General features: G+C 61.4%; 121 protein-coding genes and 1 pseudogene (2 of these 122 cut by a window edge). 46 read left to right on the top strand and 76 right to left on the bottom strand.

Annotated elements, in window-relative coordinates; translation table 11 throughout:
• The 6 genes from NKH06_RS14895 to NKH06_RS14870 form a co-directional block, all read left to right on the top strand.
• A protein-coding gene (locus NKH06_RS14895; RefSeq protein ID WP_164892962.1) for a D-alanyl-D-alanine carboxypeptidase family protein crosses the window boundary here: on the top strand, positions 1-249 show its end. 915 nt of this gene lie to the left of the window's left edge; 249 of the gene's 1,164 nt are visible here — the last part of the coding sequence; its start codon lies off the left edge, out of view; it ends in the stop codon at positions 247-249.
• Positions 250-386: 137 nt separating this feature from the next.
• Positions 387-1,061: a dTMP kinase gene (gene tmk / locus NKH06_RS14890; protein WP_023811951.1), complete on the top strand. Its 675-nt coding sequence runs from the start codon at positions 387-389 to the stop codon at positions 1,059-1,061.
• A complete protein-coding gene (locus tag NKH06_RS14885; protein ID WP_352441502.1) occupies positions 1,058-2,113 on the top strand; it encodes a DNA polymerase III subunit delta' in 1,056 nt (351 codons plus the stop codon). The genes tmk and NKH06_RS14885 overlap by 4 nt, the downstream gene beginning before the upstream one ends.
• 90 nt (positions 2,114-2,203) lie before the next feature.
• Positions 2,204-3,754: a methionine--tRNA ligase gene (gene metG, locus NKH06_RS14880; protein WP_023811953.1), complete on the top strand. Its 1,551-nt coding sequence runs from the start codon at positions 2,204-2,206 to the stop codon at positions 3,752-3,754.
• On the top strand, positions 3,754-4,548 hold the full coding sequence (locus NKH06_RS14875) for a TatD family hydrolase (RefSeq protein ID WP_023811954.1): 795 nt from the start codon (positions 3,754-3,756) through the stop codon (positions 4,546-4,548). Before metG ends, NKH06_RS14875 begins: the two co-directional genes overlap by 1 nt.
• Positions 4,549-4,551: 3 nt before the next feature.
• Positions 4,552-5,370 carry an MBL fold metallo-hydrolase gene (locus tag NKH06_RS14870; protein WP_023811955.1) on the top strand — a complete coding sequence of 273 codons (819 nt, stop codon included), beginning with the start codon at positions 4,552-4,554 and terminating at the stop codon, positions 5,368-5,370.
• Positions 5,371-5,383: 13 nt separating this feature from the next.
• Here the strand turns inward: NKH06_RS14870 and NKH06_RS14865 are convergent, their stop codons facing one another.
• Together NKH06_RS14865 and NKH06_RS14860 are read right to left on the bottom strand one after the other, a co-directional pair.
• The gene (locus NKH06_RS14865) at positions 5,384-6,229 is read right to left on the bottom strand and encodes a GNAT family N-acetyltransferase (protein ID WP_352893340.1); all 846 of its coding nucleotides are present in this window, start codon (positions 6,227-6,229) and stop codon (positions 5,384-5,386) included.
• Positions 6,230-6,418: 189 nt separating this feature from the next.
• Positions 6,419-6,901 carry a RidA family protein gene (locus tag NKH06_RS14860; protein WP_023811957.1) on the bottom strand — a complete coding sequence of 161 codons (483 nt, stop codon included), beginning with the start codon at positions 6,899-6,901 and terminating at the stop codon, positions 6,419-6,421.
• A 189-nt stretch (positions 6,902-7,090) separates the two neighbouring features.
• On the opposite strand from NKH06_RS14860, the gene NKH06_RS14855 reads away from it, so the two are divergent.
• From NKH06_RS14855 to NKH06_RS14845, 3 genes are all read left to right on the top strand, one after another.
• On the top strand, positions 7,091-7,777 hold the full coding sequence (locus NKH06_RS14855) for a TetR/AcrR family transcriptional regulator C-terminal domain-containing protein (protein ID WP_023811958.1): 687 nt from the start codon (positions 7,091-7,093) through the stop codon (positions 7,775-7,777).
• A 307-nt stretch (positions 7,778-8,084) separates the two neighbouring features.
• Complete coding sequence (locus NKH06_RS14850) at positions 8,085-9,056, top strand: SDR family oxidoreductase (protein WP_023811959.1); 972 nt, start codon at positions 8,085-8,087, stop codon at positions 9,054-9,056.
• A 40-nt stretch (positions 9,057-9,096) separates the two neighbouring features.
• On the top strand, positions 9,097-9,246 hold the full coding sequence (locus NKH06_RS14845) for a hypothetical protein (RefSeq protein WP_023811960.1): 150 nt from the start codon (positions 9,097-9,099) through the stop codon (positions 9,244-9,246).
• A 60-nt stretch (positions 9,247-9,306) separates the two neighbouring features.
• Here NKH06_RS14845 and NKH06_RS14840 read toward each other — a convergent pair whose 3' ends face one another.
• Entirely contained in the window at positions 9,307-9,813 is a 507-nt protein-coding gene (locus NKH06_RS14840) for a YciE/YciF ferroxidase family protein (protein WP_023811961.1), read from the bottom strand.
• A 230-nt stretch (positions 9,814-10,043) separates the two neighbouring features.
• Here NKH06_RS14840 and NKH06_RS14835 point away from each other — a divergent pair, with 230 nt between their 5' ends.
• The gene (locus NKH06_RS14835) at positions 10,044-11,753 is read left to right on the top strand and encodes an HAD family hydrolase (RefSeq protein ID WP_023811962.1); all 1,710 of its coding nucleotides are present in this window, start codon (positions 10,044-10,046) and stop codon (positions 11,751-11,753) included.
• A 52-nt stretch (positions 11,754-11,805) separates the two neighbouring features.
• Here the strand turns inward: NKH06_RS14835 and NKH06_RS14830 are convergent, their stop codons facing one another.
• The 4 genes from NKH06_RS14830 to NKH06_RS14815 all read right to left on the bottom strand — a co-directional run bounded on the left by NKH06_RS14830 (position 11,806) and on the right by NKH06_RS14815 (position 16,157).
• Positions 11,806-12,066 carry a hypothetical protein gene (locus tag NKH06_RS14830; RefSeq protein WP_352721431.1) on the bottom strand — a complete coding sequence of 87 codons (261 nt, stop codon included), beginning with the start codon at positions 12,064-12,066 and terminating at the stop codon, positions 11,806-11,808.
• 211 nt (positions 12,067-12,277) lie between these two features.
• Positions 12,278-14,557, bottom strand: a complete 2,280-nt coding sequence (locus tag NKH06_RS14825; RefSeq protein WP_023811963.1) for a xanthine dehydrogenase family protein molybdopterin-binding subunit — start codon at positions 14,555-14,557, stop codon at positions 12,278-12,280.
• A gap of 3 nt (positions 14,558-14,560) precedes the next feature.
• Entirely contained in the window at positions 14,561-15,583 is a 1,023-nt protein-coding gene (locus tag NKH06_RS14820; RefSeq protein WP_023811964.1) for an FAD binding domain-containing protein, read from the bottom strand.
• 1 nt (position 15,584) lies between these two features.
• The gene (locus NKH06_RS14815; RefSeq protein WP_245273254.1) at positions 15,585-16,157 is read right to left on the bottom strand and encodes a (2Fe-2S)-binding protein; all 573 of its coding nucleotides are present in this window, start codon (positions 16,155-16,157) and stop codon (positions 15,585-15,587) included.
• Between the two features lie 209 nt (positions 16,158-16,366).
• On the opposite strand from NKH06_RS14815, the gene NKH06_RS14810 reads away from it, so the two are divergent.
• The 3 genes from NKH06_RS14810 (at position 16,367) to NKH06_RS14800 (ending at position 17,501) form a co-directional block, all read left to right on the top strand.
• Complete coding sequence (locus NKH06_RS14810; RefSeq protein ID WP_023811966.1) at positions 16,367-16,537, top strand: hypothetical protein; 171 nt, start codon at positions 16,367-16,369, stop codon at positions 16,535-16,537.
• Between the two features lie 162 nt (positions 16,538-16,699).
• The gene (locus NKH06_RS14805) at positions 16,700-17,017 is read left to right on the top strand and encodes a hypothetical protein (RefSeq protein ID WP_023811967.1); all 318 of its coding nucleotides are present in this window, start codon (positions 16,700-16,702) and stop codon (positions 17,015-17,017) included.
• A 40-nt stretch (positions 17,018-17,057) separates the two neighbouring features.
• Positions 17,058-17,501, top strand: a complete 444-nt coding sequence (locus tag NKH06_RS14800; RefSeq protein WP_023811968.1) for a PPC domain-containing DNA-binding protein — start codon at positions 17,058-17,060, stop codon at positions 17,499-17,501.
• A gap of 1 nt (position 17,502) precedes the next feature.
• Here NKH06_RS14800 and NKH06_RS14795 read toward each other — a convergent pair whose 3' ends face one another.
• Together NKH06_RS14795 and NKH06_RS14790 are read right to left on the bottom strand one after the other, a co-directional pair.
• A complete protein-coding gene (locus NKH06_RS14795) occupies positions 17,503-18,798 on the bottom strand; it encodes a DUF763 domain-containing protein (protein ID WP_352893339.1) in 1,296 nt (431 codons plus the stop codon).
• 102 nt (positions 18,799-18,900) lie between these two features.
• Positions 18,901-19,509, bottom strand: coding sequence for a cysteine hydrolase family protein (locus NKH06_RS14790; protein ID WP_023811970.1), 609 nt, complete (start codon positions 19,507-19,509; stop codon positions 18,901-18,903).
• A 202-nt stretch (positions 19,510-19,711) separates the two neighbouring features.
• Here NKH06_RS14790 and NKH06_RS14785 point away from each other — a divergent pair, with 202 nt between their 5' ends.
• Positions 19,712-20,107 carry a GFA family protein gene (locus NKH06_RS14785; RefSeq protein ID WP_023811971.1) on the top strand — a complete coding sequence of 132 codons (396 nt, stop codon included), beginning with the start codon at positions 19,712-19,714 and terminating at the stop codon, positions 20,105-20,107.
• Between the two features lie 24 nt (positions 20,108-20,131).
• A complete protein-coding gene (locus tag NKH06_RS14780; protein ID WP_352893338.1) occupies positions 20,132-20,563 on the top strand; it encodes an HD domain-containing protein in 432 nt (143 codons plus the stop codon).
• A 30-nt stretch (positions 20,564-20,593) separates the two neighbouring features.
• Here NKH06_RS14780 and NKH06_RS14775 read toward each other — a convergent pair whose 3' ends face one another.
• The 4 genes from NKH06_RS14775 to NKH06_RS14760 all read right to left on the bottom strand — a co-directional run bounded on the left by NKH06_RS14775 (position 20,594) and on the right by NKH06_RS14760 (position 22,489).
• Entirely contained in the window at positions 20,594-21,004 is a 411-nt protein-coding gene (locus NKH06_RS14775) for a DUF427 domain-containing protein (RefSeq protein ID WP_352728689.1), read from the bottom strand.
• Between the two features lie 123 nt (positions 21,005-21,127).
• The gene (locus tag NKH06_RS14770; protein WP_352893337.1) at positions 21,128-22,024 is read right to left on the bottom strand and encodes an alpha/beta fold hydrolase; all 897 of its coding nucleotides are present in this window, start codon (positions 22,022-22,024) and stop codon (positions 21,128-21,130) included.
• Positions 22,021-22,206, bottom strand: a complete 186-nt coding sequence (locus tag NKH06_RS14765; protein WP_352893336.1) for a hypothetical protein — start codon at positions 22,204-22,206, stop codon at positions 22,021-22,023. The genes NKH06_RS14770 and NKH06_RS14765 overlap by 4 nt, the downstream gene beginning before the upstream one ends.
• Before the next feature lie 88 nt (positions 22,207-22,294).
• Positions 22,295-22,489, bottom strand: a complete 195-nt coding sequence (locus NKH06_RS14760; protein WP_352893335.1) for a DUF2934 domain-containing protein — start codon at positions 22,487-22,489, stop codon at positions 22,295-22,297.
• A 316-nt stretch (positions 22,490-22,805) separates the two neighbouring features.
• Here NKH06_RS14760 and NKH06_RS14755 point away from each other — a divergent pair, with 316 nt between their 5' ends.
• Positions 22,806-23,063 (top strand): hypothetical protein, encoded by a 258-nt coding sequence (locus NKH06_RS14755; RefSeq protein ID WP_023811978.1) that lies wholly within the window; start codon positions 22,806-22,808, stop codon positions 23,061-23,063.
• Positions 23,064-23,150: 87 nt separating this feature from the next.
• Here the strand turns inward: NKH06_RS14755 and NKH06_RS32030 are convergent, their stop codons facing one another.
• Together NKH06_RS32030 and NKH06_RS14750 are read right to left on the bottom strand one after the other, a co-directional pair.
• Positions 23,151-23,309 carry a DUF6894 family protein gene (locus tag NKH06_RS32030; RefSeq protein ID WP_502914481.1) on the bottom strand — a complete coding sequence of 53 codons (159 nt, stop codon included), beginning with the start codon at positions 23,307-23,309 and terminating at the stop codon, positions 23,151-23,153.
• 95 nt (positions 23,310-23,404) lie between these two features.
• The gene (locus NKH06_RS14750) at positions 23,405-23,857 is read right to left on the bottom strand and encodes a hypothetical protein (protein ID WP_128304475.1); all 453 of its coding nucleotides are present in this window, start codon (positions 23,855-23,857) and stop codon (positions 23,405-23,407) included.
• A 196-nt stretch (positions 23,858-24,053) separates the two neighbouring features.
• Between NKH06_RS14750 and NKH06_RS14745 the strand changes: the two genes are divergently transcribed.
• On the top strand, positions 24,054-24,839 hold the full coding sequence (locus NKH06_RS14745) for a DUF1236 domain-containing protein (RefSeq protein ID WP_352893334.1): 786 nt from the start codon (positions 24,054-24,056) through the stop codon (positions 24,837-24,839).
• Positions 24,840-24,966: 127 nt separating this feature from the next.
• Here NKH06_RS14745 and NKH06_RS14740 read toward each other — a convergent pair whose 3' ends face one another.
• Both NKH06_RS14740 and NKH06_RS14735 read right to left on the bottom strand, forming a co-directional pair.
• Positions 24,967-25,131, bottom strand: a complete 165-nt coding sequence (locus NKH06_RS14740) for a DUF3309 family protein (protein WP_023811982.1) — start codon at positions 25,129-25,131, stop codon at positions 24,967-24,969.
• Between the two features lie 144 nt (positions 25,132-25,275).
• Positions 25,276-25,893, bottom strand: a complete 618-nt coding sequence (locus NKH06_RS14735) for a flavodoxin family protein (RefSeq protein WP_352552089.1) — start codon at positions 25,891-25,893, stop codon at positions 25,276-25,278.
• 321 nt (positions 25,894-26,214) lie between these two features.
• On the opposite strand from NKH06_RS14735, the gene NKH06_RS14730 reads away from it, so the two are divergent.
• Positions 26,215-27,054: an alpha/beta fold hydrolase gene (locus tag NKH06_RS14730; RefSeq protein WP_352893333.1), complete on the top strand. Its 840-nt coding sequence runs from the start codon at positions 26,215-26,217 to the stop codon at positions 27,052-27,054.
• Positions 27,055-27,082: 28 nt separating this feature from the next.
• Here NKH06_RS14730 and NKH06_RS14725 read toward each other — a convergent pair.
• From NKH06_RS14725 to NKH06_RS14710, 4 genes and pseudogenes are all read right to left on the bottom strand, one after another.
• Positions 27,083-28,423: pseudogene (locus NKH06_RS14725) on the bottom strand (PQQ-dependent sugar dehydrogenase).
• Positions 28,420-28,860 (bottom strand): DUF2231 domain-containing protein, encoded by a 441-nt coding sequence (locus tag NKH06_RS14720; RefSeq protein ID WP_023811986.1) that lies wholly within the window; start codon positions 28,858-28,860, stop codon positions 28,420-28,422. The pseudogene NKH06_RS14725 and the gene NKH06_RS14720 overlap by 4 nt, the downstream one beginning before the upstream one ends.
• A gap of 131 nt (positions 28,861-28,991) precedes the next feature.
• Positions 28,992-29,603: an alpha-ketoglutarate-dependent dioxygenase AlkB gene (locus tag NKH06_RS14715; RefSeq protein ID WP_352865968.1), complete on the bottom strand. Its 612-nt coding sequence runs from the start codon at positions 29,601-29,603 to the stop codon at positions 28,992-28,994.
• Between the two features lie 388 nt (positions 29,604-29,991).
• A complete protein-coding gene (locus NKH06_RS14710) occupies positions 29,992-30,741 on the bottom strand; it encodes a Crp/Fnr family transcriptional regulator (protein WP_352630661.1) in 750 nt (249 codons plus the stop codon).
• A 570-nt stretch (positions 30,742-31,311) separates the two neighbouring features.
• Between NKH06_RS14710 and NKH06_RS14705 the strand changes: the two genes are divergently transcribed.
• The 4 genes from NKH06_RS14705 (at position 31,312) to NKH06_RS14690 (ending at position 32,733) form a co-directional block, all read left to right on the top strand.
• Complete coding sequence (locus NKH06_RS14705) at positions 31,312-31,611, top strand: PRC-barrel domain-containing protein (protein ID WP_013531539.1); 300 nt, start codon at positions 31,312-31,314, stop codon at positions 31,609-31,611.
• Between the two features lie 81 nt (positions 31,612-31,692).
• Positions 31,693-32,127, top strand: coding sequence for a GFA family protein (locus tag NKH06_RS14700; RefSeq protein WP_352751030.1), 435 nt, complete (start codon positions 31,693-31,695; stop codon positions 32,125-32,127).
• An 80-nt stretch (positions 32,128-32,207) separates the two neighbouring features.
• Positions 32,208-32,408 carry a KTSC domain-containing protein gene (locus NKH06_RS14695; protein ID WP_023811991.1) on the top strand — a complete coding sequence of 67 codons (201 nt, stop codon included), beginning with the start codon at positions 32,208-32,210 and terminating at the stop codon, positions 32,406-32,408.
• 160 nt (positions 32,409-32,568) lie between these two features.
• Positions 32,569-32,733, top strand: coding sequence for a hypothetical protein (locus NKH06_RS14690; protein ID WP_023811992.1), 165 nt, complete (start codon positions 32,569-32,571; stop codon positions 32,731-32,733).
• A gap of 62 nt (positions 32,734-32,795) precedes the next feature.
• Here NKH06_RS14690 and NKH06_RS14685 read toward each other — a convergent pair whose 3' ends face one another.
• The 4 genes from NKH06_RS14685 to NKH06_RS14670 all read right to left on the bottom strand — a co-directional run bounded on the left by NKH06_RS14685 (position 32,796) and on the right by NKH06_RS14670 (position 37,134).
• On the bottom strand, positions 32,796-33,050 hold the full coding sequence (locus NKH06_RS14685) for a DUF6894 family protein (RefSeq protein WP_023811993.1): 255 nt from the start codon (positions 33,048-33,050) through the stop codon (positions 32,796-32,798).
• 49 nt (positions 33,051-33,099) lie between these two features.
• On the bottom strand, positions 33,100-33,339 hold the full coding sequence (locus NKH06_RS14680; protein ID WP_031213489.1) for a hypothetical protein: 240 nt from the start codon (positions 33,337-33,339) through the stop codon (positions 33,100-33,102).
• A gap of 208 nt (positions 33,340-33,547) precedes the next feature.
• Positions 33,548-34,726 (bottom strand): acetate/propionate family kinase, encoded by a 1,179-nt coding sequence (locus NKH06_RS14675; RefSeq protein ID WP_352893331.1) that lies wholly within the window; start codon positions 34,724-34,726, stop codon positions 33,548-33,550.
• A complete protein-coding gene (locus tag NKH06_RS14670) occupies positions 34,723-37,134 on the bottom strand; it encodes a phosphoketolase family protein (protein ID WP_352893329.1) in 2,412 nt (803 codons plus the stop codon). The genes NKH06_RS14675 and NKH06_RS14670 overlap by 4 nt, the downstream gene beginning before the upstream one ends.
• 262 nt (positions 37,135-37,396) lie before the next feature.
• Between NKH06_RS14670 and NKH06_RS14665 the strand changes: the two genes are divergently transcribed.
• From NKH06_RS14665 to NKH06_RS14650, 4 genes are all read left to right on the top strand, one after another.
• Entirely contained in the window at positions 37,397-39,388 is a 1,992-nt protein-coding gene (locus NKH06_RS14665; RefSeq protein WP_352893328.1) for a protein-L-isoaspartate(D-aspartate) O-methyltransferase, read from the top strand.
• Between the two features lie 101 nt (positions 39,389-39,489).
• Positions 39,490-39,696, top strand: a complete 207-nt coding sequence (locus tag NKH06_RS14660) for a hypothetical protein (protein WP_013531530.1) — start codon at positions 39,490-39,492, stop codon at positions 39,694-39,696.
• A 45-nt stretch (positions 39,697-39,741) separates the two neighbouring features.
• On the top strand, positions 39,742-40,212 hold the full coding sequence (locus NKH06_RS14655) for a YbhB/YbcL family Raf kinase inhibitor-like protein (RefSeq protein ID WP_128304464.1): 471 nt from the start codon (positions 39,742-39,744) through the stop codon (positions 40,210-40,212).
• A gap of 84 nt (positions 40,213-40,296) precedes the next feature.
• Positions 40,297-40,455 (top strand): hypothetical protein, encoded by a 159-nt coding sequence (locus NKH06_RS14650; protein WP_352721411.1) that lies wholly within the window; start codon positions 40,297-40,299, stop codon positions 40,453-40,455.
• A gap of 110 nt (positions 40,456-40,565) precedes the next feature.
• Here NKH06_RS14650 and NKH06_RS14645 read toward each other — a convergent pair whose 3' ends face one another.
• Positions 40,566-40,994: a hypothetical protein gene (locus NKH06_RS14645; protein ID WP_023812000.1), complete on the bottom strand. Its 429-nt coding sequence runs from the start codon at positions 40,992-40,994 to the stop codon at positions 40,566-40,568.
• Between the two features lie 191 nt (positions 40,995-41,185).
• Between NKH06_RS14645 and NKH06_RS14640 the strand changes: the two genes are divergently transcribed.
• Positions 41,186-43,087, top strand: a complete 1,902-nt coding sequence (locus tag NKH06_RS14640) for a multicopper oxidase domain-containing protein (RefSeq protein ID WP_352893326.1) — start codon at positions 41,186-41,188, stop codon at positions 43,085-43,087.
• A 55-nt stretch (positions 43,088-43,142) separates the two neighbouring features.
• Here the strand turns inward: NKH06_RS14640 and NKH06_RS14635 are convergent, their stop codons facing one another.
• Both NKH06_RS14635 and NKH06_RS14630 read right to left on the bottom strand, forming a co-directional pair.
• Complete coding sequence (locus NKH06_RS14635; RefSeq protein WP_023812002.1) at positions 43,143-43,301, bottom strand: hypothetical protein; 159 nt, start codon at positions 43,299-43,301, stop codon at positions 43,143-43,145.
• Between the two features lie 150 nt (positions 43,302-43,451).
• Positions 43,452-43,679: a hypothetical protein gene (locus tag NKH06_RS14630; protein ID WP_023812003.1), complete on the bottom strand. Its 228-nt coding sequence runs from the start codon at positions 43,677-43,679 to the stop codon at positions 43,452-43,454.
• 251 nt (positions 43,680-43,930) lie between these two features.
• On the opposite strand from NKH06_RS14630, the gene NKH06_RS14625 reads away from it, so the two are divergent.
• Positions 43,931-44,326: a hypothetical protein gene (locus tag NKH06_RS14625; RefSeq protein ID WP_023812004.1), complete on the top strand. Its 396-nt coding sequence runs from the start codon at positions 43,931-43,933 to the stop codon at positions 44,324-44,326.
• Between the two features lie 453 nt (positions 44,327-44,779).
• Positions 44,780-44,965: a hypothetical protein gene (locus NKH06_RS14620; RefSeq protein ID WP_023812005.1), complete on the top strand. Its 186-nt coding sequence runs from the start codon at positions 44,780-44,782 to the stop codon at positions 44,963-44,965.
• Between the two features lie 38 nt (positions 44,966-45,003).
• Here NKH06_RS14620 and NKH06_RS14615 read toward each other — a convergent pair whose 3' ends face one another.
• Together NKH06_RS14615 and NKH06_RS14610 are read right to left on the bottom strand one after the other, a co-directional pair.
• Positions 45,004-45,753 (bottom strand): metallophosphoesterase family protein, encoded by a 750-nt coding sequence (locus tag NKH06_RS14615; protein ID WP_023812006.1) that lies wholly within the window; start codon positions 45,751-45,753, stop codon positions 45,004-45,006.
• Positions 45,746-46,555: a nucleotidyltransferase family protein gene (locus tag NKH06_RS14610; protein ID WP_023812007.1), complete on the bottom strand. Its 810-nt coding sequence runs from the start codon at positions 46,553-46,555 to the stop codon at positions 45,746-45,748. Before NKH06_RS14610 ends, NKH06_RS14615 begins: the two co-directional genes overlap by 8 nt.
• 366 nt (positions 46,556-46,921) lie before the next feature.
• Between NKH06_RS14610 and NKH06_RS14605 the strand changes: the two genes are divergently transcribed.
• Complete coding sequence (locus NKH06_RS14605; protein ID WP_352721409.1) at positions 46,922-47,833, top strand: agmatinase; 912 nt, start codon at positions 46,922-46,924, stop codon at positions 47,831-47,833.
• Between the two features lie 2 nt (positions 47,834-47,835).
• On the opposite strand, the gene NKH06_RS14600 is transcribed toward NKH06_RS14605, so the two are convergent.
• The 9 genes from NKH06_RS14600 to NKH06_RS14560 form a co-directional block, all read right to left on the bottom strand.
• Positions 47,836-48,492, bottom strand: coding sequence for an imm11 family protein (locus NKH06_RS14600; RefSeq protein WP_352630643.1), 657 nt, complete (start codon positions 48,490-48,492; stop codon positions 47,836-47,838).
• 64 nt (positions 48,493-48,556) lie between these two features.
• A complete protein-coding gene (locus tag NKH06_RS14595) occupies positions 48,557-49,219 on the bottom strand; it encodes a glutathione S-transferase family protein (RefSeq protein ID WP_352893324.1) in 663 nt (220 codons plus the stop codon).
• A 40-nt stretch (positions 49,220-49,259) separates the two neighbouring features.
• Positions 49,260-50,132 (bottom strand): aldose 1-epimerase family protein, encoded by an 873-nt coding sequence (locus tag NKH06_RS14590; RefSeq protein ID WP_352865951.1) that lies wholly within the window; start codon positions 50,130-50,132, stop codon positions 49,260-49,262.
• A 175-nt stretch (positions 50,133-50,307) separates the two neighbouring features.
• On the bottom strand, positions 50,308-51,024 hold the full coding sequence (locus NKH06_RS14585) for a Bax inhibitor-1/YccA family protein (RefSeq protein ID WP_352865945.1): 717 nt from the start codon (positions 51,022-51,024) through the stop codon (positions 50,308-50,310).
• 23 nt (positions 51,025-51,047) lie between these two features.
• The gene (locus NKH06_RS14580; RefSeq protein ID WP_127294473.1) at positions 51,048-51,839 is read right to left on the bottom strand and encodes an anti-sigma factor family protein; all 792 of its coding nucleotides are present in this window, start codon (positions 51,837-51,839) and stop codon (positions 51,048-51,050) included.
• Positions 51,836-52,351: a sigma-70 family RNA polymerase sigma factor gene (locus NKH06_RS14575; protein ID WP_352893323.1), complete on the bottom strand. Its 516-nt coding sequence runs from the start codon at positions 52,349-52,351 to the stop codon at positions 51,836-51,838. Before NKH06_RS14575 ends, NKH06_RS14580 begins: the two co-directional genes overlap by 4 nt.
• 241 nt (positions 52,352-52,592) lie before the next feature.
• Positions 52,593-53,126, bottom strand: a complete 534-nt coding sequence (locus NKH06_RS14570; RefSeq protein WP_023812014.1) for a response regulator transcription factor — start codon at positions 53,124-53,126, stop codon at positions 52,593-52,595.
• Complete coding sequence (locus NKH06_RS14565; protein WP_352893322.1) at positions 53,116-54,396, bottom strand: ATP-binding protein; 1,281 nt, start codon at positions 54,394-54,396, stop codon at positions 53,116-53,118. Before NKH06_RS14565 ends, NKH06_RS14570 begins: the two co-directional genes overlap by 11 nt.
• Positions 54,397-54,434: 38 nt before the next feature.
• The gene (locus NKH06_RS14560; RefSeq protein WP_164780145.1) at positions 54,435-55,730 is read right to left on the bottom strand and encodes an MFS transporter; all 1,296 of its coding nucleotides are present in this window, start codon (positions 55,728-55,730) and stop codon (positions 54,435-54,437) included.
• Positions 55,731-55,914: 184 nt separating this feature from the next.
• Between NKH06_RS14560 and cyoA the strand changes: the two genes are divergently transcribed.
• From cyoA to mazG, 7 genes are all read left to right on the top strand, one after another.
• Positions 55,915-57,084 (top strand): ubiquinol oxidase subunit II, encoded by a 1,170-nt coding sequence (gene cyoA, locus NKH06_RS14555; RefSeq protein WP_352893320.1) that lies wholly within the window; start codon positions 55,915-55,917, stop codon positions 57,082-57,084.
• A gap of 15 nt (positions 57,085-57,099) precedes the next feature.
• On the top strand, positions 57,100-59,112 hold the full coding sequence (cyoB, locus tag NKH06_RS14550; RefSeq protein ID WP_352441529.1) for a cytochrome o ubiquinol oxidase subunit I: 2,013 nt from the start codon (positions 57,100-57,102) through the stop codon (positions 59,110-59,112).
• A gap of 5 nt (positions 59,113-59,117) precedes the next feature.
• On the top strand, positions 59,118-59,744 hold the full coding sequence (gene cyoC / locus NKH06_RS14545; RefSeq protein ID WP_023812019.1) for a cytochrome o ubiquinol oxidase subunit III: 627 nt from the start codon (positions 59,118-59,120) through the stop codon (positions 59,742-59,744).
• Complete coding sequence (gene cyoD / locus NKH06_RS14540) at positions 59,741-60,121, top strand: cytochrome o ubiquinol oxidase subunit IV (protein WP_128304458.1); 381 nt, start codon at positions 59,741-59,743, stop codon at positions 60,119-60,121. Before cyoC ends, cyoD begins: the two co-directional genes overlap by 4 nt.
• A gap of 96 nt (positions 60,122-60,217) precedes the next feature.
• Positions 60,218-60,925, top strand: a complete 708-nt coding sequence (locus NKH06_RS14535) for an SURF1 family protein (RefSeq protein ID WP_352893319.1) — start codon at positions 60,218-60,220, stop codon at positions 60,923-60,925.
• Positions 60,926-61,183: 258 nt separating this feature from the next.
• Positions 61,184-62,368 carry an amino acid aminotransferase gene (locus NKH06_RS14530; protein ID WP_352441530.1) on the top strand — a complete coding sequence of 395 codons (1,185 nt, stop codon included), beginning with the start codon at positions 61,184-61,186 and terminating at the stop codon, positions 62,366-62,368.
• A 140-nt stretch (positions 62,369-62,508) separates the two neighbouring features.
• Positions 62,509-63,333 carry a nucleoside triphosphate pyrophosphohydrolase gene (mazG, locus tag NKH06_RS14525; RefSeq protein ID WP_023812023.1) on the top strand — a complete coding sequence of 275 codons (825 nt, stop codon included), beginning with the start codon at positions 62,509-62,511 and terminating at the stop codon, positions 63,331-63,333.
• A 6-nt stretch (positions 63,334-63,339) separates the two neighbouring features.
• On the opposite strand, the gene hflX is transcribed toward mazG, so the two are convergent.
• The 8 genes from hflX to dusB form a co-directional block, all read right to left on the bottom strand.
• Positions 63,340-64,731 (bottom strand): GTPase HflX, encoded by a 1,392-nt coding sequence (gene hflX / locus NKH06_RS14520; protein ID WP_023812024.1) that lies wholly within the window; start codon positions 64,729-64,731, stop codon positions 63,340-63,342.
• Positions 64,732-64,977, bottom strand: coding sequence for an RNA chaperone Hfq (gene hfq, locus NKH06_RS14515; RefSeq protein WP_006202172.1), 246 nt, complete (start codon positions 64,975-64,977; stop codon positions 64,732-64,734).
• A 145-nt stretch (positions 64,978-65,122) separates the two neighbouring features.
• The gene (locus NKH06_RS14510; protein WP_023812025.1) at positions 65,123-65,986 is read right to left on the bottom strand and encodes a D-amino-acid transaminase; all 864 of its coding nucleotides are present in this window, start codon (positions 65,984-65,986) and stop codon (positions 65,123-65,125) included.
• Between the two features lie 99 nt (positions 65,987-66,085).
• A complete protein-coding gene (gene ntrX / locus NKH06_RS14505; RefSeq protein WP_023812026.1) occupies positions 66,086-67,447 on the bottom strand; it encodes a nitrogen assimilation response regulator NtrX in 1,362 nt (453 codons plus the stop codon).
• A complete protein-coding gene (locus tag NKH06_RS14500) occupies positions 67,437-69,722 on the bottom strand; it encodes a sensor histidine kinase NtrY-like (RefSeq protein WP_023812027.1) in 2,286 nt (761 codons plus the stop codon). Before NKH06_RS14500 ends, ntrX begins: the two co-directional genes overlap by 11 nt.
• 129 nt (positions 69,723-69,851) lie before the next feature.
• A complete protein-coding gene (ntrC, locus tag NKH06_RS14495) occupies positions 69,852-71,312 on the bottom strand; it encodes a nitrogen regulation protein NR(I) (protein ID WP_023812028.1) in 1,461 nt (486 codons plus the stop codon).
• Positions 71,309-72,451: a two-component system sensor histidine kinase NtrB gene (locus NKH06_RS14490; protein WP_023812029.1), complete on the bottom strand. Its 1,143-nt coding sequence runs from the start codon at positions 72,449-72,451 to the stop codon at positions 71,309-71,311. The genes ntrC and NKH06_RS14490 overlap by 4 nt, the downstream gene beginning before the upstream one ends.
• Positions 72,448-73,476, bottom strand: a complete 1,029-nt coding sequence (dusB, locus tag NKH06_RS14485) for a tRNA dihydrouridine synthase DusB (protein ID WP_352611759.1) — start codon at positions 73,474-73,476, stop codon at positions 72,448-72,450. The genes NKH06_RS14490 and dusB overlap by 4 nt, the downstream gene beginning before the upstream one ends.
• 262 nt (positions 73,477-73,738) lie before the next feature.
• Between dusB and NKH06_RS14480 the strand changes: the two genes are divergently transcribed.
• The gene (locus tag NKH06_RS14480) at positions 73,739-74,968 is read left to right on the top strand and encodes a bifunctional 2-C-methyl-D-erythritol 4-phosphate cytidylyltransferase/2-C-methyl-D-erythritol 2,4-cyclodiphosphate synthase (RefSeq protein WP_352611735.1); all 1,230 of its coding nucleotides are present in this window, start codon (positions 73,739-73,741) and stop codon (positions 74,966-74,968) included.
• Complete coding sequence (locus NKH06_RS14475; protein ID WP_352611734.1) at positions 74,965-75,447, top strand: CinA family protein; 483 nt, start codon at positions 74,965-74,967, stop codon at positions 75,445-75,447. Before NKH06_RS14480 ends, NKH06_RS14475 begins: the two co-directional genes overlap by 4 nt.
• 45 nt (positions 75,448-75,492) lie before the next feature.
• Here NKH06_RS14475 and plsY read toward each other — a convergent pair whose 3' ends face one another.
• The 18 genes from plsY to NKH06_RS14385 all read right to left on the bottom strand — a co-directional run bounded on the left by plsY (position 75,493) and on the right by NKH06_RS14385 (position 90,025).
• Positions 75,493-76,167: a glycerol-3-phosphate 1-O-acyltransferase PlsY gene (gene plsY, locus NKH06_RS14470; RefSeq protein ID WP_352552030.1), complete on the bottom strand. Its 675-nt coding sequence runs from the start codon at positions 76,165-76,167 to the stop codon at positions 75,493-75,495.
• A gap of 10 nt (positions 76,168-76,177) precedes the next feature.
• Positions 76,178-76,633, bottom strand: coding sequence for a type II toxin-antitoxin system RatA family toxin (locus NKH06_RS14465; protein ID WP_127294439.1), 456 nt, complete (start codon positions 76,631-76,633; stop codon positions 76,178-76,180).
• A gap of 12 nt (positions 76,634-76,645) precedes the next feature.
• Complete coding sequence (lipA, locus tag NKH06_RS14460) at positions 76,646-77,611, bottom strand: lipoyl synthase (protein WP_023812035.1); 966 nt, start codon at positions 77,609-77,611, stop codon at positions 76,646-76,648.
• A 137-nt stretch (positions 77,612-77,748) separates the two neighbouring features.
• Positions 77,749-78,006, bottom strand: a complete 258-nt coding sequence (locus NKH06_RS14455; protein ID WP_023812036.1) for a GlsB/YeaQ/YmgE family stress response membrane protein — start codon at positions 78,004-78,006, stop codon at positions 77,749-77,751.
• An 89-nt stretch (positions 78,007-78,095) separates the two neighbouring features.
• Positions 78,096-79,541, bottom strand: a complete 1,446-nt coding sequence (gene lpdA / locus NKH06_RS14450; protein WP_352441534.1) for a dihydrolipoyl dehydrogenase — start codon at positions 79,539-79,541, stop codon at positions 78,096-78,098.
• A 12-nt stretch (positions 79,542-79,553) separates the two neighbouring features.
• Positions 79,554-80,189 (bottom strand): SGNH/GDSL hydrolase family protein, encoded by a 636-nt coding sequence (locus NKH06_RS14445; RefSeq protein WP_128304447.1) that lies wholly within the window; start codon positions 80,187-80,189, stop codon positions 79,554-79,556.
• Positions 80,186-80,602: a hypothetical protein gene (locus NKH06_RS14440; RefSeq protein ID WP_023812040.1), complete on the bottom strand. Its 417-nt coding sequence runs from the start codon at positions 80,600-80,602 to the stop codon at positions 80,186-80,188. The genes NKH06_RS14445 and NKH06_RS14440 overlap by 4 nt, the downstream gene beginning before the upstream one ends.
• Before the next feature lie 13 nt (positions 80,603-80,615).
• Positions 80,616-81,983, bottom strand: coding sequence for a pyruvate dehydrogenase complex dihydrolipoamide acetyltransferase (locus NKH06_RS14435; RefSeq protein ID WP_352677855.1), 1,368 nt, complete (start codon positions 81,981-81,983; stop codon positions 80,616-80,618).
• 18 nt (positions 81,984-82,001) lie between these two features.
• Entirely contained in the window at positions 82,002-83,405 is a 1,404-nt protein-coding gene (locus NKH06_RS14430) for a pyruvate dehydrogenase complex E1 component subunit beta (protein WP_352893318.1), read from the bottom strand.
• A gap of 15 nt (positions 83,406-83,420) precedes the next feature.
• Positions 83,421-84,458 carry a pyruvate dehydrogenase (acetyl-transferring) E1 component subunit alpha gene (pdhA, locus tag NKH06_RS14425; RefSeq protein WP_023812042.1) on the bottom strand — a complete coding sequence of 346 codons (1,038 nt, stop codon included), beginning with the start codon at positions 84,456-84,458 and terminating at the stop codon, positions 83,421-83,423.
• A 194-nt stretch (positions 84,459-84,652) separates the two neighbouring features.
• Positions 84,653-84,976, bottom strand: coding sequence for an FtsB family cell division protein (locus tag NKH06_RS14420; RefSeq protein WP_023812043.1), 324 nt, complete (start codon positions 84,974-84,976; stop codon positions 84,653-84,655).
• A gap of 270 nt (positions 84,977-85,246) precedes the next feature.
• Entirely contained in the window at positions 85,247-86,521 is a 1,275-nt protein-coding gene (eno, locus tag NKH06_RS14415) for a phosphopyruvate hydratase (RefSeq protein ID WP_023812044.1), read from the bottom strand.
• A gap of 374 nt (positions 86,522-86,895) precedes the next feature.
• Positions 86,896-87,261 carry a PRC-barrel domain-containing protein gene (locus NKH06_RS14410; protein WP_127294419.1) on the bottom strand — a complete coding sequence of 122 codons (366 nt, stop codon included), beginning with the start codon at positions 87,259-87,261 and terminating at the stop codon, positions 86,896-86,898.
• A gap of 86 nt (positions 87,262-87,347) precedes the next feature.
• Positions 87,348-87,551 carry a dodecin family protein gene (locus tag NKH06_RS14405; protein ID WP_127294417.1) on the bottom strand — a complete coding sequence of 68 codons (204 nt, stop codon included), beginning with the start codon at positions 87,549-87,551 and terminating at the stop codon, positions 87,348-87,350.
• 96 nt (positions 87,552-87,647) lie between these two features.
• Positions 87,648-88,508, bottom strand: a complete 861-nt coding sequence (gene kdsA, locus NKH06_RS14400) for a 3-deoxy-8-phosphooctulonate synthase (RefSeq protein ID WP_031213495.1) — start codon at positions 88,506-88,508, stop codon at positions 87,648-87,650.
• Positions 88,505-89,395, bottom strand: a complete 891-nt coding sequence (locus tag NKH06_RS14395) for a VOC family protein (RefSeq protein WP_352751068.1) — start codon at positions 89,393-89,395, stop codon at positions 88,505-88,507. Before NKH06_RS14395 ends, kdsA begins: the two co-directional genes overlap by 4 nt.
• 113 nt (positions 89,396-89,508) lie before the next feature.
• The gene (locus NKH06_RS14390) at positions 89,509-89,799 is read right to left on the bottom strand and encodes a Dabb family protein (RefSeq protein WP_023812050.1); all 291 of its coding nucleotides are present in this window, start codon (positions 89,797-89,799) and stop codon (positions 89,509-89,511) included.
• Positions 89,800-89,890: 91 nt separating this feature from the next.
• Positions 89,891-90,025 carry a hypothetical protein gene (locus tag NKH06_RS14385; protein ID WP_023812051.1) on the bottom strand — a complete coding sequence of 45 codons (135 nt, stop codon included), beginning with the start codon at positions 90,023-90,025 and terminating at the stop codon, positions 89,891-89,893.
• 331 nt (positions 90,026-90,356) lie between these two features.
• Here NKH06_RS14385 and NKH06_RS14380 point away from each other — a divergent pair, with 331 nt between their 5' ends.
• A complete protein-coding gene (locus NKH06_RS14380; RefSeq protein ID WP_128304513.1) occupies positions 90,357-91,613 on the top strand; it encodes an SAM-dependent methyltransferase in 1,257 nt (418 codons plus the stop codon).
• 85 nt (positions 91,614-91,698) lie between these two features.
• Here the strand turns inward: NKH06_RS14380 and NKH06_RS14375 are convergent, their stop codons facing one another.
• Together NKH06_RS14375 and NKH06_RS14370 are read right to left on the bottom strand one after the other, a co-directional pair.
• Entirely contained in the window at positions 91,699-93,678 is a 1,980-nt protein-coding gene (locus NKH06_RS14375; RefSeq protein WP_352775232.1) for a bifunctional 2',3'-cyclic-nucleotide 2'-phosphodiesterase/3'-nucleotidase, read from the bottom strand.
• Positions 93,679-93,826: 148 nt separating this feature from the next.
• Positions 93,827-95,089: an NAD(P)/FAD-dependent oxidoreductase gene (locus tag NKH06_RS14370; RefSeq protein ID WP_352775229.1), complete on the bottom strand. Its 1,263-nt coding sequence runs from the start codon at positions 95,087-95,089 to the stop codon at positions 93,827-93,829.
• 163 nt (positions 95,090-95,252) lie between these two features.
• Between NKH06_RS14370 and NKH06_RS14365 the strand changes: the two genes are divergently transcribed.
• On the top strand, positions 95,253-95,906 hold the full coding sequence (locus NKH06_RS14365) for a 5-formyltetrahydrofolate cyclo-ligase (RefSeq protein ID WP_128304443.1): 654 nt from the start codon (positions 95,253-95,255) through the stop codon (positions 95,904-95,906).
• A 364-nt stretch (positions 95,907-96,270) separates the two neighbouring features.
• Here the strand turns inward: NKH06_RS14365 and NKH06_RS14360 are convergent, their stop codons facing one another.
• Entirely contained in the window at positions 96,271-96,744 is a 474-nt protein-coding gene (locus tag NKH06_RS14360; RefSeq protein WP_023812056.1) for an Lrp/AsnC family transcriptional regulator, read from the bottom strand.
• A gap of 155 nt (positions 96,745-96,899) precedes the next feature.
• On the opposite strand from NKH06_RS14360, the gene ald reads away from it, so the two are divergent.
• Both ald and NKH06_RS14350 read left to right on the top strand, forming a co-directional pair.
• Complete coding sequence (gene ald / locus NKH06_RS14355; RefSeq protein WP_023812057.1) at positions 96,900-98,015, top strand: alanine dehydrogenase; 1,116 nt, start codon at positions 96,900-96,902, stop codon at positions 98,013-98,015.
• Between the two features lie 207 nt (positions 98,016-98,222).
• Positions 98,223-99,530 carry an outer membrane protein gene (locus NKH06_RS14350; protein WP_352775246.1) on the top strand — a complete coding sequence of 436 codons (1,308 nt, stop codon included), beginning with the start codon at positions 98,223-98,225 and terminating at the stop codon, positions 99,528-99,530.
• Positions 99,531-99,753: 223 nt separating this feature from the next.
• On the opposite strand, the gene NKH06_RS14345 is transcribed toward NKH06_RS14350, so the two are convergent.
• From NKH06_RS14345 to NKH06_RS14320, 6 genes are all read right to left on the bottom strand, one after another.
• Positions 99,754-100,221: a DUF1203 domain-containing protein gene (locus tag NKH06_RS14345; protein ID WP_023812059.1), complete on the bottom strand. Its 468-nt coding sequence runs from the start codon at positions 100,219-100,221 to the stop codon at positions 99,754-99,756.
• 132 nt (positions 100,222-100,353) lie between these two features.
• Entirely contained in the window at positions 100,354-100,911 is a 558-nt protein-coding gene (locus tag NKH06_RS14340; protein WP_023812060.1) for an OmpA family protein, read from the bottom strand.
• A 111-nt stretch (positions 100,912-101,022) separates the two neighbouring features.
• Positions 101,023-101,586, bottom strand: a complete 564-nt coding sequence (locus NKH06_RS14335) for a GNAT family N-acetyltransferase (RefSeq protein WP_023812061.1) — start codon at positions 101,584-101,586, stop codon at positions 101,023-101,025.
• Positions 101,587-101,591: 5 nt separating this feature from the next.
• Entirely contained in the window at positions 101,592-102,443 is an 852-nt protein-coding gene (gene sseA / locus NKH06_RS14330) for a 3-mercaptopyruvate sulfurtransferase (RefSeq protein ID WP_023812062.1), read from the bottom strand.
• Positions 102,444-102,483: 40 nt separating this feature from the next.
• The gene (locus NKH06_RS14325) at positions 102,484-103,227 is read right to left on the bottom strand and encodes an alanyl-tRNA editing protein (protein WP_023812063.1); all 744 of its coding nucleotides are present in this window, start codon (positions 103,225-103,227) and stop codon (positions 102,484-102,486) included.
• Complete coding sequence (locus NKH06_RS14320) at positions 103,227-104,261, bottom strand: cysteine synthase A (RefSeq protein ID WP_023812064.1); 1,035 nt, start codon at positions 104,259-104,261, stop codon at positions 103,227-103,229. Before NKH06_RS14320 ends, NKH06_RS14325 begins: the two co-directional genes overlap by 1 nt.
• A gap of 226 nt (positions 104,262-104,487) precedes the next feature.
• Here NKH06_RS14320 and NKH06_RS14315 point away from each other — a divergent pair, with 226 nt between their 5' ends.
• Together NKH06_RS14315 and NKH06_RS14310 are read left to right on the top strand one after the other, a co-directional pair.
• Entirely contained in the window at positions 104,488-105,309 is an 822-nt protein-coding gene (locus tag NKH06_RS14315; RefSeq protein ID WP_023812065.1) for an SDR family oxidoreductase, read from the top strand.
• 78 nt (positions 105,310-105,387) lie between these two features.
• A complete protein-coding gene (locus tag NKH06_RS14310; protein ID WP_352865919.1) occupies positions 105,388-106,362 on the top strand; it encodes an alpha/beta hydrolase in 975 nt (324 codons plus the stop codon).
• Between the two features lie 101 nt (positions 106,363-106,463).
• Here the strand turns inward: NKH06_RS14310 and NKH06_RS14305 are convergent, their stop codons facing one another.
• On the bottom strand, positions 106,464-107,885 hold the full coding sequence (locus NKH06_RS14305; RefSeq protein WP_352441547.1) for a DEAD/DEAH box helicase: 1,422 nt from the start codon (positions 107,883-107,885) through the stop codon (positions 106,464-106,466).
• Between the two features lie 408 nt (positions 107,886-108,293).
• Between NKH06_RS14305 and NKH06_RS14300 the strand changes: the two genes are divergently transcribed.
• Positions 108,294-109,826, top strand: coding sequence for an acyl-CoA carboxylase subunit beta (locus NKH06_RS14300; RefSeq protein WP_352775222.1), 1,533 nt, complete (start codon positions 108,294-108,296; stop codon positions 109,824-109,826).
• A gap of 43 nt (positions 109,827-109,869) precedes the next feature.
• Here NKH06_RS14300 and NKH06_RS14295 read toward each other — a convergent pair whose 3' ends face one another.
• On the bottom strand, positions 109,870-110,597 hold the 3' portion of the coding sequence (locus tag NKH06_RS14295; protein ID WP_352441548.1) for a hypothetical protein. It continues 1,276 nt past the right edge of the window; 728 of the gene's 2,004 nt are visible here — the last part of the coding sequence; the start codon falls outside the window, past its right edge — the gene reads right to left on this strand; it ends in the stop codon at positions 109,870-109,872.

Genomic DNA, 110,597 nt, shown 5'->3' with positions numbered 1-110,597 from the left:
GCCAAGGGTCCGATCGACATTTTCCTGCCGATCACCAACCGCGACAAGCTGACGGCCAGGATCGTCTACAACGGCCCGGTTGCTGCACCGGTGGAGGAGGGGCAGCCGGTGGGTGCGCTGCGCGTCTGGATCGGCGATACGCTCAGCCAGGAGACACCGCTTTTCGCCGCCGAATCGATCGGCGTCGGCACGCTGCCGCAGCGCGCACTCGATGCCGTCAAGGAACTGGCGGTCGGCTGGCTGCGATAACGCATATCACTCAAAACCAGCCATGGTTTTGGGGGCGACTGCACAAGGGCAAAAATTGACGGCATGGACGTTTGGCCGAACGCGGACTATCTAGAGCGCTACAATCCCATTCAGCCATGGACAAGAAGGCCTCTCGGTTGGCACGCGGTTTTTTCATCACCTTCGAAGGCGGCGAGGGGGCAGGCAAGTCGACGCAGATCGAGCGGCTGGCCAGGAAGATGCGCGCCAAGAAATACGATGTGCTGCTTACCCGCGAACCCGGCGGCTCGCCGGGCGCCGAAGCCGTCAGGCATGTGCTGCTTTCGGGCGCGGCCGAACCGTTCGGACCGAAGATGGAAGCGCTGCTTTTCGCCGCCGCGCGATCCGATCATGTCGAGCAGCTCATCCGGCCGGCGGTCGAGCGTGGTTCCATCGTGCTTTGCGACCGCTTCCTCGATTCCTCGCGCGTCTACCAGGGCGTCACCGGCGGCATCGATTCGGCGTTCATGGATGCGCTGGAGCAGGTCGCCATCAACGGCATGATGCCGGACATGACGCTGATCTTCGACATCGATCCGGCGGAAGGCCTGAGGCGCGCAACGCTGCGGCGCGGCACCGAGGCAGTCGCCGACCGCTTCGAAAAGGAGACGCTGGCGATCCATCAGGCCCGCCGCGAGGCGTTTCTGGCGATCGCCAAGGCCGAGCCGGAGCGCTGCATCGTCGTCGACGCAGCCGCCGAGCCCGACGCGGTCGAGAACGTCGTCACCGCGGCGGTGTTCGCGGCACTGGCGGCGAGAACGCCGGCACGCGACAGGCAGGCAACGCCGGCATGATCTTCGAACGCATCGCACCCGAGCAGCACGACACGCTCGACGGCGTGCCGGAGCCCTCCGAAACGCCCGTTCTGGTCGGGCATAGCCAAGCTGCAGGCGTGCTCACCGCCGCTTATCGTGCGGGCAAGCTGCCGCATGCGCTGATCTTCTCCGGGCCAGTCGGCATCGGCAAGGCGACGCTCGCCTTCCACCTTGCGCATCATCTGCTGAAGCACCCGGATTTTGCGCAGGCGCCGGAAAGCCTTGCCACTGCCGATCCGGCTTCGTCGCTGTTTCGCCAGATCGCCACCGGGGCGCATCCTTCCGTGCTGCATCTGACCCGGCCGCTGAACGACAAGACCAAGAGTTTCAAGACAGTCGTCACCGTCGATGAGATACGCAAGGTCAGCCGCTTCCTGTCGCTGACCTCGCACGACGGCAGCTATCGGGTCGTCATCGTCGACCCCGCCGATGACATGAACACCAATGCGGCCAATGCGTTGCTGAAAAATCTTGAAGAGCCGCCGGCACGGACTCTGTTCATCCTGATTGTCCACGCGCCGGGCAGCCTGCTGCCGACGATCCGGTCGCGCTGTCAGGTGGTGCGATTGAACCCGCTCGACGCCGACGACCTGATGACGGTGCTGGAAACGACCGAGCCCGCGCCGCCTGACGATCCGGCGGCTCGCGCGGCACTGGTCGGGCGGGCAGGGGGCAGCGCCCGGAACGCGATCCTGTTGACGCAGTATGGCGGGCTGGAGATCGCCTCCACGCTCGACGCTCTGGTCACCGGCAGAAAGAGCGATGTCGGCGGCGCGTTTCGCCTCGCCGAAGCCGTGGCTGGCCGCGATCAGGCGATCCAGTTCGATATCTTCAACCGCCGGGCGCTGGACCTGTTGTCGGACGCGGCAAGTCAGGCAGCACTGGCGGGCGATCTCGCACGGGCCAAAACGTTGTCCGACACTTGGCATGAGGCGCTGGACGCTATATCTGAGACCGATACCTACAATCTCGACAAGAAGCAGCACGCCCTGATCATGATCGACCGCCTGAATTCTGCAATGCGAATGTGACTGGGTTTCCTGGATCGGGATGGCAAATGCTGCCTCGATACGATATCCACCGCCACGCCTTTCCATTCAGACATTCATGACGGTTCCTTCATGTCACGCGACAAGTTCTACATCACCACCCCGATCTTTTATCCGAACGGCAAGCCGCATATCGGCCACGCCTATACGGTCATTGCAACCGACGCCCTGGCACGCTTCCAGCGCCTGGACGGCAAGGACGTCTTCTTCCTGACCGGTACCGACGAACACGGCCTGAAGATGCAGCAAACGGCCGAGAAGGAAGGCATAACGCCGCTGGCGCTGGCCGACCGCAATTCGGCGATTTTCCGCGCGATGACCGAGGCGATGGGTGGCTCGAACGACGACTACATCCGCACGACGGAACCGCGCCACTACGAATCCTGTCAGGCGATCTGGAAGGCGATGGCCGCCAATGGCGACATCTATCTCGACCGTTATAGCGGTTGGTATTCGGTGCGCCAGGAAGCCTATTTCGACGAGAGCGAGACGACGCTCGGCGAGGATGGCGTGCGTCGCGAACCGCTCGGCTCGCCCGTCGAATGGAACGAGGAAGAAAGCTATTTCTTTCGGCTTTCCGCCTATCAGGAAAAATTGCTGGCCCTTTATGAGAGCCAGCCAGACTTTATCGGTCCCACCGAGCGCCGCAACGAGGTGCTCAGCTTCGTCAAGTCCGGGCTGAAGGATCTGTCGATCTCGCGCACCACCTTCAAATGGGGCGTGCCGGTGCCCGGCGACGACAAACATGTGATGTATGTCTGGGTCGACGCGTTGACCAACTACATCACCGCCGCCGGCTATCCCGACACAAAGGCCGAGCAATGGCGCTATTGGCCGGCCACGCACATCATCGGCAAGGACATTGTCCGCTTCCATGCGGTCTATTGGCCGGCATTTCTGATGTCGGCGGGCATTGAGTTGCCGAGCCGCGTTTTCGCGCATGGCTTCCTGTTCAACCGCGGCGAGAAGATGTCGAAATCGGTTGGCAACGTCGTGGATCCATTCGCGATGGTCGAGCACTACGGCCTCGACCAGGTGCGCTACTTCTTCCTGCGCGAGGTGCCCTTCGGCAACGACGGCAGCTACAGCCATGACGCGATCGTCAACCGCACCAATGCCGATCTTGCCAACGGCCTCGGCAACCTTGCGCAACGCTCGCTGTCGATGATCGCCAAGAACTGCGGCGGCGTGGTGCCGCAGCGCGGCGACCTGACGGATGCAGACAGAGCAATCCTGGATCAGGCCGTCGCCGCTCTCGACATCGCGCGCAAGGCGATGGCCGAGCAGGGCATCCATCTGGCGCTGGCGGCGATCTTCGGCGTGGTGGCGGAAGCCGATCGCTACTTTGCCGGCGAGGCACCATGGGCGTTGAAAAAGACCAACCCTGCGCGCATGGAAACGGTGCTGTGGACGACCGCCGAAGTCGTGCGCCGCGTGGCGGTGCTGTGTCAACCCTTCACTCCGGGATCGGCCGCGAAACTGCTCGACCTGTTGGCGGTGCCGGCGGAGAGCCGCGCTTTCGCGCATGTCCATGCTGACCATGCGCTGGTGCCCGGCACTGCGTTGCCCGTACCGGAAGGGGTGTTTCCACGTTATGTCGAACAGCCGGACGCGAACGTCTGATGCTCGTCGACAGTCACTGCCATCTCGACTTTCCCGACTTCGCCGAGGAGCGGGCGGCCATCGTCGCCCGCGCGTTAGCCGCCGGAATCGACCGTATGGTGACGATCTCGACACGCGTGAGGCGGTTTCCGCAAGTACTTGAGATCGCTGAAACTTTCGACGAAGTCTATTGCTCTGTCGGCACTCATCCGCACAATGCGGCCGAAGAGCTGGATATCACGGTCGAGGAGCTTGTGCGGCTATCCGCGCACCCGAAAGTGGTGGCCATCGGCGAGGCCGGGCTGGACTACTTCTACGACAAAGCGCCCCGCGATGCGCAGGCGCAAGGCTTTCGCACCCACCTATCAGCCGCGCGCGAGACCGGCCTACCGCTGGTCATCCATTCGCGCGACGCCGACGACGACATGGCAGCGATCCTCAAGGCCGAAACGGGGAAGGGCGCCTTCCCCTTCATCCTGCATTGCTTTTCTTCCGGACATCGGCTCGCCGAAATTGGCGTCGCTCTCGGCGGCTACGTGTCGTTCTCGGGTATCCTCACCTTCAAGAATTCAGCTGAGTTGCGCGCCATTGCCGCCGATGTGCCGCATGACCGGCTGCTGGTCGAAACCGACGCGCCCTATCTGGCGCCCGTGCCGTTTCGCGGCAAACGCAACGAGCCCGCCTATGTCGCGCACACGGCCAAGGTGCTGGCCGAAACCATCGGCGTCAGCGAAGCTGAAATCGCTGATCTGACGACGGATAATTTCTTCCGGCTGTTCGGCAAGATGCCGCGGCCTGTAGAGCAAAGTGCCTGAACGATGACCGACCGGCTGCGCCTCACCATTCTCGGCTGCGGCTCGTCCCCAGGTACGCCGCGCATCACCGGCGACTGGGGCAATTGCGACCCCGACAACCCCAAGAACCGGCGCACGCGTGCCGCCGCACTTGTCGAGCGGATCGCGGCGAACGGCAGCCGCACGACTGTCGTCATCGACACGGGGCCGGATTTTCGGCAGCAGATGCTGCTGGCCGGCGTTAAACGTGTCGATGCGGTCGTCTATACCCACCCGCATGCCGACCACATCCATGGCATCGACGATCTGCGCGGTTTCGTTCTCGATCAGCGCCAACTGATCGACGTCCATGCCGACAGGGCGACGATGCTTCGGTTGCGGGAAGCGTTCGGATACTGTTTCGAGACGCCGCAAGGCAGTTCCTATCCGCCGATCGTCAGGCCGCATCTCATCGACCACACCAGGCCGGTGGTCATCGAAGGAGAGGGGGGTACCCTCACCCTTGAGCCGCTGCCGCAGATCCACGGCGACATCGTATCGCTCGGTTTCCGCATTGGCGGTCTCGCCTATTGTCCCGACATCAGCGACTTTCCGGAACCCACCGCCGAACGGCTGCGCGACCTCGACGTGCTGATCATCGACGCGCTGCAGTACCGGACGCATCCCAGTCACCTGTCCCTTGGCGAAGCGCTTGAATGGATCGAGCGGCTGGCGCCGATACATGCGGTGTTGACACATATGCACGTGCCGCTCGACTACGCCACGGTGATGGCCGAGACACCCGCCAACGTCGAGCCGGCCTATGATGGGATGGCGATTGAAATCCCTTACGAATCAGCGTGATGCGAATAGACTTTCATACCGGCTTTCGGTTCATTGGTGCGAATATCAGCAGCGTTCCGATCCGTTCGTAGCCCATCCGGGGATAAAGCAGAGCCCCGGCGTGGGTTGCAGCCAGCACCGAGCACCTCGACCCACGCGCCCGATCGTCGTGCAACATTTTCGACATCAAAGCCTGGCCAATGCCGCGACGCCGGTGCGAAGGCTCGACATACATGCTCGAACACCACGTGGCTTCCACGGCATCCAAGCTGCGCACGCGCCCAACGATATCGGCGCCATCGACTGCCACATACTGGCGCAACGGCGCGCTGTCGCCGAGCAAATGATCCGGGATCGGCTGTCTGCGGATGATCTTTCCCAACTGCGCCGCCGCCCGTTCGGCTGTCTGCACGCGTTCGACCGAAGCAACCGCAACCGCTGGCGGGCTCGGAATCCGGCGCAACCGGTGGACGAAAAAACCTTCGGTCCGAAGCAGCCGGTAGCCGAGAGCTTTGTAGGCGGTTCGTGTCGGCCCGTCCGGATCCTCGTTCGCGATCACAACGGAAATGGCAAAGCCCGGCCGTGCATGCTGCCGCACGACGGCATCGGCTTCTTGAGCGGCGACGTCATGGACGACCCATTCTTCGCCGCGGTAGTCACGAAGATTCTTGCGCTCGGCATCGCGCATCAGCCACAAGCGTCCAACGCGGCTGGCCTCGTAAGGAAGGTGCGGCTTCTGTCGGCGCTGAAGCCATGCACGAACACTTCGATCGCCGCTTCGATCTCGCTGTTTGCCATCTTCATTTCGACAGCCTAGCGTTGGCCATCCGCTCAAGGCAATACGGCACAATCGGCTCAAGCCTATGAGAATCAGCGGCAATTTCCAGTTCTTGACCGATGCGTTAGTTCCATAATCTATCTTATGCGACTTTTGGATGCGGCGGCAATAGCAATAGAGTGTATGCGTCGTGACGGCTTTGCTTCGTGGGAGCCAAAATGAATTGGTGGTTCCAACGCGCGGCTGTCGGCGGCGTGCTCGACCCCATGTCAGTTGGGGCGATCAGGCTCCCTATTCCAGAATAACGGTGGCTTCCACCTCGAAAAGCATGGGGTCGATTGCAAGCTTGGGAACGGGAACCAGTGTCTGCGCCGGCAACGCCTCGCCGAACATGTCCTTGACGTTCCTGGTTAACACATCGAGCTTGGACATGTCGTGGTCGACCACGAAGACCGTGAGCTTCGCCACCTGATCCGGCTTGGCGCCGATGCCCCCGAGCGCCGCATGCAAATTTGCGTAGGCCTGCTTAACCTGGACGGCGAAATCGGGTGACAAGGCTCCTGTGCTGTCTTGGCCGCCCTGCCCGGAAATGTAGGCAATCCGAGCTCCGCGCGGTGCGATCACGGCGGTGCTGTAGCCATTCGGCGACGGGTCGTAGAGCGTCTGTGGATTGATGATGGTCAGCTTGAACTCGTTCGCCGGCGACGCAGTGGGAACTGCAATGGTCATGATGATTAGCCCTCCGATAAGCAGATGCTTGATTGCGCGTGACATGATTTCTCCTGGCTCTGCTGACTGCGAATAACGCACTCGCCGCCGGCATGAACTTTAAACCAGATCGCTCATACGATGAATCGTGCGATGTACGAGTCATCGTATGGTACATCGTACTAGTCAAGCGATCAGCGTCGACATTCCTGACGGTGCCTGCCAAAATCGACGTTCGGCCAGCAAGGAAGACAGATGGCAGCCAAACCCCGCAGTGCCAGCAAACGATCGCAACGGACAAAGCTTCAACCCATCCAGGAGGCGAGCAGCGAGCCGCCGCTGTCTCGAGAGCGTATCGTGGCGATCGCCGTGGAACTGCTGGACGCCCAGGGCATAGACGGATTGACAATGCGTCGGCTGGCCGATCGCCTCGGCTCGGGTGTGATGAGCCTGTATTGGCACGTTGACAACAAGGAGGATGTCTTTGATCTAGCACTCGATTCGGTGCTCGAACATCGCGGATCGCCTGAAACAGGTGAGTCTCCGGACTGGCGTGGAGACGTCGTTCATATGCTCGAAGACTGGCGCGCCAGAATGTTGCGCCATCCTTGGTCGGCATCGCTGTTGCCGCGCCGGGCGCTCGGCCCGAACATTCTCAGCCGCCTGGAAATGTTGAGCAAGACCTTGTCCAGAGCCGGTGTTGCCGACGCGAATCTGAACGCCGCGATATGGTCGCTCTGGAATTATGTGATGGGCGCCACCCTCACCCGGGCAAGCTTCGACCTCTCGGAAGAAGACAGGGCAGCCGCACAGCAGCGTCTTACACACCTCAGCGAACACTACCCGACAATCGAACGCTCTCGTCTGCTGTTGGACAACGATTGGGATGGCGCCTTCCGAAAAGGCCTCGACTTCCTGCTCGATGGGCTGTCGCCAAGATAGAATTCCGGCGGCTACGCCCGGAGTAGACCGGATGGCGCTGCTTTGCCAGTTTGACGCAATAGCTTCCCAATCCACATCATTACGTTTGGCTCGCCGCCAAGGCGGCGCAGGCAGCGGGCAAGCCCCGGTGCTCGATCCCATCGCGGCGGTGGCTGGCGCGGCTGCATTGCAGCTGAATTGGTGCAGCTGGCGATGTCGTCGTTACGCGTTGCCAAACGCTGGCCGGAATCCTCTCGGCAAGTCGATCTTTTGCGCAAACCTTTTTGCCTGACATGCGTTGTTTCCTCTCCAAGCCAAGGAGACGATCATGCAGATGAAGTCGGAAATAGCCGGTGAAGCGGCCAAGCAGCGCCATATCCAACGTGGCGTCGATGCCAAGGACAAATCGAAAGGCGGTGGGAAGCAGCAAGGCGCCATGCAGGCTGGCGCCCGTGAATATCCCGAGCCCCCCTTCCCCGAGCAACATCAGCCCAAACCGGGGCACGAATGGGCGCTAGAGCCGGAGCCGCTGTACGATGCGCCGTACTATCTCGGATCGAAAAAACTCGACCAAAAGGTAGCACTCATCACGGGCGGCGATTCCGGCATCGGCCGCTCGGTGGCGGTGTTGTTCGCCCGCGAGGGCGCCGACGTCGCGATCGTCTATCTGGCCGAGGACAAGGATGCTGAAGAGACCAAATCAGCGGTGGAAAAGGAGGGACGACGCTGCATCCTGGTCAAGGCCGATGTCAGCGAACGCAGCCACTGCCACAAGGCGGTCATGGAGACCGTTGAAAAATTCGGTCGCATCGACGTGCTGGTCAACAACGCTGCGTTCCAGATCCATTCCAGCGATTTCGGCGAGCTGACCGAAGAACATTTCGACACGACGCTGAAGACCAATCTTTACGGCTATTTTCATATGGCGCAGGAAGCGGTGCCGCACATGAAGCCAGGTTCGGCGATCATCAACACCGGTTCGGTAACCGGTATCGACGGTTCAAAACAACTGGTCGACTATTCGATGACCAAGGGCGGCATCCATGCCTTCACGCGGGCCCTGTCGGGCAATCTCATCGGCAAGGGCATAAGGGTGAATGCGGTCGCACCGGGTCCGGTGTGGACGCCGCTCAATCCGTCGGACAAGGAAGCCGACGACGTCTCGAAATTCGGCGCGGACACGCCAATGAAACGACCCGCGCAACCGGAAGAACTCGCGCCGGCCTATGTGTTCCTCGCTTCGCCGCATTGCTCGAGCTACATCACCGGCGAAATCTTGCCGGTCGTCGGAGGGTACTGAGGATGGCCGGAATGAAATCCATGAGCAAGGAGTAGGATGGATGGGCCGTCTGCTTTTCATGGTGGCGCTCACTTGTGTAGCGTACCGCATCTACACGGAAATCGCAGGATCTGCTCGGCATGCGCCGCAGGATGACGATGAGGCGCTGCGCAAGCAATCAACGGCCTTGGGCGTCGACCCGTCTCGCTGACGGAGTGGAAACCTGCCAGCAATCCGGCCGGCCGAGTTACCAGCCGGCCGGATTGCAGCCCTATTCGGCTGCCTGCAGGTTGATCTTGCTTTCCGCCATTTCGGTGAGCTTGCGATCTGTCGCCTGTTCTTCCCTCAGGTTCTTGGCCAGCACATTGGCGCAGTCGGTGCGGCCGAGTTGCTTGGCCCAGGCGATGAGCGTCCCGTAGCGGGTCATCTCATAGTGTTCGACGGCCTGCGCCGAAGCAATCAGCGCCGCGTCGAGAACCTCCTTGTCATCGACGTCACCGCTCACATCGTCGGCCTCCTCGAGAATACCGTCGATTGCCGGACAGTTGACCTCCTTGGCCTTGACGCCATGCAACTCAAACACCTGTTCGACGCGCTCGATATGGCCTCTCGTCTGGTCGAGGTGTTTTTCAAATCCGGCTTTCAATTGCGGGTCGGTTGCCTTGTCGATCATCTTCGGCAGCGCCTTCTCGATCTGCTTTTCGGCGTAATAGATGTCGCGCAGCGTGTGCACGAAGAGATCGTCGAGTGTCTTGATGTCCTTCGAAAAGAAGCCCATGGCCTTACCTTTCATTGCGCTTGGTGTGGATTTCGGCGACGGGGTTTGCACGCCGCCAGCAAAGACCGGGACGGTTCCCGGCTTGTCTGGTCAACGTACCGGCACCGAAGGAGTTCCTGATTTCCGAGGGCGAACCGCCCCTCCTCCACCTACGATTCGGTCGGTGGGGAGCCTTTGTCTCGATCACACGTTCTAGCCACAGGGCAACCGGAACGAGAAGGGTCGGCGGAATGTATTTCATTGCATTGGCGGCAGACTATGACGGCACGCTGGCTCATGATGGGATCGTCGCCAAGAAGACGCTCGCCGCGCTTGAGCGGTTCAAGAAAAGCGGCCGCAAGCTGGTTCTCGTCACCGGGCGTGAACTGCCCGATCTCAAGCGCGTCTTTCCCGAGCTTAGCCTCTTCGACAAGGTCGTCGCTGAGAATGGCGCGATGATCTACACGCCGGCCAGCGAGGAAGAGCGGGTGATCGCCCCATCGCCCGAGCCCAAATTCGTCGCCAGATTGAAGCGGCAGGGCGTCAAGCCGCTTTCGGTCGGGCGATCGATCGTCGCGACCTGGGAACCCCATCAGGCGACCGTGCTCGATATCATCAAGAAGATGGGTCTCGAACTGGAAATCATCTTCAACAAGGGCGCGGTGATGATCCTGCCGAGCGGCATCAACAAAGCCACCGGGCTCGCTGCGGCCCTTCAGGACCTTCGACTTTCGCCGCACAACGTCGTCGGCGTCGGCGACGCCGAGAACGACCACGCGTTCCTGCAAGCCTGTGGCTGCAGCGCCGCCGTCGACAATGCAATTCCGGCGGTCAAGGATACAGCCAACCTGGTCATGCGTGGCGCCCGCGGCAAGGGCGTGGAGCAATTGATCGCAAAGCTGATAAAGCGTGATCACGCGATAGTGCCGAAGCGCCATGACGGCATCGTTCTTGGGTCGTCTGGCGGCGATGATGTCTACCTGTCGCCGAGCGACACGATCCTCATTGCCGGGAGTTCCGGCATTGGTAAATCCACCTTGGCCACCGCGCTGACGGAACGCTTCGTCGAAAGTGGTTTTCAGTTCTGCGTCTTTGATCCCGAAGGCGACTATGACGGCCTCGAAGGCGCCGTTCGCCTGGGAGACGGCTCAAGCGCGCCGACAAAGGCGCAGGTGCTGGATCTGATCGCCAAGGCCGACAGCAACATTGTCGTCAACGGATTGGCCCTGCGCGTCGACGAGAGGCCGGATTTCTTTGCCGACCTGCTGCCTGGCCTGAGCAGTTTCCGCCGGCGCACCGCGAGACCGCACTGGCTCGTCATCGATGAAGCGCACCATCTTCTGCCCAAGCGGCGCGACGATACGCGGGCGGTCCTTTCATTGGAATTGCCGGGCACAATCTTGATCACCGTTCACCCCGAGGCGATCTCGACAGACGCCTTGCGCCTTGTGACAGCCATCATTGCGCTTGGCCCCAAGGCGAAGGACGTGGTGAAGGTCTTCTGCAAGGAGACTGGCATTGAGCCGCCAAAGGACATCCCCAGCCCCAAGGGCGCGCGCGTGCTGTTCTGGCGGCCGCAGGCGGGCAAGAAAGTCAAGACGGTCAAGGTGGTGGAACCACGTCAGTCACTCAAGCGGCACAGCCGGAAATATGCCGAAGGCCAGCTCGACGAAGCCGGCAGCTTCTATTTCCATGGCCCTGACAATGCGATGAACCTCAGGGCTCACAATCTGATGATCTTCGCTCAGATCGCCGAGGGCATAGACGACAAGACTTGGGAGTTTCACTTGCGCACCGGCGACTATTCCAAATGGTTTCGACATCAGATCAGGGACAAGGACCTGGCGCGCGAAACCGCCGAGGCGGAAGAGGACAAGACCCTGTCGGCGCAGGAGAGCCGCAAGCGGGTGCTTGACGCTGTGCGCCGACGTTACACGGCTCCGGCCACAGCCCCGGAGTGACACTCGAGAGCCAAGGCAACTAAGCTATCGCTGCACGCGAAAACTTTTTCAGTCAGGCAACGCCGCCACCGCGACAATCGATGTCGGCTTGCGCAAGCGCTGCAATCCCGATCACCTCGGAGGGCGGCGGGTTGTTATAGCTGCAGTGCTTCGCGCAATGCTCGGCAAAGAACTCGTCCCGTACGTCGAGACGAAAATTGGGTGAACTTAGAACGCCGCCATCGGGAAATGGCCCCTTGATGAAGAAGGTCAGCCGGATGAGATAGTCGAGCGCGCTGCCGAGTTCTTCCAGATCTGATTTGATGTTCGCCAAAATTGCGCGCCACTGTGCCGCCGCATCGCCAGGGAAGCCCCTCCTCTCTTTCCGGCAGGATCGTAATTTTCGGCGGTTGCCGTATTGCCGCAGAGGTAGACAAATCCCTTTGCTCCGGTGACGACCGTGCCTTTTCCCCACGGCATCAACCTGCCGTTTTTGAATTTCCTATGGGTTACGAGTTCCATGCTCCGTCCAGAGCTCTTGATCGTCAGCCTATCAAATCATCTATTCTGATCGGCAGATCGCGAATGCGCTTGCCGGTGGCATGATAGACGGCACTCGCCACGGCAGCAGCCGTTCCGACATTGCCGAGTTCGCCCAAGCCCTTGACGCCGGCAGGATTGACCTGGTGGTCGATTTCGGGGACCAGGATAACGTCGACCTGTTTGATGTCGGCGTTGACCGGCACGAGATAGTCCTGCAGGTCGCGATTCACGTAGCGCGCGTGTCGCTGATCAATTTCCGTGGCCTCGTGCAACGCTTGGCCAATGCCCCAGATCATGCCACCTATCAGCTGGCTGCGCGCGGTGCGCGTGTTCATGATGCGCCCGGCAGCGAAGGCTCCGACCATGCGCGGCACCCGGATTTCGCGTGTATAGCTGTTGATGCGCACTTCGACGAACTCGGCGCCAAACGCATATTTGACCGAATCTTCGTCGTTCTCTCCACCATGAAACTCCGATTGTCCGGCATAGAGTTTCCTCAGGGCTTCAGGCGAAGAACCCTTCGGCGCAAACTCGGCATATTCTTCGATGGCGCCGACTTGCATGGCCTTGAAGACATCGGCCAGCTTGGCGGACTTGCCGGTCTCGGTGACGACCTCTTCGTCCTTCAAATCCAGCTTCGCATTGGCCGAACCTGCCAGCGGAGCCCCCTTGCCCGCAGCGGCGGCAAACAGTTTTTCGCGTATCGCGTCGCAGGCTTTCATGACCGCGGAGCAGACGCTGGCGGTCGAGATCGATCCGCCCGACACGGGAGCCGGCGGCAAGGCACTGTCGCCCATCTCCACGCTGATCTTGTCCATGCCGACCCCCAGCCTTTCGGCCGCCATTTGGCCGGCGATGGTGCGAACGCCGGTGCCAATTTCATGGGAGCCGCACTGGACCCGAACCTCGCCATCCGCGGTGAGACGAACCCGGGCCGCGCAAGGTGCGGCGGCAGTCGGATAGATTGCCGTCGCACAGCCCATTCCGACCAGCCAATCGCCGTCGCGCATCGAGCCGACCCTGGGATCGCGCTTCGACCAGCCAAAGGCCTCGGACGCCTGGTCGTAGCACTTGATGAGTGAGCGGCTGGAAAATGGCTTGCCTCCGATCGGCTCCTTCTCCGGTTCATTGATGCGACGAAACTCGACAGGATCCATACCGAGGGCCACGGCCATTTCGTCCATGGCGTTTTCCAGCGCGTAGACATAAGGCGTCTCCGGCGGCGATCGCATGTAGCCAGGCGTGTTGCGGTCGGCATGAACCAGCGAAACATGCGTCAGAACGGAGCCGTAATCGTACATGCGCGCGGTGGCGGACGTGCCGCCGACGACATAAGGGTCCGGGCGTGACGTCACCTCCCAGGCCTCATGTCCGAACGCCGTGATGCGGCCGTCCTTGCCGGCGCCCATGCGGATCCGATGCCGCGTTTCGGCGCGATAGGTCTGCGTACCGAAGGCTTGCATGCGATTGACGACGCAGCGAACCGGCCGGCCGATGCGCCGCGCCGCGACGGCAACGATAGCAGTGCGTGCCGTCATCGGCCCCTTGGAGCCGAAGGCGCCGCCGATATAGGGACTGACGATCCGCACATTGGCCGGATCGAGCTTCAGTTGGCGTGCCAGTTCCACCTTCCAGCCCGTAACGTTTTGACTGGGTTCGTGTATCGTCAACTGGTCGCCCTGCCATATGGCGGTGGTCGAAAACAGCTCGATCGGATTATGATGCTGGGTCGGCGTCGAATATTTTTCGTCGATCTTCACCGTCGCATCCGCCCAAGCGGCGTCGAAGTCACCGGCCTTCGCATCCTCCTTGAACATCGGGCTTTTGCCGGCAGCCGGTTCCATCTTCACGCCCTTGGAATCAAAGCTGGCGCTGGGCCGTTCGTCCTCATAGTCGGCGCGGACCAACATCGCTGCCTCCTCCGCCGCCTCGAAGGTTTCAGCGACCACCAGAGCGATGATCTGACCATCGTGAAAAACCGTCTTGTCGTGCAAGGGCCCAATCGAACTTGCACCGGTGTTGCCGAATTTCGGCATGTCGGTCTTGTCCAGATCGCCATAGGTGACGATGTCCAGCACACCGGGTACGGCATTGGCGTCTTTCGTGTGAAGTTCGGAAACCTTGCCCCGGGCAATGCTGCTGGTGGCAAGGGCACCGTAGGCGACGTTGGCCGTAACGATGTCGGCGGGATAGCCGGCTTGTCCGGTAACTTTTAGCCGGGCGTCAATGCGAACAACGGGATCGCCCTGGTTTTCCCTTGGAGCGGGTGCAGCTTGGTTCATGGCTCAGCCCTTCATATCCCGGGTTTCGAGCAGCGCCCGCACCAGCGTGCGCTTGCCGAGCGGTATCTTGAATGCGTTATGCTCGCGCGGTCTGGCATCGGCGAAAGCAGCCTCGGCGGCCTCCTGCGCCGTGGCTTCGTCAAGCACTTTGCCCTGTAGCACGTCCTCTGCTTCGCGCGCACGCCACGGCACCGTCGCCACTCCGCCAAGCGCAATGCGCGCACTCCTTACCGTCTCGCCATCCATGTCGAGCGCGACAGCCGCGGACGCCAGCGCAAACGCGTAGGATTCGCGATCGCGTATCTTCAGATAGCGCGACCGGCTGCTCCACTGTGCCAGCGGCACTTCGATGGCGGTAATGAGCTCGTCGGCGGCCAGATCCGTCTCGATGTCGGGCGTTTCGCCCGGCCGTTTATGCAGCTTGGCAAAAGTGAGCGTGCGCCTTCCCCGCGGACCTTCGACATCGACGGTGGCGTCCAGCGCAACCAGCGCCTGCGCGAAATCGCCGTGATACGTGGCAATACAGGCATCGCTCGTACCCAGCACGGCATGCTGGCGATTGGACCCTTCCATCGCAGCGCAGCCGGAGCCCGGTTCGCGCTTGTTGCACGGCCAAGATATCTCTCGAAAATACTCGCAGCGCGTACGTTGCAGCACATTGCCGCCCAGGCTCGCCATGTTGCGAAGCTGACCGCTGGCAGCGAATTTCAAGCTGTCGGCGAGGACCGGGCAACGGCGCCTGACATCATTGTTGTCGGCTGCTTCACCCATACGGACCAGCGCACCAAACCGGATCTTATCATCGTCTATCCTGATCTGCCGCAAGGCCGGCTCGGCAAGAGTGTTGAGGTCGAGCAGTCGCTCCGGCCGCGCGACACCGAGCTTCATGTAGTCGGCCAGATTGGTGCCGCCGACGATGAACTGCGTGTCGGCGCCGGTTGGCGGAACATGCACGGCATCGGGACGGGACGCCATGGCGATTGCCGTGGAGACGCTGGTTGGTCTTTCATATACGAACGGGCGCATCCTAAGCCCTCCTGGTCTCGTCGCGTGCCTGAACGATCGCCGCAACGATGTTGGGATAGGCCGCGCAGCGACATAGATTGCCGCTCATATATTCGCGAATATCATCTTCCGATCCAGCATGGCCTTCGTTGATGCAACCGATGGCGGACATGATCTGACCCGGTGTGCAATAGCCGCATTGAAAGGCATCGTGGTCGACGAAGGCCTGCTGGACCGGATGCAGGTCCCCGTCCGCCGAAGCCAGGCCTTCCACCGTTGTGATCTCCCGGCCCTGGTTCATGACGGCAAAGCTCAAGCACGACAGTACCCGCTTTCCGTCGATCAGCACCGTGCAGGCACCACACTGACCGTGATCGCAACCTTTCTTGGTGCCGGTCAGGCCGACATGGTCGCGCAGCGCGTCAAGCAGGCTGGTTCGATTGTCGAGCGCGAGGTTGTAGGTCTGCTTGTTGATACGCATCGAAACCGCCGACAAATCGCGCGGTTCGGCCGGTTTTGCGGACGCGGGCTGGGCAGCTCTCGTTGGGGAATTCACAAGCGGCATCACCGCCGCCGCCGAAACAGAGGCCGTCATGAACATGCGTCTGCTCAAGCCGCTGGAAATTTTGGCATCGGACATGGCTGGCTCCGGGCTGGCTGGGTCTCAAGCGGCCCAAACCACTCGCGGAGGGCAAAGTTCCCTCCTCACGAGCCTGTGATCCTTTTTCTGCTGGCCGGATCGATGCAATCGGAACCTCCCCGGTCAAGCGATGGTTGTGTGCCAAGAGCCGGAAGGAGGCGATCATGAGCGATGGTCGGCATGGCAAGGACGGCGACAATGGACCTGTATTCTCTGCGGAGCAGGCGAGACAAGGCGAGATCATCCTGCGAACGCGCACCCGTCGGGTCATCTTCATAGCCGGCTTGGTCGGTGTCGTGATCCTGGCCCTCGTCGTGAGGTTGGCAATCGGCTGAACCAATTCCCCTCGCCTGCTGCTGCGCTCTCCCCGGCCCGAAAAGCGTTAGCCTGCGCGCGGCGGTGTTTGGCCATGCCGGGCGATGGCATTGGCTACGCGAACTTCTGTTGGAACCAGCGCGTCAAATCGAGGTTCAGCCCTTATTCAATAGGAGCAGGCCATGCCACGAGGCGACAAATCGAAATACACTGACAAGCAGGAGCGTAAGGCCGACCACATTGCCGAAGGCTACGAGAAGCGCGGGGTTTCGGACAAGGAAGCAGAGCGGCGTGCATGGGCTACCGTCAACAAGGACGATGGCGGTGGCAAGAAGGAAGGCGGTTCGGGCCGCGGCAAACACACGGGCCATCTCGCGGCGCACAAAGGCGGTAAAAGCGGCGGCAAGGCATCGGCATCCCGGTCTGCCGCAAGCCGATCCGAATCGGCAAAGAAAGCTGCAGCGACCCGCAAGCGCAATGCGGAACACCGCGCCCATTGATCTTGGCGACGGCCTTGGGCCGAACGATGGAAGCACAGGGATGAAATCTCAGCTCGTCAATGAGATCGGCGGACAACGGACATTCGTCGTGGTGCTCGACCCAGGCGAAGAAGCGTTCGCGGCACTGACCGCCTTCGCGGTCGACCAGGAGATCGGCAGTGCGTCCTTGACCGCCATAGGGGCTTTCGAAAAAGCCACCGTGGGCTGGTTTGATCCGACCGCGAAGACCTACCGCAAAATCCCCATCGGCGAACAGTGCGAGGTTCTGAGCGCGATCGGCGATGTTGCACTGGGTGATGATGACAAGCCCAGCCTGCACGTCCATGCGGTGCTTGGATTGAGCGACGGCACCACCCGGGGTGGACATCTGCTTGACGGCATCGTTCGACCAACGCTCGAAATCACCCTGGTGGAAGCGCCCGGTCATCTGCGCCGCAGCAAGCGTCCGGACCTCGGTGTCGCGCTGATCGATCTGGCCGACTGATCTACAGCCCTCTGTCTCGTTCTGACGCTTTTTTGCTCCGCTCAGCAGGCGCTGTGTCCGGCGCAGCTTCCCACCCGAACACGCTGCGCCCGCCAAGCAGATGCGATTGGTCGAATTCTCCCGCGACAATTTCCTTCAGGCTGGGGCCGGTCACGTATCGCTCGACTTGCCGCGACTGATCGTCGAGCCGCCTCAAGGCGCCGATTTCTTCATCGCGACCGAGCTTTGCCTTCTGCACGGCCGACTTCAGAACCCCGATCGTCTCGTCATAGACCTTCAGCGGTACCGGAAATGGATGCCTGTCCTTGCCGCCATGCGCCAGCGAGAAGCGGCCGGGATCGGAAAAACGGCAAGGAGCGCCATGCACCACCTCGGCAACGAGGGCCAGCGCGCGCACTGTGCGTGCGCCGACGCCGGGGACCAGAAGGAGCTCGGCGAAATCGGTGGGACCGCGGTCCGCGGCGGCTGCGATATTGCCGTGTAGGCGATGCATGACGACATCGCTTTCGCGAACGTCATGGTGGGCCGGCATGACCAAATGCGGCAGCAGCGGTTGTTCCGGTTCCTGCCGGCGCGTCGGCTCCGCGCCTCGCTCCAATGCCGCCAGCTCGCCCAGGATGCGATCCGGTCCGAGATTCTGCAAAAGGTCAAGTTGCCCTTGGCGGGACGCCTCGGCACGCCGGTCGGTCAGGTTGACGATCTCGCCTTGATTGGCCCCTTCGATAGCGGCATGCGGCTGGTCGACAAAACTCTTCAGGCCCTCGGAGAGCCAATGGTAGCGGCGCGCCACCTTGCTGTCGCCGTTCATGCCTTGCTGCACCACAACCCAGTGACCGTCATCGGCGACGATAAAGCCATGCAGATAGAGATCGAAACCGTCCTGGACGGCGGCGCTGTCGACCTTGGCGACCAGCCGGCTGGCGGTTGCCAGGCCCGCTCCGTCGAAGCCGACGCGTTGGCCGATGGCTTCCAGCTCATGCGGGGTTTTGCGCGAATGCGCGCCGCGGCCACCGCAGACATGAATGCCGAGCTCGCCGGAAAGCGGCGTGAGGCCACGCTTCAAAGCGCCCACGACGCTGGTCGTGATTCCTGACGAGTGCCAATCCATGCCCATGACAGCACCAAAGGACTGGAACCAGAATGGATGCGCCAGCCGCCGCAGCAACTCGTCTCGACCATAGTGATGAATGATCGCCTCGCACATCACAGCGCCAAGACGCGTCATGCGGTCGCCGAGCCATTTTGGCACGCGCCCGCCATGGAGTGGAAGATCAGCACTTCCCGATCGTTGCGTCACGTCCTGCTACCTGTTCTGGTGTCCGTCATTCTCTTAACAGATAGGCAGCCCAACCGCGCAAGGAAGCATGGACACTTCCCACCCGGGCCGGGTTAGCGGACGTCAAGTCCAGTTCGAGAGAACCGTTTCCATCTCAACCGTCTCGACCTGTTGCGCGAAACGTTGGTGGTAAACGGTCAGCAGTGCATCATGGGTTGCGTCGGAAGAACTGCACAGCGCGTCCGTGACGAGAACCACGCGATAGCCGAAATCGATGGCCCCGAGCACCGTAGCCAGAACGCAAACATCCGTTTCGCCGCCGGTGATGACCAGCGTATCGATGCCGCGCTCCACCAGGAGCGCTCTGAGACGCCCTTCGAACCAGGGCGAGTAGATGTGCTTGTCGACGATCGCCGCTGGCGGGCAGTAGCCGGCTAAAGACGGCAACAATTCGGTCATTTCGGGCCCGATCGTCTCGATCGTCAGGGAAGCCCAGCGCTGATAATAGCGCTTCCATGTGCCGACCCCTTGCCCCGGCTTCCCGGCGGGCAGGAAGCGTGTAAAGACCGTCTGTGGCGCGCGTCTTTCGACCAGCCTCTCGATCTGCGGGAGAACCCGGGTGATCCAGGGTGTTGCCCATTCAGACGGCTCTGCAAATAGCCGCTGCATATCCACGCAGATATGCATGCATCGATCGCCGAGAGGACCGTATGCCAGCCCCGGCATCGACATCAGCGCTTCTCCGACCGGCGATGCATTTTCCCTGTTTCCTCCCGTTGTCGGCAAAGACACGCAACGCCGCGCGCAAGCACTGGTTCCTGAGATAGCCACAGGAACCGACGTAAATGGCTGGCGTTTCCGCTGAGATGAATGGAGGTGCTCGCATGAGACCGCGCGAGAGGCGTTGGAGCGGCAAGTCAGCCGGGGCGCCAAAATGGAACTGAGCGGAGGATGTCTCTGCGGCACGATCCGCTTCCGCGTTGGAAGCGAACCGAGAGTGCATTACTGCCATTGTGATATGTGCCGGCGGGCGACCGGCAGTGCGTTCGCGGTTCTGGCCTGGGTGCCTTCCCAAAGCGTGACCTGGACCAATGCGATGCCGACCTATCGCAGGTCTTCGCCGATTGCCCGGAGGGGCTTCTGCTCCGCCTGCGGGTCACCGCTCAGCCTTGCCTATGACGCATCGCCCGGAGAGGTCGCGCTGCATATCGGAACGTTCGACGATCCGGCTCGCCTGGAACCGCGCTACAATTATGGATCGAGGCAGCGACTTGGCTGGGTTTGCTGCGGAATAGACCTGCCGCACCACGATACCGAGGAGCGATGGTGAAACCAGGTCTGAAGGACAAGCCAGATGAGCATGTTTTACCGGGCGGCCAAGATTGCCGAAGAGGTCCACGCAGCACAGCGCGACAAGACCGGGCGACCGTATATCGAGCACTGCCGCCGTATCGTTGACGCGGTCGAAACCAAGGACCAGAAGGTCGTCGCCTATCTCCATGACGTCCTGGAAAAGGGCGAAGGCTGGAACCGGACCAGGTTGGAAGAGGCCGGTTTTGGCCCGACGATCGCTTCGGCCGTCGACGCCATGTCGCGCAAGTCCGGTGAGGATTACTTCGCGTTTGTGCGACGAGCGGCATCGAATCCATTGGCGTTGCCGGTGAAGCGCGCGGATCTGGCGGACAATATCTGGCAGGCACGACAGGTCGGGGCATCGACTGTCAAATATGAGGAGGCACTATGCATCCTTGATGACGAGTTTCCGCGCCGTCAGCACCAGCCTTGAATTCAGATCGCCCCGCTGCGAACGGGCAATCTACTCCGGGACGTGGGGCGTGTGCCGTCTGTCCTCCGCGGGCTCGGCATCGATGCGCGCCTTTTCCGGATCGAATGCGCCATGACGTGCAATGGGCCGCGCCGCGGTTTCAGGCGTCTCGTATGCCCACATGAAATCGTCAGCCGAGCTGCCCACCGCATGGACGCGCCAGTAGCTCGCGGTGCCCTTCAAAGGGGAGCGGCTGGTGGTGTTCGTCTTTTCGAAAAGGTCGAAATAGATGTCTTCGAAAGGGATGTAGAACACGGGCTCATGTCCTTCTTCCTGAAGCACTTTCGCCCGTTCCGTGGCAGCGACTATGGCGTCGGAAAACCGTACCGTCACCGTGCCGGCAAACGGTTCTATGGCCAGTTGGCCAGCATGGTGTGTTGAGATTGCACCTGAAGCTTGCATTCAAATTCTCCCTGGCTGCGATTGATTGCGAGACCGCATTTCGGTTCGTCATGCATGGAGACGAAATGCACGGCGATGCGTCAGGTTCCGGCCTGTACTATGAGGTCGAATGACGACCCCACTTTAGCGCTTGCCATGGCCATCGAGAAACGCAGCCAACAATCGAGAAACCTGATCAGAAGCCTCACGCGTCGGGAAGTGTCCGATGCCATCCAGCACCACCCGCCTGTAGAATGCGGTGAAATGCTCTTCGAGCCCCTCTGAGGACTGGGCAAACACAACGCGGTCGTCGCCACCATGAAGCGTCAGGATTGGCACCGTGATGATCTTGACCGCTGCTTGCCGGCGGGCGAGTTCGGCATAGCGTGGATCGGGCTCGGCCTCTTCCCATCTGACCCGATAGGAATGCAACGTCACATCCGCCCAGTCAGGATTTTCGAACGAACTCGCGACACCATCGAAAATAGCGTCGTCGAACCAGCCTAATGGGCCCCAGCTATCCCACTGGTATCTGGCGAATTTCTTGCCATTGTTTCGTACGAACTCAGCGCCCCGGGCCGTCGCCATGAACCATTGATACCAAAATGCTTTCGCTTGTCCGGGCGCCGGCGTTGCTGGTTTGCCTGGTTGCCAGCCGAGCGACAGCGCAGCACAGCACTTGATGCGGTCCGGGAAAACCGACGCGAGCAGATAGGATATCCGGGCGCCCCAATCGTGTCCGACAACCGCAAAGCGGCTGAGGCCAAGCGCATCGGCAAAATCCAGCACATCCTGCGCCATCGCGGCAATCTCGCCCGAGCGCATGGTTTCTTCTGACAGGAACGATGTCGGCCCAAAGCCTCGCAGCCAAGGCGAAAACGTCCGAAAGCCAGCTTCATGAAGGGCTGGCGAAATGCGAGCGTATGTCGTCGCGTCGTCGGGCCAGCCATGCAGCAGGATAACCGGGGCGCCGTCTCGCGGTCCACCATCGAGATAGGCGACGCGCAGCAGAGGTGTGTCGCAATGTGAGACCGAGTTCATTTGCCCTGAGGCACAGTGGCTGGCTGATCATCACCAGTCGTGGACTCTGGTCTGGCGGCCTGGTCAATCTGTGGGTTCTTGTTGATGGTGCCGGTGTTGGCTTTCATCGGCTCGATATTGTTGTCGCAGGCGCCGAGCGCAAGGACGGCGGCCAGGACTAGGAGTAAAAAGAACCTCATCATCGAAACCTCCTCTGGTTGCTGTCCGGCAAACGAGGTTCCACCAATTTGGTTGCCTGATCGTACTCTCAAGACGCCATGGATTTGACGATCAACGCTTCGAGCTATTGGAATCGGCTGCAACTGTCGGATCAGGCGAAACCGGGCCACGTTCAGTCTCCGAACCCTCAGCCTCGATCTCCTGCACGGCCTGGTCCCAGTGCTCCTGCTCGCGGCCAGCCGGCCGGCCCTCTTGCTCCCAGATTTCATGGGCTCGCCGTTTGATCTTTTCTTCCCTGCTGTCCATGGCTAGATCCTCCAATTCGTCAGTCTCAATTCCGGGCCATATTTTTTGTTCCTCCCCATATTTTTCCTCCTCTGTCGGGAACAGCGCTGCCGGAGTCGCGATTTCGGGGAAGGCGCTTGTGGATTGCGTGGGATGAGCCGCTTGGTAATTTTCGTACCGATATTTTTTCGTGACACACCGATGCCCGCAGCTTTATGAATCTGGCTATCGGCCAGCGCCGAGCACGTCCCTCTCCGATCCCATTGCCCGGCGCTCAACGCCTGATCGCCCGTCGCATCGACATGACGGGCTATTGCTTCGAGAGGAGGTGACGCCCATGCGGGAATTGCCGAAAGACATCGACGCCGATGTGGTCATCGAAATCAGCAAGCTGCTGGACGACAGCCCGCTTTTCGTCCCGGTGCGGGTTCATGAACTTGCGGCCAAGGTGAGGCAGAGGGTGAAGACCGGCCTGCCGGATTTTTCGATCGAAGAACTGATCGTGGAGATGGCCTCCGTACGTCAACTGGCCATGGCCTTTGATCTGCCTGGATCGGAGAACGTCGTGCAAATCCCGGTGCGGTATCGCCGCTAGCACTGCGGCATCACACGCTCCATCCGGAGGTCAGAACAAGCGACGCCTCAAACATCTGCGCACCGATCTCATCGCGTACTTTGACGGTTACCTTGACAAAATCGCAGTCGGGCATTTCGTCTTGGGCAACATCCTGCAAATACGAATTGCTTCCGCTCTGGCTTGTTCCCGGGATTCGAACAGCTGCCCGTCATCGTCGGGTACCGCGCCGTCACCGTTTTGAAGATCGAAATAGTACCGCTTCATTTTCGGGCCACGCTGGAAACATCGGGCGGGTCAGTGATTTCGCTTCATTGGGGTTCCTGCCCGCTCGGCGGCCGTGCTGGTGAAGACGTGGTCGTTCAACGCACCGCAGCGCGAAGCGCCGATAGGAAAAGCACAAGCAACGCCAAGGCATTGAGGCCGGCGGCGATGGCATGTGAATACTCCCATTGGCGCCGCAGCAGCTCCCAGTTTTCAGGCAGGACAGTCCAGTTCCGGGTCGCCTGATTGATTGGGTAGGTCAGCGTCCAGAAGGCAAATTGCGTGGCGCCGATGCTGAGAAAGGCGACGACAACCAAGCCGAAAGATGCACTCGCTCGGTAGAGCAGGATCGCCAGGGCGGCCGTAGAGAGCAATGCTCCCAGCACCACGATTCCGAACAGGCTCCATCCATCATAGGCGCGCTGCGCAGCCAGATAGTTTGGCCCGTCGAGCTTCATCTTGTTGAACATCGCGAAGAGATGCGCGGCGGCCGGAACGAAAGCCAGTGCCACGAAAATGAAGCTGACCACCCTCAGACTATAAATTGCCATATCCGGCCTCCTCTCAGGAGAGAGCTAGGGCAATCGGCAAGGTTGAAAAGGTCATTTTAACGACGGCTTCCGCCCGCGATCATATGGTCCCGAGTGAGGTCGTTTTTTTAGACCTCACTCAACTATCTCGGAACATTTTTTTTGGGTTCTGGTTCTACGCACTGAAGGGACGAACCTTACCAAGGGAGATTTCCCCATGAAACATGTTCTCATTACCAGCATGCTGGCGATCGGGCTCGGCTGTGGAACGGCAATGGCTCAGACACAACAACCCGAAAGCCAATCTGGCGCAGACGCCAATTGCGCTTCCGGGCAGGCCGACTGCCAGGGCGGTTCCAAGATGGGCGAGCAGGCCCAAGGCAAAGCCAAGCTGAAGACCGACGAGCAGGCTCAGGGCAAGGCCGGCACCTCCACCGACCAACAGGCGCAGGGCAAGGCCAAACTGAAGACCGACGAGCAGGCGCAGGGCAAGGCCGGCAGCTCCACCGACCAACAGGCTCAGGACAAGACCAAGCTGAAGACCGACGAGCAGGCGCAGGGCAAGGCCGGCACCACCACCGACCAGCAGGCTCAGGACAAGACCAAGATGCAGACCGACGAGCAGGCTCAGGGCAAGGCTGGCACCACCACCGACCAGCAGGCTCGGGACAAGACCAAGATGCAGACCGACGAGCAGGCTCAGGGCAAGGCCTCGACACAGGATACGACGTCGACCGGTTCCATCAACAACGTGACGGTGGAGCAGAAAACCCAGGTCACTCAGATCATCCGGGAGACGAAGGTCGAGCCTGTGTCCAATGTCGATTTTGACATCACCGTCGGCGTCGAAGTCCCACGGCAGAAGGTCAGGCTGCATCGTTTGCCGGCTCGTATCGTCAAGATCGTTCCCGCTTACGAAAGTTACGAGTATTTCGTGCTTGCGGACGGCCGGATCGTCATCGTTGATCCGGATACGTTCAAGATCGTCCTGATTTTGACCTAACATCTCCAACGAGTGGTCCGCCCTCTAGAGGGCGGACCGTCATTGCTGGACTGCTATGGATTCAAAGCAACCCAGAAGGACCGCAAGCGGCAGGTGATACATTCTGCCACCCGCATCGCGGACTCGGCTAGAGACGCCCGAGCACGACTAAGATAATGACTACAAGCAGCAGCAGACCGAGACCGCCGCCGCCATAGTAACCGGTGCCGTAGAAAGGCCCGCCGCCAAGACCACTAAAACCGCCAAGCAATGCAATGACCAGAATAATGATAAGAATCGTGCCGAGACCCATGACTTGCTCTCCTGTTTGCGGCTTCGCGCCGTATAGACGGAGCGGCGATCGCCGGCTGATGAGAATATGAACTCGCTACAAGCCTTCCTGTTCCCGATTGAGACCTCATCGACGCTGCTAAGGTAGTGTTTAGGCGAACAAAGGTCACCCCGAGACGCCCGAGTAGTCCCGCTCTTTCAGCAATCCAGCGAGATGGGCGGCGTTTGAGGCTGCCATTTCGATCGCACCCGAGACTTTTTCCGGAGTTGCCGGCAGGTCGACGTAGTTGACCTCCTGCATGGCCTCGCCAACCCAATAGACCCCGCCATTGGCCGGGATGGTGAAGCCAACATCGTTCAGTGACTGAAAGCATTCCGCGTGGCAGTGATGCGCACCGTCCTCATTGCCGACGATGGCTACCAAGGCCACCTTTCCTGCTGCCGGCATGCGCCCTCTGTCATCGGTCTCATCGAGAAACGCATCCATCCGCTCCAGGACGCGCTTGGCCACACTCGAGGGCTGGCCAAGCCAGATCGGGAGCCCGAGCACGAAAATGTCGGCCGCCAGTATTTTCTTCCTGAGTTTCGGCCAATCGTCGCCCTCGCCCATGTCGGAGAGCACGCCGGGCTTGATATCGTGGCTGAGCGCACGCACGATCTCGCCCTTCACCTCGTATTGCATCAGCGCCGCCAGGACATCGGCGAGCAACCGATCGGTGGAGGATTTTTCCCTGTCGTTCGAAGCTTTGAGCGAGCAATTGAGTGCGAAGGCCGTAAGCGGCATCTGGATCTCCCTGCATTGTCCTAATTGCAAATCGCCGCGACGACTTCGCGACAGCCCATTCGCCCGTTGCGGGACCGCTCGGCATTTTAACGTCAGGATTAAATGCTTGTTCCGCCAAGCGGACCAACAGGCCGGTGGCGAGAGTGGCCCCCTCCTCCCGCCGGGTGACGGTCCAGCCGGCTGAGCGAGCAGGCTGGGTACTTTGAGCACTGGCCACTGCTGGAGAACGGGCGGCGGTGAGCAGCGACGCCGGCGGAACCGGTCGGGCAACCTATTCGTTCGCTCATCGTTTTCTCCTGAGTTCCCGAGAATGGATAGACGATGCTCGTCCGGACCCTCGAAGCAGGCAATATGCGGCTGGCGGTATCCATGGCCGGCGATCCGGGCCGACCGGCCTTGATCCTTCTGCACGGCTGGCCCCATTCCCGGAAAATCTATGAGGGTGTGATCGATGAACTCGGCGCACGATACTTTACGCTGGCTTTCGATCTTCCGGAGATCGGTGAATCGCGTGGCACGCCGCCGTCGGCGGAAAAGAAGGTTCTTGCCGATATCGTGATTTCAGCCGCCGAGACGCTTGGGGCCAAATCCATCGTCGTTGCAGGCTTTGATGTGGGCGGCATGATTGCCTTCGCTGCTGCTCGCCATCATGGCGATCGCATCGTTGGTGCGGTGCCGATGAATACGGTTATCCCCGGCCTTCATCCCTGGACGAAGATAGTGGCAAACCCGGACATCTGGCATTTTGCGTTCCATGCGGTGCCCGAACTGCCGGAGTTGCTGGTGACAGGCCACCAGCGCGCCTACTTCGATTTCTTCTTCGATCTGCTCGCCGGACATCCCGATGCGTTGACCAATGAAATGCGGGAGATGTTTGCGGAGGCCTATTCGAGGCCGGAGGCACTTAAGGCCGGCTTTGATTGGTATCGCGCGTTCAAGGAGGATGCCAAGGTCAATGCAGTACCGGCGCGCATCGAAATTCCGATCCTCTATATCCGCGGCGACGCGGATTTCGGATCGATCGACGACTACCTCGAAGGTTTGAGGCTGTCTGGAGCAAAGGACCTGCAAGGTTGCGTGATCGCCAACTGCGGCGAATTCCTGCCCATCGAGGCACCGGCAGAATTCGTCAAGGCGCTGGTGGAATTTGCACCGAGATAGGTGAAGCGATCCGCGTTTATGCAGGTGCCTACCGGCTCGCGGAAGTTACGCGCCAGACTGTGTTTCCGACATCGTCGGCGATCAGCAACGCGCCCGATTTGTCGACGGCAACGCCGACGGGCCGCCCGTGTGCCTTGTTGTCCTTGTCGAGGAAACCGGTGACGACATCCTGCGGCTTGCCATCTGGATGACCGTCCTTGAACGGCACGAACACGACCTTGTAACCGTTGAAGGTCTTGCGGTTCCAGCTGCCATGCTCGCCAACAAAGGCGCCATTGCGATACGGGTCCGGCAGGTGGTTCCAGTGTAGAACGCTAAGCCCAGCGGTGCGACGTGGGAACTCAAGGCATAGTCGGGAGGGATCGCCTTGGCGACAAGGTCCGGCCGCTGCGGCATCACGCGCGGGTCGACATGCTGACCATAGTAGCTGTACGGCCAACCATAGAACGCGCCGTCCTTGACCGAGGTCATATAGTCGGGAACCAGGTTAGGCCCGAGCTCGTCGCGCTCGTTGATCACAGCCCACAGCGCGCCGCTCTGTGGTTCCCAGCTCAGCCCGTTGGGATTGGGCAGGCCGCTCGCGAAAATACGATATCGGCCAGTGGCCCTGTCGACTTCCCATTATGGCGGCCCGGTCCTTTTCTGCCTGGATGCCGTTCTCGGTGATGTTGCTGTTGGATCCGATGCCGATATAAAGCAGAGACCCGTCGGGGCTGGCCACGAGAGACTTTGTCCAGTGATGATCGATAGGCCCGCCGGGCAACGGCGTCAGCACTGTGCCCGGCGCGGTGATCTTGGTGTCGCCCGACATGTAGGGGTAACGCACGATAGCGTCGGTGTTGGCGACGTAGAGATCGTTGCCGACCAGGGCCACGCCAAAGGGCGAATTGAGATGATCGAGGAAGACCTCCTGGACATCGGGCACACCATCGCCGTTGGTATCGCGCAGCAGGGTGATACGGTTGCTTCCTTCGGTGCCGCCGCCTGACGTCGCCATGGACTCGATCCAGCCCATGACCAGGTCTTTCGGCCGCTTGATCGCCGCACCGGGCGGCGCCACGGACTCGACCACCAGAACGTCACCATTCGGCAATGTGTAAAGCGAGCGCGGATGCTTTAAGCCCTTGGCGAAGGCCTGGATTTGCAAACCCTTGGCGACCGTCGGCTTCTCGTCTTGTTTCCAACCGATGACCGACGCGACATGCATCGGCGGCACCAGATACTGGATCGGTTCAGGCAGCGTCGGGTTCGCTCCGACCTGATCGGTGGGATCCGGTTCGTTATCGCTGCATGCGGGCAGCGCCAAAATCGATCCACACAGCAGACCGAGGCTCGCGATACGCCTGATATGCCTGGCCGAGACATTCATTCGACCACCTCCACCTGAGTGCGGCCGGAACTCCATCCCAGCAGGCCCACCAAGAGAATAACGATCACGGCGACGGCGGACAGGATGAGCCCCGTCGGCACGACCGAGGTCCAGGCATCACGGCTGTGCACCAGTGCGTTGAAGAGAGACACGACGAGCACGACGAGGCTGCCGAGGAGATATGGCCATACACGCCCGGCTTCACCGGAAAGCCGGCCGGTAAACAAATCCACCAGTGCTGCAAGAACCGCGAGCACGCCCACAACCAGGCCAGCAAGCAGCAGCCAGGCGGAAAAATCGGCCCACATCATTTCAGCGCCTCGCCAATAGGCAACGTCGGTCAGCAATGTGCCGACGAAACATGCATTTGCGACTGCCATCGGCGTTTTATGGAACGGACGCCTGGCGGCCACCAACACTGAGCGGGCACGGGCCATGGGCATTCTCCACCTTTGAAGCTGTACCTGTCCTCCAAACCAACTTGTGGTTGGGAGGTTCCCGGAACCGTTTGCGTTCAAGAACTCGTGATGGCGCTGGCGATGCCTCAGAACGGCTCGGCGCGCGATGCTCATGCGGAGTTGGCGCGCAATGTCCGCAAGGTGATCGAGTATCGATGCAGGTCAACTGGCGGAATGCTATGCTCCCATTCCGTGCGCGATGCTCCGGTCATGAGATACGCCGACCTTGGTTCGACGACGATGGTGCGGCGATCCCACTTGGTGCCATTCTTCCGCCGGAGCCGAAAACTGCAAGGCGCCAGCAACGAAACACCCGCAACGTCTTCGAAATGAGGCTTGTCTCGATGCCAGCCAATGCCGGCGCCAGGCCGGTATTCATTGATCAACACTTGCGCGAAGGCGTCGGCGGGCCTGCCTGCCAGCACCGCGATCTTGTCGCGCAGGGCCAGTAGGAAGTCAGGGATCGGCGGCGCCTCGACGACCTGACGCCTGTCGTAGTCGTAGCGCAGGCCAAAACCGACCACGCGCCGGTTTGCCAGATGGCCATGGAAATCGAACGCCTCGAAAGGCAGGCCTTCGAGGCGCCGGGCGAGTTCCGCTTCTTCTTGCGCCGCGATCAACTCGGGCTGGTAGAGGAAACCGTCCGGCAGGTCGTCGGCAGCACCAAAGAGATCGTGCTGAAGCCTGGATGAGCCGGGTGTTTTCGATGTGGGTGTCGACATCCCAGCTAGATGGTGAAGGCCAGCCCGCCTGGCAATATCGGAACCTGGCCAGCAAATCTGCACCCTACCCGCGGACATCACCGCGCCGACCGGACAAAGCCTGTCAATTCGGAGTTATCGGGTGCTGTATTCAACCTAGGATTCCGCAGGCAGGCCTTGAATGCGATCGAGGGAGGTTGCGTGTATGTACGTACGGTTCTTACCAAACCGTGAGCCCTCGTTGCCAGTTGCTTGTCAGCAACTAAATTGGCAACGCGGCATCCCCAAAACATGCCGCAGTGGCCGGCGCGGGTTTGGGCAACGGTGTCTCACCGGCATCATCGCGTCGGCCACTCGAAATGTCTTCCTGGCGGTTCAGTGGCGGAGAAGCCTCTGTTGGCCCCGGCGCTCAAGCGAGAGGCCGCTCCTGCCTCGCGGCATGCTTCGAGCCCAAATCTCCGATCAGCCGGCGGTACTGGGTTTCAGGTGGACCGTAAGAGCCTCGCGCCAACGTCACGAGACCGTCTCGATCGCGGATCGTGATCTCTCCGCGGCGCGCTCGGATATAACCATAACTCTCGATCATCTGCAGACCCACGGTAACCCCCGGACGCCTGACACCAAGCATGATGGACAGAAATTCATGGGTTATCATAAGCCTGTCTCCGACAGTGCGGTCGCTGCACATCAAAAGCCATCTCGCCAGCCGGACTTCCAGGCTCTGCCGTGCGTTGATCGATGCCGTGTAGCTTGTCTGAACGTGGAAATATTGGACATAGCGCAACAGGAACGACCGCAACGTAGGGCTGTTCTCCAGGGCTTCGACGAATGGGGCAGCCTCTACCCGGAGGGCCTCGCATGTCGACTGGACGTAGCAATCAAAGTTCGCCTGGTCGTCCCCCATGATCAGGGCCGAACCGGTCATTCCTTCGAACCCGATGATTCCGACTTCCGCTTCGGTCGCCGCCGAAGTCCTGGCCACCACCGATGCCAGTCCGCTTTCCAGAAAATAGACGGCTTCGATCTTCTGCCCCGCAGTCTCCAGTGGCGCGCGCAAGTCCAGGAAAACGCTCGCCAGATGCGGCCTTAACCTCGCGAAGTCGTCCGCGCTCATGCGGCGAAGCAATTCGCTCTTGGCTTGCAGTATCTGGTAATCCACGAGACTCTTTTCCCTTGGGCAAGAGCACTGGGATCTCTTAGCCGGCCGCGCCCGTCTAACGAGCGGACGGTAACGAACCATAGACCTCGTCTCGCGCAGCACTAGACGGGCCGGCGTGTTGGTATGAAACCGACAGTTACTGCTGAAGACTCGAAGGCCTTGCTGGCTGACCATCTTTCGCCAGCAAACGAGCCTCCCGCAGGATAGAGGCGCGATCGAACCCGAGGAGCGATATGATTTCACGTATCTGCTGTTCAATGGCGCCTGTATCCCGCGCCAGCGCGGTTATCGCGTCCAGTGGCAGACCGGGGTGCTCGGGCTCCTCGCCATGCAAGGCCATGCCTCGTGATGGGCAAGAGCGATGGTCACTCCCAAGCGTCAGCGCCCAACTGTGCTGCTGACGATTTTCCTTTGTACGCTTCCGTACGGAGCTTTGCGAGTCAATTCGGGCCGAGGCTGATTTTGAGGGTTCTTGCATCCTTGCGTCGTCCGTCCGTCGCCCCCGAAATTGTTCGGAACGATTGCTCGGCTGAGAGGTTCAGATATTCCACCCAACAGGAGTCTCGAACGATGGATCACACCAACCACGTACGCCTCACAAGCACCGAACTGACGCCAGACATTCTCGAAGACGCCACGATTTACGACGCGGACGACAACAAGGTCGGCAGCGTTTCGCATGTCCACGGCTCTGGAGCCGCCAGTCAGGTCGTCATCGATGTCGGCGGCTTCCTCGGCATAGGCGCCAAGCCAGTGGCCGTTCCCGCGAGCCAGTTGGAATTCATGCGCGATGAAGACGGCGACGTTCACGCGGTGACGAACTGGACCAAGGATCAGCTCAAGAGCATGCCCGAGCATCACGATGCATGATTTCAGCGACTTCACCTTGAATGGGAGCGGCCGTTCGGCCGCTCTCTGAACGTCCCTTGGGCGCGACAGGATGGACAGACGATGCGGCGCGAGACCGGAGCCTGCTTCTGCGGACGGATCGCGGCAGCCGTGGATGGAGAGCCTTTCTGGATATGCTACGATCACGACGACGATTGTCGCCGGGCCATCGGAAGTCCGCTGACGATCTGGGTCGGTTACCGGCCGAAGCAATTTCAGCTTCTTAGGGGAACTCCGAAGGCCTTTTCCAAAACGCCAGGCGTCACCCGCACGTTCTGCCCAGACTGTGGAAGCTCGATAGGCTATAGCGACGAAGGCCTGCCGGACGAGTTCTATGTGACCATCGGCTTCCTCGACAAACCTGAAGGTTTTCGGCCGCAAGCCCATGCCTATTGGGACCTGAGGCTACCGTGCATCGAGTTTGATGACAGCCTGCCACGCATCGACCGATATTCGAGGAAGCGCGACCCGACGTTCGGCAACCCGCGCGACCGGTAGTCGCGGTGCGAGCCGCGAGGGCATCGGCGGAACCTGACTACCGCTAGCGGGTTATTCGGGCAGACCCGTCGGGTGCCACCATGCCATCGACCGTGATCCAAAACACACAATACGATCCCGCCACCAAGATCCTCTCGGTCTGGTTTGTGCCGAGCGGCAGACGTTACGATTATGAGGGTGTTGCGCCGGCAACTTATGCCGCTTTCACCAAAGCCTCCTCAAAAGGCCGCTTCTTCAATGAATTCATCCGAGATCGCCATCGATACCGCCGCGTGGCGTGACAAGTTCAGCCATGAGCAGGCGATGCACGGAACCTGACCGGCATCGTCTCGTTGACGTCTCGTCGAAGCAAACCAGGCAACGACAGTTCATCTGGATATGGTCGGGCGTTGGCACCGGCAAAGATCGATCGGAACAGGGCTTCAAGGGAGTTCAAGAGCCATGACGGCCAAGAAGCAGAAGACCGAAAGCAAGGACAAGAAGGCGCTGCGCTTGGCAGAGACCACCGACGTCTCACCCAAGCAGGCCAAGGAGCTCATGCGAAAGCATGGCAAGGACAGCCCCAAGGTCGAGAAAGAAGCCAGAAACTTCAAGGCGGAAGGATAGGATCCACATTGACGCCCGACCTGTATGACCCTGCAAGCGATCGGCCGCCAGGCAATTCGGTATTAAGGGGGTGCCCCGGCCTTTTCGGCCGCGAGCGCAAAGGGGAAGCGCAGCACCAGGTTGCGGTTCTCGTCAAAAATCTCGAAGGCCAATCCGGTACGCAGCGGCTTGCCATGCAGCAGCTCTTCGGCGAGGATTTCCTTCGCCGACGCCATCGCGTTTTCCTCGGCGCTCGCGAGATCAGGAAATTCCTGGCCCTCCGGATCCTCCTGCAAGCTTCCGCTCTCATCTCGAAGGTCGAAAAAGTATCTGGACATGCCGACTGAACTCCTGCTCATCGCGATGGTGGCCTCGGAAGCGCCAGCCTCAGATTTCAGTGCCTGATATACCCGGATTGTCGAAGAGCACGGCGAGGCCATGCTCTATGGCGCAGGCCGCAATCAGATCATCGAAGGCCTTTCCCGAAAGCGGGCAACTTGGCATCACCTCTCGGATTGCGGTTCCGGCGTTGGCTGTAGAGATCACATCGTGGCGCTTCTTGCGTGTCTCGACATATTGCTCGACCAGGATTTTCAGGCGCCTCACCGCAACGTCGTCCGTAAACATGGATTCCTCAGCCAAAGCCTGAAGTAAGGCTGTCGGCCTGATCATCGTGCCGACGGTCTCGGGGTTAGCCGGGATTGCTCGCACAATATTTCCATGGGCAGTTGGTTCCCCCGACCGCTCGCTTGGTAATTTTCGTACAGGGAATACCCTTGCCCGCGCTTTTGTCGGGCCGAACCGACAGCCGACTTCAGATGCCGATGGCGAGCCTTCAGGCTTGCATCACCTTGCGGCTGTGACGTGCAACGACACTTTCCTCATCGGTCGCAATCACGCGCACCTCCACCTTGCTCTCCGACCGACTGATGATTTCGGCGTGGGTGTCGTTGGCGTGTTCTTCAAGCACCACGCCAAGCCAGGTCAATTTTTCGCATATGGCGTTGCGGATAGACGCGGACCGTTCGCCGATGCCGGCGGTGAACACGAGGCATTCAAGACCACCCATCGTGTTTGCAAGCGCCGCGGCCTCTCTCGCGGCGCGAAAGGCGAAAAGCGCCATCGCCTCATGAGCGCGAGGATCATTGCTCGCTTCCAGCGTCCTCATGTCGCCCGAAATACCGGATACGCCGAGCAGTCCCGACTTCTCGTAGAGGATTGTCTGCAGTTCCTCAGCCGCGATGCCTCTTTCCAGCAGGAAGTACAACAGCACGCCGGGATCGATGGCGCCGCACCGCGTGCCCATGACGAGGCCATCCAGCGCCGAAAACCCCATCGTCGTATCGATGCTCTTGCCCTGCTGCAAAGCGCAAAGGCTGGCACCATTGCCGAGATGGGCGACGATGGTGCGTTTCGCCGCAAGAGTTGGCGATATCCCGCTGAGCCGCCCGGCGATGTATTCATAGGAGAGACCGTGAAACCCGTAGCGGCGCAAGCCTTGCCCTTCATACTGGCGCGGAAGGGCGAAGCGCCGCACGAGCGGATCGATCGTCTGGTGGAAAGCGGTGTCGAAACAGCCAACCTGTGGCAAGTCCGGTTGCAAGGCAGCTATCGCGCGGACCGGCGCGAGACTGCGAGGCTGATGCAGCGGAGCAAGCGGCGTCAACCTGTCGATGGCGTCGATGATGTCTGGGGTAAGACGGACAGGTTCGATGAATTCGCTTCCGCCATGCACGACGCGATGGCCGGCGCAGAGCAGGTTTCTTTCGCCAATTTCGCTCTGCACCCAATTCAGCATCTCGCCTATGGCCGCATCACGCGACTTGTCGGCGGCGAGCTGCCGCTCGCACTGCACCGTTCCGTTGGCCGCTTTTGCGCGGAGTGTGGGTGTGTCGCCCAAGTCCAACGTGCCGCGTGAAACGAGCTGCAGATCCTGCGACGAGGCAATATCGTAAAGCGCGAACTTTATGCTGGACGAACCGGCATTCAGCGCCAGGATCGACCGGCGGGTCATCGGCGCGCCTTTGCCGCGCTTTTGCCGGGCCAGCTCCATTCCTGGATTTCGGGCATGTCTTCGCCGTGCTCGCGGACATAGGCCCTGTGCTTCACCAGCCGGTCGTGGAGTTCGCCCGCAAGCCCTTCGGCCCTTTCGGCCAGTCCCGGCACGCGTTCGATGGCGGCGAGCGCGAGGTGGTAGCGATCGAGTTCATTGAGCACCACCATGTCGAACGGCGTCGTCGTGGTGCCCTCCTCGCGGAAGCCATGCACATGCATGTTGTCATGGTTGGCGCGACGGTAGGTCAGGCGATGAATGAGATAGGGATAGCCGTGATAGGCGAAGATGACAGGCCGTGTCTTCGTGAACAACGCGTCGAAGTCTCCATCGGCGAGGCCGTGCGGGTGCTCGGTGTTCGACTGCAGCGTCATCAGGTCGACAACATTGACGACACGTATTTTCAGGTCGGGGATCGCAGAGCGCAGAATGTCGGTCGCGGCCAACGTTTCCAGGGTCGGCACATCGCCGGCGCAGGCCATGACCACATCGGGCTCCTCGCGCTGAGCAACCGTACCGGCCCATTCCCAGATGCCCGCCCCCGCCTTGCAATGCGCTTCGGCTTCTTCAATGGACAGCCATTGCGGTGCCGGCTGCTTGCCGGCGGTAATGACATTGATGCGGTTATAGGTTCTCAGGCAATGATCGGTGATCCACAGCAGGGTGTTGGCGTCCGGCGGAAAATAGAGCCTTACCGTATCGGCCTTCTTGTTGGCGACCAGATCGGCAAAGCCCGGATCCTGATGGCTGAAACCATTGTGGTCCTGCCGCCAGACATGGGAGGTCAAAAGGTAATTGAGCGAGGCGATCGGCTTGCGCCAGGCAAGCTCGCCGGAGGTCTTCAGCCATTTGGCATGCTGGTTGACCATCGAATCGACAATGTGGATGAAGGCTTCATAGCAGGAGAACAGGCCGTGCCGGCCGGTGAGCAGATAGCCTTCGAGCCACCCTTGGCAAAGATGCTCACTGAGCACTTCCATGACACGTCCGTCACGGGAAAGATGGACGTCGTAGGGTTCGATGCGCTGCATCCAGATCCGATCGGTAACTTCGAACACCTCATCGAGGCGGTTGGATGACGTCTCGTCCGGCCCCATCAGGCGAAAATTCCGCGCCTCGGCATTGAGGCGGAACACCTCGCGAAGATAGCTTCCGCAAATCCGCGTCGCTTCAGCGATGACGCCACCTGGACGCGGCACTTCCAGCCCCAGGCTTTTCCAGTCTGGAAGCACAAGATCGCGCTTCAGCAGTCCGCCATTCGCGTACGGGCTTGCACCCATGCGCTTTGTCCCTGTTGGGGCAAGTGCCGCTAGCTCTGGCAACAGGTGTCCGCTTTCATCGAACAGCTCTTCCGGTTTGTAGCTTCGCATCCAGTTTTCGAGGATCGTGCGGTGGTCCTCATTTCCGCGTGCGTTCGACACCGGCACTTGATGCGAGCGCCAGAAACCCTCAACCTTCTCGCCATCGACCTCCTTGGGACCTGTCCACCCCTTGGGGCTGCGCAGCACGATCATCGGCCATTGCGGGCGTTGACCATGCCATCCCGGAGCCCGTGCCTGCTCCTGAATGGACCGGATGCGATCGAGCACCGTGTCGAGCGTCGCGGCCATCGACTGGTGCATGGAAAGCGGCTCGTGGCCTTCGACGAAGAACGGTTCGTAGCCATAGCCGGCGAAAAGCTTTCGCAATTCCTGGTCGTCCATGCGGCCGAGGATCGTTGGGCTGGCGATCTTGTAGCCGTTGAGATGCAGGATCGGCAGGACGGCGCCGTCCGACATCGGGTTCAGGAACTTGTTGGAATGCCATGCCGCCGCGAGCGGACCGGTCTCGGCTTCGCCGTCACCAACGACGCAGGCAACCACCAGGTCCGGATTGTCGAAGGCCGCACCGAAGGCATGGACCAAGGCATATCCCAGTTCACCGCCCTCATGGATTGAGCCGGGCGTCTCGGGCGCGGCATGGCTTGGCACGCCGCCGGGGAAGGAAAACTGCCGGAACAGTTTCCTGAGGCCGTCTTCGCCCTGCCCGATATCGGGATAGATCTCGCTATAGGTGCCCTCGAGCCAGGTGTTGGCAACCATTGCGGGACCGCCATGGCCCGGGCCGCAGATAAACAGAACATCAAGGTCGCTTTCGCGGATAACGCGGTTCATATGCAGGTAGAGAAAATTCAGCCCCGGCGTCGTGCCCCAATGTCCAAGCAGCCGCGGCTTGACATGTTCGGCCTTCAACGGTTCGCGCAACAGCGGATTGTCGAGCAGGTAGATCTGGCCGACCGAGATATAATTCGCGGCGCGCCAGTAACGGTCCAAGAGGTCGATCCGTTCGTGGCCGATAGCCTGCGGCGTCGCGGCTGCCTTGTCGTTCATCGACATCTCCAGCTTCGGTTCGCTGGTGATAACTGGGGCATTTTTGCGCTTGAGCAACCCCCGACTGCCGCCGTCCGGGGCGGCGTCGCGACCCGCGCAGCCAAGAGACCGGACGCTATCCCGGCGGGCACACGGCTCTGTCCGCAGATAGTCGGGAACCTTGAAGTCTTCTGGCGGTTAGAAACTGGAATCGCGAAGGCAGGCTCAAGGCAGGTACCGCGAAGGATCGCCTCGAAGCGTTGCACCAAAGGGGAGCTAAAAGATGCTCGATCTTCCTCGTGCCCGTGATCGAATGGTCAAAATCCATGTCGGCCGGCGCGGCATCCATGACCGTGAGATTCTGCAGGCTATGCGCGAAGTTCCACGCGAGGCCTTCGTCGAACCCGGCTTCGAGGAATTTGCTTATGAAGACACGCCGCTGCCGATCGCCGACGGCCAGACCATATCGCAACCCTACATCGTCGCGTTCATGATCGAGATGGCGGATGTCAAACCGGGTGACCATGTGCTCGAAATTGGCACCGGCTCGGGGTACGCGGCCGCGGTGATGAGCCGGATCGTCGAACAGGTCTACACGATAGAGCGTCATCCCGGTTTGGCCGAAACCGCGAAGCGGCGGTTTGAAAAACTCGGCTACCAAAACATCGAGGTTCGGACAGGCGATGGCACCAAGGGCTGGCCGCAGGCGGCGCCGTTCGATGCCATCGTGGTGACAGCCAGCGGTCCCGGCGCACCGCTCGCCCTTCAGGAGCAACTCGATGTCGGCGGCAGGCTCGTCATTCCGGTCGGCGACGACCCGGATTTGCAACGTCTGCTCAAAGTCACCCGGACAGGCGCCGCAACCTATAGCGAGGAGGATTTCGGCGGTGTGCGCTTCGTCCCTCTGATCGGCGAGCAGGGTTGGTCGGAAAACGGCACGGTCACCGACGTCGGTCGTCCGCTTCGACATCCCCATCCGATCAGCCTGCCTGATATGATCGCGGCCGCGGCCGAACCCCTGCCCGATTTCGACGATCCGGCCTTCGGCGCATTGTTCGATCGGTTCGCCGACCGGCGCATTGTTCTGCTTGGCGAGGCAAGCCATGGCACGTCCGAATTCTACAGGGCGCGCGCGGCAATCACCCGCAGGCTCATCGAACGCCACGGCTTCACCATCGTCGCGGTCGAGGCGGACTGGCCCGACGCGGCGGCGATCGACCGCTACGTTCGCCATCGTCGGCCCCGAACCGGCACTGGTGCGCCATTCCAGCGATTTCCGACGTGGATGTGGCGCAACACCGATGTCGCGGCCTTCACCGACTGGATGCGCCGTCACAACGAGAAGCTAGAGCCTTTGGAGCAAGCAGGGTTCTACGGCCTCGACATCTACAATATGAGCGGTTCCATCGGCGCGGTCCTCGACTATCTCGACCGGGTCGATCCCCAGGCAGCCAAGATCGCGCGCGAACGCTATGGCTGTCTGACGCCCTGGCAACACGAACCGTCCACCTACGGCCGCGCGGTGCTCACCGCCGGCTATCAAAAATGCGAAAAAGCGGTGCTGGAACAATGCCGGGACTTGCTCGCCAAACAGCTCGAATATGCGAAAAGGGACGGCACCGACTTTCTCGACGCCAGTCAGAATGCCCGGCTGATCGCGTCCGCCGAACACTATTACCGGATCATGTACTATGGCGGTGCGGAGTCCTGGAACCTGCGCGACACGCACATGTTCGAAACGTTGGAACATTTGCTGCATGCCGGCGGCCCCAACGCCAAGGCCGTGGTGTGGGCGCACAATTCCCATATCGGCGATGCCCGCTTTACCGAGATGGGCGTCGTCAGGGACGAACTGAACATCGGCCAACTCTGCCGGCAGCGTTTCGGGGATGAGGCAGCGCTGATCGGTATGGGCACGCATTCCGGCACTGTAGCGGCCGCCAGCAACTGGGATGGCAAAATGGAGGTGAAGCAAATTCGCGCGTCGCACGCCGACAGCTACGAACGGCTTTGCCACGATTCCCTTGTGTCGCGGTTCCTGCTCGACCTCGGGCGCGACACAACGCTGCGTGAGCGGTTGCTGGAACGAAGGCTGGAGCGATTTATCGGCGTGATCTACCGGCCGGAAACCGAGCTGGGCAGCCACTATGCGGACGCTTCCCTGCCCCGGCAGTTCGACGCGTTCGTATGGTTCGACAAAACCGCGGCAGTGACGCCGCTTGGCCCGGAGCATGCAAGAACCGGCGTTCCCGACACCTATCCATTCGGGCTTTAGCCGGCGCGCGGCAAACCAATGAAGAAGCCGAGGCGTGGAACCGGAACGAATTATCCGGTCTGCGATTTCAAAACTGCAATCCCCGTCGAAGGAGTTTTCTCATGACCGGAACCAAACATCCGAAATGGAAAAAACCAAGCGATGCCGACTTGGCGAATAATCCTGGTATCGGGACTTCCAAGGGAACGATCAAGGAAGGCGAAGAGTTCGAGCTTGAAGGCGAGAACACGGTCGAAGGTGACGTCGAAAACGACACGACCGCCGCTGGCGGGATCGATCCAAGACAAAAGATGCGGACCAACAAATAGCTGCCCTGCGCGTCGCTGGGATCAACTTCGCCGGAGGAGTGAACCATGCCACTTGCCCTTAGCAGTGCCGCCTTTGCCGAAGGCGGACAAATTCCCGAAAGATACACACGAGACGGCAAAAACGTATCGCCGCCGCTGAAATGGTCTGGAGTGCCAGATGAAGCAAAGAGCCTTGTTCTCGTCGTTCAGGATCCTGACGCGCCGAGCGGAACGTTTGGTCATTGGGCGGTGTTCAACATCTCCCCGGACACAAGGGAACTTCCCGAGGCCGAAAGCGGCAAGCCGGGTCCGGGCGCCCTCAGGCAAGCAACGAATGATTTTGGCAACGCCTATTACGACGGCCCTGAGCCGCCGGTCGGACATGGCGTTCACCATTACCATTTCCGGCTGGCCGCGCTCGACATCCCGAGCCTTGCCATTCCAGCCAGCGTGGGCATCGAGCGCATCTGGCGGGAGGCGCAGAAACATTCGCTTGAGCAGGCTGAACTCATCGGAACCTACGAGCGCAATTCGTAAGTTAATGACCAGGGGCGACCGAGGTGGCCTGCTGCGCGGAACGGTTCTCCTCCTCGCCGGTTGTCTGGGAAAGGAGATGGCGCCATGTTTGGAGATATCATGTGGTTGGTCGTCGTTGCCGGCGGCCCATTGCTGCTGATCGTGCTGATGGCCTATGCCGTTATCGCACGCCGTCGGCGTGGACCCGCCGAACGAAGGGAGAGCGACCGAGCGACCGAGCGGCTATACCAGGACAAGCGTTGATCCGCATCGGCGAGACCTCCGATTGGCAAGACATCCAATCGGCAAGACATCCAATCGGCAAGACAGGGGATCGTATGCCGCACCGAAGCGACGACGATCCCCAACTACGGTCAGCGCATTATCCTTTGCCGCAACCACGCAAAGAACCTGCCGCTGATGGCTGAGCGGACCCGCGTCGCAGCCCAGCGCGCTTTCATGGTTGAGCCGACGTGGCAATCGCAGACGATGTCGTGCAACTGCCAGTCGTTCAACTCGAAAAAGCGCTTTGCCTCACCATATGTGTCGTCTTTCAAACCCGATGCGCGCAGCACTGGATCTTCGAAGGCAACCGAAATTGCCGTACCCTCGCCCCGCATCATCGCACGTGCTTCAGGATGCAAATGTTCAGTGCCTGCAAAGGCCCCAAGGCATCGCTCGGGATTACGCTCCAGCAGTTCAGCCCAGCGCTCTACGCGCTGATTTCGTGTCATTGCGGAATAGGCAGCCGACGATTCAATCTTGGCGACGGCATGCAGTTGGTCGAGTGTTTGATGTTTCATGGCCAGCTCCTGTTGAGGCAGCGAAGCGCCCACGCCTTCAAGGGAATTACCGCGCGTTAATGCTTCGACAAGAGCGCCAGGCTGGAGAATTCGACACAACCGGATTGGGCCGGCGGGATCATAAACACGCCGGCTGCGTTCATCGACGGGGCTGCTTGTGACAAGCCACTGATCCGCGACGGGATGCATCCATGTTCATCCAGCCAATCGACTATTTCCTTGCCGTCTGGTTCGCTCTTGCCGCCGCCTCGACGCTTTATGTCGGCTTCGATCAATACCGCAACAATCCCGAACCGGTGGTGATGAAATGGGGTTTCATCCTGGTGACCCTCTATATGGGTCCATTGGGGCTGCTGCTTTATGTGCTTGCAGACAAGGAGCCACGGCCGGGCGAGCATGAAGACTTTACCAGGCCGCTGTGGAAACAGGGGGTCGGTTCGACCATCCACTGCGTTGCCGGCGATGCGACCGGCATCATTCTCGCCGCAGTCATCACGGCAACGCTTGGCTTGCCGATGTGGCTCGACCTCATCGTCGAATATCTGGCGGGCTTTGCCTTCGGCCTGTTCATCTTCCAATCGCTGTTCATGAAATCGATGATGGGCGGCACCTACCGGGAGAACGTGCGCAAGAGCTTCCTGCCCGAGTTCATCTCGATGAATTTCATGATGGCCGGCATGGCACCCGTCATGAGCTTTCTGATGATGGGGCGCGACATGCGCGCCATGGAGCCGAACGAGCTTTTGTTCTGGGGCGTGATGTCGATCGGCGTCATCGCTGGCTTCACGCTCGCCTATCCGGCCAATGTCTGGCTGGTCGCGCGCGGGCTGAAGCACGGATTGATGACGCAGCGCCCGCAGGCGAACGAAACGAGCAGTGGAGAGCCGACCGCCCACCAACAGCATGCTATGCATCACCCCAACGCCGGCGACGGCCGACGAAGCCGCAACACCTCCCATAAGTCCAAACGCAGCGGCCACCAGATGGAGACGGACGCTACCACGCCGCAGATTGCGGCCCTCGGTATTGTGTCGGTGTTGGCGCTGGCGATCGGCATGGCCGCGCCGGCCAACTGGCTGAACCTGACGCTTTCGGCGCGTGACGTCGGCGGCGCGATCATGCCGCAAGGCATGATCATGGGTCGCGACACGCCGGCGGAGGCCATGCGTGACATGGCTGCAACCGATCCGCGTCGCGTTACCTCGTCCTATGCTCTTGCCGCCAAGGGCGACCAGGAACTGCCATTCCGCCTGGAGAACGGCGTCAAGGTGTTCGAGCTCAGACCATCGGTGGTCCGCTGGCAGATCCTGCCCAACGTCGCGGTCGACGCCTATGCCTACAATGGCCAGATTCCCGGTCCGCGCATCCACATTCGCCAGGGCGATAAGGTTCGCATCGACGTCACCAACGACCTGCCCGAAGAAACCACGGTGCATTGGCACGGCATGATTCTGCCGAACCAGATGGATGGGCCTGCCGAGATCACCCAGCCGCCGATCGAACCTGGACAATCCTATTCCTATGCATTCACCGCGACCCAGCACGGGACCTATTTCTATCATCCGCATGCCAAGCCGGACCGCACCCAGGCGCTGGGGCTTTATGGGGCGCTGATCATCGATCCCGCCAATCCTGCCGACGAGGTTCCGGCTGACCACGACTATGTCATCGAACTTCAGGAATGGCTGGTGCGTGATGGGCTGACCTACCCCTCAATGCCAATGGAAGGCGGCATGCCGAACTTCTTCACCATCAACGGTAAGGCCTATCCCGCAACCGACACCATTCCTATGAAGGTGGGCGAGACGCTGAAGGTGCGTTTCATCGGCACCAACAACGGCTTCGTCCATCCAATGCATATCCATGGCGGACCCTTCGAGGTCGTCGCCCGTGACGGTGAGACGCTTTCTCCCTCGGCACGCTTCCTGGCCGATACCATCAATGTCGGACCGGGACAGCGCTATGACGTCGTGTGGAAGGCGCTGCGTCCCGGCAAGTGGCTCATTCACTGCCACATCCCGCATCACACGACGAACAACAATGTCGAGGAGAAGGGCGGCGGCGGGTTGATGGTCGTCATCGACGTCGGCTAGATCTGCCAACCCCTGTGGATTTACCGATGTTATTCGGAGGCCGCGTTGTTGCGCGCTACTTCTTGATAATGGTTCCGTTGCGCAAGTCGAATGCTTCGGTACCGCGAGCCTGACGGTAGAAATCGTCCTGCAATTCGCCCCACTCGCCGAGAAAGGCGCCGCAATTGCTGCAATGAATTGGCGTCGATTCCTCCGCGTTGTCGGGAATGTCCATTTGGATAGTCCCACAAGCCTTGCAATCGAGTTTGTCGTCCAACCGTCGTCCCATTTCCCAATGATTGCGCATTTTCGGCCATGAGCCAATTGTCGATTTCGTACCAAATCGCTTCAACCGCCGGTGAGTCCTCCAGCCATGGCTCATCGGTCAATCGCGAGAGTCAAAAAGGACGGCCAGCCCCAGTTCCCGTGCCAGCTCGACGATCGTCTCCATCAACTCATCGTCTGTGTCCTGCAAATAAGGCGCGTCCCTGCGAGCGGCCTCTATCGCCGCTTTGACCGAAACAATGTCGCCGTATCGCGCACTTCGAAGCTCCTCTGCCAGAAACGCCTTGGCGGTACCGACAGGTCTTATTGCCCATCTGGCGATGCTCATGCGGCTCCCTCCCATGGTCACCTCTGCTTGATTTTGATCCTGTCCAAGGTGCAGATCAATCGATGGTACGATTCCGTACGAAACCGCCCAACCGGTTGGGAGACAGCCGTGTGACGGACGCCCTGGCCAAGGTTTTCGGCGTCTCTCTGGGGTGAGTTGGGACGAAATCGCCCGGCGGGACCAGCCCCGCGGGAACCATCGCTCAGCATGGGGGTTTCTTCAAAATCTCCTCGAGGATGCAAGGAGCGACCATGCGCATGTTGACGATAGCTCTCGCACTTTCCGGGGCGGTCATCATTCAGCCCGTCTACGCCCAAACTGTTGGCCCGCAGCCTCCCCAGGTGACGCCACCGCAGGGCGAAGTGCAACCGGAGCTGGCGCTGCCAGATCCAGGCTCTGCTGATTTGAATTTCACCGGCGTTGCCATTATCGCCGTCGAGGATTTGCCTGACGAAATCAAGGCGCAGGCGGATGCCGTGATCAATCAAACCAGCGCCGAAGATTTGCTTCGCCTGCAAAACTCAGTCGATGCTTCGCCTCAGGCGACATCGGCTTTGAGGGCGAATGGGCTCAATTCCTCGCAGGTTGTCGCTGCAAACATAGATGGCGATGGCACGCTGACCCTGATCATCCAGACGACGACTTGAGGCGCCGAAGCAACCATTCAACTTTGCCGATCTGCAGGCGATGGGCTTTCTGTCTCGAGGTTGCGCACTTGCCCCGCGATAAAGAAGCTCCCCTTCGTCTATGCGTGGACGGGAGGCTCTTCATTCTCGTCGGGATTGGGCAGCGGGGTCTCGTCCGGGAGCCTTTCCGGTTCGGGTTCCTCGATCGGCTGGGGCTTCCATGTTGGAGGCGGCACGGGCACATCGCGATTTGGGTCTGGCTGTCTTGGCTGTGGCATCTAACTATCTCCGTTCAGTCGGAACAACTCGTGCGCCGTGGCATGGTTCCTGGCAGAATCCAGCCATCGAGATCGTTACGCCCTCAGGGCACGCGCATGTTGGTCCGCCCAGGTGCCGGCCCAAAAGTTTGCAGATCGTTCGGAACCGGTCGGATTTTCGAGCCGTTGTCATCGACAGGGATCAAGGAGAAGCGCAATGAAGGACAAGCAAGGAAATATCGACCATACATTGCCGCAGGTCGCCATCGACGATCAGCAGGTGCGACAACTGGCGGCCACGACCGATTTGCCGTCCAGGCAGGCTCGCGAACTGGTGCGCCGTCACGGCAACGATCCCCGGAAGCTGGAAGAGTTGGCGAAGTCGATCAACGCCACCAATTGAGTTCAGGCCAATGGGCACCACGGCGCATGCCGCTGGCGTCAGATTTCGAGCAAGGCGTAGGGGCGGCCGCTTGGCTTGGTCACATGCATGGCGACGTTGTAGACCTTGGCTCCGCCAGGCGTTTGACCTTCGTAAGAACCGCGATGTGCATGACCGTGCACGACAGCACTAACCTGGAATCGATCGATCGTCTCCGCCAGGCGTGAAGAGCCCAAAAATGGAAATATCTCCGGCGGTTCTCCCGCGACTGTGTCGGCAATCGGCGCATAGTGGAGGATCACCAGCGTGCGCTTCGCCCGCACCTGGCGCATTGCGTTTTCAAGTCGCATTGCCTCGTTCACGCTTTCGGCGACCATCGTCTTGATGGCCGGTTCACCGAATGAGCCGAGCATGCGTGACCCGAAGCCGCCTATGAATCCCTTCACGCCGACAAAACCCACCTCTTCGATTTCGACTGCCTGCCCGTCGAGGAGATGAACATGCGCCTGGCGCAGGATGTTCGTGACGTCTTCCACCGCACCAGACTCGTAGTCATGATTGCCGAGCACCGCCACGACCGGGATCGAGCAGTTGCGCAGATCCTCGGCCAGCATCTCCGCTTCACGAGGCTTGCCGAGATTGGTCAGATCTCCCGTGAGAACGAGAATGTCCGCTTCGCTCGAAATTTCGCCGAAGAGGTTTCGATACGAGGTTTGCGCATCTTCCCGCACATGGAGATCCCCGACCGCGGCAACTTTGAGCGCGCGTGCGCCGTCCTTGGGCCCGCTGCTCTTGACGGGATCAGCCATCACGGAATTCTCCCACACCACCGACGCCGGCGAAGCCCCATTCCTTGACGTCGATTTCGTAATCGGTTTGCGAAAGCAGCCGCCCACGGCAGATCTTCATCCTTGGAGACGGCAACTGCCGTTGCTTGGCGAGGCGGTCGAGCAATTCATCGAGCAGCCACGCCGGGATATGATCGCGCTCGCTCGGATAGATCCATCTGAAATTGATAAGCTGCATCAACAGAACCTCCCAATGAACCTCCAGATAAGAAAGCAGCCGGTGCCAATCGATCTGATCGCCCGCCTTGAGAATCGTATGAGCGATATCGGCGCCATCGTGTCGCCCTCTGTCCTGGATAAAGCATTTGGACCAGATGAGTTCGGTCGGGCCGATGATCCGCACCCTGCTGCCCAACAGCTCTGTTTGGCGGGCGTGTTCCAGCCACAGGTCGCCAACAGGCACCGTGCCGTTGGCCGAGCCGAATATGACGTCGAAGAAATGCGTGCCCTTGAACACCTTGCCGAGCCACCGGTCATCCTCGATTTCGACGGCATATCCAAGCTGCTTGAAATGGGCGAGGATCCGCGCGTAATCGCCTGCCTTGCAGAAAATATCGAGGTCCTTGGTCTGGCGGGTGACACCCGTATAAGCGCTTACCGCGTAAGTCCCGGCGACCAGAAAGGGTATGTCGGTGGCGGTAAGCTCGCGGATTGCTTCCGTGTAAAATACCTCCGCCTCGGCATTTTTGAGCGTCGGCGCCGCTTTTGCATCGATCTTGGGAAGCGAGACCAGAACGTTTTCAGGCAATGGACCATTGGTCATGAAACGATGACTCCGAATCCGGCAACCGGTAGTCGCCCGCTGTGGTAACAACGTGAACCTCGCCTGGTTCCGCTACCAGGCGACCAGCCAAGGTTCATTCTCGTCACGCACTGGAAATTTCGGGATCGCGCCTGCCGATCCAAACCGCCAACGTCCTCGTCGGCAGCGCAATGTCGCCTCGAGATCGGCCCATGCCACCGCCAATGTCCCATTGGCCCAAATTTGAAACACCAGGTGGGTGATCGATCTCGATTGTTTTAGAGTTTATTGGGCTTACCCAATCGGCCCACAAAGCTGAAGCCGAGGCGCTTGACTTAGACGCAACCGATTGGCGTGCGCTAAGCCATCATCAGGATCCATCAAGCCATGACACCCTCGCCTCCCTTTCTCGGCTTTCCCGATCGCCTGACAGATGGTCACATGCCCCGCGCAGTGATCTTCGGAGCCGGTCACGGCAGCACTTATCCCGGCAAGGACAGCCGCGGCCATGCCTTGGCGGCGGATGCCATCCGAACTGCGAGCCAGGACGATGCCGCGCTCGTCGAGCACTGGGATTTCGATCTCGGTGGCCCGCTGTTCGACGGCAAGCCGGCCTCTTGCATCGACGTCGGCGATATCTTGACCACCATGCATGACAATGCCGGCAACAGGGTCAGGATCGAGGCAAAGACGCGCGAAATCCTGGTATTGCCGGCCGTGCCGATCCTGATCGGCGGCGACTGTTCCATGACCATTCCCTTCCTCTCCGGCTTTGCGGAGCACGGGCCGGTCTGGGTCCTGCAGATTGACGCCCATATCGACTGGCGCGACGAGGTGCATGGCGAACGCTACGGCTATTCGAGCCCGATGCGCAGGGCGAGCGAGATGCCGCATGTCGGAGGCATGGTGCAAGTCGGCCTGCGCAGCGTCGGCAGCGCACGCATCACCGAGATCGAAGCGGCACGGCGCTATGGCAGCCGCTTCGTGACCGCCCGCGAGGTTCACGCTCAGGGCGTCGAAGCCGCGCTCCGGCATATTCCGGAAGGCGCGCGGGTTGTCGTCACCCTCGACTGCGACAGCCTCGATCCAAGCATCATGCCGGGCGTGGCGGCGCGTACACCCGGCGGCCTCACCTACATGGAGGTGATCGACCTGATCGCCGGCCTCGGCAGACGGGCCCGGATCGCAGGGTTCGACCTTGTCGAGTTCTATCCTCCGGCTGACATTGACGACCTGTCAGCGCTGACCGCCGCGCGCCTTCTCGTCAATGTGGTCGGCACCGTCGTCCGGCAGGTTTGACGTCAAAATCCTGCTCTCCGCCGCAGACCTGCCCAAAAGCGCGTGAGCGAGCTTGCGGTTGAACTGCCCTTTTCCACACCTGGGTATTCGATCCTGCCTTGTCCGACCGGCCCGTCGCTCCAGACCAAGTTGAAAGCAATGCCCTTGAGCCCAAGCTCCCCGATCCGGCGTACGATCGTCTCCTGCAGATAGATATCGGATATTCGCACCCCGTCCGCACGCTCGGGCAGCTTGAATATCTCGGTACCGCCGATTGCGTCCGCTCGAAGGACGAGGCTTTCGATCACCATTACGCCGCCATCGTCAAAGCGAACGATCTTTGAACGTTCCTCGTCCAGCGCATCGATCACGGTGGTGACATTGCAGAGCGATATTGGCTCGTCAGCACGAAGCGGCAGGAATTCACCGTACGGTTCGAGGGTTGGCCGAAGCAACTTCAACGCCCTCGCCCGCAGGATGAGCACATGCTCGCCAAGCCATGGAAAATCTGAATATTGCCGGAACGTACCGTCGTCGTGTTCGCGCAGGATCTCCATCCCGGGCGGATGCCATTGTGTCTGCTTCCGGCCGCAGAGCGTCGAAAACAGCTGGTAGTCGTCCGCCTGTCGAGGAAGGACCCATTCCTGTCCTTCGACCACACTCAGGACATAGATATTCATCCGATCCCCCGCACATCATTGCCTTGGTAGACTCGGCCTGCTGCGCGGCTCTTCGCGCGCGTTCTCACCGCTGGTCCGCGACAGCCGTTTGCGGCACCGGCGGCAATTCGGGTGCATCCATCCCCTTGAAAGGGTCACGCCAGGCGCCGATGTCTTCAAGCCGACGGTACCAGCGGCTGACAGAGGAATAATCGTCGAGCGGCAATCTGGCGGCATCGTTGAACGGCAGAAAGGTCGCCATTCGAAAATCGGCATAGGAAACCGAATTCCCGGCCAGCCACTGCCGCTCGGCAAGCACGGCGTCGAGTATTGCCGCGGCCGTATGGAATTGGTTTAGGCCCTCCTCCACCCGCTTCTGATCGATCGGGCCGATGCCGTACCGCTGTTTGGTCCCACGTTCGAAATGCACAGTGTCGCACGCGAGTGCGAAGTGCTCCTTGCCCCAGCTCAGCCAGCGGATCATCTCGGGTTCGTCATCGCCGGTGCGCCAGAAATCCGAATGCGCGTCGCGCGAGAGCCTGCAGGCTATGGCGTCTGCCTCCCAGAGGCTCTTTCCCTCATCATCCACAAGGATGGGCAGTGAGAGATTGGGATTTAACGGCCGATATTTCTCCGCCTGCCCCGGAGCGAAGGGCGAGGCGAATTCAAATTCGACTTTCGCGTCGAGATGGAGTGCCGCCGCGACCGCCAATCGAGGATTGGGATTGCGGCTGAAATGCAGCTTCATAGGGCACTCCCGGCGTGACTGGATCTGCCGATCAGGAACGTCATAGCAGCCGTATCTGATAGCTCATCACGCGCTTTGCCCCCGGCGCGACCAGCATCAGGCCTGGTTTGTCGACAAAATCACCATCGAAATCCACCGGGCTTGCAAGGCCGTGCCAAGGTTCGATGCAAAGGAATGGCGCGCCGCCCGGCTTTGACCAGACGCCCAACTCCCGAACCCCTTGCCAGGACATCTCCAGAGCCGGGCCACGCTCGGCGGCATAACGCACGCTGGTGCTGGCGATCTGGTCCATAATCACGGCGTCCTCGTCAAACAGCCGTTCGGAGAGCGGGAGTATGTTGCCTTCGACAGGCGTCGGCTGTGGCGTTTTCAGCAGCAGTCCGTCCTTAAGGCGGCGGATCGGCGCCGGCTCATCACCGGCAAAGATCAGCCGGTAATCCGTCTTGGCCAAATCCGGCTGCAAGGGCCAATTGAATGCCGGGTGCGCCCCGATCGATGCCGGCAGGAGCTCATCACCGGTGTTGGAGATGTCGAAAGTCACATCAAGCTGCTGGCGGACCAGCGTATAGGTCACTTCAAGCCGAAAGGCGAATGGATAGCGCGCCCAGGTGTCGGCGTCGTCAGTGAGCACCAGCGTGCAGGATCGCGGCCCCTTCCGCCCCCAGGCAAACGGCTTGTCGCGCGCAAACCCGTGCTGCGTCATTGAATAGGTCCGGCCGCGATGGCGCAGATGATCGCCCGCCAGCCGCCCTACGATCGGGAACAGCACCGGCGAGTGCCGCCGCCATTCCGGCCCCGCCTGCCACAGGAACTCAAATCCGTGCGCGTCTTGCAGCGAAATCAGTTCGGCGCCCTGCGCGACAATGGTCGCCGAGATGCCGTCGCCATGAAGCCTTTGGCTGTCCTGTGCCACATTTCCTCGCGGGTCGTTGTTGAAGGCCGGCGCGGTGGGCAGACTAGCAAAAGCTCTTGGGGACTCAAGGTGTAGCCTGGTTCTGCAGGAACGAATTGTGGCCGGAGGATCTCCCTCCGGCCACCTCTCCGCATCAAGAGCAAAAACCCTCGCTCTTGCCCACAGCGGATAGTTGTTATTCGCGTTCGCCGGTAAAATTCAGCAGCAGCTGGAAGATGTTGATGAAATTCAGATAGAGCGAGAAGGCGCCGAAGACGGCAAGTTTCTGGCGCGATTCCGCGTCGAAATTCTCGGCATACTGTTCTTTGATCGTCTGCGTATCCCAGGCGGTCAGGCCGATGAACACGGCGATGCCTATCACCGAGATGGCGAACTGCAGCGCGGTCGAGCCGAGGAAGATGTTGACGATGCTGGCGATCACCACGCCGATCAGGCCCATGATCAGGAACGACGAGAACTGGGTCAGGTCGCGCTTTGTCGTGTAGCCGTAGAGACTGGTGGCGCCGAACATGGTGGCGGCGATGAAGAAGGTGCGCGCGATGCTGGTTCCGGTGAAGACCAGGAACACGGAGGCGAGCGACAGGCCCATCACCGCGCAGAAGGCCCAGAACATCGCCTGGGCACTCGCCGCCGACATGGTCTGCATTTTGAACGAGAACAACATGACGAAGGCGAGCGGTGCCAGCATCACCACCCATTTCAGCGGGCTGGAGAAGATCGGCACGTAGAGCGCCGGCGTCGATGAGATCATGAAGGCGACGAGGCCGGTGACCACAAGGCCGACGCCCATGTAGTTGTAGACGCGCAGCATATGCTGGCGCAGGCCCTCGTCGAAGATGGCTCCGGTTTGGGCGCCGGCGCCGGCGCGATATCCCAGATTGGGGGTGTTCATTTGCGTTCTCCTTTGTGGATCGATCAGTAAAGCGTCTTGGCAAGCGTCTCGGCGGCGCGGTCGAGGTCGTGAACCTCGCTTCGTCCGACCACCGCATAGGCGACATCGCCGATCTGGAAATAGGCCGACGAAATGTCGCCCGAGGGCGCTATCGTCGGCTTGACGACGTCGAAGGTTCCGGGCCGGATCGCAAACAGCGACACCAGCCCCATGTCTTTCGTCTCGACCGCCATCTCGACGCTCGGCCCAAAGCGCGACGGATAGATCTGCACGTCGCGCACCCTCCAATCCGTCGGCAGCGACGGCATGACGATGGCAGTGGCGGCGCGGATTTCGCCGGCGTTGTAATTGGGCGCTTCCGGCTGCGAGGGCATGCTCTCGCGCACCAGCGTCGTCCTGTGGGCCTGCACCGCCTCGTCGACATAGGCGGGCGGCTGCGGCGAGGCGACGACCTTGGTCACCGACATCGGCCCGATGATGCCGTTTGCCAGCCAGCCGGCGGCGACGAAGCCGGCGACCGCCGCCGCGCGCTGCAACACGCCGAAGAGCCGGCCGCGGGCAAGCCCCCTCTCCAGCCGCCGCGCGGCATCGGCGGTCGCGGGCCGCGCCATGCCCTTGGAGCCGGCCAAACCTGCGGAACCGGCAAGCGCCACGCGCAGTTCATCGCGGGTCCTGAGATCCGACATCACGCGCGCCGCCGCCTCCGGGCGAGCGGACAAGAATGCTTCGACCTCGATGCGGCGGGTGACGTCGACCTGATCGTCGACATAGGCGTCGAGGTCGATATCGGTCACGGGATCGACAGTTGCGGTCATGACGGGCCTCCAACGATCCTGAGATGGGTTTTTGCCTTCGCCGGCTCCTCCATCTCGCGCAGTGCGGCGCGCGCCCTGCCGATGCGCGACATCAGCGTGCCGAGCGGCACGCCGCTGGCATCGGCGGCCTGTTGATAGGAGAGGCCTTCGATGGCGACGAGGTGCAGCGCTGAACGCTGTTCTTCCGGCAGGCTGAAAAAAGCCTCGCGCACCTGCGCCAGGCGCACCGAATGTTCCTGTGGTGCCGGCGTGCTGCCGTCGGCCAGGTATCCAGCCTGTTCGACGCGCGACGCTTCGGACTTGCGGGACCGCATCTTGTCGATGAAGGTGTTGTGGACGATCGACAGCAACCACGCGCGCAGGTTTCCGCCGGAGCGGAACGTGCTGCGCCGCTCATAGGCGCGCACCAGCGCGTCATGGACAAGATCCTCGGCGTCGGTGCTGTCGCGCGTCAGCGAGCGCGCATAGCGACGCAGCGAACCGAGCTGTCCTAGGATGTCAAAGCGTGGCATCGACGGTTTCATGTCCTGTTTACGGAGCATGTGGGGATTTTAATCCCTGCCCTGCCAATTTTTTCCCTTTGAGGACATCGTTCGCCTCTACCCTCGCCTCGCAGCATCGAGCGGCTATCCCTGGAACCGCATGATGAAGCCGAGAAATACAAGCTCCCGGAATCGTTATGCGGGTGATTCCCATCGGTGCATCGACGGCAGGGTGGGCCCAATGTGGCGACTGGAATGCAGTAGATCGTGCCTACTTCACACGCCTCTTCTCCAGCTTCCTCGCCAGCGTCCGGCGGTGCATGCCCAACCGTCGTGCTGTCTCGGAAATGTTGAAGTCGGCCTCCACCAGCATTTCGTGGATGCGCTCCCATTCGAGGTTCTTTATCGAGGTTGGTCGCTCGGCGAGCGGCACCGAAGCATTGCCCTCGACCTGGCCGAAAGCGGCTTCAATGTCGTCGGTGTTGGCGGGCTTGGCAAGATACTGGCAGGCGCCGAGCTTGATCGCCTCGACAGCGGTGGCGATGCTTGCAAAGCCGGTCAACACGACGATCCGCATTTCAGGATCGTGCTCATGCAGCGCCCTGACGCATTCCAGGCCCGAGCCGCTGGCAAGCTTGAGATCGACGACGGCATATTGGAAGGCAACGGTGCCGATCAGCGCATGCACGCCGTCGACGCTCCGGCAGCTATGCGTTTCGTAGTCACGCCGTTCGAAAGACCGGCGCAGTGCGTTGGCAAAGGCGATGTCGTCCTCGACGATCAACAGCGTGCGTTTAGTCGGCATTGTGCCCTCGCGGAGACAGAGCAGCCAGCGGCAGATGCAACGTAACCGAAGCTCCCCCCTCGGTTCTATTTCTTACGGTGACGCTACCCCCCAGCTTGCGGATGACATTGACGACCAGAAACAGGCCGAGCCCGCTACCTGGCCGGTTTTTGGTCGACGTATAGGGCTTGCCGAATTCAGCAAGCATGGCTTCTTCAAATCCCGGTCCCGCGTCGACAACTTCGACGATAAGATCGTCAGCGTGGCGGCTGACGATCAACCCGACCCATAGAGGCGACGCTTCAAGTGCGTTGTCCAGTACATTGAACATCACCTGTTTGAGCGCAGGATCGGAGACGATCTCCTGGTTGGCGCCGAAACGCCTGGTGTATTCGAAACCTTGCGGCAGCCGTGTCGATTTCCATTCGGCCACCAGCTCCGCCAGGAAGGTGTCGATGGAGGTGCGAACCGTGCCTTCGCCGCGCAATTCGCCCGACGACATCAGGATTCCCGAAACGATCTTCTTGCAACGGTCCAACTGGCCCTGCATCTCCCGGATTTCCTGCGCCAGATCCGGATCGGCCTCGAGAGCCGGCATGCGCTGCCAGTCGTTGAGGATGACCGAAAGCGTGGCCAGCGGCGTGCCGAGCTCATGCGCGGCGCCAGAGGCGAGCAGGCCCATCCTGACGATGTGAGCCTCCTCCGCCGACTGCTGGCGCAAATCCGCAAGATGGGCGTCGCGGGTGCGAATGTTGTTCTGGACCCTGGTGATGAACAGCACCAGAAGCGTTGCCGCCAGGACGAAACAGATGAACATGCCTTGGATGTGCAAGCTGAACAGCCCGGCACCGTGTGCGGCGGGCAGGCTGATCTCACGGTAGAAAGTGGTCAGCGCGATGAAGCACGTGCTTGCAATGAGAACAAGGGCCCAGACCGACCATGTCTCCAGCAGCACCGCGCCCAGGATGACCTGGAGCAGGTAAAGCGAAATGAAGGGATTGGACGCGCCGCCGCTCAGGTAAAGCTGGACCGTCAACGCGGTGACGTCGAGCAGCAGCCCAAGAAACAGCTCGGTGTTGGTGATCGCGTCCTGGCTGCTGTGCCGGCGCAGGCTGGCGACATTGAGAGCGATCAGCAGCAGGATCACCACCGCCATCGGCACCAGCGGCAGGCCGATGCCAAGCGCGTAGCGGACGAACAGGATCGTCACGATCTGACCACCGACCGCGATCCAGCGCAGTTGGATCAGAAGCAGGAAATTCTGTTTGTTGGTCTTGTCGTGCAGAGTCATTGGGCCGGGAGGTCCCCAGCCCTGGCCAAGCAGGTCACTCAAGCGGGCGTCCGATCCAGGCGCTGGTTGAGCCTCAGCGCCAGCAACGTGCACAGCGCTCCCGACAACAGATAGGCGCCTGACGAGATCAGCCCGAAATGGGCGGACAGGAACAGGGCGACTATGGGGGCGAAGCCGGCGCCGAACAGCCAGGCGAGGTCCGAGGTCAGCGCAGCACCTGTATAGCGGTAGGTCTTTGAAAAGTTCGAGGCGAGTGCTCCTGAAGACTGGCCGAACGACAGGCCGAGCAGGACGAAGCCCAATACCATGAAGACGGACTCTCCGACGAAGCCGCCATCGAGCAGCTGTGGCGCGAAACCGCTGAAAACGGCGATGGCCACCGCCGAGCCTCCTAGCAAGGGCCAGCGCCCAACCCGGTCGGCGACGAAGCCCGAGATCGCGATTGCCGCCAGGCCGAAGAAGGCTCCGATCGTCTCGATGACCAGGAACCGGGCCGGTCCCTCGCGCGTGAACAGGAAAATCCAGGACAGAGGAAACACCGTCACCATGTGGAACAGGGCGAAGCTCGCCAGCGGCGCGAAGGCGCCGAGCACGACAGTGCGCCCTTCGGCGCGCAACGTCTCGCGGACGGAAGTCGGCTCCAGTTCCTGGCCTTCGAACAGTTTGGTGTATTCCGGCGTCACCACGATGCGCAGCCGTGCGAACAGGGCGACGACATTGATAGCGAAGGCGACGAAGAACGGGTAGCGCCAACCCCAGCTGAAGAAGTCTTCGGCCGACAGGTTGCCGACGAAATATGCAAACAGGGCGCTGGCAACGATGAGCCCGAGTGGTGCGCCCAGCTGCGGGATCATCGCATACCAGCCGCGGCGCTTTTCGGGCGCATTCAACGCCAGCAGCGAGGCAAGTCCATCCCATGTCCCGCCCAGCGCCAGTCCCTGACCGATCCGGAACATGGCCAGCAGCCAGGCCGAAGCCGGGCCGATCTGGTCGTAGCCGGGCACGAAGGCGATCGACACGGTCGAGGTCCCCAGCAGGAACAGCGCGATGGTGAGCTTGGCGCTGCGTCCGTAGGCGCGGTCGAGCGCGGTGAAGATCGCCGTCCCGATCGGCCGCGCGATGAAGGCAAGCGCGAAGATGGCGAAGGAGTAGAGCGTGCCGGTCAACGGGTCGGCATAAGGAAATACGAGCTTCGGAAAAACGATGACGGAAGCGATCGCGTAGACGAAGAAGTCGAAGAATTCCGACGTCCTGCCGATGATGACGCCAACGGCGATTTCGCCGGGCTTCACCTCATGATGCCGCGCGTTGATCCGTCTTGCGTCGGCTTCCATCTTCGAAGTTGGGCTCACAGCATTCTCCGTCGCCCCGCCGCGGTGTCATACGATCGCTTGCCATGTGCGCGGGCCAGATGCTTTGATGACGCCTGCCGCGTCATTGCGGCATTGGACAAATTGTCCAATGCCTTCATTGCCGCGGTGCGGCTAGCACTGGGGGGAACAACCGACAGGTCATACATTGAGCCGTCTCCGTACCCTTTTCCTGCTGCCCCTGCTGGCATCGCTCGGCTCCTGCAGCATGGTCGTCATGAACCCTGCCGGCGACGTCGCCGCGCAGCAGCGCGACCTGCTGATGGTGTCCACGGCACTGATGCTGATCGTCATCATACCGGTGATGGCTCTCACCATATTCTTTGCCTGGCGATACCGCCAGTCCAACCGCGAGGCGCGCTACGAGCCGGATTGGGACCACTCGACCCATCTCGAGCTCGTCATTTGGGCTGTGCCGCTTCTGATCATCATCTGCCTGGGCGCGGTGACGTGGATGGGGACGCATCTGCTCGACCCCTATCGGCCGATCGGACGTGTATCGGCCGGCAAGCCGCTGCCGCCGGACGTGCGCCCGCTTGAGGTCGAAGTCGTCGCGCTCGACTGGAAATGGCTGTTCATCTATCCGGAGTACGGCGTCGCCATGGTCAACGAACTGGCTGCGCCGGTCGACCGGCCGATCAGCTTTCGCATCACCTCCGCATCGGTGATGAACTCCTTCTACATTCCAGCACTGGCCGGCCAGATCTATGCGATGCCGGGTATGGAAACCAGGCTGCACGCCGTCATAAACAAGTCCGGCGACTATGAAGGGTTCTCCGCCAACTACAGCGGCGCCGGCTTCTCGGGAATGCGCTTCGCGTTCCACGGCCTAGACGATGCCGGTTTCCAGGCATGGATCGCGAAGGCAAAGGACGGCGGCGGCAAGCTCGACCGAAACGGCTATCTGGAGCTCGAACAGCCCAGCGAGAACCAACCCGTGCGCCACTATGCGGCGGTGGATGCCGATCTCTACAAGGCGATCCTCAACATGTGCGTCGAGCCCGGCAAGATGTGCATGAGCGAGATGTCGCAGATCGATGCCAAGGGCGGGCTGGGAATGGCCGGCATCCGCAACACCCTGCCGCTGCTGTATGACAAGTTCGCCCGGCGCGGCACGATATTCGGCCCTGCCCCATTCTATGTCGCCAGCATATGCACGACCGAAGAAGCACTGGCCGCTTCGAAGGCTGATCAATCCGCCACGCCGATGACCTCGACGCCGATAGTCGGCGCTGGTCTGCAACGGCCACCGCCCCTGTCGATCCGACTGCCGTCACCTTCCGCAACCGGCACGCTTCGGTCGCCCTTCAACTCCTGAGGCGCCACGCAAGACATGTTCGACAATCCTGCTCTTCTCAAGGCGATCTTCGGCCGGCTCACGCTCGAGTCGCTGCCGCTGCACGAACCCATCGTGGTCGCGACCTTCGTAGTCGTCGCGCTGGGCGGCATCGCCCTCGTCGGCGCGCTGACCTATTTCAAGCTCTGGGGCTATCTGTGGCGCGAATGGTTCACCAGCGTCGACCACAAGCGCATCGGTGTGATGTACATGGTGCTCGGAATCGTCATGCTGCTGCGCGGCTTCAGCGACGCCATCATGATGCGGCTCCAGCAGGCGATGGCCTTCGGCGGTTCGGAAGGCTACCTCAATTCGCATCACTACGACCAGATCTTCACCGCGCACGGCGTGATCATGATCTTCTTCGTGGCGATGCCGCTGGTGACGGGCCTGATGAATTTCGTCGTCCCGCTGCAGATCGGCGCGCGCGACGTGTCGTTTCCGTTCCTCAACAATTTCAGCTTCTGGATGACGGTCGGCGGCGCGGTCATCGTCATGATGTCGCTGTTCGTCGGCGAATTTGCCCGCACCGGCTGGCTTGCCTATCCGCCGCTGTCGGGTATCGGCTACAGTCCCGATGTCGGTGTCGATTATTATATCTGGGCCCTGCAAGTGGCGGGCGTCGGCACGCTGCTGTCGGGCGTGAACCTGGTCTGCACCATCGTCAAGATGCGCGCGCCAGGCATGACCATGATGAGAATGCCGATCTTCACCTGGACCGCGCTCTGCACCAATGTGCTCATCGTCGCCGCCTTCCCGGTGCTGACGGCGGTGCTGGCCCTGCTGGCTCTCGACCGCTATGTCGGCACCAACTTCTTCACGAACGACTTCGGCGGCAATCCGATGATGTACGTGAACCTGATCTGGATCTGGGGCCACCCCGAGGTCTACATCCTGATCCTGCCGGCCTTCGGCATATTCTCCGAAGTGACCTCGGCCTTCTGCGGCAAGCGGCTCTTCGGCTACACATCGATGGTCTACGCAACCATCGTCATCACCATCCTGTCCTACCTGGTCTGGCTGCATCACTTCTTCACCATGGGATCGGGAGCGAGCGTCAACTCGTTCTTCGGCATCACAACGATGATCATTTCGATCCCGACAGGCGCCAAGATATTCAACTGGCTGTTCACCATGTACCGCGGCCGCATCCGCTTCGAACTGCCGATGATGTGGACCGTCGCCTTCATGCTGACCTTCGTGGTCGGCGGCATGACCGGCGTGCTGCTCGCGGTTCCGCCGGCCGACTTCGTGCTCCACAACAGCCTGTTCCTGGTCGCGCATTTCCACAACGTCATTATCGGCGGCGTGCTGTTCGGCCTGTTTGCCGGCATCAGCTACTGGTTCCCCAAGGCATTCGGCTTCCGGCTCGATCCGTTCTGGGGGAAGATGTCCTTCTGGTTCTGGGTGGTAGGCTTCTGGTTCGCCTTCATGCCGCTCTACATCCTTGGCCTGATGGGCGTTACGCGCCGGCTGCGCACCTTTGAGGATCCCTCGCTGCAGATCTGGTTCATCATCGCCGCCTTCGGCGCCTTCCTGATCCTGCTTGGCATCCTGTCCTTCCTCATCCAGATATTCGTCAGCGTGCGCCGGCGCGAGCAGCTTCGCGACGATACCGGCGATCCGTGGGACGGGCGTACGCTCGAATGGGCGACGTCCTCGCCGCCGCCGGCCTACAATTTCGCCTTCACGCCGGTCGTCCACGATCTCGACGCCTGGACGGACATGAAGAATCGCGGCTACCAGCGTCCGTTGACGGGCTTCCGCGACATCCACATGCCGCGCAACACCGGAGCCGGCGTCGTCCTGGCCGGGTTGAGCGTGGTGCTTGCCATGGCGCTCATCTGGTACATTTGGTGGCTGGCGATCGTCAGCTTCGTCGCCCTGATCGGCTACGCCATCGCGCATACTTTCAACTGCGACCGGGACTTCCACATTCCGTCCAGTGACGTCACCCGCGTCGAGGACGAGCGGACACGCCTGCTCGCAGCCACCAGCCAGGCGGGATAAGCACCATGGCACACGCCGACACGGTGATCGACGACACGGTCTTCCACCTGGAAGACGACCACGGCCATGCCGAGAGCGGCAGCAGCACCATGCTCGGCTTCTGGATCTATCTGATGAGCGACTGCCTCATCTTCGCGATGCTGTTCGCGGTCTACGGCGTGCTCGGTGGCAATTACGCGGCCGGACCCGCGCCGAAGGACCTGTTCGATCTTCCGCTGGTCGCGCTGAACACCACCATGCTGCTCCTGTCCTCCATCACTTACGGCTTCGCGATGCTGGAGATGGCGAAGGGACGGGTGAAACCCATGCAGGTGTGGCTGGTGATCACTGGCCTGTTCGGTCTCGCCTTTCTCAGCATCGAACTCTACGAATTCGCCCATTTCATCCACGAGGGGGCGACGCCGCAGCGCAGCGGCTTCCTGTCGTCGTTCTTCACGCTGGTCGGAACGCACGGCCTGCACGTCACCTTCGGCCTGATCTGGCTGGTGGTGCTGATGGTGCAGGTCTCCAGGCACGGGCTGATCGCCGCGAACCAGCGGCGCCTGATGTGCCTGAGCATGTTCTGGCACTTCCTCGACGTCATCTGGATCGGCGTCTTCACTTTCGTTTATCTGATGGGAATGTTGCGATGAGCGCCGGCCACCACACAGACACCAGCGACCAGAGCCACGCGCATCACGGCGTCGATCACGGCTCGCTGCGCGGCTATCTGACAGGCTTCGGCCTGTCGGTCGTGCTGACCGCCATTCCCTTCTGGCTGGTCATGACCAACGCGCTCGGCAATCAGATGGCGTCGGCGATTGCCATCATGGCCTTCGCCGTCGTGCAAATCATCGTCCACATGGTGTTCTTTCTGCATATGAACACCAGGTCGGAGAACGGCTGGACCATGATGGCCCTGATCTTCACCCTCATCCTGGTGGTGATCGCGCTGACGGGCTCACTCTGGGTCATGTACCATCTGAACGTCAACATGATGCCCGGCCATGACATGAGTCAGATACCCTGAGAGAGGGACCTGGCTTTGGACGAACAGGCACGGACGACACCGCATTCGAATACAGGCGACGGCCAAAGGGTTACGCGTTCACCATGGACGCTGTTGGTGCTTTGCCTTTGCGGGGCCATCGGCATCACCGGCCTTTCGGCGCTTGGTGTCTGGCAGCTGGAGCGCCGCGTCTGGAAACTCGACCTGATCGAGCGTGTCGACCAGCGTCTCAAGGCAGTACCTGTGGCCGCCCCGGCGCCTTCGGCCTGGCCAGCGATCAACACCAGGGATGACGAGTATCGCCGCCTCGTCGTTCCAGGCCGGTTTCTCGGTGATCGCGAGACCCTGGTCCAGGCGGTCACCGATCTCGGCGGTGGCTTCTGGGTAATGGCGCCGTTCCGAGCGGATGATGGCTTCACGATTCTGGTGAACAGGGGCTTCGTGCCGACGGACAAGCGCGATCCGGCAACCCGCCTCGCAGGCAAGCCCTCGGGCGATCACACCGGAATTCACGGCCTGCTGCGCATCAGCGAACCGAAAGGCGGCTTCCTGCGTACCAACGATCCGGCCGCCAACCGCTGGTATTCGCGCGATGTGCAGGCGATCGCCACGACGCAAGGCCTCGGGCAGGTCGCTCCTTATTTCATCGATGCCGATGCCACGCCCAATCCGGGAGGGTGGCCGGTCGGCGGCTTGACGGTGGTTTCGTTCCACAACAACCATCTGGCCTATGCCCTGACATGGTTCGGGCTGGCCTTGATGGTGCTGAGCGCGGTCGCCTATCTGTTGCGGCAGGCTGTGAAAGACAGGCACGGTGGGGGCTGACCACTGGCCGTGGCAAAGCCGAAATTTGCGCACAGAAGCGCTCATGCCGACGCGGACGATGGCGTGGTGGCGCTGTTAATGCCGGCTGGTCATTTTCCCACGCGCATCAATGGGTTCCGCATCAAACCCCGTCCACATCACAGGAGCGTGCAGAGCAGGCTTCCCAGCACCCCCGTCTAGGGCTGGATCACCCAGCTAAAACCGCTGGCGAAACGTGACCGATTTGCGTATCACTCCGCCGCCATTGGAGCCGTATCGATGTTTGAAGCCCTGCAGCCCGCCCCCGCCGACAAGATCCTGGCCCTGATCGGCCTTTATCGCGCCGATCCGCGCCCCGACAAGGTCGACCTCGGCGTCGGCGTCTACAAGGATCGCGACGGCAAGACGCCGGTCATGCGCGCCGTGCGCGAAGCCGAAAAGCGGCTATTGGAGGGTCAGGACACCAAGACCTATCTCGGCCTTGCCGGCGATACCGGCTTCAACACAGTGATGGCCAGGCTCGCCTTCGGTCCAGGCGCTGACATGACACGCATCCGCGCCGCACAGGCGCCCGGCGGTTCCGGCGCGCTGCGGCTGGTGGCGGAACTGCTGAAGCGGACGCGCTCGGATGCAACCATCTGGCTATCGGATCCGACTTGGCCGAACCACATGCCGGTGATGCGCGCCGCCGGCCTGCAGATCCGCGAGTACCCCTATTTCGATGCCGCCTCGGGCGCCGTTCGTTTCGACGACATGCTGGTGGCCCTGCGGACCGCAAAGAGCGGCGACGCCGTGTTGCTGCATGGCTGCTGCCACAACCCGACCGGCGCCAATCTGGATGCGGCACAGTGGGCAGCCGTTACCGATCTGGTCGTCGAGCGCGAGCTGCTGCCCTTCGTCGACATCGCTTATCAGGGCTTTGGCGATGGCCTCGAGGCCGATGCCCTCGGCTTGCGCCTGCTGGCGGCGAAAGTTCCGGAGATGGTGGTGGCGTCGAGCTGCTCGAAGAATTTTGCTGTCTACCGCGACCGCGTCGGCGCGGCGATGATCCTGGCCAGGGACGGCGCACAGGCGGATGTGGCGATGAGCCAGATGCTGTCGGCGGCGCGCGCCATGTATTCGATGCCGCCGGACCATGGTGCGGCGGTCGTGCGCATCGTGCTCGAAGACGCCACCTTGCGCGCCGACTGGGAAGCCGAGCTCGAAGAGATGCGGCTGCGCATGCTCAGGCTTCGGGTGCAATTCGCCGAAGCGTTGCGCCGGCAGTCCAATTCCGACCGCTTCGACTTCGTCGCCAGCCATCGCGGCATGTTCTCCCGCCTTGGCCTCACGGAAGCACAGGTCGAGCGGTTGCGTGCCGAGCACGGCATTTACATGGTCGGCGACAGCCGCATCAATGTCGCCGGCCTGCCCGAGGATGGCATGGACGAACTCGCCAAGGCGATCGTTTCGGTTCTTGATTGACGCGGCTCATCTGTGGACAAGGCTCCCGCGCCGGCTGACAGCGTTGGCCGCGCGGCCGGTCGCGGGATAGCATCCGATAGACTGTTTTGACGCAATTCCGGACAGAAAACCGTTTCACACTTTTCCTGGAATAGCTCTAGATGACGCCATCGAAAGACATTTCGCGCCTGATCGAGATCATGGCGGCGCTGCGGGCGCCGAAGACTGGCTGCCCCTGGGACATCGAACAGGATTTCTCGACCATTGCGCCCTATACGATCGAGGAAGCCTATGAGGTGGCGGACGCCATCGCGCGCGGCGACCTCGACGATCTGCGCGACGAGCTCGGCGATCTTCTGCTGCAGGTCGTCTACCACGCGCAAATGGCCGAGGAAGCCGGTGAATTCGCCTTCTCTGACGTGGTGCAAGCCATCACGACGAAGATGATCCGCCGCCATCCGCATGTCTTCGGTGACGAGAAAGCCCGCAGCGCCGGCATGGCCAAGGGCATGTGGGAAAAGATCAAGGCCGAAGAGAAGGCTGAGAAGCGAAGCGCTCGCCTCGCCCGCGGTCTCGATCCCGAAGACAACGGCAAGGGGTTTTTGGACAGCGTGCCGGTCGCCCTGCCCGCGCTGACCCGGGCACTGAAACTTCAGGAGAAAGCCGCCCGCGTCGGCTTCGACTGGAGCGAGGCAGCGCCCATCCTCGACAAGATCGAGGAAGAGATCGGCGAGTTGCGCGAGGCACTGGCCAAAGGCGACACCGCCTCGATCAAAGACGAGTTCGGCGACATGCTGTTTGCCGTCGTCAATCTCGGCCGTCATCTCAAGCTCGATTCCGAAGCAGCGCTGAGCGGCACCAACGAAAAATTCCGCTCGCGTTTCCATTATGTCGAACAGGCACTGGGAAAAGCCGGCAACACGCTGGACAAGGCTGATCTGGCCGAGATGGAAGCGCTCTGGCAGGAAGCAAAGACCGCGAAGTAAGTTACATTAGCCGTTGTTTTTACGACGCAATCTGCTTTCGATCTCTTCGCGGGCGCTTTGCGTGGCCTTGAGCGAGATGGTGGCGCTGCCGTCATCATTGTCGCTTCGCGAAACGACATCGCCATTGCGGTAAAGCCAGTCGACAAGGCCGAACTGTGCCGGCTCGATCGTCACGGTGAGGTCTTCGAGTTCGCCCGCCATCCGCGTTTCGATGATCGCCTTCAGCGCATCGATGCCCTCGCCGGTCACCGCCGACACCGCGATCGGCGGCGCCTTGTTGGCATCGGCGCCGTCGGCAAGCAGCCGGGTCCGGTTGCCTTCGTCGAGCCGGTCGATCTTGTTCCACACTTCGATCACCCGCTTGGCGTCGCCGGCGTCAACACCGAGGTCGGCCAGGATACGCTCGACATCTTCGGCCTGGGCGGCCGTGTCCGGATCCGAAATGTCGCGCAGATGAAGCACGAGATCGGCCTCGACTACCTCTTCCAGGGTGGCGCGGAAAGCCGCGATCAGATGCGTCGGCAGGTCCGAGATGAAACCGACAGTGTCGGAGAGAATGATCGGCGTGCCATGTGGCAGGCGCACGCGGCGCAGCGTCGGATCGAGCGTAGCGAACAGCATGTCCTGCGCCAGCACGTCTGCTCCGGTCAGCCGGTTGAACAGCGTCGACTTGCCGGCGTTGGTATAGCCGACGATCGCCACCACCGGGAACGGCACCTTCCTGCGCTTGGCGCGGTGCAGGTCGCGCGTGCGCCGCACCGTTTCCAGCTCCTGCTTCAGCTTGATGATCTTTTCCTGCAACTGCCGCCGGTCGGATTCGATCTGCGTTTCGCCGGGGCCCCCGAGAAAGCCGGCGCCACCGCGCTGGCGCTCCAGATGGGTCCAACTGCGCACGAGGCGGCCCTTCTGGTAGTTGAGATGGGCGAGCTCGACCTGCAGCGTGCCTTCCTTGGTGCGCGCGCGCTCGCCGAAGATCTCGAGGATCAGCCCGGTGCGGTCCAGCACCTTGGCGTTCAGCTCCTTCTCCAGATTGCGTTGCTGCACCGGGGTCAGCGGATGGTCGACGACGACCACCTCCGCGTGTCCCTCTTTGACGATTTCGGCGAATTCGGCGACCTTGCCGCTGCCGAGCAACGTCGCCGGGCGCGGATCGTTGATGGTAACCACCGCAGTGTGGACCAGGTCGAGGTTGATGGCGCGGGCAAGGCCAACTGCCTCGTCATGACGAGCATCAGCCGAACGCATCAACCGAGGACGGTTGGTCTCGTCGTCGTTGCGCTGGTGGCGGGTAAGGACGGGCACAATGACAACGGCCCGGGTCGGGCCCTTGGCTTCCGTCCCGGGATGATGTGTTGGTTTTCCGCGAACGGTGGCGTCCGCGTCTTTCTCACGTGCCAATCAGGCGCCCTGGCTTTCCTCGCCATCGAACATCTGAACCGGCTGGCTCGGCATGATCGTGGAAATGGCGTGCTTGTAGACGAGCTGGGAGTGACCGTCGCGGCGCAGCAGGACACAGAAATTGTCGAACGAAGTGACCACGCCGGTCAGCTTCACGCCGTTGATGAGGAAGATGGTGAGCGGGTTCTTGCTCTTGCGAACTGAATTCAGGAACAGGTCCTGAAGGTTTTGCGATCGTTCCGCCATTGTTCTTGTCTTTCGCCGATCCCCTTCGGTTTGCAAGCCAATGCGCCAAATTAACGGGCGCATGTCAAGCTCGCAAACACCGTCTTGTCGTCAGTAACGACAAGCAGAACGAGATATATTGATGTTCATTCCACCTGTGCGGTTATCAGGCTGGACTTTTTTCCGCAATGTCAAAAAAGGCCTGCCGCAAGGAAAGTGTTATTGAGCCGGGGTGCCCGTTGGCGACCGTATCGCCGTCGATGCTCACCACCGGCATGGCGATTGTCGTTGCGGAGCTGATGAACGCCTCGCGTGCCGCCTTGGCCTCGGCGACGGAAAAGCCGCGCTCCTCGATCTTCAGGCCAAGCTTGGCCGCCACTTCGAACATGGTCGTGCGGGTGATGCCGCGCAAGATGCCGTGCTCGGCCGGCCTGGTGACCAGGACGCCGTCCCGGGTGACGATCCAGGCATTGGACGAGCCGCCTTCTTTTACGTTGCCTTCATCGTCGACGAACCAGGCTTCCTGCGCACCGGCTTCCTTGGCCTTCTGCTTGGCCAATACATTGGGCAGCAGCCCGACGGTCTTGATGTCGACGCGGTCCCAGCGGTTCTCCGGCACGGTGATGACCGCGATGCCGGTCTCGGCTCGCTTCGCTCCAGCCGCTGCGTCGGCCTTCCTGGCGGTGACTACCAGGGCCGGCTTCGTGTCGGCGGAAGGGAAGGCGAAGTCGCGGCTGGCCACGCCGCGCGTCACCTGCACGTAGACCAGGCCATTGGCGACCTGGTTGCGATTGACCACCTCGCGCAGAATGAGTGGCAGCACGCGGGAGGTGACCGGCCAGGCGATCGACAATTCGGTCAGCGAGCGGTTCAGCCGGGACAGATGGCGCGGCATGTCGACGATGAAACCACGCGCCACCTCGCAGACCTCATAGACACCGTCGGCGAACTGATAGCCACGGTCCTCGATATGGACGGCGGCATCGGCGTGCGTGACATAGCGCCCGTTGACATAGGCAATGCGCGGCATGGGCAACCTCTAGATATTCTCGGGGCTTTCTTATGCGATTCCACCGCCGCCGTAACCGGCAAATGCTCGGCCCGGGCGCGGCGGCTGGATATGTCGCGCTCAGACGCCCAGCGACTTCAGCTTGCGATGCAGAGCGGAGCGCTCCATGCCGATGAACTCGGCGGTCTTCGAGATGTTGCCGCCGAACCGGTTGATCTGGGCGATCAGGTAATCCTTCTCGAACTGCTCACGCGCTTCGCGCAACGGCAGCGCCATGATGTGCTGGTCGGATTGATTCGGCGTGCGCGGCATGACATCGCCGATCTCGGCCGGCAACAGGTCGGCGGTGATCGGCGCATCGACGTCGTCGCCGCGCGCAAGGATCATCAGGCGCTCGACATTGTTGCGCAGCTGGCGAACGTTGCCCGGCCAGTTGTGCGCCTGCAGCACGGCCAGCGCGTCGTCGCCGATGCGGCGCGGCTTGATGCCGGCCTGGCGGGCGATCTGCTTCATGAAATTATCGACGAGGTAGGGAATATCCTCGCGCCGCTCGGCCAATCCCGGCACGATGACCGGAACCACCGCGAGGCGATGGTAAAGATCCTCGCGAAAACGCCCGTCGGCAATCATCGCTTCGAGGTTCTGCGAGGTCGAGGAGATGATGCGGACATCGACCTTGACCCGCTTGGTTCCCCCTACCCGCTCGAACTGCTGCTCGACCAGCACGCGCAGGATCTTGTTCTGCGTCTCGCGCGGCATGTCGGCCACCTCGTCGATGTAGAGGATACCGCGATGGGCCTCCTCCAGCGCCCCGACCTTGCGCTCGACGCCATTCGATTCGGTGCCGAACAGCTCGATCTCCATGCGCTCGGGCGTGATGTTGGCGGCGCTCAGCGTCACGAAAGGTGCGCTCTTGCGCGCCGACAGCGTGTGGATGGCGCGCGCGGCCAGTTCCTTGCCCGAGCCAGACGGTCCGATGATCATCACGCGGCTGTTGGTCGGCGCGACGCGTTCGATCGTCTGGCGCAACTGGCTCATCGCCGACGACATGCCGATCAGATCGAAGGTTTCGCCGCTGCGCAGCTTGAGGTCGGAAACCTCGCGCCGCAATTTCGAGGTCTCCAGCGCACGCTCGGCAATAAGGATCAGCCTGTCGGCCTTGAACGGCTTTTCGATGAAGTCATAGGCGCCGCGACGGATGGCGGAGACCGCCGTTTCGATGTTGCCGTGGCCGGAAATCATCACCACCGGCAAGGTCGGATGCATGGTCTTGATCTCGTCGAGCAGCGCCAGCCCGTCCAGGCGCGAGCCCTGCAGCCAGATATCGAGGAAAATCAGCCGCGGCGCGCGATCAGCTATAGCAGCGAGCGCGCTGTCGGCATCGAATGCCGTGCGGGTTTCGTGACCTTCGTCGCTCAGTATGCCCGCGACGAGTTCACGGATGTCTTCCTCGTCATCGACGATGAGAATATCAGACGCCATTACCGACCTTTTCAGTTTCTCTTTCGTTTTCCGCCCTGCTTTCGCCGCGCGGAGCCGTTGCGGCCGCAGGCGGCAGGATGATGCTGATCATCGCGCCGCGCCCATCGTGGAAGTCCGCTGGAGCATCGTGTAGTTCCAGCCTGCCGCCATGGTCCTCCACGATCTTCTTGACGATAGCGAGGCCAAGTCCGGTGCCCTTCTCGCGTGTGGTCATGTAGGGCTCGAGCAGCCGTTGGCGATTCTCGCGCGGCAGGCCTTTGCCATTGTCGATGACGTCGATTCGAATCGCACCATTCTGGCGCCCGGCTTGAATCCGGATTATGCCGTGCGAACCGTCCTTCTGTTCCAATCCGTCGATGGCCTCGGCGGCGTTCTTGATCACATTGCCGAAAGCCTGCGCCATCAAGCGGCTGTCGAAAGTGCCCTTTAGCGGCTCCGTGCCGAAAATCCGCTCGAAAGTGATGTCGGCGCGGCTGACCTCGACCAGGAACGAGGCCTCACGCAGCGATTCGCGCAGATCTATCGCCTTCATCTCGGGCTTTGGCATGCGCGCGAACGCCGAGAATTCGTCCACCATACGGCCGATATCCTCAACCTGACGGATGATGGTGTCGGTGCATTGGTCGAAAACCTCGCGGTCCTCGGTAATCACCTTGCCGTAACGGCGCTTGATACGTTCGGCCGAGAGCTGGATCGGCGTCAGCGGGTTCTTGATCTCGTGGGCGATACGCCGCGCCACGTCCGCCCAGGCCGACGAGCGCTGCGCCTGAACCAGGTCGGTGATGTCGTCGACCGTCACCACATAGGATTTTTCCTCCGAGCCGTCGTCGCCGGCCTCGATCGTGATCTGCACGTTGAAGGTCCGCTCGGCACCGGCGCGGTAAAAGGTCACCTGCTCACGATAGACGGGTTTGCCGGACTTGCGGCCGATCTCGAAGACGCGGCCGACATGCGGCAGCACGGCGGAAAGATTCTGCCCAAGGGCTGCGCTGGCCGAAATCGCCAGCATCGCCTCGGCCGAGCGGTTGACGATGGTGACGATGCCGTAGGGATCGACGCCGATGACGCCGGCGGTAACGCCGGCAAGCACGGCTTCCGAGAAGCGGCGCCTCTCATCGATCAGGTCCTTGGCGGACAGGATCTCATTGCGCTGCGATTTCAGTTCGAGAAGCATCTTGTTGAACGTATCGCCGAGCGACGCGACATCGCCGTCCGAAGGCCTGACGGGAACCGCGACGTCGAGATTGCCGGTCGCGACCTCGTCGGCGGCGCCGATGAGCTGGCGAATGGGCCGCACCAGACGGTCGGCGACCGCAATGCCGGTCCAGATCGCGGACAGGATAATGATGAGCGTCAACGACAGATAGGGCAGCGCGAAGGCCACCTGAGAGGTACGGCGGTTATCTTCCAGCCCCCGATATTCGTCGGTGTTGGACCTGACGATCTGCCTTGCCTTGATCACTTCGGGGTCGACGAGCCGAATGGTGTAGAGGTAGAGTCCTTCGATCTCCCGCAGCTTGACGATGGCACCCATGATGTTGCGCGTTTTCGGTTCGATCAGCACCGGCTTGCCGTCGGTAGCGCTGGCCACCGCGCCTTCCGGCGGCTCGGGCATGGCGAAATCCGTATCGGTCTTGGCGCTCATGACGAAAGAGCCGTCCGGCTTGATCAGCGCCGCATGGGCCAGCGAACGGCCCACGGCTTCCTTGTTCATCAGGTCGAGAAAGCCGGTACGATCAAGGCCGTAGAGCGTGCGCGACGCATCGAGATCATAGGCCATGGACAGCGTCGTGCCCTGGAGGTTGCGGGCATTTTCCTGGACATAGGCGTCGGCGATCGACAGCGATGAATTGACGATCGTCTTGGTGCGGATCTCGAACCAGCGGTCGAGGCCGATGTCGAGCGTGATCGACGCGATGATGGCCACCATGATGGCTGGAATGGCAGCAACCAGGGCGAACATGGCGACAATGCGCACATGCAGCCGCGAAGCGGCCTTGCCATGCCGGCGCGCCATCAGGATGCGGTGCACCTCACGCCCGACCAGCGCGATAAGAAACAGGACGAAAGCCGTGTTGAGGGCAATCAACGCCAGCGTAGTCGACTCGTTCGGTGTGATCGGCGTGGCGCCAACGAGGATGGCGAACGAGATCGCCGCCGTCATCAGCGCGCCGACGACCGCGATCACGCCTGGCAGCGCAAGCAGCCGGCGCCCGTCACGAGCGCCGGGTTCGCTGAAAAGCGGTTGGTTTGTTGTCGGTGCCTGCGGAGCCATGTCGCCGTCTAGAGCCATGATTGCGTCGGATGTATGCAACGCATTGTGGCGATTATGCAACAAGTGTGACCGAGACGGAAATCTTTCGCGAGCCGATCCCCTGAAAAGAGCGCGGGCTCAGATCAAGGCTCAGCCCTGCCGCGATGATTTGTAGACGTTGACGCCGAGCTCGCGAATCTTCTTGCGCAGCGTGTTGCGGTTCAAGCCCAGCAGTTCCGCAGCCTTGATCTGGTTGCCACGCGTTGCCGTCATCGAGGCCAGGACAAGCGGAAACTCGACCTCGGACAGGATGCGCTGATAGAGCCCGGCAGGAGGCAAGTCGCCGGCAAACGACGCGAAATAGCGCTGCAGGAAATGCTCGACCGCCTGGCCAATCGACAAATCGTCGGGAATGAGGTTACCGCCTCCCGGCACTACGGGGCGCTCGCCGGTCTTCAGCTCGGCCTCGATGATCTCGGCGGAAATTTCGTCCTGCGAATAGAGCGCGGCAAGCCTGCGAACCAGGTTTTCCAGTTCGCGAACATTGCCTGGCCACGGATAGCGCTTCATCAACTCGATGCCGCCGGAAGAAATGCGCTTGGTCTGTAGGCCTTCCATTTCGCCGAGCTTGAAGAAGTGGCGGACGAGGTCCGGCACGTCCTCGGAGCGCTCGCGCAGCGCTGGCAGCCGGAGCGGCACGACATTGAGGCGATAGAAAAGATCCTCGCGGAAAAGCCCCTGGTTGATCAGCGTGCGCAGATCCTTGTTGGTGGCGGCGACGATGCGCACGTCGGTCTTGATCGGCGTGCGTCCGCCAACCGTCGTGTATTCGCCCTGTTGGAGCACGCGCAGCAGCCGCGTCTGCGCCTCCATCGGCATGTCGCCGATTTCGTCGAGGAACAGCGTGCCGCCTTCAGCCTGCTCGAAGCGCCCGGTCGAGCGATTCTGTGCGCCGGTGAAGGCACCCTTCTCGTGACCGAACAGTTCCGATTCGATCAGGTCGCGCGGGATCGCCGCCATATTGATGGCGACGAAGGGGCCGCCGCGGCGGCGGCCATATTCATGCAGCGCGCGCGCCACCAGCTCCTTGCCGGTACCGGATTCGCCCGAGATCATCACCGTCAGGTCGGTCTGCATCATGCGCGCCAGCATGCGGTAGATGTCCTGCATGGCGGCCGAGCGGCCGACCAGCGGCATTGCATCGGGCTGCTCTTCCGGCCGCGCGTCGATCTTCGGCCGACGCGGCTCGGAAAGCGCGCGGTTGACGATGTTGAGCAGTTCGGTCAGGTCGAACGGCTTAGGCAGATATTCATAGGCGCCGGTTTCGGAGGCGCGGATCGCCGTCATGAAGGTGTTCTGAGCGCTCATGACGATGACCGGCAGCTCCGGCCTCGCCTTCTTGATGCGCGGCAGCATGTCGAAGGCGTTCTCGTCCGGCATGACCACATCGGTGATGACAAGGTCGCCCTCGCCCGCCGCCACCCAGCGCCACAAAGTCGAAGCATTGGAGGTGACGCGCACCTCGTGGCCGGCGCGCGAAAGCGCCTGGTTGAGGACGGTACGGATCGCCGCGTCGTCGTCGGCGACGAGAATATTGCCGCGAACGGTCATTTGCGGTCTCCTTCACCGTCATCATCGGCGCCGTTTGGCGCTTCTTTCCAGGCCGGCATCAGGATGCGGAATGTGGTGCCGCGCGGCGTCGATTCGCATTCGATGATGCCGCCATGCTCGCCGACGATCTTGGCGACCAGCGCAAGACCCAACCCGGAGCCGTTCGGCTTGGTGGTGATGAACGGGTCGAACAGGATCGGCAAGATGTCTTCCGAAACGCCGGAGCCGTTGTCGCGCACGCAGAATTCCAGCGGCAGCGACACGCGGTCCTGCGTGCCCGGAACGGAAACACGGATGCCTGGCCGGAAGGCGGTCGACAGCACGATCTCGCCCTGCGGGTCGCTGCCGATCGCCTCGGCGGCGTTCTTGACCAGGTTGAGGAACACCTGGATCAACTGGTCGCGGTTGGCAAACACCGGAGGCAACGAAGGATCATAATCCTCCAATATCTTGATTCTCTTGGCAAAACCGTTCTTGGCAATCGCCTTCACATGGTCGAGAACGACATGGATGTTGACGGGGTAGCGGTCGATCGGCCGCTCGTCGGAAAATACCTCCATGCGATCGACCAGCGACACGATGCGATCGGTCTCGTCGGTGATCAGCCGCGTCAGCGCGCGGTCTTCGTCGGAAGCCGACAGTTCGAGCAACTGGGCAGCGCCGCGGATGCCTGAGAGCGGGTTCTTGATCTCATGGGCAAGCATCGCCGCCAGACCGGTGACCGAACGTGCCGCGCCCCGATGCGTCATCTGCCGGTCAATCTTGTCGGCCATCGACCGTTCCTGGAACATAACCACCACCGAGCCCGGAAATTCCGGTACCGGCGCGACATAGAGATCGACGACCTTCTCGATGCCGAGCCGCGGCGACGACACGTCGACGCGGTACTCGTTGACCGGAGCCCGGCGCTCGCGCACCTGGTCGACCAGTGTCAGCAGCGGGCTGCCGAAGGGAATGAGTTTTGACAGCGTGTTGCGGGCGAGCATGGTCGCGCTCGAGCGAAAAAAGTCTTCCGCATCGGCGTTGGCGAAGGTGATGAACCCCTCCTCGCTGATCATGATCACCGGGCGGCGGATGGTGTTGAGCACGATTTGGGCGGCATCCGCCATTTCGGCGCCCTGGCCGGCGGCGGCGTTCATGCGGCGCTCCGCAGGTTCAAGGGTTGCGGATCGCGCGAAAACACATCGCGCAGCAAGGCAATAACGCGCGCGGGCTCGAATGCGGTCAGTATAGCCTTTCGGCTGTCGTCGGCGACGCCGCCGGCATGCCGATCAAGATACCAGCCAAGATGCTTGCGCGCCTGGCGCAGGCCGCTTTCGGCGCCGTAGAGCGCCAGCATGTCCTCGTAGTGGGCCACGATGTAGTCGGCGACCGCGGTCGAGTCCCGTGGCATGTTTGGCGTCGCCTCGCCGGTCGCCGCGGCCGCAATGCCGCCTGCGATCCAGGGCGCGCCATAATGGGCACGGCCGATCATCACGGCGTCGGCACCCGATTGATCGAGAATGTCGGCCGCTTCCGCCGGCGAAGAGACGTCACCATTGGCGACGACCGGGATGGACACGGCTTCCTTGACGCGGGCGATGGCGCGCCAGTCGGCCTTGCCCTGGTAGAACTGGCAGCGCGTGCGGCCGTGCACGGTCACCATGCTGACACCGGCCTGCTCGGCGCGGCGCGCGAGCATCGGCGCGTTGAGCGCGCCTTCGTCCCAGCCAAGCCGCATCTTGACCGTCACTGGCACCTCGACCGCGCCGACAACGGCGTCGATCAGCGACAGTGCGTGGTCGAGATCCAGCATCAATGCCGAACCCGCATAACCGCCGGTAACCTTCTTGGCCGGGCAGCCCATGTTGATGTCGATGATGTCGGCCCCCTCACCGGCTGCGATTCTGGCACCTTCGGCCATGTGCATCGCCTCACGGCCTGCAAGCTGAACCATATGGACGGGCAGGCCGGAGTGGCGTATGCGCAGGTTGAAACCGGCCCTGCCCTTGGCGAGCTCTCCGCTGGCAACCATTTCGGACACGACCAGGCCTGCTCCATGCGCGTGGGCACGCTGCCGGAACGGCTCGTCCGTAATCCCCGACATTGGTGCGAGGAACACGCGATTGCGGAGTCTCACACCGCCGACATCAAGCGGCCCTGCCAATTTGGTCAAGTCAGGCAATTTGGTCAAGTTAACCATGCACAAAAACCAAGCATCTTCATTCGTTGCACATTCTCTAGCCAGAACCGGCGCAATGTGCAACGCGGAATGACGCCACATTTAGGCGCAATTGGGAAAATGCTGGCCTTCGGCTTTGGCCGCGACCAAAGCGCCGCGCGTCCCTCAGGACGCGCAAAGGACGCTTTGGAATTTCATACTTAGCGCACGATCTTTCCGAAAACCGATTACACTTTTCGGGATCGTGCGCTAGGACCAAACGGGCATGACTGACGCAAGTGAAAATCACGTTTCGGATGCGGATGGCAAGGTCGCGGTGGTGATCGTTGCGGCCGGCCGTGGTGCGCGCGCCGGACAGGCCAACGGACCGAAGCAATATCAACACATTGGCGGCTTTGCCGTCATTGCACACACGCTGGACATTTTTCTGGCCCACCCGCGGACCAGCGAGATCGTCGTCGCCATTCATGCCGATGACCACGAGCTGTTCCGGCAGGCGGCGGGCGCCAATGTAGAGCGCGTCACCGCCATCATGGGCGGGGCGACGAGGCAGGAATCCGTCCGGCTCGGCCTGCTTGCCCTTAGAGGCCACGCGCCGGCGCAGGTTCTGATCCACGACGCCGTCCGCCCGTTTGTCGATGCGGACCTGATAGATCGCACCATCGCCGCCATCGGCGAGCGCGAGGGCGCGTTGCCCGCTTTGCCCGTCGCCGACACGCTGAAGCGCGAATCGGCCTCCGGCGTGGTTGGCGAAACCGTTTCGCGCAGCGGTCTTCACGCGGCGCAAACGCCACAGGGCTTTCCGTTCTGGCCCATTCTTGCCGCGCACGAGAAAGCCCATCATCTGGGAAGAATGGATTTTACCGACGATGCCGCGATCGCCGAATGGGCGAATATTCCGGTCAAGATCGTTCCGGGCTCGCCGGACAATGTCAAACTCACCTGGGCACGGGATATTGCGATGGCGGACCAGCGGCTTTCCGGCGAACGCGTGCGCTTTCCCGATATCCGTACCGGCAATGGCTACGACGTCCACGCCTTCGAACCGGGAGACCATGTCACTTTGTGTGGCGTCGCCATTGCACACGACAAGAAGCTGTCCGGCCATTCCGACGCCGATGTCGGTCTGCACGCCTTGACCGATGCGCTGCTGGCGACTTGCGGCGCAGGCGACATCGGCACGCATTTTCCGCCATCCGACCCGCAGTGGAAAGGCGCTGCGTCGCGCATATTCGTCGAGCATGCGGCAAGGCTGGTGCGCGCGCGCGGCGGCCGCATCGCCAATGCCGACATCACGCTGATCTGCGAAGCGCCGCGCGTCGGGCCGCATCGCGAGGCCATGACCGCAGCCCTTTCTCAGATGCTGGCGATTACGCCGGATCGCATCTCGATCAAGGCCACAACCAATGAGAAGCTCGGCTTTGTCGGGCGCGAGGAAGGCATAGCGGCGATTGCCACCGCCAGCGTGGTGTTTCCCGGCGAGGTGCCGGAATGAGCAACAACGAGCTGGCAAATGCGCTGCTGCAAGCCTGCCAGAAGCGCGGCATCATGCTAGCAACGGCGGAAAGCTGCACCGGCGGCATGATCATCTCCGCGCTCACCGACATCGCCGGTTCCTCGGCCGTGGTCGATCGCGGCTTCATCACCTATTCCAACGAGGCCAAGATGGACATGCTCGGTGTCTCCGCCGCCACGCTTGAGGCGCACGGCGCGGTTTCGCGCGAGACGGCGATCGAGATGGCAACAGGCGCGCTTGTCCGTTCGCGCGCCGGGCTGACCCTGGCGGTCACCGGCATTGCCGGGCCTGGCGGCGGTTCGGCGGGAAAACCGGTCGGCCTGGTCTGGTTCGGGGTTGCGCTGGACGGCCGACCGATTGTCGCCGAGCACCAGCTCTTTGCAGACAAAGGCCGCGATTTCATTCGTCGCGAAACGGTCCGGCAAGCGCTGGAACTGGGCCTACAAGCACTCGGATAGGGTTATAAAAACGTTGGGCGGGCGGGCCCGAAAGCTGGATTGCGGTTACGTTTTCGATTCCGGGCTGCTTTGCCCTAAGCGTGGCTCCGTCCCAGCCAGCAGCCGCTGAATGTTGGCACGATGGCGCGCAATCACGTAGATGCTGCCCGCAATCACCAGCAACCGATAGGCCAACGGTTGCTCCAGGCCACAGATGAGGGCGATCGCGGTCAACGCCGCTACCATCGAACTCAGGGAAACTATCCGAGACGTAGCCAGCACAGCACCAAAAGCCGCCGCAGCCCCCACACCTACCGGCCAAGACAGAGCCAGCAACACGCCAAGCCCCGTCGCAGCGGATTTGCCACCTGTAAAATTCAGCCAGATCGAACGGCCATGTCCCAACAACACGGCAATTCCGGCCAGGCAAACAGCCCAAGGCACCCAGGTTTGCAGGTCAAGCGGGGTCGATGGCGTAACCAACGGCAACGTGATGAACCAGGGATAGAACCAGCGGGCAAAAACGATCGCCGCCGCGCCTTTCAGCACATCCAGCAGCAACACCACCAACGCAGGCCATTTTCCCAAGACCCGCAAGACGTTCGTTGCCCCGGTGGATTTGGAGCCATGCTCCCGGATATCGATGCCCTTGAGCAGCTTCCCCGCCAGATAACCCGTGGGCATGGTACCGAAGAGATAGGCGATTGCCAGTCCAACGGTGCTCGCTATCCAGAAAAGCATGCGCAGGGCCTCAAGACGGTTTTGCACCGTAGATGACGTCGGCGCGCTTCTCAAAGGCTTCGGCGAACATGCGGAAGGCGCGATCGAACATGGTTCCCATGACCGCGCCCAGAATACGGCTCTTGAACTCGTAGTCGATGAAGAAGCGGACGGCGCAACCGGCGCCGTCGGGTTCGAAACGCCAGACATTGCTCAAATATTTGAACGGCCCGTCGATGTATTTCACGTCGATGGCGTTCTCGGCGGGCTTCAGCAGCACCTGCGTCGTGAAGGTTTCGCGGATGGCCTTGTAGCCGATGCTCATGTCGGCAAGCAGAACAGTGCGCCCGTCACGCTCCTTGCGCGAGCGAACCGTCAGCGCTTCGCAAAGCGGCAGGAATTGCGGATAGGATTCAACATCGGCGACCAAAGCGAACATCTGCTCGGGTGTATGGGATACGCGTCGGGTGGCTTCGAATTTTGGCATGGAACCAGCGAGTTAAGCTGATTTCTTGAGAATCGCTTCCCGTGCCGCGCGCAGCTTGGCAAAATCGTCGCCGGCGTGATGCGATGAACGCGTCAGCGGGCTAGATGCCACCAGCAGGAAACCCTTGGTCCGGCCGATCGTCTCAAAGGATTTGAACTCCTCCGGCGTGACGAAGCGGATCACCGGGTGGTGCTTCTTCGACGGCTGCAGGTACTGGCCGATGGTCATGAAATCGACATTGGCGGACCGCAGATCGTCCATCAGCTGCAGGATTTCATTCCGTTCCTCGCCCAGCCCCACCATGATGCCGGACTTGGTGAAGATTGACGGATCAAGCTCCTTGACCCGCTGCAACAGCCGGATCGAATGGAAATAGCGGGCGCCCGGACGAACCGTCAGATAGTTCGACGGTACGGTTTCGAGATTGTGGTTGAAGACGTCGGGCTTGGCGGCCACGACGATCTCCAGCGCGCCGTCCTTGCGCAGGAAGTCGGGCGTCAGGATTTCGATCGTCGTCGAAGGCGTCGCGGCCCGGATGGCACGAATGACTTCAGCGAAATGCTGCGCACCGCCATCGGAGAGATCGTCACGGTCCACCGAGGTGATGACCACATGGGTAAGGCCCATCTGCTTGACCGCATGCGCGACGCGGGCCGGTTCATCCGGGTCAAGCGCTGTTGGAATGCCCGTGGCGACGTTGCAGAAGGCGCAGGCGCGGGTGCAGATCTCGCCCATGATCATGAAGGTGGCGTGCTTCTTTTCCCAGCATTCGCCGATGTTAGGGCAGCCGGCCTCTTCGCAGACCGTCACCAGCTTGTGCGATTTGACGATTTCGCGCGTTTCGGCATAGCCCTTCGACACCGGCGCCTTGACGCGGATCCAGTCGGGCTTGCGCAGCACGTCCTGATCAGGCTTGTGCGCCTTTTCCGGATGCCGCAAGCGCGGGGCGTTGGCGATCGTATCGAGGACAGTGACCATCGGGAAACCTGGTTCATTCGCGACGCCAGTCAGGCGTTCGCTGTCATAACGTCATCTAAGACTTTTCAACGCAAAGAAAAAGGCCGCCACGGCGCATGCCGCAACAGCCTTTTTCGCATAGCAACTCTTCAGTGATGCTAACGGCGCACCAGACGCCCGGCCCAGATCAGCAGGCAGGCACCGATAAAGCCGGTGATCAGATAGGCAATCCAGCCGACGCCGAACGGGCCAAAATTGAGAGCCTGCAGAATGGCGTTCAGCACGACCGCGCCGACGATGCCCATGACGATGTTCATGAAGATGCCGGTGTTGCTCTTCATGAACATTTCGGCGAACCAGCCTGCCAGGCCGCCGATGATGATGGCTGCTATCCAGCCGACGCCATTCAGGTGCATATGCCTTCTCCTTGTGGGATACGTGAAAACGCATTCGCAAACGAAGTACCTTGCCGCCGGGTTCCATCTGTAGCAGCGCTTTCAATCTATCAGGCGTTGAGCGCGCGGCCATAGGCGTCGAGCACGCTTTCCTTCATCATCTCCGACAGCGTCGGGTGCGGGAAGATGGTGTGCATCAGCTCTTCCTCGGTCGTCTCCAGGTTCATCGCCACGACAAAACCCTGGATCAGTTCGGTCACTTCGGCACCGACCATGTGGGCGCCGAGCAATTGACCGGTCTTCTTGTCGAAGATGGTCTTGATGAAACCCTGATCCTCGCCGAGCGCAATGGCCTTGCCATTGGCGGCGAACTGGAAGCGCCCGACCCGGATGTCCTTGCCCTCGGCCTTGGCCTTGGCTTCCGTCAGGCCTACCGAGGCGACCTGCGGATTGCAGTAGGTGCAGCCCGGAATCTTCAGCTTGTCGGTGGCATGCACGCCAGGAAAATCTGCGATCTTCTCGATGCACACGACCCCCTCATGTTCGGCCTTGTGAGCGAGCATCGGCGGGCCGGCGACATCGCCGATGGCGTAGATGCCCGGCACGTTGGTCTTGCCGTAACCATCGATGACGACGCAGCCACGCTCCGTTTTCACGCCAAGCGCCTCGAGCCCGAGGCCCTCGATGTTGCCCTGGACGCCGACGGCCGAGATCATCCGATCGGCGGTGATCTTCTCGACCTTACCGTCCTTCATCTCGACATGCGCGGTGACCGAGTTGGCACCCTTCTCGACCTTGGTCACCTTGGCTTCGAGGATGATCTTCATGCCTTGCTTCTCGAACTGCTTCTGCGCGAATTTCGAGACTTCGGCATCCTCGACCGGCATCACCGCAGGCAGCAGCTCGACCACCGTCACTTCGGCGCCCATGGTGCGGTAGAAGGAGGCGAATTCGATGCCGATGGCGCCCGACCCCATGACCAGCAGCGACTTCGGCATCTCCTTCGGCACCATGGCTTCAAAATAAGTCCAGATCAGCTTGCCGTCCGGCTCGATACCGGGCAGTGCGCGCGGCCGGGCGCCGGTCGCCAGGATGATGTGCTTGGCGGTATAGGTGCCTTCGCCTTTGACGCCTTTCGGCACTGGCGGCTGCGGCTCCATCGGCTTCTTGGCCGTCTTCGACACGACGATCTCGCCCGGCTTCGAAAGCTTGGCCTCGCCCCAGATGACGTCGACCTTGTTCTTCTTCATGAGGAAGGCAACGCCGCCATTGAGCCGCAGCGACACCTTGCGCGAGCGGTCGACCACGGCTGACGCATCGACGCTGACCTTGCCGTCGAGCTTCAGCCCGTAATCCTTCAGGTGGTCCGAATAGTGCATGATCTCGGCCGAGCGCAGCAGCGCCTTGGTCGGGATGCAGCCCCAGTTGAGGCAGATACCGCCGAGATGCTCGCGCTCGACGATCGCCGTCTTGAAGCCGAGTTGCGCGGAACGCACCGCGGTGACATAGCCGCCAGGGCCGGAGCCGATGATGATGACGTCGTAGTTCTCAGCCACGGTTTTTCTCCTTCACAATTCCAGCATGACGCGCACGACGGGTGCCAGCGCCTTGCCGATGTTTCGCGTGTTTTCGGCATCGAGATGGACGCCGTCGAGCGGGGTGGTTTGCGCCACGCTGCCGGCGTCGAAGAAGCCGCAGCCGGCCTCATCGGCAAGAGCGGCATAGAGCGGCGCCAACCGCGTCGAAGCCTCGTCACCGCCGGCGAACATCTCCTTGAATTCGGCATTGTCTGTACGGCTGACCACAGGCGGCGAAACGATCAGGATCTGCGGCGCCGGCCAGTCGAACGGATAGTCGTGACCGCGCACGATGTCGATCAGCCGCTGGATGCCCTGCTTGGCCGCGACGGGATTGCCGTGGATCCACGGCTTCATGTCGTTGGCGCCGAGCATGATGACAATCAGGTCGATCGGCGCATGGGTCGTCAGGACGGTTGGTAGCAGTTTTGCACCGTTGCGGTCCGCACCGGCCAGATGATCGTCGAAGGCCGTGGTGCGGCCGTTGAGGCCATCGGCAATCACTTGCACGTCGGCGCCTAACGCTGCCTGCAGCACGCTCGGCCAGCGGTCTTCCAGCGCATGGCGGCCACCTTCGGCATTGTAGCCCCAGGTCAGCGAGTCGCCGTAACAAAGAACCGTCTTCATGCGCCCACCTGTGCGTTAATCGAGCCGCGCCTCAACCGCCAGCGCACGAACAGCCAGTGAACCAGCACAGTGGCCAGGTTCGGCAAAACCAGGCCGGCGACGATCGGCAGGTCACCTTCCCACTGGCGCTTATCGACCGGCTGAGAGAACGTCCAACCGATCAGGCCGAGCCCGATCAGCACGAACAGGACAATTGCGCAGAGGCCCAGCCAGTTGATGATCGACGGTGCGTTCGAAAAAAGCTGCGCGATGAAAAACACGATCGTCGCGACAATGGTGACAAGCACCGACGTCATGAACACCAGAATGTATTCTTCCTGCGCATGGGTTGCGACCGCCAGCTGTTGAGCAACCAAGCCGCCTGCCAATCCTGACAGGAAAAACGCCATAAGGGAGGTGAAGAAGATCCGCACCGCCCTCTCCGTCCTAAACCAGCATGCCCATCGGGTTCTCGATCAGGCGCTTGAAGGCGACCAGCAGTTCGGCACCCAGCGCGCCGTCGACGGCGCGATGGTCGGTCGACAGCGTCACCGACATCACGGTGGCGATTTTGATCTCGCCGTTCTTGACCACCGCCCGCTCCTCGCCGGCACCGACGGCAAGGATCGTCGCATGCGGCGGGTTGATGACGGCGGCAAAGTCCTTGATGCCGAACATGCCGAGGTTGGACACCGCCGTGGTGCCGCCCTGATACTCTTCCGGCTTCAGCTTGCGGCTGCGCGCCCGGCTGGCCAGATCCTTCATCTCGTTGGAGATGGTGGACAGCGTCTTTTCGTCGGCATGCCGAATGATCGGTGTGATCAGGCCGCCCGGGATCGACACGGCGACGCCGACATCGGCATGCTTGTGCTTGACCATGGCGCTTTCGGTCCATGAGGCATTGGCATCCGGCACCGCCTTCAGCGCCATCGCCATCGCCTTGATGACCATGTCGTTGACCGACAGCTTGTAGGCGGGCGCATCGCCTTTGTCGGTCTTCTTTACCGGGGCTGCGGCGTTAATCTGCGTGCGCAATGCGAGGAGTGCATCGAGCTCGCAGTCGAGCGTCAGGTAGAAATGCGGGATGGTGGTCTTGGCCTCGACCAGGCGGCGCGCAATGGTCTTGCGCATATTGTCATGCGGGACGAGATCGTAGGAGCCAGCCTCGAACAGCTTCAGCACCTGATCGTCGGACATCGCCTTCACAGCAGGAGCAGTTGCCGGAGCCCCGGCGGGTGCTGCCTTGGCGGCAGGCTTGGCGCCGCCACCGGCAATCGCGGCGTCGATATCTGCCTTGACGACGCGGCCATGCGGGCCGGTGCCGGTCACGGCAGACACATCGACGCCGGCTTCCCTGGCGATGCGACGTGCGAGCGGCGAGGCGAAGGTGCGCTCGCCGGCCGCATGACCATTGGCAACTGGAGCCGCCTCTGCCTTGGGTGCGGTCGCGACCGGTTCCGCCTTTGATGCTTCCGCCTTTGGTGCGTCAGCCTTGGGCTCCTCCGCTTTCGGCGCCTCGGCTTTCGCTGGTGCGGCACCGCCACCGCTTTTCGCGACGGCGCCTGCATCCTCGCCCTCTCCGGCGAGCACGGCGATCAGCGCATTGACCTTGACGCCCTCGGTGCCGGCGGGAACGACGAGCTTTGCAACCGTGCCCTCATCGACAGCTTCGACTTCCATCGTCGCCTTGTCGGTCTCGATCTCGGCAATGACATCGCCCGGCGAAACCTTGTCGCCTTCCTTGACGAGCCACTTGGACAGATTGCCCTCTTCCATCGTGGGCGACAGGGCCGGCATGGTGATGTTGATTGGCATTTTGTCCTCCCGCCCGGTTCAGCGATACGTGACGGCTTTGACCGCCTCGATGACTTCGCCGACATTCGGCAACGCCAGCTTCTCGAGGTTGGCCGCATAAGGCATCGGCACATCCTTGCCGGCGATGGTGATGACCGGCGCGTCCAGAAAGTCGAAGGCGCGCTGCGACACCTGGTTGGCGATATGGTCGCCGACCGAGTTCTGCGGATAACCTTCCTCCACCACCACCAGGCGGTTGGTCTTCTTGACCGAGGCGATGATGGTGTCGAGATCGAGCGGCCGGATCGTGCGCAAGTCGATGATCTCGGCATCGATGCCAAGGCCACGCAGTCCCGCTTCAGCCTTGACCGCATAGGTCATGCCGATGCCGAAGGAGACGATGGTGACATCCTTGCCTGATTTATGGATGCGCGCCTTGCCGATCGGCAACACGAAATCGTCCAGCTTCGGCACGTCGAAGGACTGACCGTAAAGGATTTCATTCTCGAGGAAGATGATTGGGTTCGGATCGCGGATCGCTGCCTTCAGCAAGCCCTTGGCGTCAGCGGCGGTGTAGGGCATCACCACTTTCAGGCCCGGAATGTGGCTGTACCAGGCGGCATAGCACTGCGAGTGCTGGGCAGCGACGCGTGCGGCGGCACCGTTCGGTCCACGGAACACGATCGGCGCGCCCATCTGGCCGCCGGACATATAGAGCGTCTTGGCGGCCGAGTTGATGATCTGGTCGATCGCCTGCATGGCGAAGTTGAAGGTCATGAACTCGACGATCGGCTTCAGGCCGGCCATCGCCGCACCCACGCCAACGCCGGCAAAGCCATGCTCGGTGATCGGCGTATCGACGACGCGCCGCGGCCCGAATTCCTGCAGCAGGCCCTGCGTGATCTTGTAGGCGCCCTGGTATTCGGCAACCTCCTCGCCCATGACGAAGACATCGCCGTCGCGGCGCATTTCCTCGGCCATCGCATCGCGCAGCGCTTCGCGCACCGTGGTGGAGACCATCTCCGTGCCGGCCGGAATGTCCGGATCGGCGGCGATCTCCGTCTTCGGGGCGGCAGCCACCGGTGCGGCGGCCGGCTTTGTGGCCTCCGCCTTGTCCTCTGCTGCGGCCGGAGCCTCTGCCTTTGCAGGTGCTTCCGCCTTGGCGGGCGCCGCAGACTTGCCGATATCCCCGGCACTTTCGCCGTCCTGCAGCAGCACGGCGATCGGTGTGTTGACCTTGACGCCTTCGGTACCGGCGGCGATCAGGATCTTGCCCAGCGTGCCTTCGTCAACAGCTTCGACTTCCATCGTCGCCTTGTCGGTCTCGATCTCGGCGATAACGTCGCCGGCGACGACCTTGTCGCCCTCGTTCTTCAACCACTTGGAAAGATTGCCCTCTTCCATGGTCGGCGAGAGAGCGGGCATGAGAATTTCGATCGGCATGTCCTTGCCCTCCCGTTACAATACGATATCGGTCCAGAGCTCGGACGGATCCGGCTCCGCGTCGTTCTGGGCAAATTCGGCGGCGTCGGCGACGATGTCGCGGACCTCCTTGTCGATGGTCTTGAGCTCGTCCTCGGTCGCCCACTTCTTTTCCATCAGCCGTGCCTTGACCTGCTCGATCGGGTCATGGTCCGAGCGCATCTTCTGCACTTCTTCCTTGGAGCGGTATTTTGCCGGATCGGACATCGAGTGACCGCGGTAGCGGTAGGTCTGCATTTCGAGAATGATCGGCCCGTTGCCGGCGCGGCACCATTCGGTCGCCTGGTCGGCGGCAGCCTTGACAGCGCGCACGTCCATGCCGTCGACCTGGATGCCCGGGATCTTGAACGAGGCACCACGATGCGAAAAGTTGGTTTCCGCCGAAGAGCGCGACACCGAGGTGCCCATCGCATAGCGGTTGTTCTCGATGATGTAGATCACCGGCAGCTTCCACAGCGAGGCCATGTTGAAGCTTTCATAGACCTGGCCCTGGTTGGCCGCGCCGTCGCCGAAATAGGTCAGCGAGACATTGTTGTTGTCGCGGTAGCGGTTGGCAAAGGCGAGACCAGTACCAAGAGACACCTGCGCACCGACGATGCCGTGGCCGCCGTAAAAGTGCTTTTCCTTGGAGAACATGTGCATGGAGCCGCCCTTGCCCCGGGACAAGCCGCCCCGACGCCCGGTCAGCTCGGCCATGACGCCGCGCGGCGACAGCTCCATCGCCAGCATGTGGCCGTGGTCGCGATAGGCGGTGATCATCTGATCGCCGTCGATCAGCGCCATCTTCATGCCGGTGACGACCGCTTCCTGGCCGATATAGAGGTGACAGAAGCCGCCGATGAAACCCATGCCGTAAAGCTGGCCGGCCTTTTCCTCGAAACGACGGATGAGCAGCATGTGCCGGTAGGCGGCAAGCTCTTCATCCTTGGTGAACTCGGCGGGCTTGGGGGCGGAAAGCCCCGATTTGCCGTCGGATTTGGATTTGGCAGGCGCTTTTCTGGCTGCGGTGGCCATGCATCACTCCCTGTTGGCGTCTCTTCGTGGACATTAGAGCAGGATGAAATCTGCTCTGGGGAGATCAGCTCCTCCCCACCGATTTTAGGGAGGCTAACACGCGTCAAAGCGTTGCGCCATGCCGAATTTGCATAGCTGGCATGCGCCTAAGCAATTAAAATCGTTGAAAATATTGGCGATTAACTGGAAATCAGTTATTTCACCGAGGTCGGCAACATAATGGTGATTTCATCGGCTTGGGACAGATTGAGCGCCTTGCGTGCCTGCTCATCGAGCATGTCCTTCTCGAGCGTGCCTTCATGCATCAGCCGAACGCGGCGCTCGAGTTCCATGCGGCGCGCCTTGATCGCATCGAGCTGGCCTTGCAGCGCAACCGTCTGGGCTTCCAGCTGATATTTCGAATAGATGCCGAATTCGCCGTGATAGGCATGAAAGCCGAAATAGGCCAGGAACACCACGCAAAGCGAGGGAATGATCAGCCGGCCGGTGTTTCTCTGCTTGTGCTGACGCGTCCACATCGCCCGGTTCCTCTAGAGCGTGATGCCGAAATGTGTGAAGCGGTTTTCGGACGACAACATGCTCTATCTCTTTGATTTAGAGTCGGATTCAGACTTCAGGTCGAACAGACCTGAAATCATCCGGCTCTAGCCCGCGAACTCAGGCGGCTCACGATCTTTTTCGCCCGATTGTGCTTAACGGACGGTTACAGGTGACCGGTTTGGCGAACCGAAATGAAAAAAGGCGGGAATGCTCCCGCCCTTTCATCCGATATCCGAGTGTTTTCCGGATCAGCCCTTGATCACCGACTTGCCGGCATAGCTTGCCTGCTTGCCGAGTTCTTCCTCGATGCGGATCAGCTGGTTGTACTTGGCCATGCGGTCGGAGCGCGACAGCGAGCCGGTCTTGATCTGTCCGCAATTGGTGGCAACCGCGAGATCGGCGATGGTCGAATCCTCGGTTTCGCCCGAGCGGTGCGACATGACGGCGGTGTAGCCGGCCTTGTGCGCGGTCTCGACGGCGTCGAGCGTTTCCGTCAACGAGCCGATCTGGTTGACCTTGACCAGGATCGAATTGGCAACGCCCATGCGGATGCCGTCGCGTAGCCGCGCCGTGTTGGTGACGAACAAATCGTCGCCGACCAGCTGCGTCTTCTTGCCGATCAGGTCGGTCAGGTACTTCCAGCCTTCCCAATCGTCCTCGGCCAAGCCGTCCTCGATCGAGATGATCGGATAGTCGGCGGCAAGCTTGGCCAGGTATTTGGCCTGGGCCTTGGGATCGCGCGTCTTCTTCTCGCCCTCATAGACGTAGTTGCCGTCCTTGAAGAACTCGGTCGCGGCGCAATCGAGGCCGAGCGCGATCTCGTCGCCCGGCTTGAAGCCGGCCTGCTCGATCGATTCCATGATGAAATCGAGCGCCACCGGGGCGCTTTTCAGGTTCGGGGCAAAGCCGCCCTCGTCGCCGACATTGGTGTTGTGGCCGGCATCCTTCAGCTTCTTGCGCAGCGTATGGAAGATTTCCGAACCCCAGCGTACACCTTCGCGCAGCGTCGGCGCGCCGATCGGCAGGATCATGAATTCCTGGAAGTCGATCGGGTTGTCGGCATGCGCGCCACCATTGATGATGTTCATCATCGGTACCGGCAGGAGATGCGCCTTGGTGCCACCGACATAACGGTACAGCGGCAGGCCGGCAGCATCGGCGGCCGCCTTGGCCACCGCCAGCGACACGCCGAGAATGGCGTTGGCGCCAAGCCGGCTCTTGTTGGGCGTGCCGTCAAGCTCGATCATGGTCTGGTCGATATGGATCTGGTTTTCGGCTTCCATGCCGCCAATCGCCTCGAACAGTTCGCCGTTCACCGCTTCGACGGCCCTGAGCACACCCTTGCCGAGATAGCGGGCACCGCCGTCGCGCAGTTCGACGGCCTCGTGGGCGCCGGTCGAAGCACCCGATGGCACCGCCGCGCGGCCCATTGAGCCATCTTCGAGAATGACATCGACCTCGACGGTCGGATTTCCACGGCTGTCCAGGATTTCACGCCCGACAATGTCGATGATGGCGGTCATTTGCGATGTCCTCGATTGATCTGAAGAATGCCGCACGTCTTAGCCAAAGTGCTGCAAAAGGCAATCGGCCGGCTGGCAATTATTGCCGCGGCATCAGCCTCCGAACGATTCACGAAGCGCAAATCGCTGTCATCATAAGTCATGTACGGCAGGCCGGCTTGTGGCTATGGTGCGGGGGCGCGGGCGAAACAGGAGGAGTTTCGCCATGTCCCAGTTGAGTGGTATCGTGAGTCTGTTCCTGATCGCGGCGGCATTCCTGACGTCGTGCGACAATCAGCAGTCGCCGCCGAAGGCGATGGCCCCCTTATACGTCAGCGAATAAGCCAGAATCCAAAGCGGCCCCGCCTCTCGGTGGGCCCGCTTTGTGGTTGCTGTTAATGCCAGTAAGGCGTGACCTTGTAATAATTGTAGGATTCGTCGCGGGCCGCCTCACCATCCGCCCCGGTCAATTCGTTGATCGAATAGGCAGGTGCCGCCCTGAGTTGTTCCTTGGAAAACGGCACGACATACCCGCCTTTGTCCTCATCGTAGTCGAGGCTTGCCCACGGAATGGCGTGATATTTCTCGCCGATACCGAGGAAGCCGCCAAAACCGATGACCGCGAACATGATGCCGTTCGTCATCTTGTCAAGCATCACATCCTCGATGCTGCCGATGCTCGTGCCTTCGGTATTGTAGACCGATGTGCCGATGACCCGCGAAGCGGCGATGGCTTGGGTGTGACCTGTCTGGGTTGCCATGATTGTGCTCCTCATTGTGGTTTCGAACCATACTTGGACAATGAGGGGCGCGGGCGAAGGTTCCCGACTTTTTCGGCGTCGACCGTTCACTCCGCGAGGATGAAGGTAACCTTCATATTGACGCGATAAGCAACAATCTTGCCGTCTTGGACGACGATCTTCTGGTCCTGGATCCAGGCGCCCTCGACGTTCTTCAGGGTTTTGGATGCGCGCGCAATTCCCTGTTCGATGGCGTCCTGAAAGCTCTTGTTCGACGAGGATGTGATTTCGGTGACGCGGGCGACGGACATGGCTTCCTCCTGCCAAAACGCTTATTTGCCAGCCAAGCGTATAGCCGGCTCGTGCCTTCCACAAGCGCCGGCAGTCGGCGGAGTATGCGTCCGCCCTTAGAGGCCCTTGGCGATGCGGTCGAATGCCATCAGCCGCTCGAGCAGGGCCGGCATGTCCTTCAACGGGAGCATGTTCGGGCCGTCGGAAGAGGTCGAGTTGTCGGGATCCTGATGGGTCTCGATGAACACGCCGGCAACGCCGACAGCGACTGCAGCGCGCGCCAGCGTCTCGACAAAGCGGCGCTCGCCGCCCGAGGAACCACCCTGCCCGCCCGGTTGCTGCACCGAATGCGTGGCATCGAAGATCACCGGCGCGCCGATCTCGGCCATGATGGGCAGAGCGCGCATGTCGGACACCAGCGTGTTGTAGCCGAAGGACGCGCCGCGCTCGGTGGTCAGCACATTGGCATTGCCGGATCCGGTGATCTTGGCGACGACGTTCTTCATGTCCCAGGGGGCGAGGAACTGCCCCTTCTTCACATTGATAACCTTGCCGGTCCTGGCGGCGGCGACCAGCATGTCCGTCTGGCGCGACAGGAAAGCCGGAATCTGCAGGACATCGACATGCGGCGCGACGATCGCGCACTGCTCCTCGGTATGGACATCGGTCAGCACGGGGAGCGAAAATTCCTTGCGCAACTCGTCGAAGACGGGAAGGGCTGCGTCCATACCGGCACCGCGCGTCGCCGACAGCGAGGTGCGGTTGGCCTTGTCGTAGCTGGTCTTGTAGACGAGCCCTATGCCGAGCCTGCCGGTCAGTTCCTTCAGCGCGCCGGCCATATCGAAGGCGTGCTGGCGTGATTCAAACTGACAAGGGCCGGCGATCAGCGACAGAGCCGCCTTGTTGTCGAAGACGACATTGCCGACGGTTACCGACGAATTGGGCGCCATTGAATTGGACGCTTGCGGCTTGCTCATGGGATCTCCCGGAAGATGAAGGCCGCGCCCTGTCCGGGTGCAGGCCGCACGACGATATCATTGCCCGCTATATCGTGTTGGACGGAATTGGCTGCAAGCAGCCTCGATGTCACATCGGCGTTCCCAACCGAAAAGACCACCGCTGCGAAGCGTAGATCTGTCGGCGCGCCGGCAGGCAGGCCGAAGCGCGCGGTGAAAGCCGGGCCGTCAAGCACGCTCAAATCTGCATTCGGCAAGGGAAACCTGCCGCCCTGCCTGTCGGCGGCCGGATCGTCCACCGCCACGGAAATAAGCCCATGCTGCTTTCCGGGCGCATCGCTGATCGCCAAGATCTCGACAATTCCGGTCGCGCCGTTGGCGTGGGCCTGCAAAGCCGTACGGTCAACATCAGGCGCGTTGACGCGCTCGCAGGCAAACAGGAAGGCGTCCGTGGCTTCGGCTCCGGCCGCGAAGGCGAGCTTGAACGATGCGATGTCGCTTTTGCCGGCCGGGTCGGTGAAGGCGCGCGAAAAACCCAGCATGTCTCCCGCCGAGATGCCGGCACCGACATAGCGTGCATGGTCGGCGTCGGCATTGCCCGTGCCTAGAACAATGGCGGAAAATCCCTCGTCGCCGTTGCTGTCGCGATAGGCGCGATCACGCGTGACGAAGACATTGCCGTCTGCGATAGCCTTTGTCGCCACCTGTTCGTCGCCGACCGCGAGCGGTTCGAGATACGTGCCGTCGGCCAGGAAAACACAGCAGTTTTCCGTTCCGAAGGGATGGATGCCGGTCGGGGCCACGACGAAGCCAAGCGCGGTGAGCCGGGCTCGCGCAACCTCAAGGCTCTGCGTCGGCAGCACCAGGTGATCGAGCGGATGAGTGCCTGCGGCTGCGGTTTGGGTCATGCAGGCGCGATGTGCATCATTCCGCAAATCGGTTCAAGACTTGATCGCAATCCCGGCCAGTTCGCCCACGTCAGTTCACCGGACTTCGAAAAAGGCACCACCTGGACAAGGCATCAGCTTCCGGCAACGACATCGGCGGAATAGCGCAGTTCGCGCATCGGTTTGACCTTGCTGGTGGTCTGCGCATAGAGCGGGTGCGCCTTGTAGGCGGCCAGCGCGGCGTCGTCGGCGAACTCCGCATAGACGACCACGTCGACCTCATCGGACAGTGGATCGACCTTGGTGTTCAAGGTGACCTCGAAAAGGCTGGAATGAGGAATGTCGCCGAGCGCCAGCAAGCCGGTGCGCACAGCCTCGACATCCTCTTTTCGCCGCGCGCTGAAGAAAACGATATGCCGGATCAACCCCGCCTCCTCGATCAAAGTGCTGGGGTCTTTTGTGACGGCAGGACGTTGGCGTCAATCGACAAGGATGTCGCGGCTGCAGCCGCCGGAGCTAAACCTTGCCGGTAGCATATCGCACAATGCGGCTAAGTTCTCTCACCGTGGTGTCGAGATACCGGCCCTGATTGTACATGCCGTCCCAGATCAGGAAAAACGCGATGGCGGCAATGACGATTACATAACGCATGGCTAAATCTATCGCACAAGGAATTCTGCGGCCATAGGCGTTTTTTAACGCGCTGCGCCTTGGCTGTGCAAAGGCACAGATGCCCGCCGGCGCGAGCAATCTGCTTGGCACAGCCCCGGTTGCAGCCTGCCCCTTGAAGTTTCCCCGCATGACGTGGAAGATTGTCGCACGGATTCACCGGGAAGCGCTGAAGCTCTGGTAGGGTGCGCGCACTTCATTCGAGCCCGCTCGCCGACGAACCGGTCGCGGCGGCGTTCGAAGCTGGCGAATGATCCAAGAGAACCGTGGCCCGGCAATTTGCGCCGACACCGCGGAAATCCAGGGGCATGAGATGGCGCAAAAGGAACATTTTGGCGTAGCATTGAGCGACGCGGTCAGGCTCGATGAATTCAATTTCGCGGAGATCGTGAAAGGTCTTCCAGCGAAAGCGCGCATGGTGCTGTCGGCGGCGATGAACCTGCCGCGCGGTTCGCTCAAGGTCAGGCTGCCGGACGGCCGTGCCGTCCTCGTCGGCGGCAAGGGACCTGGCCCAGATGCCGAACTGGTGTTGAAGAATTGGCGCTTGCCGGGCCGCGCCTTTTCCGGCGGCACGATCGGCGTTGCCGAATCCTATATGGACGGCGATTGGGAAAGCCCTGATGTGACCAGCTTCCTGGAGCTGTTCGTGGTCAATTCGGTCATCGGCGAGCGTATCGCGGGCGGCACCAGTTGGCTGATCAACACCGTCCAGCGCATCCGCCACTGGTTCAACCAGAACACGCGCACCGGTTCGAAACGCAATATCTCCGCGCATTACGACCTCGGCAACGCCTTCTACAAGGAATGGCTCGATCCGAGCATGACCTATTCTTCGGCGCTCTACACGACCGGTGCCAACGACCTGGAAGGCGCCCAGGCCGCCAAATATCGCGCTCTGGCGAAGGATACAGGGATCGGTCCGAAGGACCATGTGCTGGAAATCGGCTGCGGCTGGGGTGGCTTCGCCGAATTCGCGGCGCGCGAGATCGGCTGCCGCGTGACCGGGCTGACGATCAGCCGCGAGCAGCACGATTTTGCCACGGCTCGCATCGCCAAGGCTGGCCTTGCCGACAAGGTCGACATCAAGCTGCAGGATTATCGCGACGAAACCGGCACCTATGACCGCATCGCCTCGATCGAGATGTTCGAGGCGGTCGGCGAGAAATACTGGCCGGTGTTTTTCGGCAAGATGAAGGCCTGCCTGAGGCCTGGGGGCACTGCCGGCCTGCAGATCATCACCATCAACGAAGCCGCCTACGACACCTATCGCGCAAGGCCGGATTTCATCCAGCGCTACGTCTTCCCGGGCGGCATGCTGCCGACACCGTCGATCCTGAAGGCACTGGGCAAGGATCATGGCCTCGCCCACCTGCGCGAGCGCGTCTTTCCCGACGACTACGCGCGCACGCTCGCCGAATGGCGCCACCGGTTCCGGGCGTCATGGGAGAAGATCGTTCCGCTCGGCTTCGACGACCGCTTCAAGAAGCTCTGGGAGTTCTACCTGCACTATTGCGAAGCCGGCTTCCGCGCCAGCTACATCGACGTGCGCCAGGTGGTCTACAAGGCGTAAATCGACACGCTCTTCGATTTTCATTGCCGCTGACCAAGCGATGTCGAGCACGATCTCGACATGGCCGCGCGGTCGCCGTCACCCTTCAAAGCAGGATGCGGTATTTCGCGAATCCTGCCTCGCCCTCGCCCGCCGGCTCGATCTTCAGCGATTTCACCTGCGCAATGAAATCCTTGGCCTTGGGGCCGGTTTCGAACACGGCGCTGGCTCCAGGCAGCGGTGCGAACGACCAGTTGTCGTCCGCCGACGGATTGATCGTGCCCTCGCTGACGATATAGCGGACGATGACGTCGCGATTGGTGTCCGGTGCTTCGTAGATGATCTTCGAGGCATTGATGTCGGGGAAATTGCCGCCGCCACCAGCCCGGTAATTGTTGGTCGCGATGACGAATTTCTGTTTGGGATCAATTGGTTTTCCATCGAAACTCAGGTCGACGATGCGATTGGCGCCAGCGTTGGCCAGCCCGCCCTTGGCATCGTATTTCGACGGCTGCGACAGATCGATCTTGTAGGTGACGCCGTCGATGACGTCGAAATTGTAGGACGGAAAATCGGTGTTGATGAGGGTCTGGTCGGCCTTATCAGGCTCGATCCGGTTGAAGATGCCGGCCGACATTTCAAGCCATTCCTTGACCTGCGCACCGGTGATTTCGACCGCACGCACGGTGTTGGGATAGAGGTAGAGGTCGGCAACATTCTTGATGGCGATGTCGCCTGCCGGCACGTCGGTATAGTAGTCGGCGCCGTTGCGCCCGCCGGCCTTGAAGGGAGCGGCGGCCGACAGCAGCGGCACGTCCTTCCATTGCGTGTTCTTGAGAATATCCTTGAGGTACCAGGTCTGCGCCTGGCTGACGACCTGCACCGACGGATCGTCGGCGACCAGCGCGAAATAGGAATAGAGCGGCGCGGAGGTCTTGCCGACAGGGCGGCGCACATAGGCCAGTGTCGCCTGGTGGTCCTGTTCGAGGGCCGCGATGATGCGCTTGTCGTCCGGGACAGTCGGCTTGTTCTTGTTGTCGACGCGTTCGAAGATCGGCCGCGCCTCGGAAGTGGCTGAAACGACCTTCCATTTCGACCCGTCACGTTCCAGCATCAGGTCGACCAGCCCCATATGCGAGCCCCAGAAGCCGCCCATGACGGCGGGCTTGCCCTGCAGCGTGCCTTTCTGCGTGTCGACACCATCGAGCGACTGGAAATCCTTCTTGCCGGGGAACACCAGATGCTGGTGACCGGTGAACACCGCATCGATGCCGTCGACACCGGCGACGAAGAACGAGGCGTTCTCCATCATCTCGCCCTGCTTCACATCGATGCCGGAATGCGAGAGCGCAATGACGATGTCGGCGCCCTCCTCCTTCATCTGCGGCACCCAGGCCTTGGCCGCCTCGACGATGTCGCGCGTCTTGACGTTGCCTTCCAGGTTCTTGAGATCCCAAACCATGATCTGCGGCGGCACGAAGCCGATAATGCCGATCCTGATCGGCTGCTCGGCGCCCGCGCCGTCCTTTATCTTCTTGTCGAGGATGACATAGGGCTTGAGATAGAGCTTGTCGTCGCGCGGGTTAGCGGCAAGCTCGGTCCCGCGGATCAAATTGGCGCAGACGAAGGGAAAATTGGCACCGGCCAGCACCTTGTCCAGGAACGACAGGCCGTAGTTGAACTCGTGGTTGCCCAGTGTCGAGCACTCGTAGCCGAGCAGGTTCATGCCTTTCATGACCGGATGCAGGTCGCCGTCCTTCAGCCCCTTCTCATAGGCGATGTAGTCGCCCATCGGGTTGCCCTGCAGCAGGTCGCCATTGTCGATCAGCATCGAATTCACGGCTTCCTTGCGCACAGCATCGATGAGAGACGCCGTGCGCGACAGACCCAGCGTGTCGTTCGCTTTGTCGGCGTAGTAATCGTAAGGCAGCACGTTCACATGGATGTCGGTGGTTTCCATGATCCGAAGATGGGCCTGGTTGCCTTGAGCGCGGGCGGAGAACGGATGCAGCATGATCAGTGCCCCTGCGGCGGCGGCACCCGCAAGGAGATCGCGGCGGGATACGGGATGGAGCAGTTGCGACATGTTTTCTCCTCGACAACCTGACAAAGCCCTGCCCCGAAGCGAACTTCGCTCTGAAACCTGCTTAAGTCCATTCAACAAGTCGCGCGCATGAAGCCGTCAGTCCATCAGCAACAGATTGACGTGCGCATGAACGATCGGGGCGAAGAAATCAGCCCTTGTCGTCGCCCTGGGTGATCAGCCGCGCGCTACGTTGCCCCGTCGCGTAGATCCATAGCCAGCTCAGCGAAACCGCAAGCCGGTTGCGAAAGCCGATCAGGAAATAGATGTGCGCCACTCCCCACAGCCACCAGGCGAGCCAGCCGGTGAGCTTGATCCAGCCGAAATCGATGGCAGCGGCGCGTTTGCCGATCGTCGCCAGATCGCCGGCATGCCTGTAGTGGAAAGGACGCGCGGTCGTGTCGCCGCCGAGCCTGGCCTTGATGGTGGCCGCAACATGTCGGCCCTCCTGTTTGGCGGAAGGCGCCACGCCGGGAACCGGCCGCCCGTCCGGCCGCAGCACATGAGCGGCGTCGCCGATGACAAAGATCTCCGGGCTGCCGGGCACGCTGAGGTCAGGCTCGACCAGCACCCTGCCCGCGCGGTCCGCCTTCGCTCCCAGCCATTCAGCGGCTGGCGAAGCGGCAACGCCGGCTGCCCACAGGATCGTTCGGGCTGCCAGTTGCTTATCGCCAAACACAACACCTTCGGCGTCGCAGCGCGTGACGGCCCGGCCGAGCTCGACCGTCACGCCGAGCCGCTCGAGCGCTTTGCTGGCATAGTCGGAAAGTTTCAGTGCGAAATTGGCCAGAATGCGGTCGCCGGCCTCGATCAGCACCACGCGCGTCTGCCGCGTGTCGATGTTGCGGAATTCGCCGCGCAGCGTGTCATGCGCCAGCTCGACGATGGTGCCGGCAAGCTCGACGCCGGTCGGTCCGCCGCCGACGATCGCAATGGTCAGCAACGCCTGGCGTTTGGCGGGATCGGTCTCCCGCTCGGCCTGTTCGAAGGCCAGGAGAATGCGGCGCCGAATGGTGGTGGCGTCCTCCAACGTCTTCAGGCCAGGTGCGAACGGTTCCCATTCGTCATGGCCGAAATAGGCGTGGCGGGCACCGGTGGCGAGCACCAGCGTGTCGTAGGCGACCGCGCTGCCGTCATCGAGCAGCACGCGCTTGCCGGCGCGGTCGACACCGGTGACATTGGCGAGCAGCGTCGTCACATCCTTGCGCTTGCGCAGGAGGTGGCGGATCGGCCAGGCAATCTCGGAAGTGGCCAGCGCCGTCGTCGCCACCTGGTAGAGCAGCGGCTGGAAGAGGTGATGGTTGCGCTTGTCGATCATGGTGATACGGACCGGCGCGCCAGCAAGTGCACGGGTGAACTCGAGGCCGCCGAAACCCGCGCCGACAACGACGACATGATGCCTAGCTTCGTTCATTTCGTTCACCCCGATAGCAAGATTGCCTGTCCTGGATGTAGGTATTTTTGTGCAATGCAACAACAGATGGACAGTGCCCGAGACTCGTCGTTGCATGTCGTGAATGCACATGTTGTATCGTATCGCGAGGTATAGCGTCATCGAACACGCGATGAGGTGAGGCATGGCCAACGATCGTGACGACGATGCTCCGGCGCAATATTCTTCGCCGCCCTGTTTCATGCACGAACTCGATCCGCAATTCCGTGCGCCTTCGAGCGACTGGACCGATGTGAGACGCTGGCGCAAAGCCGAGCGCGAACGCCTGATCGCCGCGCGTCTTGCTGTTTCGGCCGACGCCCGAACGGTAATGTCGCAAAGCATTGCGGAAAGCCTCGACGCGATGATCGGCGAGATCGCCGGGCGCATGGTCAGTCTCTATTGGCCGTTTCGTGGCGAGCCGGATTTGCGGCCTTGGATGGCGTCCATAAACGAACGCGGCGGCCGCACCGCCCTGCCCATCGTCATCGAGAAGGGGCAGCCGCTGATCTTCCGCGTCTACAAAGCGGGCGACCGGCTGGAGAAAGGTGTCTGGAACATCCCGATCCCGGCCGAGGGCGATCCGGTGCTGCCGGACATCGTCATCTCGCCGATCGTCGGCATCGATCCCCAGAACTACCGCCTGGGGTATGGCGGCGGTTTCTTCGACCGTACGCTGGCAGCGATGCCGTTCAAGCCGCTGGTCATCGGCGTCGGCTACGAATTGCAGCGCATCGCGACCATCTACCCGCAGCCGCACGATATCCCGATGGATCGGGTGGTAACGGCGGTCAGCTAGCCCAGGCCCCACAGGGTGGTTAGCGGCCTGTCAGCAGCCAGGTTGTCATGGTTCGTCTCGATGGATCGCAGAGGCATTCGGGATTGACCCAAGGCACCCACCTTCGTCATCCACGGGCGAAGCAGGAGCGAAGCTCCGTCGCGGAGACCCGAGGATCCATGCCGTGACCTTGACCAAGGAATGCAGCCGAGCAGAACTCTGCACCGTAGTGACGCTTTGAAGTCGCGGCATGGATCCTCGGGTCTGCGCTGCGTCGCTACACTCCTTGCTCCGCCCGTGGATGACGAAGTGACGCCCGTTTCCGCAAATCGAAGGCAGGTGGTTTGTCTATGCAGCGACCCGTCAGAACTTCTGTGTCGAGGAACTAGGCCATCTCCGGCTTCATGCCCATGGCCGTACGGTCGACGATCTCACGCAAGGCGAACGACGAATTGATCTTGGTCACATGCGGCATCGCCGACAGCCATTCCTTGTGGATTCGCTCATAGTCGACGAGATCCTTGGCCGCGATCCTCAGGATGTAGTCATATTCGCCCGACATCAGATGGCAGGACAGCACGTTCGGGCAGCGTTTGATCGCCGCCTCGAAATCCGACAGAGTCTTCTCGAACTGTCCCGACAGCGATATGTGCACGATCGCCGTCATCTGGTGGCCAAGTGCTGTATTGGAAAGCCGGGCATGATAGCCACGGATGGTTCCGGATTTCTCCAGATTGTCGAGCCGGCGCGAACAGGCCGACTGCGATAGGCCGACCTTTTCGGCAAGTGCCGCGTTGGGTATCCTGCCATCCTTCTGCAATGCCTCAAGAATGGCGATATCAATCCTGTCGAGCGTCATTATTCGTGAATCCTGCGAATATCTTGTTATTTCGCGCAACGATTATCGAAACCGGCCGGTTGGCGCAAGCGCATTCGCAAACACCTGCGCAACGATTCGTGGTTCACTCCATCCATACAGGGAACGAGCCCAAAGGGCCGGATCAGGAGAAGAAAATGCGCGTCGGCTGCCCCAAGGAAATCAAGAACCACGAATACCGCGTCGGCCTCACTCCCGGCTCGGTCCGCGAATATGTCGCCCATGGCCACGAAGTGCTGGTCGAGACCGGCGCCGGGGCCGGCATCGGCGCCGATGACAACGCCTATCGCGCCGCCGGCGCCACGATTGCCAAGACGGCCGCCGAGGTGTTCGCCAGGTCGGACATGATCGTCAAGGTCAAGGAACCGCAGCCCAGCGAATGGGCGCAGCTTCGCGAAGGCCAGATCCTGTACACCTACCTCCACCTGGCGCCGGATCCGGAGCAGACCAAGGGCCTGCTTGCGTCCGGCGTGACGGCAATCGCCTACGAGACTGTGACCGACGACCGTGGCGGCCTGCCGCTGCTGGCGCCGATGTCGGAAGTTGCCGGACGTCTGTCGATCCAGGCCGGTGCCACGGCGCTGCAGAAGGCCAATGGCGGCCGCGGTGTGCTGCTGGGTGGCGTGCCCGGCGTGCTGCCCGGCAAGGTCACCGTGCTCGGCGGTGGCGTCGTCGGCCTGCACGCGGCCAGGATGGCGGCCGGCCTTGGCGCCGACGTCACCATCATCGACCGCTCGATCCCGCGCCTGCGCCAGCTCGACGACCTCTTCGCCGGCCGCGTCCACACCCGTTACTCGACTGTCGAGGCGCTGGAGGAAGAGTGCTTTTCGGCAGACATCGTCGTCGGCGCGGTGCTGATCCCGGGTGCCGCGGCGCCAAAACTGGTTTCGCGCGAAATGCTGTCGGGCATGAAGAAAGGCTCGGTGCTGGTCGACGTCGCCATCGACCAGGGCGGCTGCTTCGAGACTTCGCACGCCACCACTCATGCCGAGCCGACCTATGAGGTCGACGGCGTCATCCACTATTGCGTCGCCAACATGCCGGGTGCCGTGCCGGTCACTTCGGCCCACGCGCTCAACAACGCGACGCTGCACTATGGCCTGCAGCTTGCCGACAAGGGCCTGAAGGCGCTGGTCGACGATCATCACCTGCGCAACGGCCTCAATGTCCATAAAGGCAAGATCACCAACCGGGCAGTCGCCGAGGCGCTCGGCTACGAACTGGTCGAGCCGAAAGCCGTTCTTGCCGCCTGATTTTTCGCGAAAACAGCTCCTTTCAATCCAGCCCGCCGGTTCCAAGCCGGCGGTTTTTTTCTTGCGAGCCTGTTTTTCAGGCAAAGCTTGGTGTCGAACCACGTGACGCAACGGCACTTTGCTCATCATTGTTGCATATTTGTCATTCCCGTACCGGCCGACTCCCTGCTAGAGACATTCTGGGTTTATTCATTGGGGTACGGGCATATGTTCATTCGCACATCCGCGAAATCTTTTCTTCTTGGTGCTATTTCTGCTGTAGCTTTGATGTCTGCTGCTCATGCAGCTGACGTCGTGCAACCGGTAGAAGAAGCTGCCGGCTTTAACTGGAGCGGCCTCTACGTTGGTTTTGGCGTCGGTGCCGGTGCCAACGTACACAAGCTCGGCAGCGATTTTATTCCAATCTCGCTGAACGGCATTGGTGGCGAAGGCGTCTATGGTGAGCTGACGGTTGGCTATGACTATATGGTCTCGCCCCGGTTCCTCATCGGAGGTCTGCTGGACGCTCACGTCGGCAACATCGGGACCACGCTGGACATTACGGGGTTCGACGCTTCGATCAAGGAAACCTACGGTTTCGACGCTGGCCTGCGTCTCGGCTACCTCTTGACGCCGAACACTCTGGGTTACGTGCTGGGTGGCTATTCCTGGCAGAAGTACAAGCTCGATACGAACGCCGGCTTCGACTTTGATTGGGATCAAAGCGGGTATTTTGTCGGAGGTGGCATCGAAACGGCCATCAACAGCAATTGGACGATCAAGACTGAGTATCGCTATACGCGCTTCGGGACCAAGGACGATCTTCTTTCCGACGCTGGCCTTGTCGGAGTTCCGGACGGTCTCCTCAATCTTGACACCTCGCGCCATACCTTCCAGATCGCAGCCAATTACCGTTTCGGTGCGCAGAACGGCGGCGGTGCTGCCTTCGAGACGCCAGCCTACAACTGGACCGGCTTCTACATCGGCGGCGCTGGTGGCGCCGGTGCATCCGTGCATCAGATCAACGTTCCGCCGCTCGGCGACCTGGAATTCAATGGTCTCGGTGGCGAAGGTGCCTTTGGTGAACTGAACGTCGGCTACGATCATGACTTCGGCAGCTGGGTCGCAGGCGTCATGGTCGATGCACGCTACTCCGGCATGACTTCCGAACTGGAGCTCGGCGGCGGATCGATCAACGTCGATACCGACTATGGGTTCGATGTGTTGGGCCGCGTCGGCATGAAGATGAACGAATCGACCCTTGCCTATGCGCTTGCCGGCTATAGCTGGCAGCATTTCGATCTGAACGCTTCCGATCCGATCGGCGACATTCTCGACTGGGGTTCCAGCGGTTTCTCGGTTGGTGGCGGCCTTGAAACGGCTCTGTCCAGCAACGTTACCGTCGGTCTCGAATATCGCTATTCGCAGTTCGCCAAGAAGGACTTTTCTTCGGAATTCGGCGCACCTGACGACACCCTTACCGCGACTTCCTCTTTCCACACCGTGGGTCTCGGCGCGAAGTACAAGTTCAACTAAAAGGCCCTCCAGCCAAACAGTTGCAGCCCGTCGGCCATGCCCGCGGGCTTTTTTGTTGCGCGGAATACCCCCGCGCAACAAAAAAGCGGAGCCAAAGCCCCGCTTCCTCGATGTCGAGATTTACCGCCGGTTCATCCGTGGTCGGCAAATCGATCGACAATGGCTTTCTATCGCGAATATGCGACGGGAGTACGACAACTGTTTCCAGGGGCTAATCTCAGCCTCAAGCGCGCTCGATGCGGCACTGGTAGCAATTGTTGCGCGCCGAACGGACATGGACGTAGGCGATCTCGTCGCGTTCGAACAGCGTCTCGGCCCGTGCAGCAATTGCCGTGGTCGGGATGACGCCGCCGCTGCCATAGACGATACGATCATCCCTGCCATAGCCGCGCACGATGTAGTCAGGGCTATCGAGAACCTCGGGCAGCGCCCCGCTCTCAGCGGCACCATCGCATTCCTCGGCATGCAGGAAGATCGGCCCGGTTTCGGCATAGGGCTGAAGCCCCGGGAATGGCCTGTATGCCAGAACAAGGTAGGCGTCGCCGGCTCCTATGTTCTTCAAGCAATGACGGCAAGGCATGCCGTCACCGTCGGAGATCTTTCGCTCGGGCATTTGGCCATAAGCATCGATGCCACCGCGCTGCAACGTCCTGACATCTTCGGTCGGCAAAGCTTTGAACTGGATGGTCATGGAAAAATCTCCGGCGTCGTGACTGGAAATTATGTCCTTGAACCCTCGCCGCCCACCCGATTCCTGCCAAATGTCGAAGAGCCGGTCGCCCCTCGGCGATCGGCTCTCATCAAGTCCCGTCGGAGCTGCGGCTCAACGGATGAAATCGTCGAAGCGGCGCAGCGTCACCCGGCGATTCTGCCAGTTTTCGGTCTGCGTCTGCACCAGCAAAAACTCCTCGCCATAGCCGACTGTCTCGAGAGCATGACCCGGCACGCCGAATTCGCGCACCAGCGTGCGCTTCAGCGAAGCGGCGCGCTGTTCGGACAGGGCCTGGTTCGACTGGAAGGAGCCGACGGCGTCGGTATGGCCCTCGATCAGCACGCGGGCGCCGCGATCGCGGCGCAGGATGCGCCGCAGCGCGTCGGCAATGGTCTCGATCTTGTCGTATTGCGAACTGGAAATGGCCGCCGAACCGAAGGCGAAGTTGATCGACTGGATATCGATCGAGCGGGCCATGCGGCGCAAATCCGGGCGCCGCTTGAATTCGCGGATGGTGACGCGCTCGTTCGGCCGCAATTTCACACGCGGCGCCGCCTCGAGCTTCCGCTCGATCGTCGCGGCCGAAGGCGTTGTCGCCTGGGCTGCGGCCAGGCTTGGCATGGCAATTGCCGCGATCAGCGCGGCGGCAAGTGTACGGCGGGTCAGCATGTCTTCGTCTCCTTCGGCCTTGGCCGCATTGATGGTGCCGGCAACATGCCAAAAACAGCCTGAAGGGCCGATGAACGACGGGTTCAGATTCGAGCTGGTATTAGCTTCCGGCTAGGGCCGCATGACGCTGGCCGCGCGCTCGGTGAAAGGCAGCGGATGGACGATTTCCCTCTTTTGCGCCACCGGTGCGAAGCCGAGCTTCTGGTAGAGCGGCAGAGCCGCCGGATGATCGAGCGTGCAGGTCTGCACCGTCACCCGCTTCGGCCCATGCGACCATGCGGCGGCGATCGCGGAGCCCAGGAACCAGCGGCCGATGCCTTGCCCGGTCGCATGTTCCATCATGCCGAAATAGGCGAGCTCGACTTCTTCCGGCAGATGCGGCTTGAGGTCAAAGAAGCCGGCGGGGGCGCCATCGAGGTAGAGCACCCTGATGTCGCGGTCCTCGCGATGGATGCCGGCCGAAAGCTCGTCGTCATCCAGTCTCAGCACATTGACCCAGTGCCATTTGCGCCCCACCCGGTCCATCAGATAGCGGTAGAAATGCAGCGGAATGTCCTTGGTCTTCAGCAGCGCGACCTGACGGTTATACGGCACAGGCGGCGAATAGGCCGGCGGCACATGCATCTCGAGGAACGTCACCGTGACGTCAATGTCTTCCAGCGTGCCGTTTTCCATCGTCTTCATTCCTTGCCGGTCACCACAGGCGTGTCGGAAAGCCCGCCCCACTCCGTCCAGGAGCCGTCGTAAAGCCTGTTGTTCGTATGGCCAAGCGTTTCCAGCGCCAGCGTCACCACCGCCGCGGTAATACCGGAGCCGCATGAAGTGACGACAGGTTTCGACAGATCGATGCCGGCCTCCTCGATCACCTTGCGCAGGCGGTCCTTCGACAACAGCTCGCCATTTTCCGACAGCGCCGAATAGGGCAGATTGCGCGCGCCAGGCATATGGCCGGAGCGGATACCCGCGCGCGGCTCAGGTTCAGTGCCGGTGAACCGGCCCGGCCCCCGGGCGTCGGCGATCTGGCTTGCCCTGGTGTCGACGATCCGGCGCATGTCGGCGAGGCTGGCGACGCGCCCGGGGTCGAAATCGGCATGAAACACGCTTGGCGCGATCTTGGTCGGCTCAGCCGTCACCGGCCTGCCGGCGGCTTTCCAGCCATCGAAGCCGCCATCCAGAATATAGGTCTGGAAGACGCCCATCACCCGGAACATCCACCACGCCCGGGGCGCCGAGAAGAAACCCGGACCATCATAGACGACGATGGTGTCATCGGCCGAAACACCCATGGCGCCGACATACTGGGCAAAATGCTGCGGCGACGGCAAGGTATGCGGCAGGGGCGAATCCGGGTCCGAAACGGCATCCTGATCGAGAAATCGTGCGCCCGGGATGTGGGCCGACTCATACTCGCCGCGCGCATCGCGCTTCTGCGCCGGGAGATACCAGGATGCGTCGATGATCGTCAGGCCCGGCTCGCCGAGACGTTGCTGCAGCCAGTCTGCGTCGACGGTGAAGGGGCTGTCCTCGGCCATTTTGTTCTCCTGCTCGCTTTTTTGGCGATCACTGTCCTGTTCAGTTTGCCGACATCGGCCCAAAGCGGATGCGGAAGCGCCGGTTCTCGCGGCCCTTCTTCTCGATCTTGCCGATGTGGATTTCGCCGACTTCGCCGGTGCTCTTTACATGGGTGCCGCCGCAGGGCTGGCTGTCCACCGAGGCGTTGTCGCCGATACAGACCAGGCGGATCTTGCCGGTGCCGACCGGCGGCCGAACGTTCTTGGATTTCACTAGGCCGGGATTGGCAGCCAGATCCTCGTCACTGATCAGCCTGACAAAGATCGGATGATCGGCCCGCACCAGGTCCATCAGCCCGGCAGTGACGTCCTCCTTGGTGAAGCCGGCATCCGGAGCGTCGAAATCGACACGGCTGTCGTCCTCGGAAACCGAGGCACCGGTGATCGGGAACGGGCAGACGACGGTGAGCAGGTGGCAAGCCGCGTGCATGCGCATCAAGAGATGCCGCCGCTCCCAGTCGATGGCCAGCCTCACCGCCTCGCCGGGCTGCGGAACCGCCTGCTCCGGCGCCGGCACATGGATGATCTCGTCCTTGGTCTCACCGGTGAGGGTGGCGGCAATGGCGATGCGGCTACCATCGCCGCGTTCGAGATATCCGGTGTCACCCGGCTGGCCACCCGAAGTGGCGTAGAAGATCGTCCGGTCGAGGATGATACCGCCGCGATCGTTCACAGCAACGACTGTCGCGTCCGCCGTCCGCAGATAGGCATCGTCGCGAAACAGGGCGTCCGTCCTGTTTGCCATCACGCGACCTTTTCGAACGGCACCGGAATTGTGCTCTTCAGCTCCATCCAGCCTGGCACCGGCAGCTGCTTCTCGCGCAGGAATTCCGGGTTGAACAGTTTTGATTGATAGCGCGTGCCGTAATCGCAAAGGATGGTCACGATGGTGTGGCCGGGGCCTAATTCCCTGGCCAGACGGATCGCGCCGGCAATGTTGATGCCGGTCGAGCCGCCGACGCAAAGGCCTTCTTCCTGGATCAGGTCGAAGACGATCGGCAGCGCATCCTCATCGGGGATCTGGAATGAAAAATCCGGCGTGAACCCTTCGAGATTGGCGGTGATTCGCCCCTGCCCGATGCCTTCGGTGATCGAGCTGCCTTCGGACTTCAGCTCGCCGCTGGTGTAGAAAGAATAGAGCGCGGCCCCCAGCGGATCGGCGAGCGCGATCTTCACATCCCGGCTTTTGGCTTTCAGTCCGGAGGCGACGCCGGCCAGCGTGCCGCCCGAACCGACCGCCGAGACAAAGCCGTCGACCTTGCCGCCGGTCTGGTTCCAGATTTCCTCCGCCGTGGTGCGGATATGGCCGTCACGGTTGGCGACATTGTCGAACTGGTTGGCCCAGATGGCGCCGTTCGGTTCTGTCTTTGCCAGTTGCTCGGCCAACCGCCCCGACAGTTTCACGTAATTGTTGGGATTCCTGTAGGGCACGGCCGGCACTTCGATCAGTTCGGCGCCGAGCAGTTTGATCGTGTCCTTCTTCTCCTGGCTCTGTGTGTCCGGGATGACGATGACGGTGCGATAGCCGAGCGCCTTGGCGACCAACGTCAGCCCGATGCCGGTATTGCCCGCCGTTCCCTCGACGATCACACCGCCGGGCTTCAGCAGCCCGCGCTTCTCGGCGTCGCGGATGATGAACAGGCCCGCGCGATCCTTGACCGACTGGCCCGGATTCATGAATTCGGCCTTGCCCAGGATCTCGCAACCGGTTTGTTCCGAAGCTTTGTTGAGGCGGATCAGAGGCGTGTTGCCGATCGCGTCGATCACAGAACGGGGCATTCAGGATTCCTTGTGTAGGTGCGCCGAAACCCTAGAAACCCGAAGCTGCGGTTTCAAGGCAAGAATTTGTCTGGTCCAGTCGCATTTGCAGTGCTGTTGTTGCGTCGGCGCTTCCCGAGGCTGGCCTCTTGCGCCACTGTTCATTTCCGGCTGACGTTGAAAAGCGGCTTTTCATTCGATTTCTTCACCGCTAGAGCAAAGCACCAACAAGTCGACAGGGCGCAGCATGACACTCTACCGGGCTAACCCGAAGCACGGCGTCGCCTGGATCACGGGCGGCTCAAGCGGCATCGGCCGTGCGCTGGCCAGGGATCTTGCTTCCCAGGGCTATGCCGTCGCGGTGACGGCGCTTGACGACGATCCGATCGACACGCTTGTCGTCGAGACCGCGCAGATGCCGGGCAGTGTCACGGCCTTTCCTTGCGATGTCACCGACGAGCCGCGCATGGCAAGAACCGTCGCCGCGATCGAGAAGGAACTCGGTCCCATCGTGCTCGCCATCTTCAATGCAGGGAACTACATTTCGACGCCGGGGGAGAATCTTGTCGTCAACGACTTTCGGCGGTCCTTCGAGGTCAATTATTTCGGCATCATCAACGGCCTCGTGCCCGCGGTCGAACGCATGCGTGTGCGGGCGCGCGGCCATGTCGTGCTGGTCGGCTCGGTGACATCCTATTTCGGCTGGCCGACAACGGCCGCCTATGGCGGCACCAAGGCGGCCATCAACATTCTGGCCGAGTCGCTGAAGTATGATTTCGACAAGATGAACGTGCGTATCCAGGTGTTCAATCCCGGCTTCATCGACACCCCGCTGACCGAGAAGAACATGCTGCCCATGCCGGGACTGATGCCGGTCAGCCGCGCATCGCGCCGCATGGCGCGGGGCATCAAGTCGGGCGGCTTCGAAGTCCATTTCCCGCGCCGGACCAGCTGGCCCCTGAAACTGCTCGGCCTGCTGCCGAGGCCGCTGTGCAGAGGGTTTATCAGCCTGATGACCAGTTGGAAGGCGCGGCCGCTGCATTACGACCGCAAGCCCCCGATCGAATAGGACGCCGGCGAAATTGGCAGGCTCACCGTTTCGGGCCGCCGTCGCCATGGTTGAGGCAAGTGCTGCGTGGAGTCTGCGATGGGGCGACGGATCGTGCTTGCTGTGCTGGGCCTTATCGCCATTCTCGCACTGGCCTTCGTGCTCGGCCCGCGCGTTCGCGTCGACACCACTATCCGTTTCGATCCCTCGCTCATCGCTGACGATCCGCAGGCCTATGTGGCAAAGGCGGAAGCCGCCATCCCCGGAATCCGTGACGGGCTGGAAAAAGAGATCGTCTGGGCCGATCCGTTGGTGCATGCCACGACCCCGCTGTCGATCGTCTACATCCACGGCTTTTCCGCATCGAAGGGCGAAATCCGCTCGCTGCCCGACGAAGTGGCGGAACAGCTTGACGCCAATCTCTTCTACACACGCCTTACCGGTCACGGGCAGGATGGCGCGGCGATGACGCAAGGCAGCATCAACGCCTGGATCAACGACTATGAGGAAGCACTCGCCATTGGCCGGGCGATCGGCGACAAGGTGATCGTCATCTCGACTTCGACCGGCGGCTCGCTGGCGGTCTGGGCGGCAACGCAGTCCGGTGCATCGGACGGGGTGGCGGCGATCGCGTTCATCTCGCCGAATTTCGGCGTCAAGGCTTCGGGCGCCGAGATCCTGACCATGCCGTGGGGCAAACAGATCGCCAGGCTGGTCGCCGGCAAGGAACACAGCTTCGTGCCGCGCAACGCGCTGCATGAAAAATTCTGGACCACCCGCTATCCGATCGAAGCAACCTTGCCGATGCAGGCGCTGACCGAGCTTGCCTATGGCGCGCCGGTGGAGAAGGCGACCATCCCTGCTTTGTTCATCTTTTCTGATTCGGACAAAGTGGTGTGGGCCGACCGCACCCGCGAGATTGCCGGGCGCTGGGGTGCGCCGCATGAACTGGTTTCGGTCGACGACACCGGCGACCCGGACAATCACGTCATTGCCGGCGACGCGCTGTCGCCATCGACCACGGCGTTTCTGGCGCAAAGGATCGCCGTCTGGATCGAAGCGGTGGTGAAGTAGGCGGACGAAAAAGGCGACCGAAGCATCGCTTCAGCCGCCCTTTCCTTGGTCTGTCCCGGCAATCAGCCAGCCTGAGCTTGACTGACTACAACGCTGGCTACTTACGCAGCCCGCGCCGCCGGGCGCTTGCCGCCGAAGCGGCGCTTGTTGTTGCCCTTGAAGGCCGGCTTGGCGCCATCCGGCTTGCGCTCGCCGGCGAAGGCCGGCTTGTCGCCGAAGCGCTTCTTGCCAAAGCCGTTGCCCTTGTTCTCGCCACCGGGCCGCCTGCCGTCGCGACGCCCATTGCGGTCGTTGCGGTCATTGGCCGGCTCGAAGCGCTCGTTCTTTTCAGCCGGATTGCGCAGCGGATCGGGGCTGCCGAGATGGTCGGCAACGATCGGCAGCTTGGTACGGATGATGCGCTCGACTTGGCGCAGCTTGCTGTTTTCCGAAGGATCGCAAAGCGTGATCGCGATGCCGTCCATGCCGTTGCGGCCGGTACGGCCGATGCGGTGGACGTAGCTCTCGGCTTCATCAGGCAGGTCGAAATTCACGACATGGCTGATGCCGGGCACGTCGATGCCGCGCGCCGCGATGTCGGTCGCCACCAGAATGCGCACCGAACCGTCGCGGAAATCGTTCAGCGCTTTCTGGCGGGCGTTCTGCGACTTGTTGCCGTGGATGACGGCGGCCTTGAAGCCGTCGCGCTCAAGGTCCTTGGTCACCCTGTCGGCACCATGCTTGGTGCGCGAAAAGATGATGACAGACTTCATCGCCTCGTCGGCGAGCATCGTCGACAACACCTGGCGCTTCTGCTTGGTGCGGGCAAAGACGACGCCCTGCACGATCTCGGCCGCCGCCGTGCTTTGCGGCGCGACTTCGACACGAATCGGGTTCTTCAGCAGGCCCTTGGCCAGTTCGGCGATTTCATTGGGCATGGTCGCCGAGAACAGCACCGTCTGACGGTCGGGCGCGGTCGCCTTGGCGATGCGCTTGACGTCGTTGATGAAGCCCATGTCGAGCATGCGGTCGCCTTCGTCCAGCACCAGCCATTTGGTGTCGGCAAGCACGAGGTCGCCCTCACGCACCAGGTCGGTCAACCGGCCGGGCGTGGCGATTAGGATGTCGACGCCGGGAGCAACCTTCTTCACCTGGCTGAAGCGGGACACGCCGCCGAGCACGAGCGCGGTCGAGACATGCGCGCCCTTGGCGAGGATCTTGATCGTGTCTTCGATCTGCACGGCGAGTTCGCGCGTCGGCGCCAGAATCAGCGCACGTGCCGTCTTCGGCCGGCGCTTGGTGCCAAGCGCAATGATCTTCGACAGAATCGGCAGCGCGAAGGCCGCAGTCTTGCCGGAGCCGGTCTGGGCGATGCCGAAAATGTCACGGCCTTCCATCTGCGGCGGGATCGCCTGTGCCTGGATCGGCTTCGGCTCGGCGAAGCCGGCGTTGTGGGTGGCCTTGAGCAGCGCGCCCGTAATACCCAGTGCCGCGAAACCCGTGAGTTCCGCAGCGCTACCGGGCAAAGTGTTTTCGTTGGTCAAAATAATCTTCTTTCACGCGGCTTCTGGCCGCAAACACCGATGGCGGCAGGGCGCAACCTGCCGTCGAAAAATCTGTGATGAACGACAAGGCGGGCGGACGGGTTCGTCCACTCGGCTGCGCTGTCGTGCCCGCAGGCATCATGCCACGGGGCTTTTTCGCCGCTTTGTGATTTACCGGAAAAAGGGCCGATATACCGGAAAGAGGGAAAACAGACGCAACCAGTCTCATTCGTCGAGAAGGCCGGATTCGTTCCCGGCCCAAGCGCCTATGGGCTGCATATGGCTGAGTTCGCCCTCAATTGCAAGGGGCTTCATGTTGCAGCGCAGCAAAGCCCGTGGCGCAAGCGCCGCTTGCGCTCGCTTGCCGGCACGATTACGACGAAATGCCGCTGGCTTGGGAGGTAATCGATGAAAGACGTTCTCAAGGAACTCGAGCGCCGCCGCGAGATCGCCCGCATGGGCGGTGGCCCGGTCCGCATCGATGCCCAGCACAAGAAGGGCAAGCTCACCGCGCGCGAACGCATCGAGGTGTTTCTCGACGAGGGCTCGTTCGAGGAATTCGACATGTATGTCGAGCACCGCTCGACCGACTTCGGCATGGAGAACACCAAGATCGCCGGCGACGGCGTCGTCACCGGCTGGGGCACCGTCAACGGCCGCCCGGTCTACCTCTTCGCCAAGGACTTTACCGTATTCGGCGGCTCGCTGTCGGAAGCGCATGCCGAGAAGGTCATCAAGGTGCAGGAGATGGCGCTGCGCAACCGGGCGCCGATCATCGGCCTCTACGATGCCGGCGGGGCGCGCATCCAGGAAGGCGTCGCAGCACTCGGCGGCTATGCCGAGATCTTTCAGCGCAACGTGCTGGCCTCCGGGGTCATTCCGCAGATTTCCGTCATCATGGGACCGTGCGCCGGCGGCGACGTCTATTCGCCTGCGATGACCGACTTCATCTTCATGGTGCGCGACACTTCCTACATGTTCGTCACCGGGCCGGATGTGGTGAAGACGGTGACCAACGAAACGGTGACCGCCGAGAGCCTCGGCGGCGCCTCCGTCCACACGACGAAATCGTCGATCGCCGACGGCGCCTATGACAATGACGTCGAGGCGCTGCTGCAGATGCGCCGGCTGGTCGACCTGTTGCCGGCTTCCAACACATCGGAGCTTCCCGAGATCGAATGCTACCAGTCGGTCACCGACCATGATTTGTCGCTCGACCGGCTGATTCCCGACAACGCCAACAAGCCCTACGACATCAAGGAACTGATCATGAAAGTTGTCGACGAAGGCGACTTCTTCGAGATCCAGCAGAACTTCGCCAAGAACATCGTCACCGGGTTCGGGCGCGTCGAGGGCCGCACCGTCGGCTTCGTCGCCAACCAGCCAATGGTATTGGCCGGCGTGCTCGATTCCGACGCCAGCCGCAAGGCGGCCCGTTTCGTGCGCTTCTGCGATTGTTTTTCGATCCCGATCGTCACCTTCGTCGATGTCCCCGGCTTCCTGCCGGGTACGGCGCAGGAATATGGCGGGCTGATCAAGCATGGCGCGAAACTCCTGTTCGCCTATGCCGAGGCCACCGTGCCGAAGATCACCGTCATCACCCGCAAAGCCTATGGCGGCGCCTATGACGTGATGGCGTCAAAGCATCTGCGCGGCGACATGAACTACGCCTGGCCGACCGCGCAGATCGCGGTGATGGGCGCCAGGGGAGCGGTCGAGATCATCTACCGCAAGGACATCGGCGACGCGGAAAAAATCGCGGCCCACACAAAGGCTTACGAGGATCGCTTCCTGTCGCCTTTCGTCGCTGCCGAACGCGGCTATGTCGACGAGGTGATCATGCCGCACTCGACCCGCCGCCGCATCGCGCGCGCGCTGCGCATGCTGCGCAACAAGGACATGCAGAACCCCTGGAAGAAGCACGACAACATCCCGCTGTGAGGCGTGGCTGGGCATCTATCCGAGGAGGTAACCGTCGGGCAGCTCACTCCTCTTCCGCCGCACCAAACCCCGCTCCCATCGTGGCACGGACAGGGCTGCCCCATGGCGTTGCGTGGTTGTCGATGCGCATCTGGAAGATGAAATAAGTCGGCGAGCAGAAGCCGATGCCTTTCACTTTGCCGATGCCCGGCGTGTCCGGCGGCAGCGACTGGCACATATAGTCCTCGCGGCAGAAATGATCGGCCGAACAGGCCGGCCGGTTGCCGCGATTGACGGCGCCGCCAAGACATTGGTCGAAATTATTGGTGGCTACGCAGATATCGAATTTCTTGCCGCCGACCAGCCCGCAGATCTCGTGCGGCAGAGGCTTGCCGACTTTGAAGGCGGCAAATGTACGGTCCTTGTCGTTGCAGCCGCGATAGGCAATCCCGGCGGGCACGCCGATCTTCGGCGGCCGGCAGGTGTAAGCGGTGCGCGAGACGTCAGGCGCGAAGGCCGCGAACTGGCCTGATATGCTGTAGCGGTCGTTGAAAGGCTGCGCCGCGTTGCTGGCGATCGAGCCGGTCAGGCAGGGATGGCCGGAAAACATTTTTTCGCTGTCCTTGGGCAGCAGGCATTGCGCCAGTTTCGTGTGCACGCCCGAAGCGGTGGCCAGCGGCGTGCAGATGGTATCACTGCTGCACTGCCAAGTCGCGCCGAAGCGGGTCGCATCTTCCTGCATCAGGCACGGCATGGCCATCTCCGCCGGCGCGTAATCGACCGCGCCGGCGT

It is taken from the genome of Mesorhizobium sp. M1342, from assembly GCF_040317955.1.
Taxonomy (GTDB): domain Bacteria; phylum Pseudomonadota; class Alphaproteobacteria; order Rhizobiales; family Rhizobiaceae; genus Mesorhizobium.
Note: the sequence above shows the minus strand (reverse complement) of the source record. Positions and strands in the feature narration are given on the sequence as shown.

Bases quoted from the DNA above. Each gene is read 5' to 3' on its own strand.
- NKH06_RS14885 (WP_352441502.1), top strand. From the start codon at position 1,058: ATGATCTTCGAACGCATCGCACCCGAGCAGCACGACACGCTCGACGGC.
- metG (WP_023811953.1), top strand. From the start codon at position 2,204: ATGTCACGCGACAAGTTCTACATCACCACCCCGATCTTTTATCCGAAC.
- NKH06_RS14875 (WP_023811954.1), top strand. From the start codon at position 3,754: ATGCTCGTCGACAGTCACTGCCATCTCGACTTTCCCGACTTCGCCGAG.
- NKH06_RS14870 (WP_023811955.1), top strand. From the start codon at position 4,552: ATGACCGACCGGCTGCGCCTCACCATTCTCGGCTGCGGCTCGTCCCCA.
- NKH06_RS14860 (WP_023811957.1), bottom strand. From the start codon at position 6,901: ATGTCACGCGCAATCAAGCATCTGCTTATCGGAGGGCTAATCATCATG.
- NKH06_RS14855 (WP_023811958.1), top strand. From the start codon at position 7,091: ATGGCAGCCAAACCCCGCAGTGCCAGCAAACGATCGCAACGGACAAAG.
- NKH06_RS14850 (WP_023811959.1), top strand. From the start codon at position 8,085: ATGCAGATGAAGTCGGAAATAGCCGGTGAAGCGGCCAAGCAGCGCCAT.
- NKH06_RS14845 (WP_023811960.1), top strand. From the start codon at position 9,097: ATGGGCCGTCTGCTTTTCATGGTGGCGCTCACTTGTGTAGCGTACCGC.
- NKH06_RS14840 (WP_023811961.1), bottom strand. From the start codon at position 9,813: ATGGGCTTCTTTTCGAAGGACATCAAGACACTCGACGATCTCTTCGTG.
- NKH06_RS14835 (WP_023811962.1), top strand. From the start codon at position 10,044: ATGTATTTCATTGCATTGGCGGCAGACTATGACGGCACGCTGGCTCAT.
- NKH06_RS14825 (WP_023811963.1), bottom strand. From the start codon at position 14,557: ATGAACCAAGCTGCACCCGCTCCAAGGGAAAACCAGGGCGATCCCGTT.
- NKH06_RS14820 (WP_023811964.1), bottom strand. From the start codon at position 15,583: ATGCGCCCGTTCGTATATGAAAGACCAACCAGCGTCTCCACGGCAATC.
- NKH06_RS14815 (WP_245273254.1), bottom strand. From the start codon at position 16,157: ATGACGGCCTCTGTTTCGGCGGCGGCGGTGATGCCGCTTGTGAATTCC.
- NKH06_RS14810 (WP_023811966.1), top strand. From the start codon at position 16,367: ATGAGCGATGGTCGGCATGGCAAGGACGGCGACAATGGACCTGTATTC.
- NKH06_RS14805 (WP_023811967.1), top strand. From the start codon at position 16,700: ATGCCACGAGGCGACAAATCGAAATACACTGACAAGCAGGAGCGTAAG.
- NKH06_RS14800 (WP_023811968.1), top strand. From the start codon at position 17,058: ATGAAATCTCAGCTCGTCAATGAGATCGGCGGACAACGGACATTCGTC.
- NKH06_RS14790 (WP_023811970.1), bottom strand. From the start codon at position 19,509: ATGTCGATGCCGGGGCTGGCATACGGTCCTCTCGGCGATCGATGCATG.
- NKH06_RS14785 (WP_023811971.1), top strand. From the start codon at position 19,712: ATGGAACTGAGCGGAGGATGTCTCTGCGGCACGATCCGCTTCCGCGTT.
- NKH06_RS14780 (WP_352893338.1), top strand. From the start codon at position 20,132: ATGAGCATGTTTTACCGGGCGGCCAAGATTGCCGAAGAGGTCCACGCA.
- NKH06_RS14775 (WP_352728689.1), bottom strand. From the start codon at position 21,004: ATGCAAGCTTCAGGTGCAATCTCAACACACCATGCTGGCCAACTGGCC.
- NKH06_RS14770 (WP_352893337.1), bottom strand. From the start codon at position 22,024: ATGAACTCGGTCTCACATTGCGACACACCTCTGCTGCGCGTCGCCTAT.
- NKH06_RS14765 (WP_352893336.1), bottom strand. From the start codon at position 22,206: ATGATGAGGTTCTTTTTACTCCTAGTCCTGGCCGCCGTCCTTGCGCTC.
- NKH06_RS14760 (WP_352893335.1), bottom strand. From the start codon at position 22,489: ATGGACAGCAGGGAAGAAAAGATCAAACGGCGAGCCCATGAAATCTGG.
- NKH06_RS14755 (WP_023811978.1), top strand. From the start codon at position 22,806: ATGCGGGAATTGCCGAAAGACATCGACGCCGATGTGGTCATCGAAATC.
- NKH06_RS32030 (WP_502914481.1), bottom strand. From the start codon at position 23,309: ATGAAGCGGTACTATTTCGATCTTCAAAACGGTGACGGCGCGGTACCC.
- NKH06_RS14750 (WP_128304475.1), bottom strand. From the start codon at position 23,857: ATGGCAATTTATAGTCTGAGGGTGGTCAGCTTCATTTTCGTGGCACTG.
- NKH06_RS14745 (WP_352893334.1), top strand. From the start codon at position 24,054: ATGAAACATGTTCTCATTACCAGCATGCTGGCGATCGGGCTCGGCTGT.
- NKH06_RS14740 (WP_023811982.1), bottom strand. From the start codon at position 25,131: ATGGGTCTCGGCACGATTCTTATCATTATTCTGGTCATTGCATTGCTT.
- NKH06_RS14735 (WP_352552089.1), bottom strand. From the start codon at position 25,893: ATGCCGCTTACGGCCTTCGCACTCAATTGCTCGCTCAAAGCTTCGAAC.
- NKH06_RS14730 (WP_352893333.1), top strand. From the start codon at position 26,215: ATGCTCGTCCGGACCCTCGAAGCAGGCAATATGCGGCTGGCGGTATCC.
- NKH06_RS14720 (WP_023811986.1), bottom strand. From the start codon at position 28,860: ATGGCCCGTGCCCGCTCAGTGTTGGTGGCCGCCAGGCGTCCGTTCCAT.
- NKH06_RS14715 (WP_352865968.1), bottom strand. From the start codon at position 29,603: ATGTCGACACCCACATCGAAAACACCCGGCTCATCCAGGCTTCAGCAC.
- NKH06_RS14705 (WP_013531539.1), top strand. From the start codon at position 31,312: ATGGATCACACCAACCACGTACGCCTCACAAGCACCGAACTGACGCCA.
- NKH06_RS14700 (WP_352751030.1), top strand. From the start codon at position 31,693: ATGCGGCGCGAGACCGGAGCCTGCTTCTGCGGACGGATCGCGGCAGCC.
- NKH06_RS14695 (WP_023811991.1), top strand. From the start codon at position 32,208: ATGCCATCGACCGTGATCCAAAACACACAATACGATCCCGCCACCAAG.
- NKH06_RS14690 (WP_023811992.1), top strand. From the start codon at position 32,569: ATGACGGCCAAGAAGCAGAAGACCGAAAGCAAGGACAAGAAGGCGCTG.
- NKH06_RS14685 (WP_023811993.1), bottom strand. From the start codon at position 33,050: ATGTCCAGATACTTTTTCGACCTTCGAGATGAGAGCGGAAGCTTGCAG.
- NKH06_RS14680 (WP_031213489.1), bottom strand. From the start codon at position 33,339: ATGTTTACGGACGACGTTGCGGTGAGGCGCCTGAAAATCCTGGTCGAG.
- NKH06_RS14675 (WP_352893331.1), bottom strand. From the start codon at position 34,726: ATGACCCGCCGGTCGATCCTGGCGCTGAATGCCGGTTCGTCCAGCATA.
- NKH06_RS14670 (WP_352893329.1), bottom strand. From the start codon at position 37,134: ATGAACGACAAGGCAGCCGCGACGCCGCAGGCTATCGGCCACGAACGG.
- NKH06_RS14665 (WP_352893328.1), top strand. From the start codon at position 37,397: ATGCTCGATCTTCCTCGTGCCCGTGATCGAATGGTCAAAATCCATGTC.
- NKH06_RS14660 (WP_013531530.1), top strand. From the start codon at position 39,490: ATGACCGGAACCAAACATCCGAAATGGAAAAAACCAAGCGATGCCGAC.
- NKH06_RS14655 (WP_128304464.1), top strand. From the start codon at position 39,742: ATGCCACTTGCCCTTAGCAGTGCCGCCTTTGCCGAAGGCGGACAAATT.
- NKH06_RS14650 (WP_352721411.1), top strand. From the start codon at position 40,297: ATGTTTGGAGATATCATGTGGTTGGTCGTCGTTGCCGGCGGCCCATTG.
- NKH06_RS14645 (WP_023812000.1), bottom strand. From the start codon at position 40,994: ATGAAACATCAAACACTCGACCAACTGCATGCCGTCGCCAAGATTGAA.
- NKH06_RS14640 (WP_352893326.1), top strand. From the start codon at position 41,186: ATGTTCATCCAGCCAATCGACTATTTCCTTGCCGTCTGGTTCGCTCTT.
- NKH06_RS14635 (WP_023812002.1), bottom strand. From the start codon at position 43,301: ATGGACATTCCCGACAACGCGGAGGAATCGACGCCAATTCATTGCAGC.
- NKH06_RS14630 (WP_023812003.1), bottom strand. From the start codon at position 43,679: ATGAGCATCGCCAGATGGGCAATAAGACCTGTCGGTACCGCCAAGGCG.
- NKH06_RS14625 (WP_023812004.1), top strand. From the start codon at position 43,931: ATGCGCATGTTGACGATAGCTCTCGCACTTTCCGGGGCGGTCATCATT.
- NKH06_RS14620 (WP_023812005.1), top strand. From the start codon at position 44,780: ATGAAGGACAAGCAAGGAAATATCGACCATACATTGCCGCAGGTCGCC.
- NKH06_RS14615 (WP_023812006.1), bottom strand. From the start codon at position 45,753: ATGGCTGATCCCGTCAAGAGCAGCGGGCCCAAGGACGGCGCACGCGCG.
- NKH06_RS14610 (WP_023812007.1), bottom strand. From the start codon at position 46,555: ATGACCAATGGTCCATTGCCTGAAAACGTTCTGGTCTCGCTTCCCAAG.
- NKH06_RS14605 (WP_352721409.1), top strand. From the start codon at position 46,922: ATGACACCCTCGCCTCCCTTTCTCGGCTTTCCCGATCGCCTGACAGAT.
- NKH06_RS14600 (WP_352630643.1), bottom strand. From the start codon at position 48,492: ATGAATATCTATGTCCTGAGTGTGGTCGAAGGACAGGAATGGGTCCTT.
- NKH06_RS14595 (WP_352893324.1), bottom strand. From the start codon at position 49,219: ATGAAGCTGCATTTCAGCCGCAATCCCAATCCTCGATTGGCGGTCGCG.
- NKH06_RS14585 (WP_352865945.1), bottom strand. From the start codon at position 51,024: ATGAACACCCCCAATCTGGGATATCGCGCCGGCGCCGGCGCCCAAACC.
- NKH06_RS14580 (WP_127294473.1), bottom strand. From the start codon at position 51,839: ATGACCGCAACTGTCGATCCCGTGACCGATATCGACCTCGACGCCTAT.
- NKH06_RS14575 (WP_352893323.1), bottom strand. From the start codon at position 52,351: ATGCCACGCTTTGACATCCTAGGACAGCTCGGTTCGCTGCGTCGCTAT.
- NKH06_RS14570 (WP_023812014.1), bottom strand. From the start codon at position 53,126: ATGCCGACTAAACGCACGCTGTTGATCGTCGAGGACGACATCGCCTTT.
- NKH06_RS14565 (WP_352893322.1), bottom strand. From the start codon at position 54,396: ATGACTCTGCACGACAAGACCAACAAACAGAATTTCCTGCTTCTGATC.
- NKH06_RS14560 (WP_164780145.1), bottom strand. From the start codon at position 55,730: ATGGAAGCCGACGCAAGACGGATCAACGCGCGGCATCATGAGGTGAAG.
- cyoB (WP_352441529.1), top strand. From the start codon at position 57,100: ATGTTCGACAATCCTGCTCTTCTCAAGGCGATCTTCGGCCGGCTCACG.
- cyoC (WP_023812019.1), top strand. From the start codon at position 59,118: ATGGCACACGCCGACACGGTGATCGACGACACGGTCTTCCACCTGGAA.
- cyoD (WP_128304458.1), top strand. From the start codon at position 59,741: ATGAGCGCCGGCCACCACACAGACACCAGCGACCAGAGCCACGCGCAT.
- NKH06_RS14530 (WP_352441530.1), top strand. From the start codon at position 61,184: ATGTTTGAAGCCCTGCAGCCCGCCCCCGCCGACAAGATCCTGGCCCTG.
- mazG (WP_023812023.1), top strand. From the start codon at position 62,509: ATGACGCCATCGAAAGACATTTCGCGCCTGATCGAGATCATGGCGGCG.
- hfq (WP_006202172.1), bottom strand. From the start codon at position 64,977: ATGGCGGAACGATCGCAAAACCTTCAGGACCTGTTCCTGAATTCAGTT.
- NKH06_RS14510 (WP_023812025.1), bottom strand. From the start codon at position 65,986: ATGCCGCGCATTGCCTATGTCAACGGGCGCTATGTCACGCACGCCGAT.
- ntrX (WP_023812026.1), bottom strand. From the start codon at position 67,447: ATGGCGTCTGATATTCTCATCGTCGATGACGAGGAAGACATCCGTGAA.
- NKH06_RS14500 (WP_023812027.1), bottom strand. From the start codon at position 69,722: ATGGCTCCGCAGGCACCGACAACAAACCAACCGCTTTTCAGCGAACCC.
- ntrC (WP_023812028.1), bottom strand. From the start codon at position 71,312: ATGACCGTTCGCGGCAATATTCTCGTCGCCGACGACGACGCGGCGATC.
- NKH06_RS14490 (WP_023812029.1), bottom strand. From the start codon at position 72,451: ATGAACGCCGCCGCCGGCCAGGGCGCCGAAATGGCGGATGCCGCCCAA.
- NKH06_RS14480 (WP_352611735.1), top strand. From the start codon at position 73,739: ATGACTGACGCAAGTGAAAATCACGTTTCGGATGCGGATGGCAAGGTC.
- NKH06_RS14475 (WP_352611734.1), top strand. From the start codon at position 74,965: ATGAGCAACAACGAGCTGGCAAATGCGCTGCTGCAAGCCTGCCAGAAG.
- plsY (WP_352552030.1), bottom strand. From the start codon at position 76,167: ATGCTTTTCTGGATAGCGAGCACCGTTGGACTGGCAATCGCCTATCTC.
- NKH06_RS14465 (WP_127294439.1), bottom strand. From the start codon at position 76,633: ATGCCAAAATTCGAAGCCACCCGACGCGTATCCCATACACCCGAGCAG.
- lipA (WP_023812035.1), bottom strand. From the start codon at position 77,611: ATGGTCACTGTCCTCGATACGATCGCCAACGCCCCGCGCTTGCGGCAT.
- NKH06_RS14455 (WP_023812036.1), bottom strand. From the start codon at position 78,006: ATGCACCTGAATGGCGTCGGCTGGATAGCAGCCATCATCATCGGCGGC.
- NKH06_RS14445 (WP_128304447.1), bottom strand. From the start codon at position 80,189: ATGAAGACGGTTCTTTGTTACGGCGACTCGCTGACCTGGGGCTACAAT.
- NKH06_RS14435 (WP_352677855.1), bottom strand. From the start codon at position 81,983: ATGCCAATCAACATCACCATGCCGGCCCTGTCGCCCACGATGGAAGAG.
- NKH06_RS14430 (WP_352893318.1), bottom strand. From the start codon at position 83,405: ATGCCGATCGAAATTCTCATGCCCGCTCTCTCGCCGACCATGGAAGAG.
- pdhA (WP_023812042.1), bottom strand. From the start codon at position 84,458: ATGGCCACCGCAGCCAGAAAAGCGCCTGCCAAATCCAAATCCGACGGC.
- NKH06_RS14420 (WP_023812043.1), bottom strand. From the start codon at position 84,976: ATGTGGACGCGTCAGCACAAGCAGAGAAACACCGGCCGGCTGATCATT.
- eno (WP_023812044.1), bottom strand. From the start codon at position 86,521: ATGACCGCCATCATCGACATTGTCGGGCGTGAAATCCTGGACAGCCGT.
- NKH06_RS14410 (WP_127294419.1), bottom strand. From the start codon at position 87,261: ATGGCAACCCAGACAGGTCACACCCAAGCCATCGCCGCTTCGCGGGTC.
- NKH06_RS14405 (WP_127294417.1), bottom strand. From the start codon at position 87,551: ATGTCCGTCGCCCGCGTCACCGAAATCACATCCTCGTCGAACAAGAGC.
- kdsA (WP_031213495.1), bottom strand. From the start codon at position 88,508: ATGAGCAAGCCGCAAGCGTCCAATTCAATGGCGCCCAATTCGTCGGTA.
- NKH06_RS14395 (WP_352751068.1), bottom strand. From the start codon at position 89,395: ATGACCCAAACCGCAGCCGCAGGCACTCATCCGCTCGATCACCTGGTG.
- NKH06_RS14385 (WP_023812051.1), bottom strand. From the start codon at position 90,025: ATGCGTTATGTAATCGTCATTGCCGCCATCGCGTTTTTCCTGATCTGG.
- NKH06_RS14380 (WP_128304513.1), top strand. From the start codon at position 90,357: ATGGCGCAAAAGGAACATTTTGGCGTAGCATTGAGCGACGCGGTCAGG.
- NKH06_RS14375 (WP_352775232.1), bottom strand. From the start codon at position 93,678: ATGTCGCAACTGCTCCATCCCGTATCCCGCCGCGATCTCCTTGCGGGT.
- NKH06_RS14370 (WP_352775229.1), bottom strand. From the start codon at position 95,089: ATGAACGAAGCTAGGCATCATGTCGTCGTTGTCGGCGCGGGTTTCGGC.
- NKH06_RS14365 (WP_128304443.1), top strand. From the start codon at position 95,253: ATGGCCAACGATCGTGACGACGATGCTCCGGCGCAATATTCTTCGCCG.
- NKH06_RS14360 (WP_023812056.1), bottom strand. From the start codon at position 96,744: ATGACGCTCGACAGGATTGATATCGCCATTCTTGAGGCATTGCAGAAG.
- ald (WP_023812057.1), top strand. From the start codon at position 96,900: ATGCGCGTCGGCTGCCCCAAGGAAATCAAGAACCACGAATACCGCGTC.
- NKH06_RS14350 (WP_352775246.1), top strand. From the start codon at position 98,223: ATGTTCATTCGCACATCCGCGAAATCTTTTCTTCTTGGTGCTATTTCT.
- NKH06_RS14345 (WP_023812059.1), bottom strand. From the start codon at position 100,221: ATGACCATCCAGTTCAAAGCTTTGCCGACCGAAGATGTCAGGACGTTG.
- NKH06_RS14340 (WP_023812060.1), bottom strand. From the start codon at position 100,911: ATGCTGACCCGCCGTACACTTGCCGCCGCGCTGATCGCGGCAATTGCC.
- NKH06_RS14335 (WP_023812061.1), bottom strand. From the start codon at position 101,586: ATGGAAAACGGCACGCTGGAAGACATTGACGTCACGGTGACGTTCCTC.
- sseA (WP_023812062.1), bottom strand. From the start codon at position 102,443: ATGGCCGAGGACAGCCCCTTCACCGTCGACGCAGACTGGCTGCAGCAA.
- NKH06_RS14325 (WP_023812063.1), bottom strand. From the start codon at position 103,227: ATGGCAAACAGGACGGACGCCCTGTTTCGCGACGATGCCTATCTGCGG.
- NKH06_RS14320 (WP_023812064.1), bottom strand. From the start codon at position 104,261: ATGCCCCGTTCTGTGATCGACGCGATCGGCAACACGCCTCTGATCCGC.
- NKH06_RS14315 (WP_023812065.1), top strand. From the start codon at position 104,488: ATGACACTCTACCGGGCTAACCCGAAGCACGGCGTCGCCTGGATCACG.
- NKH06_RS14310 (WP_352865919.1), top strand. From the start codon at position 105,388: ATGGGGCGACGGATCGTGCTTGCTGTGCTGGGCCTTATCGCCATTCTC.
- NKH06_RS14300 (WP_352775222.1), top strand. From the start codon at position 108,294: ATGAAAGACGTTCTCAAGGAACTCGAGCGCCGCCGCGAGATCGCCCGC.